88 protein-coding genes and 1 tRNA gene (1 of these 89 only partly in view) are annotated in these 112748 nt (G+C 60.2%); 32 read left to right on the top strand and 57 right to left on the bottom strand.

Going from position 1 to position 112748, the window contains the following annotated elements; translation table 11 throughout:
- Positions 1–33, bottom strand: the 5' portion of a protein-coding gene (gene dhaL, locus ACILSO_RS08615; RefSeq protein ID WP_395736978.1) for a dihydroxyacetone kinase subunit DhaL. 603 nt of this gene lie to the left of the window's left edge; the window shows 33 of its 636 coding nt (coding positions 1–33); its start codon is at positions 31–33; its stop codon lies beyond the left edge, outside the window.
- Between the two features lie 325 nt (positions 34–358).
- On the opposite strand from dhaL, the gene ACILSO_RS08620 reads away from it, so the two are divergent.
- Positions 359–2893 (top strand): PQQ-dependent sugar dehydrogenase, encoded by a 2535-nt coding sequence (locus ACILSO_RS08620; protein ID WP_395736979.1) that lies wholly within the window; start codon positions 359–361, stop codon positions 2891–2893.
- Positions 2894–2991: 98 nt separating this feature from the next.
- On the opposite strand, the gene ACILSO_RS08625 is transcribed toward ACILSO_RS08620, so the two are convergent.
- From ACILSO_RS08625 to ACILSO_RS08660, 8 genes are all read right to left on the bottom strand, one after another.
- Entirely contained in the window at positions 2992–4086 is a 1095-nt protein-coding gene (locus ACILSO_RS08625) for a hypothetical protein (protein ID WP_395736980.1), read from the bottom strand.
- Positions 4087–4212: 126 nt separating this feature from the next.
- Complete coding sequence (locus tag ACILSO_RS08630) at positions 4213–4617, bottom strand: HNH endonuclease (RefSeq protein WP_395736981.1); 405 nt, start codon at positions 4615–4617, stop codon at positions 4213–4215.
- A gap of 2 nt (positions 4618–4619) precedes the next feature.
- Positions 4620–4892 (bottom strand): hypothetical protein, encoded by a 273-nt coding sequence (locus ACILSO_RS08635; RefSeq protein WP_395736982.1) that lies wholly within the window; start codon positions 4890–4892, stop codon positions 4620–4622.
- A gap of 30 nt (positions 4893–4922) precedes the next feature.
- Complete coding sequence (locus ACILSO_RS08640) at positions 4923–5285, bottom strand: Crp/Fnr family transcriptional regulator (RefSeq protein ID WP_395736983.1); 363 nt, start codon at positions 5283–5285, stop codon at positions 4923–4925.
- Positions 5286–5298: 13 nt separating this feature from the next.
- Positions 5299–6312 carry a dihydroxyacetone kinase subunit DhaK gene (locus ACILSO_RS08645; RefSeq protein WP_395736984.1) on the bottom strand — a complete coding sequence of 338 codons (1014 nt, stop codon included), beginning with the start codon at positions 6310–6312 and terminating at the stop codon, positions 5299–5301.
- Positions 6313–6371: 59 nt separating this feature from the next.
- On the bottom strand, positions 6372–6932 hold the full coding sequence (locus ACILSO_RS08650) for a YraN family protein (protein WP_395736985.1): 561 nt from the start codon (positions 6930–6932) through the stop codon (positions 6372–6374).
- Entirely contained in the window at positions 6929–7546 is a 618-nt protein-coding gene (locus tag ACILSO_RS08655) for a ribonuclease HII (RefSeq protein WP_395736986.1), read from the bottom strand. Before ACILSO_RS08655 ends, ACILSO_RS08650 begins: the two co-directional genes overlap by 4 nt.
- A 32-nt stretch (positions 7547–7578) precedes the next feature.
- Entirely contained in the window at positions 7579–8454 is an 876-nt protein-coding gene (locus tag ACILSO_RS08660) for a hypothetical protein (protein WP_395736987.1), read from the bottom strand.
- Between the two features lie 171 nt (positions 8455–8625).
- On the opposite strand from ACILSO_RS08660, the gene ACILSO_RS08665 reads away from it, so the two are divergent.
- Together ACILSO_RS08665 and ACILSO_RS08670 are read left to right on the top strand one after the other, a co-directional pair.
- Positions 8626–9498: an alpha/beta hydrolase gene (locus ACILSO_RS08665; protein WP_395736988.1), complete on the top strand. Its 873-nt coding sequence runs from the start codon at positions 8626–8628 to the stop codon at positions 9496–9498.
- Between the two features lie 144 nt (positions 9499–9642).
- A complete protein-coding gene (locus ACILSO_RS08670; protein WP_395736989.1) occupies positions 9643–12462 on the top strand; it encodes a M16 family metallopeptidase in 2820 nt (939 codons plus the stop codon).
- Positions 12463–12677: 215 nt separating this feature from the next.
- On the opposite strand, the gene thiE is transcribed toward ACILSO_RS08670, so the two are convergent.
- From thiE to ACILSO_RS08685, 3 genes are all read right to left on the bottom strand, one after another.
- The gene (gene thiE / locus ACILSO_RS08675; RefSeq protein ID WP_395736990.1) at positions 12678–13313 is read right to left on the bottom strand and encodes a thiamine phosphate synthase; all 636 of its coding nucleotides are present in this window, start codon (positions 13311–13313) and stop codon (positions 12678–12680) included.
- A gap of 139 nt (positions 13314–13452) precedes the next feature.
- Entirely contained in the window at positions 13453–14010 is a 558-nt protein-coding gene (locus ACILSO_RS08680) for a hypothetical protein (RefSeq protein WP_395736991.1), read from the bottom strand.
- Positions 14007–16271: a hypothetical protein gene (locus ACILSO_RS08685; protein WP_395736992.1), complete on the bottom strand. Its 2265-nt coding sequence runs from the start codon at positions 16269–16271 to the stop codon at positions 14007–14009. Before ACILSO_RS08685 ends, ACILSO_RS08680 begins: the two co-directional genes overlap by 4 nt.
- Positions 16272–16412: 141 nt before the next feature.
- Between ACILSO_RS08685 and ACILSO_RS08690 the strand changes: the two genes are divergently transcribed.
- Entirely contained in the window at positions 16413–17693 is a 1281-nt protein-coding gene (locus tag ACILSO_RS08690; protein ID WP_395736993.1) for a hypothetical protein, read from the top strand.
- Positions 17694–17760: 67 nt separating this feature from the next.
- Here the strand turns inward: ACILSO_RS08690 and ACILSO_RS08695 are convergent, their stop codons facing one another.
- The 4 genes from ACILSO_RS08695 to ACILSO_RS08710 form a co-directional block, all read right to left on the bottom strand.
- Positions 17761–20040, bottom strand: coding sequence for a M48 family metallopeptidase (locus ACILSO_RS08695; protein WP_395736994.1), 2280 nt, complete (start codon positions 20038–20040; stop codon positions 17761–17763).
- A gap of 140 nt (positions 20041–20180) precedes the next feature.
- A complete protein-coding gene (locus tag ACILSO_RS08700; RefSeq protein WP_395736995.1) occupies positions 20181–20534 on the bottom strand; it encodes a c-type cytochrome domain-containing protein in 354 nt (117 codons plus the stop codon).
- Between the two features lie 20 nt (positions 20535–20554).
- Entirely contained in the window at positions 20555–21601 is a 1047-nt protein-coding gene (locus ACILSO_RS08705; RefSeq protein ID WP_395736996.1) for a DUF3500 domain-containing protein, read from the bottom strand.
- Between the two features lie 223 nt (positions 21602–21824).
- Positions 21825–21971: a hypothetical protein gene (locus ACILSO_RS08710; RefSeq protein ID WP_395736997.1), complete on the bottom strand. Its 147-nt coding sequence runs from the start codon at positions 21969–21971 to the stop codon at positions 21825–21827.
- Here ACILSO_RS08710 and ACILSO_RS08715 point away from each other — a divergent pair.
- Positions 21970–23382, top strand: coding sequence for a sulfatase (locus tag ACILSO_RS08715; protein ID WP_395736998.1), 1413 nt, complete (start codon positions 21970–21972; stop codon positions 23380–23382). The two genes, ACILSO_RS08710 and ACILSO_RS08715, sit on opposite strands and share 2 nt — an antisense overlap.
- 789 nt (positions 23383–24171) lie before the next feature.
- On the opposite strand, the gene ACILSO_RS08720 is transcribed toward ACILSO_RS08715, so the two are convergent.
- The 3 genes from ACILSO_RS08720 to ACILSO_RS08730 form a co-directional block, all read right to left on the bottom strand.
- Complete coding sequence (locus ACILSO_RS08720; RefSeq protein WP_395736999.1) at positions 24172–26019, bottom strand: hypothetical protein; 1848 nt, start codon at positions 26017–26019, stop codon at positions 24172–24174.
- A gap of 162 nt (positions 26020–26181) precedes the next feature.
- On the bottom strand, positions 26182–28548 hold the full coding sequence (locus ACILSO_RS08725) for an ABC transporter permease (RefSeq protein ID WP_395737000.1): 2367 nt from the start codon (positions 28546–28548) through the stop codon (positions 26182–26184).
- A gap of 326 nt (positions 28549–28874) precedes the next feature.
- Positions 28875–31241 (bottom strand): FtsX-like permease family protein, encoded by a 2367-nt coding sequence (locus tag ACILSO_RS08730; RefSeq protein ID WP_395737001.1) that lies wholly within the window; start codon positions 31239–31241, stop codon positions 28875–28877.
- Positions 31242–31506: 265 nt separating this feature from the next.
- Between ACILSO_RS08730 and ACILSO_RS08735 the strand changes: the two genes are divergently transcribed.
- Both ACILSO_RS08735 and ACILSO_RS08740 read left to right on the top strand, forming a co-directional pair.
- Positions 31507–32556: a TIGR02597 family protein gene (locus tag ACILSO_RS08735; RefSeq protein WP_395737002.1), complete on the top strand. Its 1050-nt coding sequence runs from the start codon at positions 31507–31509 to the stop codon at positions 32554–32556.
- Between the two features lie 396 nt (positions 32557–32952).
- Positions 32953–34169 (top strand): IS3 family transposase gene (locus tag ACILSO_RS08740; protein ID WP_395737003.1). Its coding sequence is split into 2 segments (ribosomal slippage): positions 32953–33211 and positions 33211–34169, totalling 1218 coding nucleotides; the frame shifts between segments, so codons are not numbered across the junction.
- A 251-nt stretch (positions 34170–34420) separates the two neighbouring features.
- On the opposite strand, the gene ACILSO_RS08745 is transcribed toward ACILSO_RS08740, so the two are convergent.
- From ACILSO_RS08745 to ACILSO_RS08765, 5 genes are all read right to left on the bottom strand, one after another.
- Positions 34421–34861 (bottom strand): DUF4375 domain-containing protein, encoded by a 441-nt coding sequence (locus tag ACILSO_RS08745; RefSeq protein ID WP_395737004.1) that lies wholly within the window; start codon positions 34859–34861, stop codon positions 34421–34423.
- A gap of 5 nt (positions 34862–34866) precedes the next feature.
- The gene (locus tag ACILSO_RS08750) at positions 34867–36210 is read right to left on the bottom strand and encodes an RHS repeat domain-containing protein (protein ID WP_395737005.1); all 1344 of its coding nucleotides are present in this window, start codon (positions 36208–36210) and stop codon (positions 34867–34869) included.
- Between the two features lie 770 nt (positions 36211–36980).
- A complete protein-coding gene (locus tag ACILSO_RS08755; protein ID WP_395737006.1) occupies positions 36981–37217 on the bottom strand; it encodes a hypothetical protein in 237 nt (78 codons plus the stop codon).
- A gap of 669 nt (positions 37218–37886) precedes the next feature.
- Positions 37887–38150 carry a hypothetical protein gene (locus tag ACILSO_RS08760; RefSeq protein WP_395737007.1) on the bottom strand — a complete coding sequence of 88 codons (264 nt, stop codon included), beginning with the start codon at positions 38148–38150 and terminating at the stop codon, positions 37887–37889.
- A gap of 537 nt (positions 38151–38687) precedes the next feature.
- On the bottom strand, positions 38688–39389 hold the full coding sequence (locus ACILSO_RS08765) for a class I SAM-dependent methyltransferase (RefSeq protein ID WP_395737008.1): 702 nt from the start codon (positions 39387–39389) through the stop codon (positions 38688–38690).
- 390 nt (positions 39390–39779) lie between these two features.
- Here ACILSO_RS08765 and ACILSO_RS08770 point away from each other — a divergent pair, with 390 nt between their 5' ends.
- The 4 genes from ACILSO_RS08770 to ACILSO_RS08785 are packed head-to-tail and all read left to right on the top strand — an operon-like array spanning position 39780 to position 42184.
- Positions 39780–40655 (top strand): hypothetical protein, encoded by an 876-nt coding sequence (locus ACILSO_RS08770; RefSeq protein ID WP_395737009.1) that lies wholly within the window; start codon positions 39780–39782, stop codon positions 40653–40655.
- A gap of 28 nt (positions 40656–40683) precedes the next feature.
- Positions 40684–41166, top strand: coding sequence for a hypothetical protein (locus ACILSO_RS08775; RefSeq protein WP_395737010.1), 483 nt, complete (start codon positions 40684–40686; stop codon positions 41164–41166).
- 26 nt (positions 41167–41192) lie between these two features.
- Positions 41193–41762, top strand: a complete 570-nt coding sequence (locus ACILSO_RS08780; RefSeq protein WP_395737011.1) for an anthranilate synthase component II — start codon at positions 41193–41195, stop codon at positions 41760–41762.
- A gap of 8 nt (positions 41763–41770) precedes the next feature.
- Positions 41771–42184 (top strand): hypothetical protein, encoded by a 414-nt coding sequence (locus ACILSO_RS08785; protein WP_395737012.1) that lies wholly within the window; start codon positions 41771–41773, stop codon positions 42182–42184.
- Between the two features lie 90 nt (positions 42185–42274).
- Here the strand turns inward: ACILSO_RS08785 and ACILSO_RS08790 are convergent, their stop codons facing one another.
- Both ACILSO_RS08790 and ACILSO_RS08795 read right to left on the bottom strand, forming a co-directional pair.
- On the bottom strand, positions 42275–44056 hold the full coding sequence (locus tag ACILSO_RS08790; RefSeq protein WP_395737013.1) for a glycine--tRNA ligase: 1782 nt from the start codon (positions 44054–44056) through the stop codon (positions 42275–42277).
- 410 nt (positions 44057–44466) lie between these two features.
- A complete protein-coding gene (locus tag ACILSO_RS08795; RefSeq protein ID WP_395737014.1) occupies positions 44467–45360 on the bottom strand; it encodes a LysR family transcriptional regulator in 894 nt (297 codons plus the stop codon).
- A gap of 86 nt (positions 45361–45446) precedes the next feature.
- On the opposite strand from ACILSO_RS08795, the gene ACILSO_RS08800 reads away from it, so the two are divergent.
- Positions 45447–46748, top strand: a complete 1302-nt coding sequence (locus tag ACILSO_RS08800; protein ID WP_395737015.1) for a cation:proton antiporter — start codon at positions 45447–45449, stop codon at positions 46746–46748.
- A 455-nt stretch (positions 46749–47203) separates the two neighbouring features.
- On the opposite strand, the gene ACILSO_RS08805 is transcribed toward ACILSO_RS08800, so the two are convergent.
- From ACILSO_RS08805 to ACILSO_RS08815, 3 genes are read right to left on the bottom strand one after another with little or no spacing between them, the layout of a single operon-like run.
- Complete coding sequence (locus tag ACILSO_RS08805; protein WP_395737016.1) at positions 47204–48787, bottom strand: NAD(P)/FAD-dependent oxidoreductase; 1584 nt, start codon at positions 48785–48787, stop codon at positions 47204–47206.
- Between the two features lie 49 nt (positions 48788–48836).
- On the bottom strand, positions 48837–50285 hold the full coding sequence (locus ACILSO_RS08810) for a cation:proton antiporter (RefSeq protein ID WP_395737017.1): 1449 nt from the start codon (positions 50283–50285) through the stop codon (positions 48837–48839).
- Between the two features lie 53 nt (positions 50286–50338).
- The gene (locus tag ACILSO_RS08815) at positions 50339–51586 is read right to left on the bottom strand and encodes a tryptophan 7-halogenase (RefSeq protein WP_395737018.1); all 1248 of its coding nucleotides are present in this window, start codon (positions 51584–51586) and stop codon (positions 50339–50341) included.
- 195 nt (positions 51587–51781) lie between these two features.
- On the opposite strand from ACILSO_RS08815, the gene ACILSO_RS08820 reads away from it, so the two are divergent.
- From ACILSO_RS08820 to ACILSO_RS08830, 3 genes are all read left to right on the top strand, one after another.
- Complete coding sequence (locus tag ACILSO_RS08820; RefSeq protein ID WP_395737019.1) at positions 51782–53071, top strand: alginate export family protein; 1290 nt, start codon at positions 51782–51784, stop codon at positions 53069–53071.
- A 153-nt stretch (positions 53072–53224) separates the two neighbouring features.
- Positions 53225–55768 carry an ATP-dependent helicase HrpB gene (hrpB, locus tag ACILSO_RS08825; RefSeq protein ID WP_395737020.1) on the top strand — a complete coding sequence of 848 codons (2544 nt, stop codon included), beginning with the start codon at positions 53225–53227 and terminating at the stop codon, positions 55766–55768.
- A 199-nt stretch (positions 55769–55967) separates the two neighbouring features.
- A complete protein-coding gene (locus ACILSO_RS08830; protein ID WP_395737021.1) occupies positions 55968–57695 on the top strand; it encodes a HEAT repeat domain-containing protein in 1728 nt (575 codons plus the stop codon).
- Between the two features lie 81 nt (positions 57696–57776).
- Here the strand turns inward: ACILSO_RS08830 and ACILSO_RS08835 are convergent, their stop codons facing one another.
- The gene (locus ACILSO_RS08835) at positions 57777–58853 is read right to left on the bottom strand and encodes a L,D-transpeptidase family protein (protein ID WP_395737022.1); all 1077 of its coding nucleotides are present in this window, start codon (positions 58851–58853) and stop codon (positions 57777–57779) included.
- 193 nt (positions 58854–59046) lie between these two features.
- Between ACILSO_RS08835 and ACILSO_RS08840 the strand changes: the two genes are divergently transcribed.
- Positions 59047–59583: an SMI1/KNR4 family protein gene (locus ACILSO_RS08840; protein ID WP_395737023.1), complete on the top strand. Its 537-nt coding sequence runs from the start codon at positions 59047–59049 to the stop codon at positions 59581–59583.
- A gap of 1 nt (position 59584) precedes the next feature.
- Here ACILSO_RS08840 and ACILSO_RS08845 read toward each other — a convergent pair whose 3' ends face one another.
- From ACILSO_RS08845 to ACILSO_RS08855, 3 genes are all read right to left on the bottom strand, one after another.
- Complete coding sequence (locus ACILSO_RS08845; protein ID WP_395737024.1) at positions 59585–60955, bottom strand: PQQ-binding-like beta-propeller repeat protein; 1371 nt, start codon at positions 60953–60955, stop codon at positions 59585–59587.
- Positions 60956–61071: 116 nt separating this feature from the next.
- Complete coding sequence (locus ACILSO_RS08850; RefSeq protein WP_395737025.1) at positions 61072–62106, bottom strand: hypothetical protein; 1035 nt, start codon at positions 62104–62106, stop codon at positions 61072–61074.
- A 6-nt stretch (positions 62107–62112) separates the two neighbouring features.
- Positions 62113–63387: an OmpA family protein gene (locus tag ACILSO_RS08855; RefSeq protein WP_395737026.1), complete on the bottom strand. Its 1275-nt coding sequence runs from the start codon at positions 63385–63387 to the stop codon at positions 62113–62115.
- Between the two features lie 142 nt (positions 63388–63529).
- On the opposite strand from ACILSO_RS08855, the gene ACILSO_RS08860 reads away from it, so the two are divergent.
- From ACILSO_RS08860 to ACILSO_RS08880, 5 genes are all read left to right on the top strand, one after another.
- On the top strand, positions 63530–64444 hold the full coding sequence (locus ACILSO_RS08860) for a PfkB family carbohydrate kinase (RefSeq protein WP_395737027.1): 915 nt from the start codon (positions 63530–63532) through the stop codon (positions 64442–64444).
- A 144-nt stretch (positions 64445–64588) separates the two neighbouring features.
- Complete coding sequence (menB, locus tag ACILSO_RS08865) at positions 64589–65401, top strand: 1,4-dihydroxy-2-naphthoyl-CoA synthase (protein ID WP_395737028.1); 813 nt, start codon at positions 64589–64591, stop codon at positions 65399–65401.
- A 106-nt stretch (positions 65402–65507) separates the two neighbouring features.
- Positions 65508–66071 (top strand): acetyl-CoA carboxylase biotin carboxyl carrier protein, encoded by a 564-nt coding sequence (accB, locus tag ACILSO_RS08870; protein ID WP_395737029.1) that lies wholly within the window; start codon positions 65508–65510, stop codon positions 66069–66071.
- Between the two features lie 100 nt (positions 66072–66171).
- Positions 66172–67533 carry an acetyl-CoA carboxylase biotin carboxylase subunit gene (gene accC, locus ACILSO_RS08875; protein WP_395737030.1) on the top strand — a complete coding sequence of 454 codons (1362 nt, stop codon included), beginning with the start codon at positions 66172–66174 and terminating at the stop codon, positions 67531–67533.
- Between the two features lie 31 nt (positions 67534–67564).
- A complete protein-coding gene (locus tag ACILSO_RS08880) occupies positions 67565–68077 on the top strand; it encodes a hypothetical protein (RefSeq protein ID WP_395737031.1) in 513 nt (170 codons plus the stop codon).
- Between the two features lie 4 nt (positions 68078–68081).
- On the opposite strand, the gene lepB is transcribed toward ACILSO_RS08880, so the two are convergent.
- The 5 genes from lepB to lepA form a co-directional block, all read right to left on the bottom strand.
- Entirely contained in the window at positions 68082–69296 is a 1215-nt protein-coding gene (gene lepB / locus ACILSO_RS08885; protein ID WP_395737032.1) for a signal peptidase I, read from the bottom strand.
- Positions 69297–69367: 71 nt separating this feature from the next.
- Positions 69368–69772 (bottom strand): ACT domain-containing protein, encoded by a 405-nt coding sequence (locus ACILSO_RS08890; protein WP_395737033.1) that lies wholly within the window; start codon positions 69770–69772, stop codon positions 69368–69370.
- Positions 69769–70902, bottom strand: coding sequence for a histidine decarboxylase (locus ACILSO_RS08895; RefSeq protein ID WP_395737034.1), 1134 nt, complete (start codon positions 70900–70902; stop codon positions 69769–69771). Before ACILSO_RS08895 ends, ACILSO_RS08890 begins: the two co-directional genes overlap by 4 nt.
- A gap of 46 nt (positions 70903–70948) precedes the next feature.
- On the bottom strand, positions 70949–73279 hold the full coding sequence (locus ACILSO_RS08900; RefSeq protein ID WP_395737035.1) for a hypothetical protein: 2331 nt from the start codon (positions 73277–73279) through the stop codon (positions 70949–70951).
- Positions 73280–73369: 90 nt separating this feature from the next.
- On the bottom strand, positions 73370–75166 hold the full coding sequence (gene lepA / locus ACILSO_RS08905) for a translation elongation factor 4 (protein ID WP_395737036.1): 1797 nt from the start codon (positions 75164–75166) through the stop codon (positions 73370–73372).
- Between the two features lie 103 nt (positions 75167–75269).
- On the opposite strand from lepA, the gene ACILSO_RS08910 reads away from it, so the two are divergent.
- Complete coding sequence (locus ACILSO_RS08910) at positions 75270–75590, top strand: 4a-hydroxytetrahydrobiopterin dehydratase (protein ID WP_395737037.1); 321 nt, start codon at positions 75270–75272, stop codon at positions 75588–75590.
- 3 nt (positions 75591–75593) lie between these two features.
- On the opposite strand, the gene ACILSO_RS08915 is transcribed toward ACILSO_RS08910, so the two are convergent.
- Positions 75594–78194: an Amuc_1098 family type IV pilus outer membrane protein gene (locus ACILSO_RS08915; RefSeq protein WP_395737038.1), complete on the bottom strand. Its 2601-nt coding sequence runs from the start codon at positions 78192–78194 to the stop codon at positions 75594–75596.
- Between the two features lie 166 nt (positions 78195–78360).
- On the opposite strand from ACILSO_RS08915, the gene ACILSO_RS08920 reads away from it, so the two are divergent.
- On the top strand, positions 78361–79344 hold the full coding sequence (locus ACILSO_RS08920) for a malate dehydrogenase (protein WP_395737039.1): 984 nt from the start codon (positions 78361–78363) through the stop codon (positions 79342–79344).
- A 217-nt stretch (positions 79345–79561) separates the two neighbouring features.
- The gene (locus tag ACILSO_RS08925) at positions 79562–80974 is read left to right on the top strand and encodes a DUF1501 domain-containing protein (protein WP_395737040.1); all 1413 of its coding nucleotides are present in this window, start codon (positions 79562–79564) and stop codon (positions 80972–80974) included.
- Between the two features lie 235 nt (positions 80975–81209).
- On the opposite strand, the gene ACILSO_RS08930 is transcribed toward ACILSO_RS08925, so the two are convergent.
- On the bottom strand, positions 81210–85595 hold the full coding sequence (locus ACILSO_RS08930) for a discoidin domain-containing protein (RefSeq protein ID WP_395737041.1): 4386 nt from the start codon (positions 85593–85595) through the stop codon (positions 81210–81212).
- A gap of 285 nt (positions 85596–85880) precedes the next feature.
- Here ACILSO_RS08930 and ACILSO_RS08935 point away from each other — a divergent pair, with 285 nt between their 5' ends.
- Complete coding sequence (locus ACILSO_RS08935; protein WP_395737042.1) at positions 85881–87116, top strand: aspartyl protease family protein; 1236 nt, start codon at positions 85881–85883, stop codon at positions 87114–87116.
- 113 nt (positions 87117–87229) lie between these two features.
- On the opposite strand, the gene ACILSO_RS08940 is transcribed toward ACILSO_RS08935, so the two are convergent.
- Both ACILSO_RS08940 and ACILSO_RS08945 read right to left on the bottom strand, forming a co-directional pair.
- The gene (locus ACILSO_RS08940; protein WP_395737043.1) at positions 87230–88078 is read right to left on the bottom strand and encodes a phytoene/squalene synthase family protein; all 849 of its coding nucleotides are present in this window, start codon (positions 88076–88078) and stop codon (positions 87230–87232) included.
- Positions 88075–89151, bottom strand: coding sequence for a hypothetical protein (locus ACILSO_RS08945; RefSeq protein WP_395737044.1), 1077 nt, complete (start codon positions 89149–89151; stop codon positions 88075–88077). Before ACILSO_RS08945 ends, ACILSO_RS08940 begins: the two co-directional genes overlap by 4 nt.
- Before the next feature lie 66 nt (positions 89152–89217).
- Here ACILSO_RS08945 and ACILSO_RS08950 point away from each other — a divergent pair, with 66 nt between their 5' ends.
- The 3 genes from ACILSO_RS08950 (at position 89218) to ACILSO_RS08960 (ending at position 92969) form a co-directional block, all read left to right on the top strand.
- Positions 89218–90570 (top strand): PQQ-binding-like beta-propeller repeat protein, encoded by a 1353-nt coding sequence (locus ACILSO_RS08950; protein WP_395737045.1) that lies wholly within the window; start codon positions 89218–89220, stop codon positions 90568–90570.
- Between the two features lie 472 nt (positions 90571–91042).
- The gene (locus tag ACILSO_RS08955) at positions 91043–91495 is read left to right on the top strand and encodes a DUF5069 domain-containing protein (RefSeq protein ID WP_395737046.1); all 453 of its coding nucleotides are present in this window, start codon (positions 91043–91045) and stop codon (positions 91493–91495) included.
- 94 nt (positions 91496–91589) lie between these two features.
- Positions 91590–92969, top strand: a complete 1380-nt coding sequence (locus ACILSO_RS08960) for an alkaline phosphatase family protein (protein ID WP_395737047.1) — start codon at positions 91590–91592, stop codon at positions 92967–92969.
- A 6-nt stretch (positions 92970–92975) separates the two neighbouring features.
- Here ACILSO_RS08960 and ACILSO_RS08965 read toward each other — a convergent pair whose 3' ends face one another.
- On the bottom strand, positions 92976–93308 hold the full coding sequence (locus ACILSO_RS08965; protein WP_395737048.1) for a YbjQ family protein: 333 nt from the start codon (positions 93306–93308) through the stop codon (positions 92976–92978).
- Between the two features lie 14 nt (positions 93309–93322).
- On the bottom strand, positions 93323–93952 hold the full coding sequence (locus tag ACILSO_RS08970; RefSeq protein ID WP_395737049.1) for a hypothetical protein: 630 nt from the start codon (positions 93950–93952) through the stop codon (positions 93323–93325).
- A 181-nt stretch (positions 93953–94133) separates the two neighbouring features.
- Between ACILSO_RS08970 and ACILSO_RS08975 the strand changes: the two genes are divergently transcribed.
- The gene (locus ACILSO_RS08975) at positions 94134–94910 is read left to right on the top strand and encodes a L,D-transpeptidase (protein WP_395737050.1); all 777 of its coding nucleotides are present in this window, start codon (positions 94134–94136) and stop codon (positions 94908–94910) included.
- A gap of 1 nt (position 94911) precedes the next feature.
- Here the strand turns inward: ACILSO_RS08975 and ACILSO_RS08980 are convergent, their stop codons facing one another.
- The 6 genes from ACILSO_RS08980 to ACILSO_RS09005 form a co-directional block, all read right to left on the bottom strand.
- Positions 94912–95832 carry an N-acetyltransferase gene (locus tag ACILSO_RS08980; RefSeq protein WP_395737051.1) on the bottom strand — a complete coding sequence of 307 codons (921 nt, stop codon included), beginning with the start codon at positions 95830–95832 and terminating at the stop codon, positions 94912–94914.
- Entirely contained in the window at positions 95829–96842 is a 1014-nt protein-coding gene (locus tag ACILSO_RS08985; RefSeq protein ID WP_395737052.1) for a DUF3419 family protein, read from the bottom strand. The genes ACILSO_RS08980 and ACILSO_RS08985 overlap by 4 nt, the downstream gene beginning before the upstream one ends.
- Positions 96814–97605 carry a phosphatase PAP2 family protein gene (locus tag ACILSO_RS08990; protein WP_395737053.1) on the bottom strand — a complete coding sequence of 264 codons (792 nt, stop codon included), beginning with the start codon at positions 97603–97605 and terminating at the stop codon, positions 96814–96816. The genes ACILSO_RS08985 and ACILSO_RS08990 overlap by 29 nt, the downstream gene beginning before the upstream one ends.
- Positions 97606–97634: 29 nt before the next feature.
- Positions 97635–98570: a fatty acid desaturase family protein gene (locus ACILSO_RS08995; RefSeq protein WP_395737054.1), complete on the bottom strand. Its 936-nt coding sequence runs from the start codon at positions 98568–98570 to the stop codon at positions 97635–97637.
- A complete protein-coding gene (locus ACILSO_RS09000; protein ID WP_395737055.1) occupies positions 98548–99270 on the bottom strand; it encodes a TenA family transcriptional regulator in 723 nt (240 codons plus the stop codon). The genes ACILSO_RS08995 and ACILSO_RS09000 overlap by 23 nt, the downstream gene beginning before the upstream one ends.
- A 177-nt stretch (positions 99271–99447) precedes the next feature.
- Positions 99448–101139, bottom strand: a complete 1692-nt coding sequence (locus ACILSO_RS09005; RefSeq protein ID WP_395737056.1) for a 4-alpha-glucanotransferase — start codon at positions 101137–101139, stop codon at positions 99448–99450.
- A 90-nt stretch (positions 101140–101229) separates the two neighbouring features.
- Between ACILSO_RS09005 and ACILSO_RS09010 the strand changes: the two genes are divergently transcribed.
- Entirely contained in the window at positions 101230–102486 is a 1257-nt protein-coding gene (locus ACILSO_RS09010; RefSeq protein WP_395737057.1) for a hypothetical protein, read from the top strand.
- Positions 102487–102504: 18 nt separating this feature from the next.
- On the opposite strand, the gene ACILSO_RS09015 is transcribed toward ACILSO_RS09010, so the two are convergent.
- From ACILSO_RS09015 to nadA, 3 genes are read right to left on the bottom strand one after another with little or no spacing between them, the layout of a single operon-like run.
- On the bottom strand, positions 102505–103848 hold the full coding sequence (locus tag ACILSO_RS09015; protein WP_395737058.1) for a hypothetical protein: 1344 nt from the start codon (positions 103846–103848) through the stop codon (positions 102505–102507).
- Positions 103841–105523, bottom strand: a complete 1683-nt coding sequence (locus tag ACILSO_RS09020) for an Hsp70 family protein (protein WP_395737059.1) — start codon at positions 105521–105523, stop codon at positions 103841–103843. The genes ACILSO_RS09015 and ACILSO_RS09020 overlap by 8 nt, the downstream gene beginning before the upstream one ends.
- A gap of 28 nt (positions 105524–105551) precedes the next feature.
- Positions 105552–106493, bottom strand: a complete 942-nt coding sequence (nadA, locus tag ACILSO_RS09025; RefSeq protein WP_395737060.1) for a quinolinate synthase NadA — start codon at positions 106491–106493, stop codon at positions 105552–105554.
- Between the two features lie 145 nt (positions 106494–106638).
- Here nadA and ACILSO_RS09030 point away from each other — a divergent pair, with 145 nt between their 5' ends.
- Positions 106639–107370 carry a VC0807 family protein gene (locus tag ACILSO_RS09030; RefSeq protein ID WP_395737061.1) on the top strand — a complete coding sequence of 244 codons (732 nt, stop codon included), beginning with the start codon at positions 106639–106641 and terminating at the stop codon, positions 107368–107370.
- 64 nt (positions 107371–107434) lie between these two features.
- Positions 107435–107509, top strand: a tRNA-Val gene (locus tag ACILSO_RS09035).
- A gap of 58 nt (positions 107510–107567) precedes the next feature.
- Here the strand turns inward: ACILSO_RS09035 and ACILSO_RS09040 are convergent.
- The 4 genes from ACILSO_RS09040 to ACILSO_RS09055 form a co-directional block, all read right to left on the bottom strand.
- The gene (locus ACILSO_RS09040; RefSeq protein WP_395737062.1) at positions 107568–108194 is read right to left on the bottom strand and encodes a LysE family translocator; all 627 of its coding nucleotides are present in this window, start codon (positions 108192–108194) and stop codon (positions 107568–107570) included.
- A 329-nt stretch (positions 108195–108523) separates the two neighbouring features.
- Positions 108524–109933: a sensor histidine kinase gene (locus ACILSO_RS09045; protein WP_395737063.1), complete on the bottom strand. Its 1410-nt coding sequence runs from the start codon at positions 109931–109933 to the stop codon at positions 108524–108526.
- Positions 109914–110588: a response regulator transcription factor gene (locus ACILSO_RS09050; protein WP_395737064.1), complete on the bottom strand. Its 675-nt coding sequence runs from the start codon at positions 110586–110588 to the stop codon at positions 109914–109916. The genes ACILSO_RS09045 and ACILSO_RS09050 overlap by 20 nt, the downstream gene beginning before the upstream one ends.
- Positions 110589–110731: 143 nt before the next feature.
- A complete protein-coding gene (locus ACILSO_RS09055; RefSeq protein ID WP_395737065.1) occupies positions 110732–112264 on the bottom strand; it encodes a DegQ family serine endoprotease in 1533 nt (510 codons plus the stop codon).
- Positions 112265–112748: the final 484 nt, after the last annotated feature.

Here is a 112748-nt window from a genome sequence, read left to right on the forward strand (position 1 = left end):
GACTTCGTCTTTGGAAAGGTTGGCTTTAGGCATGGGACCGCGACATTTGGCGCTCTGGCCGGGAAGTCAAATGCGAAGCCTGCCAGTGCAGCGCTGCCACGGCGCCTGCTTGATCTCGGGCTGCTGCCGACGGACAGGCATGCGCGCTCATCCACTACGCTTCGAATGGTCGCTCGGGACGTCCCAGATTGGCTGTGCAGTTTCGCCTGAAAGGCTCCGTAACAGTCCTGTTACTCATTACCCATTAATAATTGCTTGTAGCTCGCCCCCAACTCTGGTTAAACCCCCAGAAATATCTCTTGGATATCAGGCCTGCAGCCTCTGGCCATTTCCGGCCAAACCGCCTCAAAAATGCGCCATGACCATTCAAATCCGCTCTCTGCGCTCGTTCCTTCAAAGCCTGTGCCTTTTGTGCGCCACAACGGTTTCCGCAGCTTTCCCAACGCTGGGTCTCAAGCCCGTCGTCCTGAAACAGATCCACTCCCCCACGACCATCACTTCAGCCGGTGACGGCAGTGGTCGCTTGTTCGTTTGCGACCAACCCGGCAAAATCTACATCGTTCAGGGAGGAATGCTGCTGCCAGTTCCTTTCCTCGATGTCACGAGTCTGACCGTCTCGCAGACGACGGGCTACAACGAGCGCGGACTGCTCGGTCTCGCGTTTCATCCAGGTTTCGCCAGCGCGACTTCTCCGGGCTATCAGAAGTTCTACATCTTGTACAGCAAGAACTACATCGCGGGCACGGATCCCGGCCCACCGCAGGCGGGCGATCCTGTGACGTCTGTCACAGTCGTCGCTGAATTTCAGGTCTCGGCGAGCAACCCCAATGTGGCCGACCTGGCCTCGGAGCGCCGCCTGCTGCTTTTCACCCGCCCCCAAGCCAACCACAACGGTGGTCAGCTCGAATTTGGCCCCGACGGGTATCTTTACATCAGTTCCGGCGATGGAGGCAGTCAGATGGACAACAACTCCGGCCACACGGGAGGCAGCGGTGCCCGCCCCACCAACAATCTCGGCAACGGCCAGGACAAGACCCGCCTCCTCGGCAAGATTCTGCGCATCGACCCCATCGACCCCGATGGCGCAGGACCGCTGACCTACGGCATTCCATCGAGCAATCCTTTCTTCAACGACTCCACGGTCGGCATCAAAAAGGAAATCTACTCCTTTGGCATGCGCAACCCATGGCGTTTTTCCTTCGACAAACGGCCTGGCGGAACGAATCGCATGTTTTGTGGCGATGTAGGTGGAGACCGTATCGAGGAGATCGATATCATCGTTGCGGGAGGAAACTACGGCTGGCGCTACAAGGAGGGGCACGAGTTTCCCAGCTTCTCCTCCGGCGCCCCCACCAACCCGATGCCTGACCCGCTGCAGGGGCCTTACATCTCGCCCATCGCCGAGTATGCGCATCCCGGTGTCACCACTACCGCCCCCGTGCTGCCGCAGCTCGGCATGTCCGTCACTGGTGGCTACGTCTATCGCGGCAGCGCCATCCCCGCGCTGCAGGGCAGGTATGTCTTTGGAGACTATGGAGCCACTGCGGGCGCCTCTGACGGTCGTCTGATGGGATTGGAGGAAACCTCACCAAACAGCGGCATCTTCACGCTGACGCAGGCGCTTTCCATCCTTCATTCCTCTGCCTCGCCCAACATCACTGCGAACAACAATTCAAACCCCATCATCGGCCAGCGCATCCTTTGCCTCGGCGAGGACGAATCGGGTGAAATTTACATCGGCATGAAGACAAAACCCGGTGTTCTCGAACTCGACGGCGGCTCTCCTTCGGGCGGCATCTACAAGATTGTCCCGGCAGCGTCAGGTTCACTCACTCTGACTCCGACCAAGGATAACACCATCTTCTCAGAGAATACCAGCAATGCGAGCGGTCAGGGCGGCATGATGTTTGCCGGCGTGACCAATACCGGCAGCCCACGCCGTGGCCTGATCGCGTTTGATGTCTCTTCCGTACCTGCTGGAGCCACCGTTTCCTCTGCTCAGGTCCAGCTCTCCGTGCAGCTTGGACAGGGATCCAACAATCCGATGTCGCTCAATCTCCTCACCCAATCCTGGGGAGAAGGCACTTCAAACGCGGGTGACACCGGCGGAACGGGCGTGTTTGGCACTGCCGGAGACGCCACGTGGAACGCCCGCTTCTTCAGCCTTACCGCCAGTTCCACCCTTTGGACGACTCCCGGCGGTGATTTCATCGGCACCGCTTCGGCCACGACGCCTGTTTCAGCCGCTGGCACCTACACGTGGACTTCTGCTCAGCTTGCCACCGATGTGCAGGGGTGGGTCTCCAACCCGGCTTCGAACAATGGCTGGATTCTTCTCGGCGATGAAGCCTCCACGTTCAACGCCAAGAGAGTTTACAGCCGTGAAGCTACCACCGCCTCACTCCGGCCCCAGCTCTCCATCAATTACGCCTCGTTGCCTCCTCCTTCTCGTTTCGAAGTCTGGCTCGCCACTTACTTCCCCGCCAATGCCACCGGCCAGTTCGTCGATCCAAACGGTGACGCCGACGGCGATGGAAACAAAAATCAGATAGAATACGCTTACGGGCTCAGCCCAACCTCACCCGACCCCGTGAACAATTTCTCCGCCGCCATCTCGCCCGCTGCAGCTGGCGCGACTGATTTCACCGTGACATTCCGCCGCGACGGCGCCGCGACCGATTTGACTTACAGGCTGCAAACCAGTACTGACCTCAGCAGCTGGACCACCATCGCCCAAAGCACCACCGGAGCGGCCCCCGTCGGACAAAATGGCGGCGTGATCGTTTCCGATAGCGCCTTGGGCGGCACCATAAAGCTCGTCACCGCACGTCAGACGCTCCCTGCCGGATCCAACAGCAGAAAGTTCGTCCGCCTTCAGGTGGATCGTCAGTAGCCCCCCTCCACCCGGCGCCACGCCATCTCGTTCGGACAGATTGCGAAGCTTTTTGTCCGCACAGCGGGCCGGCGGCCCTTTCGTATCGCAAACCCACCTTACGGCTTCACTGGAGCAGCCAGTTTCTGAACAGCCTCGGGCTCGCCTTTCACGCGAACCTGCAGGCGTTTTATCAGGGGAATGACTTCGTCCACGGGCGCTCCATTGACCTCTTTGTCAAACGCGGCAGCAGGCATTCTGAGAAGCTTTTCAAAGAGGTACAGCTGGGCGGCTTCATAAAGCAACGGCTCTCCCGGCCTTTCCGCCTGTACCTTGGGTGCTTGGCCGGGCTTCCAGCCAAAATCCACGACGGCGTACATCTCCTCTGAATCTTTGCCGTCTGAACGGGTGATCACAAATCTGGTTTCATCTTCTTCACCTTCTTGATCTTCCTCACTCTCCGCGATTCGCAGCGTTCCAGGAGAGCCCTCGCAGCTGACTTCCCAGTAGCGCCGGTCAGGATTGAAACAATCATCATGCCAGGTGGCGAGATGCCGTGGCAGCCCTCTCTCCCATTGCCAGTATTCCGTCTCCCCCCACCACGCTTTGCGCCCGGAGTCCCGATAAGTCAGCAGACGGCCTGCAAGGAACTGAGGTGGCGTACGGCTGGAATAAACATCAAGCAGCGTCGGCACCGCCTCGCCGCGGACTTGTTTGATGATGGCGTAGCCGAGACGGTAACCGTCATCGTTGAAGGTGACGATCAACTCCGGCACGCCATCACCATCGAGATCCTGCATCTGAAACGGCGTGCTCGGAGGCTCTGGCACAATGTGGCTGTATTCTGGGAAGTCGGCCAGTGTCTTCCCTGCGGGTATCCAGACAGGGTCCAGATTCCATAGTTCCAGCAGATGCCAGTCTCCCTTCTCCCAGACCTCAAGCGCAAGTGCGCCCTGTGATTCCACCACAGCCAGTCGCCGCCCATCGGCGAAGAGATCACCCGACACCATGGCGCGGCTTTCGAATTCCCGCGTCTGAATGCCCTCGGCCGTCTTTGCACCGAGAGCTTTGCCAAGAAATTTCCTGACCTGCAGTTCCACACGCTCTCGTTCTTCGGATGAAATCGGGGGCGCTTTTTGCGGAAACCACTGTGCATGGCCGCCGGTCACAAGGGTCAGCCAGCAGGCCAGTTGAATCCATGCCCGTGAGTACATGCCCGGATTCTCCTCTCATCCCGCCACAGATGCAAGCCATCCTCTTATCGACGACTCATCCCTCCGCCCTCTTGTCCGCACGCCTCAGCCGGTCTGCCACTCCCGCGCCTCCGTTTTCAGCCCGCCTCAGAGAACTCCCTCGGTCAGAAGAAGCTCACGCAGCAAAACAACATCCGGGTCATTCATCTCCAAAACCATCACAGTCGTCCGGCCAACATCGGTCTGGCCATGCAGCCATGCTCCTTTCCATTTGAAATGCTCATCCCACACGTCCTGGCGAGGTCGAAACAATCTGACTACCTCGCCAGTGATGGGATCGATCCCAGCAATGTTCGGTCCCTTGTGCATGTTACACGAAAAACAAGCCCAGGCCAGATTCTCCAGAACTGTCGCACCACGATGCTTTTCCGTAATAATGTGATCCACATGGAAGGGCAAAGCAGAGACCTTTTCCGGGAGGCGACAATATTCACAACGACCTGCCGCCAGTGCGATCACCCGTCTCTCCAGTTCACGCGAAGGACGAGACATGCTCAAGCGACGGCCTGTTGCAGGGAGAGGCGCGCGCGTGCCTTCATCAGTTCCAGAGTTCGGCCCGCCCTCTGAAAATTTTTCAACTCGGTCCGTTCAGTCTCGTCCAAAGTGTCCTCCTTGGCCTTCTCCAGGAGAACTGTCATTCGCTCACGGTCTTCGTCGGAGAATGAAAAACTCAGTATGGCAGTTGCGGCCGCTTTGTCCCAACCGCCTGTTTCCGGTTGGATGACGCGGCTCAAAATGCCCGCTTCAGTCGTGGCTGCAGGATTCATGGAAAAAATATATCCTTCGTTTCTCCAATTTCAACCCTCCGCCCTCTTGTCCGCACGCCTCAGCCGGTCCGCCATCCCTTTCATGATGTGCAGCGCAAACTGCGGCATCTCATCCACCATGAACAGAAAGTGATGGCGGTTGACGGGCAGCAGCTTGCAGTCCGTGCGGGCGATCGCATCTGCAGATCGCTCCGACTCCTCGATCAGCGCGATCTCGCCAAAAAAACCATCGGGGCCCACCGTTTCCACGATCTTCCCGTTCAGCACGATCTCCACCTCCCCGCTTTGCACCACATACATCTCCCCGGACTCGTCGCCTTTGCTGAAGATGGGGGTTCCTTGCAGAACGGTCCGAACGTTGGCAGGGCTGGCAAAGATCTCGGGGAGTTTCATGGCAGTGCGGGATTTACAGCTTGGTATACCCCACGCTTTCGCAGGGCATGTCCCAAAGTTTTTTCAGTTCGGCATCCAGCTTGGTGATGCTGAAGCTCACGCCCGCCATCTCCTGGCAGGTGACGATGTTGTCCACGATCGTCTGATGAATCTTGATGCCGCGCGCGTCCAGGATCGGCTTCGCCCCGCGCAGCAAAATCAGCAGCTCCATCATGTGCGTGGAGCCCAGGCTGTTGACGAAAAACACGATCTCATCCCCCGCCCCCAGCGCCAGATCATCAGCAAACAGCAGCTCAAGAATCTTGGCCGCCAGCTCATCCGCAGTGCACATCGGGATCAGTCCCACGCCCTTCTCACCATGAATTCCCATCCCGAGGCCGATCACATCATCCGCCAGTTCAAACGTCGGCTTGCCGGTCGCGGGAATGCTGCCCGGCTTGGTCGAGACGCCCACCGTGCGCGTGTTGTCGCAAGCCTTCTGCGCGATGCGCGCCAGTTCATCCAGCGTATCCACCGTCTGCGCGGCGGCACCGGCGATTTTGGTGATCGGCACCAGCCCGGCCACGCCGCGGCGGTTGCGCTTCATGTCCGGAGGCGCAGAGCACACATCGTCAGCAATGATGACGGTTTTCACAGTAATGCCCTCATCCGCAGCCAGTTCCGCGCCAATGTCAAAGTTCATCACATCCCCGGCATAGTTGCCGTACAGAAACAGCACACCCTTGCCGCGGTTCACCGCCTGCGCGGCTTCCAGCACGATGTCAGGCGGCGGCGCCGCAAAGATTTCTCCCACCGCGGCACCATCCGCCATGCCCTTGCCCACCAGGCCGTGGTAGATCGGTTCATGTCCCGCTCCGCCGCCCACCAGCAGCGCCGGCGCGTCAGGCCGCAGATCATTCATCACGATGGAGCGCGTGCCCACGCGCCGCGCCTTCCCGTCATAGGCCAGCACGAGTCCCTCAAAAAGCTCGTCGGCGCACTTCAGCGGGTCGTTGATGATTTTCTTGGCAGGATTGGCGTTGCTCATGGTTGGATCGTAAAGGGTTGGAAAAAGAGACGCCAGTTTTACGGAGTGCACCGAGGCTGTCAAAGCCGATTGCCAGCCTCTCGTTTGCCCCGGCGCCCCGCCATCGCCGAGTCCGGCATTTGAAACGCGTTCTCAATGACGTTGACCTGCGGCAGCTCACCTTCGATGAACAGCACTTCCGCGATGTCGAAACGTATCTGGATGTCAGGGTATCCCAGCAGCCGCAGCCAGTCCATCGCCCCGCGCTGAATGAGGCGCTGCTTGTCAGGCCCCACCGCATCGGCCGGACGCCCAAACGCAGTGCTGGTCCGGGATTTTACCTCGACGAAGGTCAGCACGTCTCGATGCCGCGCCACAATGTCCACCTCTCCTCGGTTGGACCCGCGGTAGTTGCGGTACAGCACCTTCCGGCCATGTTTGGAGAGCCACCGTGCAGCAAGGTGTTCACCCATGGCGCCCACTTCTTTGCGGCCCATCCTCCTTCCAGCGAGACGCCGCCGAAACAAAACCAGCCGCCGCGCCCGCCACCACACTGCCGCCGTGCGCAGCATCTCGTTTCCCGTGACCCGCCTCCGCAGCCAGCGCCACACAACCGCCGGCCTCCTTCCGCGCCGTTTCATGTCAGGTTCAGTTCGAGCTGCGCCACAGGACCAAAGCTCAGGCGATGGTGCGGGCATGGGCCATGCAGCCTCAGCGCCGCCAGATGCCCCGGCGTCGGGTAGCCTTTATGTACCTCAAATCCGTATTCAGGATGTTTCTGCGCCATGGCCACCATCAGCCGGTCCCGCGTCACCTTTGCGATGATGCTTGCCGCCGCGATGGAATAGCTCAGGCTGTCGCCCTGTACCAGCGCCACGTGGTGCAGTGGAAACCGCTTCACCCGCAGCCCGTCGATCAGCGCTGCATCAGGCACCGGATCCAGCCCCATGGCCGCACGCCTCATTCCTTTCCAGGTCGCCTGCAGAATATTGATTCGATCAATCTCGCGGGGTTCAATGCTCACGCAATGCCAGCGTATGCGTGCGTCACCCGTGATCTCCTCATACAGCCGTTCCCGTTTCACCTCGCTCAGCTGCTTGGAGTCATTCAGCATGGGGTGCGTGAAATCATCCGGCAGCACCACCGCCGCCACACACACCGGCCCCGCCAGCGGCCCGCGCCCCGCCTCATCAATGCCCGCCACGATACGGAAGCCCGCGGCACGCAGCTGGTTTTCATGTTCGATGGTCGGCATGATAAAAACAGAGAACAGAGAACAACAAAACACTACTGCTTCACCTCAATCGGCAGCGTCACCTTGGCAGGCGCTCCGCTGTCAGGGGCCTGCCAGCGCAGCACCTCTTTCCCAGGATTGCCCGGGTCTTTTGAAATGATGTAAACACGCAGCTGCAGGGATGCACGTTCCCCCTCCGGCCTTGGCACCGGCTTGATGTTCAGCGTGATCTCATTGTGCCCTTTCACCAGGCCTCCAATCAGGATCTGCTGATCCAGCGCATCCACCGCCGGATCATAGTTCGCGCCGTTCATGCTGATGGTCGTCTCGTAGCCAAAGCTCTGCAGTTTGTAGCCCGCCTTGAAGTCGGGCACGCGGCACAGGGGCGGCGGCGCAGGCATGCTGCCTGGCGGAGTGTATTCGGGGCTGTCGAGAAAGTCCGGCCTCTTTCCTGCGCGCAGCTCCTTCAGCACCTCGGGCGCTTTGTCCAGCCGGGAGATCCGGTTGCTGTCATACTTCCACACTCCGCTTTCACGGAAGAACTTCAGCTTCAGCAGATCCTCGTGCACCAGCTCCTTGTCCTGCCCCAGATCGATCTTTCCAAAGTACACCAGGTGCGCGGTGTCTCCCACCGCCTGCGCCTCCAGCAGGCGCAGTCCCGCCAGAGCAGGCGGCTGCACCTCGGACGCAAACACTGCGTCTGGGAATGGCAGTCGCTCACTCACCACGGAGTTTCGGATCACCGTCTGCCGGTAGCGCGTGATGCTCGCCGCCCATGCATTGGCATCCTTGCGCAGCATTGCCTCCCTCCATTTAAGATAGGCATTCTCCAGAGCCCCCCGCAGCTCCCCCTCCCCGCTCTGCCCGCACACAGGCGTGCCGATGAAAAAAAGGGCGGTTCCAAGGAAAAACAGAAAAATCTGGCGCATGGCAGGCACTCAAATTGGAAGAACAAGGCCAAGTTTCAGTCAAAAACAACCACTCATCATCATTTTATGATTAGCATCCCGGTAAATTTGCTGTGATAGTTTTTATTCAGAGTAAAACCATTTGCCGATTTGGTGATTCTGGCAAACGTCAACTTTTCTTTCCCCCCACACATGGAGTCCCACAGCGAAGGTCAGCCCAGAACACCCCCGATTGACCGCAATCGGGAGTTGCTGAAGACCGCCCGAGAAGAAATCTACAAGACCGTTGGTGGTGTGAACCTCTCGGCCTACATTTGGGAACCCGAAATGGACAAGGCTCCCGCGTACCCAAAATCGGTCGCGGCTTTCTTTTTCAGCAGCGGCTGGGACAATGGGCAGGTCGCTCAGTTTGCGCCTCATTGCGTCTATTTCGCATCGCGTGGCATGACGACCATCTGCTTTGACTATCGCGTCGCCACCCGTCACGGCACCGGCCCTGTTGAAGCCATGGCAGACGCACGTTCAGCCATCCGCTGGATCCGCATGAACGCTGTAGAGCTCGGCATCAATCCCGGCAAGATCGTCGGCGTCGGTGGTTCCGGTGGCGGTCATGCCATCGCCTCCTCCGCCATCCTCAGTGGTTTTGACGATCCCTCGGACGCTCTGGACTGCAGCCCGGCTCCCAATGCCATCGTGCTGTTCAATCCGGTGATGGATACTTATTCCAAGTACGCCTTTGGCCGCGACCGCTGGCCCGACCAGGCCACCTGCAAAGCTGCAGACCTCATCCGTGCCATCCGCCCCGGACTGCCGCCCATGCTCATCATGCACGGCACCGCGGACCGCGTCGTTCCCTTTGACGGCTCTTATGAGTACGCGCGCAAATCCAGCAAGAAGAAGAATCTCTGCCGCCTGATCGAGTTCGAAGGCCAGGGCCACGGCTTCTTCAATTTCAATCTCTCCTTCGAGATGTACGAGGCCACTCTCATGGCCATGGACGAGCTCTTTGTCGAACTCGGCTTCCTCGAGCCCGACCCCGAAGCGGGCCTGGGCAAAGTCGAATAGCCCGCAAACGGCGGGAATGCTCCATTCCAAAATCCCGATGACGAATTTCCGCTCTCACGCCGTTTCGTCATTGGAATACTTGCGCATTCCCCAGCCGTTTTGATCCCGTCATTCGTTTACTGTTCCAACCACTGCCGCACAACCATGCTCCGCTCTCTCCTCCTCGCAGCCCTCGTCTCCACCGCGCATGCCGCCACCTGGCCGCAGGACAGCAGCGATCTCAAGCCGGACCCCAAGGCCGAGTTCGGCCAGCTCGCCAATGGTGTCCGCTACGTCATCCTTCCTCATGACGAGCCCCCCGGTCGCGCCAGCATCCGCCTTTACATGGATGTCGGCTCCCTCATGGAGCAGGACGATCAGCAGGGCATGGCCCACTATCTCGAACACATGGCCTTCAATGGCTCCCGTCACTTCAAAGGCGGCGAGATGGTCGAGTACTTCCAGCGTCTCGGCATGGGTTTCGGCGGTGACACCAATGCCCACACCTCCTTCAAGGAAACCGTTTACATGCTCGAGCTTCCCAAGGTCGACTCCTCCTATATCGCCGAAGGCCTCCAGCTTTTTCGTGATGACCTCGACGGCATGCTGCTCAACGAGACCGAAATCGACAAAGAGCGAGGCATCATCCTCAGCGAAAAACTCAGCCGCGACTCCATCGAGTACCGCACCATGATGGCGGGCTACAAGTTCGCCATGCCTCAGTCCATTCTGCCAGACCGTATGCCCATCGGCACGGAGGAGATGATCAAGTCCATGAAACGCCCCCGTTTTGCGGAGTTCTACGAGAAGTACTACACGCCCAAGCGCGCCGTCGTCGTGGCTGTCGGAGATTTCAAAGACACCTCCGCCATCAAAGCCGAGATCGAAAAACAGTTCTCCGACGCCAAGCCAAAGCACGGCGATGCCGAAGACCCCAATCTCGGCAAGGTCACCTCCGGCTACGGCATCATCGCCAAGCTCCACACCGAAATGCAGGCGGAGGCCCTCACCATCTCCGTGGAAATCCCCCGCCCCGCCAAGAACAAGCCCGACAACTCCGCCTCCCGTCGCGAAAAAACCATCCGCGATCTCGCGGACATGATGATCAATCAGCGCCTCTCCAAACTCGCCAAGGCCGAAGGCGCCCCCTTCATCAATGCTGAAAGCTACAGCTACGAATACCTCGAGTTCGTCAGCGTCAACGGCATCCAGGCCCAGTGCGATCCCAAAAACTGGAAGCCCACTCTCACCCTGCTCGAAACCGAACTGCGCCGCGCCATTGAGCACGGCTTCACGGAGGCCGAATTCGAAGAAGCCAAGGCCACCGTTCTCAAGGGGGCCAAGCTCCGCGCAGACCAGGCAGACAGCCGCAAGTCCCGCGACCTGGCCAACGGCCTCGTCAGCATCCTCGCCAGCAAAAAAGTCTTCACCCATCCCGCCGACGACCTCGCCCGCGTTTCCACCGTCCTCGCCAGTCTCAAGAAAGAGGACAGCCACGCCGCCCTCGTGGAAGACTGGAAAGGCGATGACGTGCAGCTCTTCATGGGTGGCAATCTCAAGCTCGAAGGCGACGCCAACGCGCAGATCATCGAAACCTTCAAGGCCAGCCGTGCCAAGCCCGTGGCCGCTCCGGAAAAAGAAGAGACCGCCGCCTTCGCCTACACCGACTTCGGCCCTGCAGGAAAAGTCGCCAGCCGCTCCGAGGCCAAAGATCTCGAAATCTTCCAGGCCGTGTTTGAAAACAAAGTGCGCTTCAACTTCAAGCACACCGAGTTCGAAAAAGGCACCATCCGCGTGCTCATCAACTTCGGTGGCGGCAAGCTCAGCACCCCCACGGACAAGCCGGGCATCATTCCCTTTGCCCAGAGCACCTTCCAGCTCGGCGGCCTGGAAAAACACGGCGTCGATGACATCCGCCGCATCTTCGCCAGCCGCACCGTCGGCAGCGACTTCTCCGTCGGTGACGAAGCCTTCCTGCTCAGCGGCCGCACCACTCCCGCAGATCTCGACGCCCAGCTTCAGCTCCTCACCGCCTACCTCGTCGCCCCCGGCTACCGTGACGAAGCCGCACGCCAGTTTGAGAAGGGCATCGATCCTCTTTACACCCAGCTTCAGCACACCGCCGAAGGCATCATGAACAACGAGGTCGTCTCCTTCATGCACTCCGGCGACCCTCGCTGGGGCTTCCCCAAGGAAGAAGAGCTTCGCAAGCGCACCCTCGCCGAAGTCAAAGCCTGGCTTACCCCCGCCCTCACGCAGGACTACCTCGAAGTCTCCGTCCTCGGAGACATCGATGCCGAAACCGCCCTCGCCGCCGTCGCCAAAACCCTCGGCGCCCTGCCCGCCCGTGCCGACAAAAAGCCTGCTTATGAAAAGGAGCGCGCCGTCGCTTTCCCAAAGGCACCGGCCAGCAAAACCTTCAACTTCGACACCGAAATCCCCAAGGCCATCGCCACCATTTACTGGCCCACGGCGGACATGAGCAACATCCAGCGCACCCGCCGCCTCACTGTCCTTGGTTCCATCCTCGATGACCGCCTACGCATCAAAGTTCGCGAAGAACTCGGAGACACCTACAGCCCCGCCTGCTACCACGTCGCCAACGACACCCTCACCGGTTACGGCTACATGACCACCATGATCGAGTGCAAGCCTGAGCTCGCAGTATCACTCACCAAGCTCGTCACCGAAATTGGAGACAAGCTCTCCGCCGGCCCCATCACTAACGACGAATTCGACCGTGCCATGAAGCCCATGCTCACCCAGCTTGAGCAGATGCGCCGGGACAACCGCTACTGGTCCATGAACGTCCTCCGCTGCTCCCAGGAGCACCCCGAGCGTCTCGACTGGGCCCGCACCTTCGTCACCGACTTCTCCGGCATCAAAAAAGAAGAGCTCGAAACCCTCGCCAAAGAATATCTCCCAGCCGCCCGCGCAGTAAGCGCCGGCATTATCCCCATCGAAAAGAAAGAGTCCAAGAAGTAAATCGCAGCTCTCCATCCCCCCAACTCTCATCCAGCCCGCACACCCCTCTGTGCGGGCTGTTTTTTTGGGCACGTCGTACGCTCTAAATCCAAAAAAGTCTACGCAACCCTTCCCTTCCCCGCCCCTGAAAAACGAACGCACAAATCCTTTCTCAGGGAAGAGGGGTGTGGTGAGGGCAGACGCTTCATGTCCCCAGCCTTAACCCTTTTGCCCCTTCATCCTTCATCCCTCACCAGCCTCCCCCTCAGCGCCCTCACCTCCCCTTCCACATCCCTCGCCTGCAAAAACGCCGACACCACGACCACCCGCCTCGCCCCCGCGACCACGATCTCGTCCAGCCTCTCCGCATTCACCCCACCAATGCAAAAAATCGGCAGCGTCACACGCCGATGCACCTCCGCCACATCGTTCAAACCGATCGGCACATAGTCCGGCTTCGTCCCCGTCGCATACAGCGGCCCAAAGCCAATGTAGTCCGCTCCTTCCGCCTGCGCCGCCATCGCCTGCGCCAGACTGTGCGTTGATTTGCCCACAAAGCACTCCGGCCCCACCACCGCTCGCGCCTTCGCCACAGCATCATCATCCTGCCCCACATGCACTCCCTCGCTGCCCACCGACGCGGCGATCTCCAGATGATCATTGATCACCAGCGGCACCCCGTGCGCGCGCGTGATCGGCAGCATCAGCCGCGCCAGCCTCTCAATGTCAGATGCCCCCAGCTTCTTCGCCCGCAGCTGCAGCACATCCACGCCTCCCAAACACAGCTTCTCCGTCATGCCCCCGACGTCCTCCGCCCGGACATAACCCAGATCAACAATGCCATACAGCCGTGCTTCTTGAATGCGTTTCATGCCTGCCCAAATGCTCCCAATGCCCGCCCTCCGCAAGCGCAGGAATCACCCTCAAAACATTTGCCCTGATCCCCAGCCTTCGCGCCCCAGCTTCCAGCATCCACCCCACCCTTCGTAGCTCTTGCGAAGAATCCCCGCCTCACTTCTTCACCCGCTTCAAGCAAGTCGGCTCAGACCAGTTCCAAAACTGCGGCTCCATCAGCTTCGCATAGTTCGCAGGCGTCGAGTCCAGATGACTGTGCGCACCATCCTTGTCCGGATTCACCACTCCCTTCAGCTGCCCGGCCTTGATCGCCGCCGCCACCGCGTCGTGGTCAATCATCCACGTGTACAGCACCCCGTCATTCGCTTCCCTCATCAAAAAGAGAGATGATCCCGGCTTCTTCCCGTCACGCTCCCGCGCCACCGCGAGCAGCAGCTTCACCTTCTCGCTCGCCACCGCCCGCCTCAGCTTAAACTCGATCGGCTTGTCGTCCTTCTTGCCAGGCTCTGTCACCACCATCACGCCAGCAGCCGCATCCGTGACGGTAAACTGCAGCGCATCGTCATCATCCACCGGCACCCATGCGCCGCTCCACTCCTTCAAATTCAGCACCGCAGGCTTGAGGCCGAAGTCATCATCCACCGTCGTCTCCGGACACGCCGTCAGCACACAGGCAAGAATGGCGGCGGCAGCACAGCGGAAAAACGTCTTCATGGTCGTGTTGGAGTCGGGGGATTCGTCGGCGGTGCCAGTTGTTCTCTCAGCCCGCCAGTCCCGGGCGGCAGCGTCAGGGAGACTCCGCGCCCGCGTTGATCATCATTGTCCACGGGCGCAGTCACCACGGGCGGCGGCGGTGCCACAGGTATCGCTTTCGGCACACTCGGCTCCACCACAGTGGCTTTGGGTGGAGTTGCAGAGGCCTTGAGAGGGGCCACCGCATCCACCGGCTCGGGGGCGTGCTTTTTCTGCCACAGCGCGGAACCGGAAAGGTGTGCGCACATCGCTCCCAGCACCATGGATCCGCTCAGAAACACCGCCGCTTTCAGCCAGATGGGCACGTCCTCCCGCACCACAAGATGCGCAGGCAGCGTCGGCGGCGCGCTCGCGGCAGCCCGCGCCCAGTCCGGTGCCTCGGGTGGCGAGGGCTCCCCGCCATTGCGGAACAGCAGTTCCGCAAAGCCGATCGTCGGCTCGTCTCCACCCGTCGCTCCGCCGGAAGTCAGCGCGATGGGAGACCTCACGGACTCCGAGCCAAGCGGTGCCGAAAGCTCGCGCTTCACTCCTGTCTTCGTCACAGGAATGGTCCTCGCACGCGGCTTCACTCCGAGGTTTACCACTTCAGGTTCCACGGCCGCCACTCGCGCCGGCTCGCTCGGCTTCACCAGATCATAATGCTGGATGATCCGTGCGTATCGCGCCAGAAAATCACTGCGCAGTGCCGGCTTCGACTCCGCCACCTTCGCGATCTCGTCATCCAGCAGCCGTGCCACCGTCTCCCTCTCTCGCGCCCCGCCCTCCGGTTCTGCGTTCACCCCCAGGGGAGTTTCCAGCCCCAGCAAAAACTTGCACAGCGCCGCCAGCCACCCCCCATGCCACACCGTCGTGCTGCTCCCACGGGCCGGCGGCAGCAGCACTGCCGGGTCCGTTCCGCGGCCAGACATCGCGGCCAGTGTCGGGTGCGCTCTCACGATCAGGTTGAACGCGGGCCACTCATTAAGCTTGGACACCAGCAGCTTCGTGCTGCGGGAATCCTCTCGTGCAAATCCCGTCAGCAAAAAAATGTCCTCCAGCCTCAGCTTGCTCACCGGCAGCGTGGAGTTGTCCAGTTGCGTCAGCGCCGTGTCCAGACCCGCCAGCACCAGGTACGCCTCCTGCACATCCAGGTATCGCCGCTCCCTCATCACCTCAGCCAGGCTGATGCCCTCCGCCACTTCTTCCGCCAGGCATGTGATGTCATCGGACTCATTCACCAGCGCCAGCGTGATCAGGCTCGGGTTGTCCCGCTGCTTGGTGATCTTGTAGGCCGCACCATCCACATCCTTCACCCGCGCATGAGAGATGCGTGCCGGCGGCACCTGCTCGATCAGCACGCTGCGTCCCGTCTTCGTCAGCGTGCCCCGCATGCTGTACGGGTTCGCCATGTCCAGCCGCTGGCTTTGAATGCGCACCAGGTTCACCAGCCCGCGTGCCACTTCCTGGTAGCTCGCCAGCAGCGGTGCCAGCAGAGCCCGCGGCTTCTGCGCCGTGGGGATCTCACCGGAGAGCTGCTCGGGCGCCAGCTTTTTCAGCCCGGCCCGCAGCTCACGCATCGCCGCTATCACTCCCACACCCGCATTCGAAAGGCATGCATTCAGCAGTTCGGCGAAATCCGCCGCCACCAGGGTGTGGTCCGGCAGCGTGCCCCCTTGGTCCACCAGAAACGTCCGCAAAAACTTCGCCTGCTTTTCAAAGCCCGTCTTCAGCGCCCGCTTCTTGCCCCCGCTGCTGTCGATCACTCGAAAATCCGCCGCCAGCACCTGCACCGTCTGCGGCGCGGTCTGCACCACGCGCAGGCTGTCCAGCGGCGACTCCGCAAGGTACTCCCCCCGCTCACACACCGCCACCGCCGTCTCCAGCGCACGGCACGCGATCATGATCGCCAGCCAGCCCGGAATGTCATTCTGCCGCGCCAGGTACGGCCGCAGTGTTTCTCCATCCACGTTGCTTGTGATGTAAAACGGATTCCCCTCGTCCTCCCCGTATTCAATCATCCGCGCCAGCGCCGGGTGCCCGCGCTTCTGCAGCCCTTTGCACGCCTCCTCAAATGCAGCACGGTTCGCCAGCGGCTCCAGCAGCACATGGCAGTGCACATACTCCATCCGCTCCAGATCAAACGCCAGCACGGCCACCTGCTCGGAATTACGAACCAGCTCGACGTTGTTGCCGTCGGCGTCCTGAACGATTTGATAATGCCTGAATTGACTCGGCTCCGACATAGGGGGCTCTTGTGAGGGGAAGAATTCGCAGACTATCCTGCCAAGCGGCAGATGTTCAAGCCAGCGTTTACACCCCGCCAAAGAACAAATGGCATGCCAAAACTTGCCCGATCACGCTCTTTTGCGCTACGTTTTTGCATCATGCGCCTTCACCTCACCGCCTTTTTCGCCGGTCTTGCTCTTTTTGGTCATTCCGCAGGCCTGGCCCAGACGCCGCAGGAAAACGCTGCCCCGGCCAGCATCAAAGTCTCCCTGCTTCCCGGTGCGCAGTCCGTGGACGCATCCACCCAGGCGGCCTTGATCGCCTGGCTGTCCAAGTTCCAGAAAGCCGTCCACCAGATGCGCTTCAGCGACTACATGGAAATGGTCGACTGGGACACCTTGATCGAGACAGGCTATGCCGGTGGGCCCGAAATGGATGCCGCCAAAAAGCTCCGCATGAAAAAAATCCTCGTCGTGGCCAATGAGCGCTCCTTCCCTCTCATTCGCCAGTTCTTCCAGTTTCAGGACGCCGAAATCCGCCGTCTCGACCTCACTGGAGACAAGGCGGTCGTCGTCGCCCGCATTCACGACGAAGACGACATGGAGTACAAAGTCCGCTGGTGGCTGCAGCGCCGTGGCGGGCAGTGGCTCATGACGGACTTCGAAAACATCTCGGTCAACATGCGCCTCTCCGCCATCCTGCAGATGGGCGCCCAGGCCGCGGCTGCAAATGAAGGCTTCAAATCAGAGCAGTCTCAAAAATTGACCCAGGTCGGGATCGCCGTTCAGGACGGAGAATTCGACAAGGCCTACACCCTCATCAAGGAACTCGAGGCCACCAAGCTTCCCGCTGTCATCAATGAATTCTTTCTGGCCGTCAAAGCCTCCGTCCTTTCTCAGATGGAGGAAAAGAAGGATGAATTTGAGAGCGCCCTGCTCGCGCTGGAAAAAGTCGCCCCTGAAAATCCCGTCCTCCTCATCCTTCGCACCAGCCACTACTACGACGACGAAGACTATAAAAACGCCATCGTCTGGGCCAAAAAAATCGGCGCCACCGTCGGCCATGATGCGGACACCTGGGAAATCCTCGCCGAATCCCATCGCAATCTCAAGGAAGACAAGGAGTTCCTCGCCGCCGCCGAAGGCTGGGTGGCCGACTACCCCAACCTGCCTCTCGCCGTCTGGGCGCTTTGGGAGGCGCTGCCCGCAGGTGAACGCGAAGCCAGGATCAAGCCCCTCCTTGAAAAACTCACCCCCGCAGAAGACGCCCTCACTACGTTTGGCGGAGCCGCCGAAATCGAAGACGACGCCACAGCCCTGAAACTCGTCATCTCCGTCATGCAGGCCCGCAAAGTCGCCCCCGAAGCCATCGAAGACTTCCAGACCCAGCTCAAAGAGCTCCTCGAATCGCAGAAAAAACCTGCCAAGGACGCCAGATAGTCCCCGCTCAGGCCACCATTCCGTCGTCACTCGTTTCCGAAGTCCTTGCCTAGATCGCGCCCCCGTCTCATGACGGTGGCTTCCATGCCGCGATCGCATCGGGTGACTTCGCCTTCATCCCGAGCCTTTGCGTCGTAAATTCATCCGGCAGCAAAATCTCTGTCGCCGATCCAAAATTCAGCGCACCCATGAAGTGCGTCTCCGTCCGCTCCGCAGACTCCGCCAGCCACGCAAACGCACGGTGGTACAGGCTCAGAAACGCATCCACATACGGCGCGATGCATTCGGACGCTAACGATGCCATTTTCAAGCCAATGCCGCGCATGCTCGCCGCATCCATCAGCGTCATCGAAACTCCCGGCATCTCCGGCAGCGGCATCGGCATGAGGTGCTTGTTCAGCGCCACCGGCTTGCCATCGTCCGTGAAGGGAAATGGCGCGCCGTCCATCGTCGCCATGATCTGCCGCACCAGGTTCAGCATCTTCGGCACTACCGACTGCAGTGCCGTCAGAAACGTGCTCGGATCATCCACGTTGGCAAACTTCGCCCCCAGCGTTTGAAACGCAAAAAACGTCGTCAGCAGTTCCCGGAAGGACGGCAGCGCACCGCTCATTGCTTCATAGATCGTCACCCACGCGGGCAGGTCGCGCCGCCGTGCCTTCAGCCACTCGCTCAGCCCTTCCTGTTCGCTCCACCACAGCATTCCCAGCGCCGCGGCAAACCGGCATTCCAGCACCCGCTCGCGCTCCTGTAGCGGCCCCTCCATGTGCTCCATCACCATTCGCTGGCATGCGGCCTCCGCCCTCAGGGATGTGGGGCTGGAGTCTGCCGTGCCAAACTGCATCCGCGAGACAGTGAAGCCCGCCAGGCTCAGCGTGGCCGCCGCTTCCAGATCCCGCCGCCTCTGCCAGGCCTGGTTCCATTCCTGCAGCGCCACCTTGAACTGCGGCCCCCAGAGGATGATTTCTTCACGCGCTCGCAGTATCTCCCGCTTCAGTTCCGCGAATCCCGTGGAAGTCGTCGGCGTGCTGCCCAGCCCGCACATCGCCCGTTCGGGGTGCGCCAGCCCGCCAAAGTAGCGCCGGATCACCAGCAGCGCCTCTTCCTCTCGCCGGTTTTGATGGATCACCTCCTCATCCGCCACCATGCGGTGCTCATGCAGGTTCAGCCCCAGTTCGTGCTGGTAGTAAAAGTAGCTCACCTGCCGTGAGAGATCCACAAACTGCCGCATCACCGCCGCAGCCGGCTGCAGTGGCGAAAGGTAGGCCACCAGTGCTGCTCCTTTCGCCGTTTCACTCTCCGCAGTCAGCTCTGCCCCCGCCTCCCCCGTCTCCGCACGCGCCGAGGCCCGCGCCTTCGCCTCCGCAGCGACATGCCGCGCCATCAGCAGCGAGAGATTCTCCGGTAGCCGGTGCTGAATGATCCCACGCTGGATTTCCTGCTCCGCCGCGCGCCATGCCGCCCCCAGCAGGGCCAGCTTGCGCTGCATCCTCCCATACATGGCTTCTCCGATCACATTTGCCCCGCACGTCTCCGCCGAGCGCTGGATCACCCACAGCGTCACCATGCTCGCCAGCCGGGAGGCCAGCGCAAAAAAGATGAAGGGAATCTTCGCCGCCCACATCCACCCGCGGACGAGCCTGCGCCCCTGTTTGTGCCACTCGGACTCACGCCGGGGCTTTTCGTTCAGGTGCATTTCCCACGTGTCCCGTTCCATCGCCGCCCGGAAGAACCATGCGTTCATTTCCCGCACCGCATGCACAAAGAACGCCCCCAGCCCTCCGGCGTTGTGACTCAGTTCATGCGCCAGCAGCCCGCTCAGCTCCCTCGCGGTGATCACGGACACAACCGGCAGCCCCACATGCAGCATCGTCCTGCCCGTGAGAATCCCCGTTAGTCCGCCATACATGGTGCTCCGCACGGAGATGGACGTGTCCAGCCACACCTGCTCCGGCGGCTGGGCGCGCAGGTGCCAGCACAGCATGTGCACCAGTTCGTACAACTGCGGCTGCGTGCCCGCCGTCACCTGCACCGCCACCTTCGGCACTTTCGGTCTCGGCCTCAGCGGCCTCAGCATAAACACCCACGTCACCCCCATGAAGACAAACTTCAGCAGCTCCACGATGATGCTCCAGTGAAACACGCCTCCATCCACCATCCGGCCGGTGATCAGGTGCACACGCCACCCCATCCATAGCAGCAGCCCCCCCACCAGCACCAGATAGCACAGCTGCAGTGCCAGCGAGAGCATCGCCGAAATCACCAGCAGTACAAAATGCAACGGCCCCCGCCAGGGTGCGATCCGCACAGGCTTCTCAGTTTCAGGGGGATGGGGGGTGGCAGACATGGACGTCCCGTGCCGCCAAAAAAAGACGGCCAAGGCCACATAATTAACCCCGTTTAATATGGTTATTCTAGTTAATTATTGGTATTTAGGCCAGCTTTAGACCTGTCCTAGGACTAGTCCAGCCCTTACCGCCTACGCTATCACCTCTTCTCGGGCATCGCGTTGATCCATTTCCGCATCAGTTCCAGCTCCTCCGCCGTCACAAAAGGTCCCTCCTTTTTCGGCGGCATCTCCTTGTAGTGAATCAGCTCAATGAGCAGGCTTTTCCTCGCATTCCCCGGCTTCAGCGCAGGCCCCGTATCACCCCCGATGTGCAGCGCCTCCATCGTCCGCATGTCCAGCTTCCCACCTTTTCTTTTCGCCCCATGGCAGCGAATGCATTTCTCCTCAAATATCGGCAGAATGTCCTTCTGAAAATCCGGCGCTTCAGCCCACGCCCGCCCCTCGGCAAGGCCGCCAGTCAGCAGCCCGCCCAGGAGAAGGTGAAATCGCATCCGCATGCCCGGTCAGCCTCTTACGCCTGACCCACCACGTTCACAAAGCAGTGCACGTGCGGCAGTACACGGTAGTTCCACACAAAGCCCGGCCCCTCGATGCGCCACGCATCCCAGCGGTCATTCCCCTTCTCCGCATTGTCCTTGTAAAAGGCCAGCCGCAGTTTCTCCATCCCACCGTTGGTCTTGATCAGCTGCATCACCTCATCTCCATCTTCCTTGCGGAAGGGGTCCAGCAGCTTGCGCATCACACCTGCCACATGAGTGCGCTGGGATTCATCCAGGTCACCGTAGCCCACGCCCGTCGCCGGCTTTTCCACCAGCTTCGCCTTCAGCGCACCCACACCATCCCCCGGTGAACCCACGATCACCGCCTGCTTCTGCTGCGCCTCATTGAGCACTTCAAACACACTCATCACCTCACGCGTCTGATCGTTGTACACATTCACATCACTGTGTCCGTTCGCCGAGTGGCCGTAATACATTGGCCCGCCAAACGCCGTGTTCGGCTGCGAATTCCCATCGCAGCGCAGCGTCAGGTGATGTCCCGCAAACACCCACGAAAACGGATCCTTGCCCGAGGGATCTCCAAAGATGGCAATGCCGTTCCCTTCAAAGGAGCCGCTGCTGTCCCACTTCCCGTGCCGGCTGATCCGGTCATACGCCTCATCGCCCGAAAGGATCGCCCTGAATGTCTTCTCGATCAGTTCCTGCTGTGGCTTCGAGAACTGCTCGCCCAGCTTCTTGCCCAGCGGCGCCGCATTGTGCGTCTTCAGCCGCGTCGGCATCCCGTCCGTCATATGATCCCACGGCCGCACCATCGCCGTTTTCTGATCAGCCGACAGCGTCGCAAACAGCTCACGGATCATATCCTCCGCAGGCTTCACCGTCCGCGGCGCTTCAGCCGGAGCCGCACGCAGAGCCCCACCGCCCATCATGCCCGCCGCGCCACCCGCCATCACCCGCATGAAATCACGCCTTCCCCAGCTCTGCCTCTCGCTCCCACCCTCCGCACATTCAGGACAAACAGCATCACTCGAGGCACCGGTTGGAAGGTTCGCGTTCATAGACCTTCCATAACAAACCTCGCCCCTCACTTCTTTCCACACCACCACCAATCACCCACCACACCCCTCCCTCAAACCACCACGCCATCGCCCCCACCCAACTCAGCCCCTTCCCCCTCCGGAAAAATTTTTCTGCCCAAAATCTTTTTGCCCATCCTCCGGCTCTTCTCCCCCCCATCCCCCAAGTAACTACGTTTCAAATCTCCGGCCATTCCTTTGCCATTCATTCCTTTGCCAAAAAAATCGCCATCGCCATCGCCATCGCCATCGCCATCGCCATCGCCATCGCCATCGCATTCCGCATCCCAGCATCCAGCATCTCTCCGCCGCCCCCAGCAAGTTGCCCGCCCCACTCCCGTTTACCTGCCATGAAGGCCCTCCGCATCCTCATCGCGCTTCTCACCCTCGGCTCATCCGCCCTCGCCGCCGCCAAGCCCGTCAATCTCGTCTTCATCCTCACCGACAACCAAGGCGCCTGGACCCTCGGCTGCTACGGCAATCCCGACATCCGCACCCCGCACATCGATCAACTCGCCGCCGAAGGCATCCGCTTCACCCACGCCCTCAGCAGCAATCCCGTCTGCTCACCCACCCGCGCCACCTTCCTCACCGGCCTCATCCCCTCCCAGCACGGCCTCCACTCCTTCCTCGATCCCAAGTTCATGATGGGCCCCGAGGCCTACAACACCCTCCAGGAATTCACCTCCCTCGGCGAGGTCCTGCGCGATGCCGGCTACACCTGCGGCCTCAGTGGCAAATGGCACCTCGGCGCCAACATGACACCCAGCGAAGGCTTCACCACCTGGACCACCAAACCCGACGGCAGCACCATCGAGTTCTACGATCAAAAAATCATCGAAAACGGTCAGCTCCGCGTCGAGCCCGGCTACACCACCGACCTCTGGACCCGCAAAGGCATCGAGTTCATCCAGGCCAACAAAGACCGCCCTTTCTTCCTCTACCTCGCCTACAACGGCCCCTACTCCCTCGGCAAGCTCATGCTCAACGAGGCCAAAAACCGCCACGCCGCCTACTACGCAGACAAGCCCCTCCACTCCTTCCCGCGCGACACCATGCACCCATGGCAGCACGACAACAAAGCATTCCACAACACCGATGCCGCACGCCGCCGCATGGCCAGCGAAGTCAGCGGCGTCGATGACGGCGTCGGCGAAATCATGGCCGCCCTCAAAGCCAACGGCCTCGATGAAAACACCCTGGTAGTTTATGCCAGCGACCAGGGCTGGATGGGCGGCCAGAACGGCATGTGGGGCATGGGCGACCACTTCCGCCCCATCGGTGCGCACGAGTTAATGATGCAGATCCCCTTCATCTTCCGCCACCCCGGCACCATCCCGCCGGCCCAAACCTGCGACGCCCTCGTCAGCAACTACGACTTCATGCCCAGTGTCCTCGCTCACCTCGGCCTCGCCGACAAAATGCCCCAGTCCCCCAAATCCCCCGGCCGCGACTTCTCCCCCGCCCTCCGCGGCCAGCCCCTCACGAATTGGGACAACACCATCTTCTACGAAATGGAAACCACCCGCGCCATCCGCACCGCCCGCTGGAAATACATCGCCCGCCACCCCTCCGGTCCCCACGAACTCTACGACATGCAGTCCGACCCCCAGGAACGCTTCAACCAATACTCCCAGCCCGGCACCACCGAAATCACCACCGCCCTCTCCAAACAACTCGACACCTTCTTCACCCAATACGCCGCCCCCAAATACAACATCTGGAAAGGCGGCGGCTCCAAAGCAAAGCGCCATGTGCCTTGATCCGTCAGATTTTACCGATGCTTTAAACTCAGCGCATGAGCACTGAAATCCTGAAAAAAACTGACCGCTCTTCAGCAACGCCTGAAGATGTTGGAGGCAAAAATGTAATCCCCCATCAAGGGAGCTTGACGTGAGTTAATTGGATGGGAAAGAGACGACACACTATTTCGCAACGCGGTACGTCTGGGTGCCGAGTCACGTGACAAGGCCAATCAAGAAGGCACTGGAACATGTTTGCCGTGTTCGACCCGACTTGCACAACATTCCCAATCTGCGCATCGAGAACTGGCTGGATTGATTGGAGTACGATAGACACTCCTGTCTGTCGATCAGCGCCCCCGCATACTCCATCCCTCTCACCCCACCACGAACGCCCTCGAAGCTTCTCTGGTCTCGCACAAAACCCACCAACCTCCGTCTCGCCCCATACCCGCGAGATCCCGCGATCCCCGAAGGGGATCACAGCCCGTAGCCAGGGATAAGCTCGCGAATCGAGCGCCCCCCTACCCCCCACCCAACACCCAACACCTCTCTCAAGGCCGCATGGCGAAGCCATGCCAGCACTGCGCCAGCATATACCACGATATACCATGACGAGTCCGGATGTCCCGTGTTTTACACACAACAATCAAATGCCCCAAAGCCTCCCGCCATTCCGCCCGGCCAATGAAGCTGCTCAGAAGCAAAAATGGCAGGAACGCGCTGCGCGCGTTTCCTTCAATCCTCGTCCTACCGCAACCTCCCACCTCATCGCACACCCGTTCTGAAAATCATTCACCTCGTCGGTTCTCACTTCCCCTCAAACCTCTTCCTCAGCTCATTGAAATACCGCCGCACCTGCTCCCTCCTCGCAGGCGGCAGCGCCGCTTCATCCAGCGCCGCCTCCTCCGCCTGGATCGCATCCAGCGCCGTCTGCGTCGCACTGCGCGTTGATTGCTCCGTGCGCGCTCCGCCCTCCACGCTGCGCACCGTGCTCTGCCCCTCATTGCCCTGCTGCGCGCGCACCACGTTTTGATTGTCCGTCTTCTGCTTCTCCGTCGGCGCGTTGTTCAGATCCGCCTTGCCCTGCCCCGGGGGCAGTCCGTTGCCCGGCATCAGCAGCAGCGGTCCTTTCTCATCAGGCGGCGCCCCCTCGCTCTGAACGACCATAGTCGGAGCTTTGTCATCCAGCTTTCCCCCTCCTGGAATCGGTGCCAGCAGCATCGGCTGGCCATCACCTGGCTGGCCTTGTTTGCCTGCCTGCCCTTGCTGCCCCTGTCCCATGCTCATCATCGGTTGCTGCTGGTTCTGGCCCTGTCCCTGCCCGCCCTGCGGTTGCTGCATCTGATTCTGCTGCCCAGACTGGCCCGCGCCTGGCGGATTGAGCATCTGCTGCCCGTTCTGCACCTGGCCCGTCTGCGGCGCATTGTTCTGCCCTTGCTGATCAGACTCTCCCGCCTGGCTCATCTGCTGCATCGTCCCATTGCCGCCCTCCTGCTGCCCCGCGATGTTGCTCCCCGAATCCCTCAGCTGCTGCGCCAGTTGCTGCAGCTCCTTGCGCGACTGCTCACGCAGCCCCATCTCGCGCATCTTGTCCGCCAGCTTTTGAAATTCCTCGCCCGCACCCGCCGGCTGCCCCTGCTGCATCTGATCACCCGCCGCCAGCACATTCTGGCCCACCGCCCGTTTGCGATCCTCCTCATCCGAGTGCTGCTGCACATCACTGAGAGCATCCTTCATGCGCTCCTTCATCTCCGCGCTGATCTGCGGCACTTTGAGCTGGCTCGCCAGAGCTTCAGCCGCCTTGGCCGCAGCTTGCGGATTTTTCGCCGCCACCGCATCCCCTAGGTCTGACGTGTCCGCATGCTGCCTCAGAGCCTCCACCAATTTGTCCGAAGCCCACGGTTCCTTCCCGTTGCCCAGTTCCTCCGCCAGCTTCTCCGCCTCACGCGCACGCTTCTCCAGTTCCGCCAGCACATCACGCGCATCCTTGCCTTCCGCCTTCGCCAGATCGGACGCCGTCTTCTGCAGCTTCTCCTTCAAATCCTCCACCTTCTTCTCCTCCTCGTCCTTCAGCCCCGCCAGCTTCTTCTTTTCCCAATCCGTTTGCGCCAGCTTCTTCGCTTCGTCAGCCGCCTTGCGCGTCATCTCCTCATCCATCACCACCACCTCCGAGGGCGGTGCCGTCACCATGTTGATCAAACTCCCCAAGATCGCAATGCACAGCGGCACCGCCAGCCAGCGATCCGGCCGCAGCGGCAGATCCTTTTTCAAACCCGGCAGCGCCTTCGCCAAAACTTCCCTCTGTGCCTCCAGATGCGCACGCGCCGCATCCCCCTCCTCCGCATGCTGCTCAAACCACCACGCCGAGGCAAACGCCTCACGCCTTCCCGCCGCCTCATCCCACAGCGCCAGCGCACTGAACTCCCCCGGCCTCCTCCACCACACATACGCAAGACAACCCGCCAGCCACAAAATCACTCCCACCCACGCAGACGGCACACTTGCCCCACGCAACGTCCCCAGCACCAGCAGCACCATCACCAGCGACGCCGGCACCAGCGTCATCCTCAGCACCGCCAGCCACCTCCGCAGCACCACCCACACCTGCACACGCTGTGCCACAGGCGCAAAAGCCATCTCAGTAGAAGCAGCCATCTCACTCATCCCCCCCACTACAACCCAAAACCCCTCCCAATCCAAGTACTTTGCCACAACCAAAACACTCTTCCTCCTCCAACTCCTCCTCCCTCAAAAAGCCCCCTCTCCCGACCTCACCTCCCAAATCATAAATCATAAATCATAAATTCCCATTTCCCCTCAATCCCGCGCCTTCAGCACTCCCACCATATCCAGCTTCTTCAGCATCCGGCTCACCACCAGAAACGACGCACACGAAGCCAGCACCACCACCACCACCGCCATCGTGTAAGTAAACAAACTGATCTGCAGCGGCAGCCGCACCGTCTCCGTCCGCACCTTCTCAATGATCAAAATCGCCAGCCCTCTCCCAAACAGCAGTCCCGCCGGCAGCGCCGTCACGATCAAAAGAATCAGCTCCCCCAGCAGCACCCCCGCGATCTCCCGCTGCGTAAAGCCGATCACCCGCAGCGTCGCCAGATCCCGGCTCCGTTCAGACAGCGCGATCCGCGCGCTGTTATAGACCACACCAAACGCCACGATGATCGCCAGCACCAGATACAGCTTCCTCAAAATCCCAATGCTCTGCCCCGTCGTACTGCGGAAAGCCTCCAGCTGATCCTTCTTCACCAGCGTCACCGCCATCCGCGGCGTGTCCTTCACCGTCCGCATAAACTCACCCCACCGCGCCTGATCCACCGCCAGGTACGCCCCGCTCACCGTATCCCCCTCCTGCATCAGCCGGTGCAGCGCCTCCAGATCCATGAACGCCGAGATCCCCGCAAAATCCTCGATGAATCCGCGAATCGGCACGCCCAGCGTCGCACGCTGTCCCTCCAGCGCCTCCACCTGCACCACATCCCCAATCCGCGCATCCAGGATCTTCCCCAGCTGCGCAGACATCACGATCCCCTCCTCCGGCAGCACAATCCGCCGCCGCTGCGCATCCAGCAGCCGGTTCAGGTCCGCATCCCGCGGCAGCCCCGTCACCGCGATCTTCCGCGAGTGGTGCCCGTAGCGGATGCGCGACTGCACCACCCGCACCGGCTCCGCCACCTGCACCCCAGGCAGTTGCTCCAGGTTGTGCAGCGCATCCCCCGATCCCGGCTCGGAGAAAAACACCACCACATCCTGCCGCTGCACATCATTCCACTGATACGTCAGCATGTAGTCCACACTGTCCGCCATCGATCCCGGCAGCACCATCAGCCCCGTCGCCAGCGCCAGGCCAAACACCGTAAACAAAGACTGCACCGGCCTCCGCTCGATGTTCCGCAGCGCCATCCGCGCCGCCGGCCCGCTCCCCCGCGTCAACCCCAGCCGCTCCAGCATCGAAGGCTTGAAATCCGCCGGCGGCTCCGGCCTCATCGCCTCCGCAGGCGGCAGCTTCACCGCCATCCACACCACGCTGAAAATCCCCAGAAACGAAGCCCCCGTGCTCACCATCAGCGCCACCCCCAGCGCGCTGTAGTCCATGCGAAACTTCAGCACCGGAAAGCGAAAAAACAGATCATAAATGCTCAGCAGCCCCGCCCCCATCCACCGCCCCACCAGCCCGCCAGTCAACGTCCCCAGCACCACGATGATAAACGCATAGTTCAGGTAATGCCTCCCCACCTGCCATGAGGAATACCCCAGCGCCTTCAGCTGCGCGATCTGCTCCCGCTGCAGCCTCACCAGACGCGCCAGCACCGCATTCACCATGAAGGCCGCCACGCTCAGAAACACCACCGGATAAGCCACGGAGAGCGCACGTATCACCCGCAGCTCGTCATCCAGCCGTTGCGCACTGTTGTGCTCCCGCCGCGTGTACGCCCCCTGCGCCCCATAGTCCAGCAGCAGCCGGTCCATCTCCGTCATCACCGGCCCCGCCCTCGCTCCTGGCGAAAGATCCACGCAGATGTCATTGAAAGCCCCGTCCAAATTGTACGGCACCGCGATCGCCTGGTAGTTCATCCAGAACACCCCATACCGCTTGTTGTCCGGCAGCGTCTGCCCCGGCCTCGCCTCAAACACAAACTCCGGCGAAAGCCCGATCCCGCATACGATGATCGTATCCCGGTGCCCGTTGATGATCGCCACCACGCTGTCGCCAATCGTGAGCTTGTTCGCCAGCGCAAACGACTCGCTCACCACCGCCTGCTGCCGCTCATCCGCCAGCGGCATCCTTCCCTGCCGCAAAAACACCCGGTTCAGCGTCTGCGCCCTCCCTTCCGGAAGAGACACCAGATGCGCAGACGCCGGCTCCGTCATCCCCTCCAGATCCAGCGTCGCATCCACCACCACCCGCGCCTCCACCGCCGCCACCCCCTGGATCTCTCCGATTCTCTCCGCCACTGAAAGCGGCGCGCGCTTCAGAGAAGCAAACACATCCGCCAGCCGGTAGCGCTGATAGTACGCATCCCGCGTGCCCTCCAGCGTTAAGAGAATGCTCCGCGTCATGATCATCATCGCCAGCCCGCACGCCATCACCAGGCTCACCGCCACGATCTGCCCCTTCATGCGCCCCAGGTCGCGGAAGAGTTTCAAATCAAGTGGCGTGATCATGCGTCGTCGTCAGGAGAAAAAAACATATACCCCCTCATTCCCCACCACGCAGCCCCCAGCCTCCCTTTTTTTCCAAAACCTCCCCGCGTCAAAAATCAAAAATCCACAATCACCACTCGTCAATCACCCACACCCCTCATCCCTCCACACCCCCCTCGCCAATCACACCACCCCACCACACTCCCTCATCCACTCCAATCTTCCTCCGCCTCTTCCTCTTACTCCTCCTCCCTTCTTTGCATCTCATTGCGCCTTTTTGCGGCTCCCCCCACCACTCCATCCCCTGCCTCCAAATCATAAATCATAAATCATAAATCCTTCCCCCCTCACTCCCTCGCCTTCAGCACCCCCACCAGATCCAGCTTGTTCAGCATAAAGCTCACCATCGCAAAAGAAGCCCCCGTCGCCCCCAGCACCACCAGCACCGAGTGCGCATACGTGCTCGGGTGGATGATCTGCGGCAGCCGCACCGTCTCATTGCTCACCATCTTGATCACATACATCGCCAGTCCGCTCCCAAACACCAGCCCCACCGGCAGCGCCACCACCACCAGCAGCGTCAGCTCCCCCAGCAGCACCCCCGCGATCTCACGCTTCGTCAGCCCCACCACCCGCAGCGTCGCCAGGTCCCGCCCGCGTTCAGACAGCGCTATCCGCGCGCTGTTGTACACCACCCCAAACGCCACGATTACCGCCAGCCATAGAAACAGCTCCCGCAGCGTCCCGATGCTCTTCCCCGTCGACGCACGAAACGCCGCCAGCTGATCCTTCTTCGCACTCGCAAACTCGATCTTCGGCTGCCTCTTCACCTCGCTCATAAAGTCATCCCACGAGTTCTCATCCACACTCAAAAAAGCGCTCGTCATCGTCTCGCTCTCCCTCAGGTGCAGCCTCACCGCATCAATGTCCATGTACGCCGCCATCCCGTAAAAGTCAGACATAAAGCCCCGCACCGGCATCTCCCGCGTCTCACACCGCCCCTCCAGCGCCTGCACCTGCACCCGGTCTCCGATTTTCACTCCCAGCACCTCCCCCAGCTTCTCGGACAGCACCACCCCCTCCATCGGCAGCACGATCGGCCGCCCCTCCGCGTCCCGCGGATTGATCAGCTTGCTCCCCTGCGCAAATCCCAGAATCAGCAGCCTTCGCGAGTGGTGCCCGCTGCTCATACGCGCCAGAAATCCCCGCACCGGCTCCACCAGCCCCACCCCCGGCAGATGCTCCAGATCATGCCTCGTCCCCCGCGAAGACGGGTCCCGGAAATTCACGATCACACTCTGCCGGAAATGATCATTCCACTGATACGTCAGCAGATCATCCACACTGTCCGCCAGCGCCCCCGGCAGCACCAGCAGCCCCGTCGCCAGCGCCAGCCCCGCCACTGTAAATCCCGCCTGCCACGGCTTTCGCTCGATGTTCCGCAGCGCCATCCGCAGCACAAGCCCCATCCCCCGCGTCACCCCCAGCCTCTCCAGCACCGAAGGCTTGAAATCCGTCGGCGGCTCCGGCCTCATCGCCTCCGCAGGCGAAAGCTTCACCGCATGCCATACCGCCCCCGCCACCCCCAGCACCGCCGCCGCCACACTCACCACCAAGCCCATCACCAGCGCCACCCGGTCCATCTGAAACACCAGCTCCGGAAAATGAAACAGCTCCGTGTACACCCGCAGCATCACCGAGCCCAGCCTCCACCCGGAAAACACCCCCACCACACTCCCCACCCCCACGATCACCAGCGCATAGTTCAGGTAGTGCCTCCCCACCTGCCATGAAGTGTACCCCAGCGCCTTCATCTGCGCGATCTGCTCCCGCTGCAGCCGCACCAGCCGCGACACCACCGAGTTCACCATAAACGCCGCCACACACAAAAACACCACCGGATACGCCAGCGCCAGCGCCCCCACAATTCTGAGCTCATCCTCCAGCCGCTTCGAGCTTGGGTGATCCTTCAGCGCATACGCCCCCGGCGCCCCAAACAGCGCCAGCATTCGGTCCACCTCCTCGATCACCCCCTGCGGATCCGTCCCCGGCGCCAGATCCATGCACACATCATTAAACGCCCCGTCCAGGTCAAACGCCACCGCCAGCGGCTGGTACCGCATCCAAAACACCCCGTAATGCCGGTTGTCCGGCAGCGTCTGCCCCCGTGCCGCCTCAAACACAAACTCCGGCGAAAGCCCGATCCCGCAGATGTCCACATGGTCCCGGTGCCCGTTCATGATCGCCGGGATCCGGTCCCCGATTCGCAGCCCATGTGCCGTCGCAAACGCCTCGCTCACCACCGCCTCGCGCTGCGCGCTCAGCAGCGGCAGCCTCCCCCGCCGCAGAAACACCTGGTTCAGATTCTGCCTCCCGTCATCCGGCAGAGACACCAGATGCGCCTTCACCGGCTCATGCACCCCCTCCATGTCCAGCAGCGCCTCCTCCACCACCCGCAGCTCCACCGTCGCCACCCCCGGAATCCCGCTCAGCCGGTGCCGCAGCGCCAGCGGCGCGCTTCTCACATTCCCAAACACATCCGGCATCCGATACTGCTGGTAGTACGCATCCCTTGTCCTCTCCAGGCTCAGGATGATGCTGTGCGTCACGATCATCATCGCCATCCCGCACGCCATCACCAGGCTCACCATCAGCACCTGCCCCTTCATCCCGCCCAGGTCACGGATCAGCTTGCGCTCAAGAGTGGAGATCATTCGAATGGAAAAGACAGCGGCTGCACAAAAAACACACCCACACGTTCCCCGCCCTCCCACCAGATGCAACGTAAAGCATCACCCCCATAACAGCCATTTTGCGACGTCACCAAGATCCTCCACTCGTTCCTGAACGATTGCTAGGAACGAGAACCGCATGGCATAGGCGCTTCGCGCAGGCACATCTCTCTTTAAAATTCGCTCGTCGCAATCAGTTTACACTACCCACTTTACTTAGGCCTGTTAATTTCAACTTATCACAACAATGAAAATCCTCTGTCGCACCCTAATTTCGTTGTTCCTGCTTGCTAGCATCGCCGAAGCCCAGGAAACGACGGATCCCGTTGGCTACGTCACCATCGCTGTCAGCGGGAACGGTGGCTCAGGCCAGCCCAAGTACACCTTCACAACCCTCGGCATGACTAATTTCGTCGCCTTTCAGTCCACAACGACGTCCGCCGCAGGCTCCACCACGTTGGTCGATCCGAATGCCACATGGGCTGACAACGCTTACAATGGTGCTGGTGGTGCCATCTCCTACTATGTCGAGATCACCTCTGGCGCTCGCGCGGGAACTACCTATGACATCACAGCCACTTCTGCCGCAAGCCACTCACTCACCCTCTCTCAAGCGCTTGCCACAGGCGTCGCCTCCGGTGACTCCTACAAAATCCGTCCCCACTGGACCATCGCCAGCGTCTTTGGTACCACCAATCAAAACGGACTCGCCAGTGGCAATTCCTCTACTGCGGACCAAATCCTTGTTTGGAATCCGGCCATTCAAGGATATGCCACTTACTACTACAAGACGTCAGGCTTCGGAGGCACCGGCTGGCGAAACTTCGGTGCCCCTTTAGTGGATGCGAGCGCATCAGTGATCTATCCTGATGATGGGTTTATCATTGCGCGCAATCAATCCGCAGATGTTACCCTCACGATTGCTGGCGCGGTCAAGACTGGCCAGACCTCCATTCCTGCCTTCACTGGCTACACCTTGCTGGGAAATGTCTATGCAGCATCAATGACCTTGCAGAGTTCAGGGCTTTATACGGGGGACGCCTCCACCGGCGTGGCCCCCGGCTCTTCGACGACGGCAGACCAGATCCTTATCTGGAATCCTGCGACCACCGGATACGATGTGTACTATTACAAAAACACCCCGGGTCTGGGGGGGACAGGATGGAGATCAACAGCTTCGGCGTTTATGGATGCGGCCACCACATCGATTCCCCCCGGAACCGCTATCTTTATCAATCGAGTGAGTGGGAGTGGTTTCAATTGGGTTGCGCCCCAGCACCCCCCAAGCTTCAATTAACTGTTTTGTTTTAGGAGGCAAACCACCCGTCATGCTTGTTTCGTTGCAGCCGCATCAACACGGTGTCAACGTTGCCACAGCACGCCTCGTTGCCAAGCGCGAATGCAGGCGGCTTGCTTTCATGATAACCTTGAGGCAAGTCATGTTTGACATCATCAGGACAGTCGCATGCCTACCAAAGTTGTTTCCGAAGCCAGCCATCACAGGTGCGTTGTCGGCATCTCGGAAGAGTGATCAGGGATAAGCAGTCGGAGGAGGGCAAGCTGCTGGCATGTTTAGTTGGAGGTAGGTTTTCTTTTCTCCGTCAAAAAAGTTGTCAGGCCGTTGACCTGCTCCCCAAAAGCTGAGCCATGTGTTATGAGAGTCTGAGGTGCGCGAAGCGCATCATCAGACGACATGAAACGCAAGAGACACACAGCAGAGGAAATCATCAAGAAGCTGCGCGATGCCGCAGGGCTTATCGCCGGAGGCAAGACCGCCGAGGAGGCGGCGCGGCAGATTGGAGTGAGCGTGCCGACCTACCACCGGTGGAAGGAGCAGTATGGAGGCGCTGATCGAAGCACCGTCAAACGGCTCAAGGAACTTGAGCAGGAGAACAGCAGGCTCAAGAAGCTTGTGGCCGACCAGGCGCTGGACAACGCGATGCTCAAGGAACTGGTGGAGGGAAAGTGGTGAGCCCGGCGCGCAAACGCGAGGCAGTCGCGCACCTGGAGCGCAAGCTCCAGGTGTCGCAGCGCCGGGCCTGCCAGGTCATTGGCCAGCCACGTTCGACCCAGCGTTACGCATGCACGCGCCCGGCGAGGGATGCGAAGCTCGTGGCGGAGCTGCGCCGCTATGCCACGGCGCATCCGCGACGTGGTTATCGCATGGCCGCAGCACACCTGCGCAGGCAGGGCATGAAGGTCAACGGTAAGCGCGTGGCCCGCCTCTGGAGGCAGGAGGGGCTGCGAGTGCCGCAACGCCAGCACAAGCGCCGCAGGCTGGGCCACGGCGGCAACAGCACGCAACGACGCAGCGCCACGCGCATCAACGAAGTGTGGAGTTATGACTTCGTGTTTGACCAGACCGTGGATGGCAAAAGGCTCAAATGGCTGCCGATCTGCGACGAGTTCACGCGAGAGAGCGTGGCGTTGGAAGTGGAGCGGCGGATGGATGCCAGAGATGTGGTGCGGGTGCTGGAAGCCGCCATCGCCCAGCGCGGCCGTGCGCCGCAGTTCATCCGCAGCGACAACGGTCCGGAGTTCATCGCCAAAGCCGTGAGGGAGTGGATAGCGCAGCAGGGCTTCCAGACGCTCTACATCGAGCCGGGCAGCCCATGGCAGAACGCTTACAGCGAGAGCTTCAACAGCCGCCTCAGAGATGAACTGCTCAACCGCGAGGTCTTTGCCACATTGGCAGAAGCAAAAGTGCTGGGCAAAGAATATCGGCGCAGCTACAATGAACAGCGGCTGCATTCAGCTCTGGGGTATGAGCCCCCGGCGGAGTTCGCGCTGCGTTGCCTTTCGGCCGACTCCGCTACGCTGCGTCAACCGAAAGGCAACGCAGTTCCCGCAACAACCAAGAACAAAGACAACACCCAAACCAAGCCGTTAGCCACCGTCAGACTCTCATAGAAACTGGCTCAAGCTCCGGGGGCAGATCACCGTCACCGATCCGCAGCCGCAGGTGTGAGAGCGCTAACTGTGAGGATTTGGTGGTTGGGCATCTAAAATTGGAGGGTTCAAAAACCGAGAAGCTTTGCTGGTTTTATTTTCTTAAGTAGGCTGGCACGTCCCGCGCTATTGGTTGGCTCGTGGGTTCATTTGCGAGGTGCGGGAAAAAGAGGCTTTCTCCTCCGTATTCATGTCGCCTGACCCCATTTGCGCTATTGGTCGCCTCGCGGATTTACTCTCTTAATGTACTTCGCAAGACTTTCAATTATCACATCACTCATATCATAAAATTCTCTTTCTAACGATGAAAGATCTTCGTCAATAGGATGGCGAATTGCGTCGGCGTCTGCATCAACGTTTTGATTTGCTAATTTAGCTTTGGACGCGTTGTATGCCCGGCCTGCAACGCTAATGATTTCGGCACATCTATCCAACATTACCGTTTTATAAGCATTCACGACCGATTTCACGTTAGCTTTGGACGCGATGTCAAAAAAGCGGTGAAATCCACCATTGCCAATGATGCCTTTAGCATGCCAAACATCATGAATAATTTGGCAGTAGTTGTTGCCTCCAAAAAATCTTTTGCGGTGAAGATTTTTCTCAACACACCAACAAAAAGTCCCATCAACCAGGTCATACTCGGAGTGCATTTGAATTATTTAAATTTGATTGCTTCGGGGATAATTCCGCTTTTCCCATCACACACAGGTACGATCGACTGCGATGGAGTCGCATTGATTCGCTGTTTAAAAGTATCAAAAGTTTGATTAATGTGCGGCTCAATAAACGGTCGCAATAAAGGACCGATTCCATGTGTAGTCACGCTTTCAACGGCCATATCGCGGGCTTCGTCAATAAGCTGATTCGCGTATCCTTGCTTAGATGCTCCAACGGCAAAAAAACCAATCCATACAGCTCTGCCTATTGGCACGGATTTGGCACTCCGCGCAGCCCGCTTGACAACTACTCCACCAGCTTTTGCAATGCGGTTCAGCGTATCTCTTGAGAGCCTCAATGCCTTGCCTATTAACTTACTTTTCATTCCTTTGGCTGCCAGCTTTGCAGCCTCATCAGCTTGAAACTGAATACCACTATTAAACATGGTGATAGCATGGTTTGACGGAAGTGACTTCAACCTGCCAAGAAATTCTTGCGCTTGTTCTATGGTCAATTTTTTCATCTCCAGGTCGCCAAATGCTTTTTTGAATTCAGCCGCCACCATTTCGCTATATTTGTCGTGAGAAATTCCGCTTATTGCTGATCCATCGTGGAATTTATACGCATCGTTAAAGATGCGGGCCGCGTCGGAATCAAAAAATGCCTGCACAACTTGGGAGACGTTTTTGTTAAAAAGATTCCATGGAACGATGTGGTGGCCGGATCCTTTATACCCCTGTATGTCCCACTGATTCAACATATCGTTATCGCACATTGCATACAGATTCCAGCCCCCTTCTTCCTCCATGGGATCTCTGGATAGCCACCGCGCATTCAGAGCGTCATAAAGCCGGTGACCATAGTTGTACAGTCCCGTCTCCACATCCAAATACTTCGTACTGAATCGAAACGGATTCGCCGCCGCCACCGCCCCGCCATCCACGCTGATCGTCTCCCCAAACGCCCCATACTCGTAGCGCGCGCTCACCGTCCCTGTGGCCAGATTGACCAACTCGGTCGCATTGCCGTTGCCATCATACAGCGGTGCATGCACTCCCGGTGCTAGCAGATGGTTGGCCACGGTGGCGGCACCGTGGAATCGCACGGCCAGCAGTCCACCCACGCCGCCAGCGCCAGCCATTCTACCGCTGAGGTCCAGTCCCCACTCATAGCTCCTCAGAAGCTGCCCGTTGGTTGTGTCGATCTCCGCGATCATGTTCCAGCCATCGTACAAGAACACCAGGCTCTGCTGCAACACAAAACCGCCGCTGCCGGTGGCTACTGATACGCGTTTGGTGCTGCGGCGCCCCCGTGCGTCATAGCTGTAATAGATGCCAGGCATTTTATCCGTGCATGCCGGATCCCACCAGCCTGCCCTTCGCAGCACGCAGTGCGAAGAATGGGCGTCTGCAAAAAGCTCCGCCACACCCCTGCCGCCCAGCACCACCTTCAACCACGATAATCGTCCTCAACCGGCTGTCCTCTATGCCAGGCATTTAATTCGCTTCATCAATCCCGCCAAAACACCAAAGACATCGCAAAACATAAGGGCTCAAAATTCAAATTCAGAAGTCTGGGAAATTTTTTTACCCCCAATCTTTTTACCATTTTCCGACATGCCGAAACGAAAAGCCCCGCCTCAACCGACTGCCCTCCATGCCTGGCATCTCACACGGACTTGTCTGGGTGCTCTGAATCCCGTGTCCTTTTAACCTTCATCCACGGGGCCATGAAGGTTAGGCCACTGCCATAAATGCGACTGCTAGGATTGCTCGAAGACCTGATACCAACTCGATCCTCGATCTTGAAAAAGACTTTTCTCAGAAGCAAACACAGACAAAAACACACGACCACTAAGAGCCAATGGCCTTCCTCGACAGCAGCACAGGCCATCAACATCACCAGCGAAAATGCTGTTGCTTCAAAAAGCACAAGCAACAACCACTTCGCAAAAGCGCTATTTCCACCCTCCTTCATTTAAGGCATCTGACCAATGAACCGAAAATGAAATAAAAGCGAGGCGTTTTGTTTCCACCGCCTCCGGCATCCGTGCCACTCCGTGTCGTCCGTGGTCACCTCTTCTGGCACACCAAAATCCGCCACACACCACCGTCACCGCTGCCGCACCTGCCTCTCCCTCCACTCCCTCACCAGCTCCGCAATCTCCTCAGGTGTCGCCAGCTCCACCTGCTCGCACTCCTTCCTCCGGCTCGTCTTCTTCTTGCCCAGATACAGCTTCGCCAGCTGCCCCAGCGCCCGGATCCTCACGCGCAGCATCGGCGCCACCTTCCTCTCATCCGCCATCGCCTGCTCCGCAAACGTCTCGTCCACCGTCTGCCACAACGTCATCCCGATCCTCTCCCGCGTCGCCAAAACCTCCGTCTCCATCGGCAGCCCCACCGCCCCACCCTCACCCTCATGGGTCTGAAAAGACGGACATTCCCCAAACCTAAACCACGAATGGTAGTTGCTGGTATTCACCCCATCCCCCCTTCGGCCCCCATTCCCAAACTCAACCCCTTTCTCCAAAAACCTCCGCCCCCCTCACCCACCATTCACATCCCAACCACCACGCCTACCCCCCTCTGGTCTCCCAATAATATTCTCCATCAACACCCACCTCCCCTCCGGAAAAAATCTTTTTGCCCCTAATTTTTTTGCCCTTTCTCCGGATCTCCAACCATTGCCTCGCCCAACAATTCCTCTGACAAATGCCGCCTCGAGTTCGAGCACTCTGCGGAAAAAACGTCCCCCCACTCACTCCCATCAAATCTCCGGAAAATTTTTCTACCCCTAATCTTTCTACCTCAACTCTTCAATCACAGCGTCCCCCTCCGCCGTCACACCACGGTTCATATCACGCACCCGACTATGAACCGGGAACCTGGGTAACAGATTGACCGGGAACATGGGAACGCCTGCCGCCCAGCACCACCTTCAAGCGTGATAACCATGTTTAACAAATGGCCATACTTGCCAAGCATATTTTTTGATAGCACTCGCTGTGAGTTGATCCATCTAATTAACAATCACTGTATATCCTACGGATTTAAGGTCTTCGTTGATTCGTTCTAAAGCTCTTGCAACATCGGCGGGCAGAAGCCTTTCGCTCCGGGATATTGGCCGGGCAGATACGATGACTACATTATTAACGCCCCCACCTAGATCATAAAAAAAATCCACATATTTCTCATCCTCCAAGTAGCGGATGAGGAACTCGGGCAGGAACAAAACAGAGTAACCAGAATAATCTCTTTTTGCTACATAATCAATTTCATCCATTTTAATGCTTATAGTAGGAGCTGGGGATTAGGAAGCAAAAAATGGACAAATAGATGACTAGTACATCCTTCCTTGGCGTCCGTAATCATCCGCTGAACAAATCAATTCCATCAGAATCCTTTCAGAATCAATCTCTGCGGCGTTCCAACCTCTGCGGTGCAAATCTCCGAGTCTGCAGTGACTCGCCACCCCACAATCCACCCGCATTGATTTCAGTGTTCTGAAGTCAAAAAAAAGAGCGCCGTTCCATCCAGCCCATTCTTCAACCCCTCTTGGTATAACCAAGATAAACACACACAGCAGAAAACCCTTTCAGTCTCTGCCCCCTCCGCCTCTCTGCCCCTTTGCTGCAAAAACCGAACGTCCCTTTGCCATCCGAGCAACAATCCTTCCGTGTCTTCTGTGCATTCCGTAGGCCAATCCATTCCGTCCCGTCAAATCCAGCTACGAATCACCTCATCAGTCACACCTCCCCATCCCACCTCCGTTTCAGTTTTTTGCGCCCTCTTTGCGTCTCTTTGCGGCCATCCATTTCCCTCACTTCCCCGGCACCAGCGTCGCACCCGCCCCTTCCGCTTTCCCGAAAAACATCAAATGCTGCCACGGCAGCCCATCAAACTCCCTCACCACCTTAAACCCGTTCGCATTCATCTCCTTGTTGATCTGAGCCTTGCTCATCTTGTGCTCAGGCTTGATCGGCACACTCGCGTCCTCTGCGCGAAACTCACACAGCACCAGCTGCCCATCCGGCTTCAACGCCGCGCGCATCGCCGCCAGCATTTGCACCGGATGGCTGAACTCATGATACACGTCCACCAGCAGAATCATGTCGCACGAGTTCGGCGGCAGTTTCGGATCATGATACAGCCCGTTGATCGGCACGATATTTTTCACCCCGTTCCGCTCGATGTTCGCCTTCAGCATCTCGATCATCTCCGGCTGCACATCCACCGCAAACACCTTGCCCGTCTCACCCACCATCTGCGCCAGAGGCAGCGTATGAAAGCCATTCCCGCAGCCCATGTCACACACCGTCATGCCCGGCTTCACCCGCAGTTGCTCCCGCATCAGCGTCGGCCCCTCCTCCTCCTCCCGCACCCGCCTCATCAGCCACTCCGCCCCCTTCCAGTGCATCGTCCTCGCGATCACCCGCCCCTCATACTCCGTCAGCCCCGGCGGCGCCTCCTGCCCGGACAAATTCAAAACAGCCAGAAGAAAACACGTAAAGAGCAGTCGCATGATGAACACAATCAACGCCGCAATTCGCAAAATCTCTGCGTTTTTCCAATCTCTCGCAGAGTAAAATTTGCCCCCCAGCCGCGAATGCCAAGACACTCGGCATCGCTCCAAAGAAATCAGAAAAGGCCAGGCACTCCAGAACCACCTCAGCCTCTGAAATCTTTTACCACCAATCTTTTACCAGCCATCTCTGCAACTGCCCACCCATGCCCCTCACCGCGACCACCACGCCCTGACATCTCAAACGCAGAGTTTCCTCAACCAGCCCTCACCCATCACTCTTTCGCCCGGCTTCTGAGGCCTCCATCCGCGTATCACCTCACCAGCACCTCCAAGACTTTTCCAGACTCGCGCTGGAAATCTCGGGCCGACTCCGTATCCTCTCCGTCCATGACACGCCGTTTCATCGCCCGCCTTCTGCTGCCACTCCTCGGAGTCGCCAGCATTGCCGTGCTTAAGGCCCAGGAGGCCCCGCCGCCTCCTCCAGCCGCGCCGGAACGCACCCCCGCCAAAAACCCCATCCCCGAAGATGTGGTCGGAGACGAGCACGTCCGCGAAGAGTTCGGCGTCAACCAGTTCACCACGCCCTCCATCCGCAAGCTCTTCGACATGCTCAACAATGTCGGCAAGCTCCGCTTTGACGACCTCAAGCGTCCCTTCACCGACAAAACCCCCGCCGATCGCGTCATCGTCGCCATGGGCCTCGGCACCCTCATCGCAGACGGCTTCCTCATCGTCCAGTGCGAGCGCGTCGAAGAAATGGAATCCGTCGGCCGCGCCATGATCAAATACGGCAAAGCCCTCGGCGCCGGCAGCCGCATGAACAAGCACACCGGCAGCCTCTTCGAGTATAGCCTCAAGGGCAACTGGCAGGACCTCCGCGTCGAACTCGCCAAAACCCAGGCCGACGTCGAAGCCGAAATGGTCCAGCTCCGCGACGTGGACATCGCCCACCTCATCAGCCTCGGCGGCTGGCTCCGCGCCCTCGAGATCGCCACCAAAAGCATCAGCGACAACTACGCCGAAGAAAAAACCCGCCAGCTCACCCGCCGGGACATCGCCGAGTACTACATGATGAGCCTCGACAGCCTGCACCCCAGCATCATGAAAAACCCTTCGCTGCAGCAGCTCCGCAAAGGCCTCGAAGAAATGCTCCCCCTCCTTGATGTCCCCGAAGGCAAAGCCCTCACCCAGGAAGAAGTGAAGACCCTCCATCAAAAGGCCTCCACCCTCTGCCACATCATCACAGACAAGATGAACGGCTGAACCCGTCTCAGCCTCGTATCCCCCTCTCATGGCCAATCTCACTCCGGAACAGCGTCAGCTCGTCGAACAATGGGCCGCCGCAGGCGCCAACCTCAATCAAATCCAGGACCGCCTGCGCACCGAATGCGCCGTCACACTCACCTACATGGAGACCCGCCTCCTCATCATGGAGCTCGGCGTCAAAATCCAGGACAAGCCCCGCGAAGCCCCGCCCGAGCCCAAACCCGAGCCGCCCATTGCCGAATCCGACACACAACTCGACGAAACTGCAGACTCTCCAGAAGCCCTTCCCCAAAGCGCTCTGAAAGTCTCCGTCGATGAATCCCCCCCTCCCGGAGCCATCATCAGCGGCCGCGCCACTTTCAGCGATGGCGTTACCGTTCAATGGTTTATGGATGAACAAGGCCGTTTCGGCATGCGCGGCCCCGCCCCCGGCTACCAGCCCCCCGCCGCAGACATCCCCTCCTTCCAGGCCGAACTCGACCACATCCTCCAACTCCGCGGCTTCTAAATCGCTGAATATCAGCCATTTGACCCATGCTCCTCATCATCGACAACTACGACTCCTTCACCTACAACCTCGTCCAATACTTCGGCGAGATGGGAGCCGTCATGGAAATCCGCCGCAACGACCAAGTCACTCTGGATGAGATAAGTAAGCTCAATCCCGACCACATCTGTATCTCCCCCGGCCCCTGCACCCCCAAAGAAGCCGGCATCAGCTGCGCCGTCATCGAACGCTTCGGCAAATCCACCCCCCTCCTCGGCGTCTGCCTCGGCCACCAAGCCATCGGCCACGTCTTCGGCGGCGATGTCGTCCGCGCCGGTCGCCTCATGCACGGCAAGACCTCCCTGATCAATCACCAGGGCGAATCCGTCTTTAAAGGTCTCCCACAGCCCTTTGAAGCCACCCGTTACCACTCCCTGCTCGTCAAACGAGACACCCTCCCCGACTGCCTCGCCATCACCGCCACCTCCAGCGATGACGAATCCGAAATCATGGGCCTCCGCCACAAGGAACTCCCCATCCACGGCGTCCAGTTCCACCCCGAATCCATCCTGACGCAGGATGGTAAGAAGCTGCTGAAGAACTTCCTCGAAATGTGAGACTGGCTATGAGCGACGCAGAGCATCTCCGTCGCTTCGAGGACCAATCTTTGCCGCTGGAGGAATGGAACCACCGCGCGCACCTCAAGGTGGCGTATTTGTATCTACAGGGGCTCCCCTTCTCTGAAGCGCTGGAGCGGCTGCGCAGCGGCATCAAGTCCTACAATGCGGCGCATGGCATCATGGACACGCCCACAGGTGGTTACCACGAAACGCTGACGCAGGTGTGGCTGCAGCTGGTGGCTGCGACGCTGCACCAGTTTGGCCCAGCGGAGAGTGCGGATGCTTTTTTCGAGGCACAGACGCAGCTCTGCGACAAGCGGACCCCCCTCCTCTTCTTTTCGCGGGAACGGCTGATGTCAGCGGAAGCGAAGCGTGAGTTTGTGGAGCCGGATCTGGCGGCTTTGCCGGGGACTGTTTGATCTGACCACCGCACACGGAGTGTGCGGACCTTCACGCTGAGGCAAGCTGGGCCGCCATTCCCATTTGGACATGGCGGCCGCAGAAGCTTATTACGACACCAGCGGCAGCAGTTTGCCGAGGAGGTCGCTGATTTTCACGCGCTCCTGCTCATTGCTGTCGCGGTGGCGAAGGGTGACGGTGTCTTGGAGCTCGGGGCCTTTTTCGCCGCAGGTTTCGAAATCGATGGTGATGCCAAAGGGGGTTCCGGCTTCGTCCTGGCGGGCGTAGCGGCGGCCGATGGAGGCGGTTTCGTCGTAGAAGCAGTTCATGTGCTTCTTGAGCAGTGCATAGACCTCGCGAGCTTTAGCCACCAGCTCGGGCTTGTTCTTGAGCAGCGGGAAGACACCGACCTTGATCGGGGCCACGCGCGGATGCAGGCGCAGGACGGTGATGATTTCCTTCTTGCCCTTGTCATCGACTTTCTCGGTTTCAGAGAAAGCCTTGGCGATAACGGCGAGGGCCATGCGGTCGAGACCGGCGGAGGGTTCAATGACGTGAGGGACGTAGTTGCCTTTGAAGAGGCGCTCGAACCAGGCACGCACGGCGGCTTCGGGCATCGGCTGGCCCTTGGTCTTGGCGGCTTCGGCAGCGAGGCGCTTCTGGATGAATGCTTCCTTCTGCTCGTCGCTGAGCTTCGCGGCGGCGTTCTTGAGTTCTTCGTCGAAGATCTCCTGGGACTTGGTGCTGGCGGACTGGTGCGCGGCGAGGTCGAAGTCGCCGCGGGCAGCGATGCCTTCAAGCTCTTCGGTGCCGAAGGGGAATTCGCACAAGATGTCCACGCAGGCGCGGGCGTAGTGGGCGAGGTCTTCGGGGGTCTGCCAGTAGTACTCCAGCACATCGCCGAGGCCGATGCCTTCGTAGAATTTGGTGCGCTGATCGACCCAGTAGCGGTGCCACATCTGCCAGCCCCAGTTGGGCTTCGGCTCGCTGAGGTCTGCGCCTTCGCTCCAGGCCATGACTTCGCCGGAGATGATTTCGACGGCTTCGTCGGGCTTGATGAAGAACTCGAGCTCCATCTGCTCAAACTCGCGGCTGCGGAAGGTGAAGTTCTTGGGTGTGACTTCGTTGCGGAAGGCCTTGCCGATCTGGCCGATGCCGAAGGGCACCTTCATGCGACTGGAGTCATAGACGTTCTTGAACTGCGCGAAGATGGCCTGTGCGGTTTCGGGGCGCAGGTAGGTCACGTCTGCCTCGGTCGCGGTGGGGCCGAGGTAGGTCTTGAGCATGAGATTGAAGGGGCGCGCTTCGCCAAGAGCGCCGCCGGTTTCGGGATGGAAGTCGATGGTCTTTTCCAAGGTGTCACCCTTGGCTTCGTCGAGCAGTTCGATCTCCTCCACTTTGCCTGCGGCTTCACCGGCATTGGAGGCGATGAGGGTGCGCACGCGCTTGCGCAGGCTCTCGATGTGCTCGCCTTTCTTCATGAGCACGGCGATGGGGCGGGAGAGCTTCCAGCCGGTGGGGGACTGCGCGCCGCTGTAGTTCATGACCACGCCTTCCTGCTGCTCCACATGGTCCGCACGCACACGCTTGTTGGTCAGCGAGCACTCGCGCATGAGATCGGCGAAAGTGTCCACATGGCCGCTGGCTTTCCAGATGGCCGGGTTCATGAGGATGCTGGCGTCGAGGCCGAGCACGTCTTCACGCTCACGGGTCATGGTGTTCCACCAGACGTTGCGCAGATTGCGCTTCAGCTCGGCGCCCAGAGGGCCGTAGTCCCAGACACCGCCGCAGCCGCCGTAAATCTCGCTGCTTTGAAAGATGAAACCGCGGCGCTTGCAGAGGGAAACGATTTTCTCCATTTGAGCGATGGCGTTTTTGGCGTCGGTGGACATGGGCTGGAATGACGTATGTGTGAATGAGGAATGCCGAATGGCTGGACTGCCACCGGCGATGGGGGGTGCGAAAGGAGCACCGGCTGGACGGAGGCGCAACGCATTTCAAGGGGGCCCAAGCCTTCTGACTTGCTTGTGGGGAATGGATTGGCGCGCTGTTTTGAGCAAAACTCGCGGGGTGTTTTATTTTTGACGCTGGGTGGGCTGGGCGCGTTGTCCAAAACCGGCTGAAGCCGGTGCTACAATACGGTGCTGGGCACATGCGCATCTGATCCAGCCTGTTCTTCTTTGCGAGGTATTGGGTGAATCAGCAGGATCGTAAAACGTGAAGCGCACACGAAGAGGCGGCTCCGCCTGCTCCGAGCACGCGATGTTATTGAGTCGGGGACGAGTTCGGAGAGGGCGTCCGTTTACTCCCACAATTTTCCTTCGCGATGCCACTCGCGAATCATGCTGCGGAAGGCGGCCACGGCGGGGTCATCTCCCTCCTTGGCCCAGACCATGACCAGCGGGATGGTCTGCTGAGGCTTGAGCGGAATGAGCACGAGGTCTTTGCTGGCGGTGCTTTCTGGCACGATGCCGATGCCGGCTCCCGCCTCCACATACTGGAGGATGGTGCCGATGAGGCTGGGCGTGTGCTTTACGCGGGGGGCGAAGCCTGCTTCATCGCAGGCTGCCAGGATCACGTCGTGAGATCCGGCCCCCTCACGCCGCGCCAGGATGATGAGCGGCTCGCCCGCGAGCTTCTTCCAGGGCAGCGAGGCGAGCTTTGCCCATGGGTGGTCATGCGGCACGGCGGCGCAGAATTTCTCCTCCCGCAGCAGCAGCGTCTGCAACCCGAGCGCCTCATGGGCGAGGACGGGCCGCGTGAGACCGACGGAGAGGCGCCCTTTGGAAACCATTTCCCACACTCGCTCCGGAGTGCGCTCTTCCAGGATGACGGTGACGCGGGGAAAGCGTCTGGCGTATTCTTTCAGGACGCGGGCCAGGAAGGGACGCGTGGGGGGGCCGATGTAGCCGAGGCGCAGCTCCCCCTCCTCGCCTTTTCCAGTGCGGCGCACACGGCGCAGGGCATCGTCCAGACGTTCCAGGAGCAGGCCAGTTTCATGCAGCAGCACCGTCCCGGCCGGGGTGAGGCGCGGGGAACGGCGCTCGCGCTCGATGAGCTGAGCCCCCAGCTCCCGCTCCATTTCCTGCACGGCGCGGCTCAGCGCCGGCTGGGCGATGCGGAGGCGGCGCGCAGCGCGTGAAAAGCTCAGTTCTTCGGCCACGGCCTGAAAATATCGCAGATGACGCAGTTCCATTCGATCCGCATTCTATACCGAACCGGCATCACTGGCATAGCAAAACTCTATTTTCGTTACCAAGGCAGATGCCCCATGCTGGAGTGATGAACAACGTCTCCCTCGCAGTCCAGTTCTTCCTCCAGATCGCCGTCATCCTGCTTGCGTGCCGGGTGGTGGGCACCATCGCGGCCCGCCTGGGCCAGCCGCAGGTGGTGGCGGAAATGATCACTGGTGTACTGCTCGGGCCGTCCCTGTTTGGCCTTCTGGCGCCCGAGTGGCAGCAGTGGCTCTTCCCGTGGGACAAGACACAGAAGCTGCGGGACACGTCCTGCTATCTCTTCCCGGCCTCCCAGCTCGGCCTGGCGCTGTACATGTTCATTGTCGGCATGGAGTTCCGCATGGACATCGTGGCGAAGCGTCTGAAAAGCAGCGTGGCGGTTTCGATCGCGGGCATGGTGACTCCGTTTCTTCTCGGGGCCGGTCTTGCCTGGGTGCTGTATCACCACACCGAGCTTTTCCCGAAAAAGACCTCGCAGATGGAGGCCATGCTCTTCCTCGGCGCCTCCATGTGCATCACCGCCTTCCCCATGCTGGCGCGCATCATTCACTTCAAGGGCCTTGCCGGCACCACCATGGGCACCGTGGCCATCGGTGCGGGTGCCATCGATGACGCAACCGCCTGGATCCTTCTGGCCGTGGTGCTTGCCAGTTTTGATCAAAACATCAGCCATGCCCTTTACAACATCGGCGGTGCCATTGGATTCGTCACCTTCTCCCTGGTCCTCATTCGTCCGCTGCTGGCCAGGTTTTCCTCTCTGCTGATCCAGGACGAAAAACTCACCGATGCGGGGCTCGTCATTGGCATTGCACTGATGTCCCTCGGTGCATGGTTCACCGACCTGATTGGCCTGCATGCGGTGTTTGGCGCTTTCATCATGGGTGCTTCCATGCCCCGCGGTGTGATGGTGCGCGACCTGTGCGCCCGCATCCAACCTCTGGCCGTGGCGCTGCTGCTGCCACTGTTCTTCACCTACTCCGGATTGAACACCAAGATCGGCCTGCTGAACACCTGGTATCTCTGGGGCATGTGCCTGGCTGTTCTGGCCGCTGCCGTGCTGGGCAAATGGCTGGCCTGCACCCTGGCCGCACGTGCCACCGGCATCTCCGGACGCGAGGCCATGGGCATTGGCATTCTCATGAACGCCCGCGGCCTGATGGAACTGATCATCATCAACATCGGCCTGCAGCGCGGCATCATTTCCGAGGGCCTCTTTGCCACGCTGGTGATCATGGCGGTGGTGACCACACTGATGGCCTCCCCCATCTTCGAACGCCTGGTGGGTTCCGGAACTTACAAACCGGAGCCGGAGGGTGGGGTGGAGAAGGATGCGCAGCTGGGGTATTGAGGCGGCGGCGTTTGTGGAAAACTGTCCCGGAGCGAGACCCGCGTTTGCGGTGCGCAGCGACTGGAGTGCTGGCATCGCTACGCGATGCGACCTTGGGAGCGTGCGTGTGGGTTGCTTACGAGGGGTGTCGCTGCGCTCAACCCCTCGCTACAGGCTTTTGATGGCCACACCATCATTGCGGAGGCCCTGTGGGGGCAGTACGCGATCACTGTGAAGTCACTGCGGTATCACTGCGGGAGCGCTACGCCATCGCTGCGCGATCATTGTGGGAACGTTGCGGGATCACTACGCCATCGCTGAGGAATCAGTGCGCGATTACCACGACATCGCTGCGGGATCACGGATGCGATGATGGATTGAGAACAGGCTGGCACTCAAAGAATCATGGTGCGATTGGTCCGCTGCTTTGCAGCAGCGAGGGCTTCCCAGACCAGTTGCGGCGCAACTGGGCAACTTTAAGCCATGGCTGCCGCGGGCTCGGCGGCTTTGGGTTTTTCGGGGAGGTGGGAGGCGGTGACGTCTGCGGCGGTTTCCCCCCAGCTGCGCCAGCCTTCGCGGAGTTCCAGCAGAGCCCACTCGGCCAGCATGCCGAAGAGCTTGATGGCATCGTTGCGGTGAATCTTGAAGCCTTTGATGAGGCTGCGATTGTTGCGGTTGGTTTTTCCCAACTCCTTGTCACGGCGGCGGCGGCGGGCGATCTGAGCGAAGCGGCGATTGTAAGTGCTCATGATCTTGTAAACGAAGCCTTCGCCGGTGGCGAAAGGCGGCACGTAGAGAGCCTTGTCTCCCTGCTCAAAGGGGTGACGCGCCACGCCCCAGTAGTACAAGCCGAGATCGAGGCGGTAGGCGAGGTCCATGAGATCGAACTCGCCCATGTATTCATACTTGTCCTTGTAGAGGGCGCGGAACCAGCAGCGGTGACTGGTGGAGAAGGTGTGATTGTACTGCGGCACGATCTCGCCCATGGAGGCGCCTTTGCGCTGCTGCGTGATGAGATTTGCCGCGCTGCTGGTAGTGTAGGAGATCCAGTCCATGCCGGGGCTGTAGAAGGGATCCATGAAGGCGGCGGCGTCTCCCACGAGCACGAAGCCGTCTCCGGCAAAGGTGGTGCTGTAGTAGGCGAGGTTTTTGCGCCAGTGAACATCGCTCTCATCGAACTGCGCGTTCTCGAGGAGATCGCGGGCGACGGGGTGCTTCATGAGGAAGGTCTTCAGCCGCTCGGCCACCTTGCCGCCATCCTGGGGGAAATCGACGACGCGCTGGTCAAACACCACGCCAACGCTCATGTCTCCGCCTTTGAGGGGGATCCACCAGCTCCACCAGCCATCGCCAATTACGTGATTGGTGGCGGTGCCGCGCACGCAGTAGAGGGCGCCGGACCATTCGGGATATTTTTCCGCGAGCTCGCGGCCGTCCCAATCGCGTACGCCTTTCCAGCGCGACCATGCGGCGGTGGTGGGGTGCTCGAAGTTGGACTTCCACCAGCCGTTCTTGCGGGCGATGAGCGCCGCCACGCCGGAGGCATCCACGATCCAGCGTGCCTTCACGGTGTGGGTGGCGTCTCCCTGTTTATACGTGACGGTCTGCAGGCCACCGTTTTCAAGCTGCACGCTGCTGATGGTGACCGGGCGCAGCAGTGTGGCACCGGCGGCGCAGGCGCGGCGCAACACTTCTTCATCGAAGGTGGAGCGATCGAGCTGATAGGAGGGCAGCTTGACCTGATACTTGGAACCGAGCTCGCTGGCCTCGGCGATGGAGGCGGTATCCTTGTTGGCAAACCAGAAGCGCAGGCCCTGCTTGCAAATGTGGTTCTCGTTCAGGTACTGCGTGAGGCCGAGGACCTTGCCCATGAAGTAGGCGCTGACCTCCACGGTGGCCTCGCCTACGCGGCGGCCCAGCTTTTCGTTTTTCTCCAGGATCAAAACACGGATGCCGGGATTGTGCCGCAGCAGGAGAGTGGCAGTGGCGGCGCCGGAGAGCGCACCGCCCATGACGATGACATCGAAGAGGGTGCCGGCTTCAGAAGTCGAGGTGTTCATGGGTGGGGGTGGTCAAGGTTTTTCGATTCACGCGGGCGGGATATCGCGCTCACGCAGCGGCGGGAGAGTGCGAATCGTCCACCACTGGCTGCCTGCTGCGGAAGAGCGTCAGGAGTGGTCCGGTGAGCATGGTGGTGACGAGCGCCATGATGACGAGCATGGTGAAAATGCGGGGTGAGAGAATGCCCATGTCGTAGCCGATGTTCAGCGCGATGAGCTCCATGAGCCCGCGTGTGTTCATCAGTGCGCCGAGCTGCAGGGACTCGCTCCAGCTCATGCCGCTCCAGCGCGCGGCGAGAGCGCTGCCACCCAGCTTGCCCACCGTGGCCACGGCAATGATGCCCGCGCAAAGAAGCCAGCCCTGCACGTCATTGAGCAGGCCGAACTGCGTGCGCAGGCCGGTGAAGGCAAAGAACAGCGGCAGCAGCAGCACGGAGCTGAAGTTTTCCACCCGCACGCTGAGCTTGTGCCGAAAGCCGCCGGCCTCCGGCATGATGGCCCCGGCGAGGAAGGCGCCAAACAGTGCATGAATGCCAATGATCTCCGTCGTCAGAGATGCTGAAACGACCACGCAGATCACCGTGGCGAGAGCGCCTTTCGAGGGATCCGCATGCTCCGCAGTGGCGCTGCGCAGCCAGCGTGGCAGAGCGGGACGCAGCCCCCAGATCATGAGGGCAATAAAGACGAAGACGAGCGCCAGATTGAAGATCGAGGCAGCGATGCTGGTGGAGCGTGCGATGGCAACGACAAAGGCCAGGATGCTCCAGGCCGTGACATCGTCCACGGCGGCGCAGGTGATGGCCGTGCTGCCTAAAAAGGTCTTGGTCAGCCCGCGCTCCTGCAAGATGCGAGCCAGCACTGGAAAGGCCGTGATGCTCATGGAGATGCCCATGAAGAGGGCAAAGGCGGTGAAGCTGGCTCCGGGCTGCGCGAAATGGCTGTATAGAAAACAGGCCAGCACCACACCCAGGAAATAGGGCAGCACGATGCTGGCATGGCTCACCACCACGGCCACGTCCGCCTTTTTCCGCACATGCCCCGTGTCCAGCTCCATGCCCACCACAAACATGAACAAGCACACACCGATCTGGCTGAGCATCTTGAGCACGCCGAGAGAGGTGGCGGGAAACACAAACTGAAATGCGTCTGGAGCCACCATGCCAAAGAGCGAGGGGCCAAGCAGAATGCCCGCTGCCATCTCCCCCACCACGGACGGCTGCCCGCAGCGCGCAAACAGCGTGCCCGCGAGCCGGGATGCGGCGATGATGACGAGAAGCTGCACGAAGAGATGACTCAGCGGATCGTTCAGATTTTCGCTCAGCCCCGCAAGCATCGAGTCCGTCCCTGCGCCGGCCGGCTTCGCTTTCGAAGCGGTGCTGTGCAGCAGCTCCGCTGTGCCCTGCGGAGGTGGCAGGCCGGCCCCAAAATGCAGCACCGCAAAGATGCCTATGCCAACGAGAGCGATAGTGATGATGTAAAAGCTGGCGGTACGTTTCATCGGTCGTACGGGCTGAGGGGTTTGATGTTGAAAAAGTCGCGGCGGGAGATCGATCACGCGGCCAGCGGCTCGCCATAGGGCAGGTCGTCCGGCAGCGGCACAAACTCGCGAATCTGACTCCAGAGCACACTGAAGTCCTTGTTCACATCGCCGGAGAGACAGTCGGTGATGGCGCCACCTGCATCTGGGAAGCGTTTGATCACTTCGCGGAAGGAGAAATCTGGATTGTAGAAGGCATACACCAGCTTGCGCATGTTCTCCACGCCCTGGCGGATGGTGGCACCGTATTCCGTGAAACGGGCGGGCGAGAGATCATTTTCCAAGATGCCCTGATGAATGGCCTCCGCAGAGAGCACGCCGCACTTCAGCGCCAGCATGACGCCACTGCTGAAGACGGGGTCCAGGAACGCAAAGGCATCTCCCACCAGCAGCAGGCCGGGGCCGGCGCAGTGGCGGGCGTGGTGGGAGTACTCGCTGGTGATGCGGTATTCTCCATTCGAAACACCGGTGCCGAGGTGTTCTTTGATCCAGAGGTTCTCCTCCACCTCGCGGTTGAAGATTTCTTTGGGATCCTTCACACCGCCGCGGGTCAGATACTTGCCTTCGGCCACCACGCCCACGCTGACCATGTCGTCATGCTGGGGGATGTGCCAGAACCAGCCTTTGTCGGGGATGTAGGCGACCATGGTCTGGCCTTCATCGATGCCGGGCTCGCGCGTGGAGCCCTTGTAATACGTCCACACGGCCACTTTGTTCAAGTAGGGGTCGCGCATGCGCCAGCCGTTGCGCGTGGCGGTGAAGGCCTCCTTGCCCGTGCAGTCGAGCGTGATCTTGGCGCGGTATTCGGAGACGTTGCCGTCCTTGTCCTTCGCACGTGCACCAACGACTTTTCCGTCTTCACGCAGGAGTTCCAGCACCGTCATTTCCTCCATCACCTCAGCGCCTTTTTCGCGGGCATTGTCCAGCAGCATCTGGTCAAACTCCGAGCGCAGCACCTGCCAGGTCTGCGCGACGCTCTCGCGGTCATAGCGGTTGAAAAAATAGAAGGGCTGGGAGGCCTTGCCGCTTGGCTGCACGAAAGCCACGCTGTACTTTTTCACGAAGTGGGACTGCTTCATCTTCGGAATCATCCCCAGACGCTGAAGCGGACCAAAGGTGAAAGGAATGAGGGACTCGCCGATGTGGTAGCGCGGGAATTTCTCGCGCTCCAGGATGAGCACCTTGTGGCCATATTCAGCCAGAATAGCCGCGGAACTGGAGCCTGCAGGTCCGCCACCGATGATGAGCGCGTCGTAGTTCATAAAAAATGAGGCCGGTGGATTAGCCGACTGCATACAAATACCGGGACCCACTGCATAACGGAAATCCCATTTCGCTATCGTTCCGATGCCATCACGGCATGGACACATGCACAACGAATGCCATAACAAGGCAGCATCGGAGCCATACCGAGATTCTATTTTCGTTATGAACCGCCCTGTTAAAAAACTGCACTCATGCGCCTCTCCGCACTTCTATTCAGCCTCTGCGCCCTGCCTGCGATGGGCGAGGGCATCGCCGACCAGCTCAAGTGGAACTTCCAGGCTCGCACCCGGGCGGAGACACGAAACAACACCTTTGATTTTGACTCCAGCCGAAACGCGGTGACGGACGACACCTTCCTGCTGATGCGCGTGCGCCTTGGCGTGGAGTGGCAGCCCGAGGAGTGGATCAAGATAGCCGTGCAAGGGCAGGACACGCGCGAAGCTTTTTCAAAGCGAGCCAATGTGCCGCTGCAAAATGGCGCGGAGGGAGACGACACGTTTGATCTGCGTCTGGCCAGCATCGAGATCGGCAAACCGCAGGGGCTGAGTGTGAAGGCAGGCCGGCAGGTGCTGAGCTATGGTGACGAGCGCCTGGTGGGCCCGCTGGAGTGGCAGAATTTCAGCCGCACCTTTGATGCGGTGAAGCTGCGCTACCAAGCGCCCACCTGGTGGCTGGATGCCTTCACTTCCAGCGTGGTGCGCATCCGCCGTTCACAATTCAATCTCTCTGACTGGCTCGACGACTCCGCCACGCGAAATCAGTTCTTCAGCGGCCTCTACTTCAGCAGCCAGTTCCTGCCGTTTCAAACCACAGATCTCTACGCCTTTCATCTGCACGAGGAAAACGCCACGGGTGTGTCCAACTTTGTGACACTGGGGACACGGCACAAAGGAGACCCCGCCAAGCTGGGCGGATGGGACTACACGGTGGAGCTCGTGGGGCAGGCAGGGCAGCTCAGCGGAAGATCCCTCAGCGCGTATGCCTACCACCTGGAAGGCGGCTACAACTGGCTGAAGAACCCCTGGAAGCCACGCCTCGCCCTGGAGTACAGCGCGGGCAGCGGCGACAGCGACCCGAATGACGGCCATGCGCACACCTTTCAAAACCTCTTTCCCACGAATCATCCGCCGTATGGCTTCATGGACACCTTCTCCTGGCAGAATATGCAAAACGTGGTGCTGCGCATGTCCGCGCAGCCGCACCCGAAGGTGAAGACGACGATGGATTTCCACTCCTTCTGGCTGACCACCACGGGAGACGCGTGGTACCGCGCCAATGGGACGACGCGGGTGCGGGCGATCAATCCAAATGCGAACAGCCACGCGGGGTGCGAGCTGGACTTTACCATCAATGCGAAGCTGACGCCGCACCTGGACATGCTGTTTGGGTATTCGCACTTCTTTGCGGGGGCGTATCTAGCGGCGACGGGGCCGAGTGATGATGCGAACTTTGCGTACTGGATGCTGACGCTGAATTATTGAGCCGCCAGGCACTTAATCGCGATTTCCAAGCAGCTGCACTCGGAGAGTGCGGACCACTTCGCGCGGGGGCACTGCGGGCCCGTGGAGGCCGACGAAATCGGTTTGGAAAATCGCTATATTTCAGGGGCAAGATGGGGCACACCCTTGGTGTCCATGTCCAGCCCAGCCACGCTTCCCATCTTTGAACTCCGCCAGTCCTTCACCGCCGCTCTCTTGGATCCGGCGCTGCCGAATCTTTTGATCAAAGCGCCGACGGGGTCAGGCAAGTCCACGCAGATCCCGCAGTTTGTGCTGGACTCCGGGCTGCTGCCTGAAGGCAAGCGCTGCATCGTGCTGCAGCCAAGACGCATCGCGGCGCGCATGCTGGCGCAGCGTGTGGCGAGGGAGCGTAATGCACGGCTGGGTGGCGAGGTGGGCTATCAGGTGCGGTTTGAAAACATCACCAGCAAGGAGACGCGGCTGAGCTATGTGACGGAAGGGGTGATGCTGCGGCAGATGCTGGAGGATCCGCAGCTCGAGCGCGTGGGCTGCATTGTGATCGATGAATTTCATGAGCGGCATCTGGATGGTGATTTGGTGCTGGCTTTTGCGCGGCAGCTTCAGCGCACGCGGCGGCCGGATTTGAAGATCGTGGTGATGTCTGCCACGCTGGTGCCGGGGCCGCTGGTGGACTTCATGCAGCCTTCGAAGCTGCTGGAGTCGGCAGGGCGCACGTTTCCGGTGGAGGTGCATTATCAGGCGCCGCTGCAGCTCAAGACCGGGTATCCGGAGCCGATCTGGGACCAGGCGGCGCGTGCGTGTGAAGATCTGGCGAATTCTCCGGGATTCAGCGGAGACATGCTGGTCTTCATGCCGGGGGGGCATGAGATCCGCAAGACCATCGCGGCAATCCAAGGGCGCAGCTTTGCGCGGGGTCGGCGGGTGGTACCGTTGCATGGCGAGCTGACGCCGCAGGATCAGGATGCCGCGGTGACGCCGGGCGAGCAGCCGAAGATCATCGTGAGTACGAACGTGGCTGAAACTTCGCTCACGATTGAAGGGGTACGCGCGGTGGTGGATGGCGGGCTGGCGCGAACGGCGTCGTATGATCCGCGCCGTGGCATCAACACGCTGACGGTGCAGAAGATCAGCCGCGCCTCCGCCGAGCAGCGTGCGGGACGCGCGGGGCGTCTTGGGCCGGGAATTGCCATACGTCTGTGGACACAGCGCGAGCACCTGCTGCGACCTGAGAGTGAACTGCCTGAGGTGCAGCGGCTGGATTTGAGCGAGGCATTCCTGGCGCTGCGGGTGCTTTCACGTGAGCCGTTTGACTGGTTTGAAGCTCCGACGCCTGCATCAGCGGCTCGTGCGGAGAATCTGCTGCATGATCTGGGCGCGATCGATCACGAAGGGCGTATCACGACGCTGGGAAAACAGATGAGCCGGTTTCCGCTGCATCCGCGCTTCTCACGCATGCTGCTGGCGGCTGCGCAGTTTGGATGTTTGCGCGAGGCCACGCTGTGCGCGGCGGCTTCGCAGGGACGAGATATTTTGCTGGTGGGGAAAAACAATGCCTCGCACAAAAACGAGGACCTGTGGGAGCATGACGACATCACCGAGTTCCAAGCGATCCTGCGCGCCTTTGCGCGGGCGGATGCGCTGAGCTTCAATGCCGACGAGTGCGCGCGCTACGGCATCCACGCCAATGCCTCGCGCGAAGCAGCGCGCAGTGCGGACCAGTTCTTGCAACTGGCGAAACGCTCGGGGCTGCCGATCAATGATGAAGTGGCTGATCCGGTGGCGCTCGCGAAAACCTTGCTCGCGGCATTTAGCGATCATCTCGGAGTGGAGACCAGCACGGGGAGCCGCATCTACCGCCTCGCGGGTGGCTACAGCGGGCATCTGGGGAAGGATGCGCACATCCGGCCGCCGCGCCTCATTGTCGCTTCGGAGATTGTGGAGGTACAGGGCAAGGCGCTGACGGTGCAGCTGAACAACTGCACGCGCATTGAGGAGGAGTGGCTGCGGGAATTGTTTCCAGAGGACTTCACCACTGGCAACCGTGCCAATTATGATGCGGTGAACCGCCGCGTGATGAATCTGGAGGAGGTGCGCTTCCGCAGCCTCGTGCTCAGCAGCCGCGAACGCGGCGAGCCGGATGAATCGACGGCGGCGAGTTTGCTCGCAGCCGAAGTAATCGCAGGGCGGCTGCAGCTCACCAACTGGAACGAGAAAGTGGAGCAGTGGATCACCCGCGTGAACTGCCTTTCCAAATGGATGCCCGACCTCGAGATCCCCGCCATCGGCGAGGAGGACCGACATTTGATCATCGAACAGGTCTGCACCGGTGCCATCGCGTACCGTCAGCTTAAGGACAAAGACATCTTCCCTGCCCTGCACCAGTGGCTGAGCCACTCGCAGCGCGAGATGCTGGACAAGTATGCGCCCGAACGTTACGCGCTGAAGAACGGCAAGACGGCGCGAATTGTTTATGATGAGAAGCAGCCCCCAAGCGTGAGCGTTGTGCTGCAGCAGATGTATGACATCAACGAAAACCCCAAGGTGGCCGCAGGTCGCATCAGCGTGACGGTGCATCTGCTATCACCGGCGCAGAGGCCGATCCAGACGACGGGAGATATTGGGAGGTTTTGGCGCGAGGGATACCCGGCGGTGAAGGCGCAGCTGCGGGGGAGGTATCCGAAGCATGAGTGGCGGTGAGCGGATGGCAATTCCTGCTAAAACTTGCAGAGCAGCCACTTGCCAGCCCTATTGGTTACCAAGACCCCATGCCTTCTGTCTTCATCAGCTGCTGTCGTGATTGTAGAAACCTCTCTCACGGAGAAAAAGTCACGGTCCCTGCTGCAGCGCTGCGGACACTCTCCAACAGGCGAATCAGAACCACCATCCCAATAATGGCATGAAAACCGAGCTGGAAAAGGGTGATCGTGAAGCCAATCAGGCCCGAGATTTTCTGGCGGCCAAAATTCCTGTTTTTGAAGTCGTTCTTGCGCCATTCCCCGCGTCCGAACTGGTTTACCTGTACCGGCACCGCCGTCTCATCCGTCCATCATTTCAAGAACTGGCCCTTATACTAGCCAGCGCACTGAACGCACTCTCGACCGACTCTATTGGCCGCCCCAGCAGGGCAACGAATTCGCATGTGCCCTTTGCCTTCTGGCTGTCGAAGCTCAGCCTATCGGATTGGTTGAAGCTTATTGTTGAAGTGGAGCAATGGACGCACGACGACCGGCGAACGCTTGTAACTCCAGCCGAGTGGGCTGACGCCTTCCCAGCCGAAAGTCTCGATGTGAAATGGAGAGAACTATCCTGTCATCCTGCACCGCCTGTCCGGCAGCTTTGTGCCGCGTGGCTAAGAGCTTCCAAAGAGGAGCGGCAAGTTCTTTTGCTGCACGAGCTTGGCAGAGATCAAGATTATGGAGTGTGCATGGAATCTGTGAAAACCATCGCCACCCTGTCGCAGGAGCAGGCCCTGCCTCTGCTGCGTGAGATTGCCAAAGAAGGAGACGAGTATGCGCGGAGGGACGCCATGAAGGCCATCGCCGCCTTTCAGCAAGAGCAAGACCTGCCGCTGCTGCGTGAGTTTGCCAAAGCCCAAGATCCGTACACCCGCAGCGATGCCGTGAGATGCATTGCAAGCCTTCCGCAAGAGCAAGCATTGCCCCTGCTGCGCGAGCTCGTCAAAGCAGAGGACTGGCTTGGGCGTATGAAGATCGTACCCGCCATCGCCAGCTTTCAGCAGGAGGAGGACGCCACCCTGATGCGCGAGCTTATCGACGAAAATGACTATAGTCTGAGCGGCATAGCCATCAAAGCCATCGCATCATCTCAGAAAGAGCGGTCCCTGCCTCTGCTGCGTGATCTTACCAAAGACAAAGATTGTCATTCCCGATCCGAAGCCGTGATGGCCATCGCAGGCTTCCTGCAGGAGCAGGACCTGCCTCTGATGCGCGACCTTGCAAAAGACGGACACAGTGATGTGAGCCGCGCAGCCGTGAAGGCGATCGGAAACTTCAAAAAACAGCAGGATCTGCCGCTGCTACGCGAACTCACCAAGAGTGAGAACGAACATGTGCGTAAAGAAGCCATACAGGCTGTTGCCGGCTTCCGGCAAGCGCAGGATCTGCCTCGCCTGAAGGACCTTCTGAAAGACAGGAATGATGATGTACGCAGTGAGGCGGCAAAGGCCATCGGGAGCTTCCCTCATCATCTAGCTCTGCCGCTGCTGCGCGAAGCAGCCAGGGATGAAGCTTGGTATGTGCGCTCGGAGGTTGCCAGCCCCATCGCCAGCTTCCAACAGAAGGAGGATCTGCCATTGCTGCTCGAACTTGCCCAAGAGGAAGACACTTCTGTGTGCAGGGAAGCTCTAAAAGGCATCGCCAGTTTTGCCCCTTCAGAAAAAAAGCCACTTCTTCTCCAGCTAATCCATTCAAAGGATAATGTAGCCTCCAGGGATGCCGTGATATCATTGATGCCACTGCTTACACGGGAGGATTTGGAAGCACTTCTTAATGAACATGAGAAAACGCTCAGCGCAGGTGCCCTGGCTGCACTGGACAGCATTTTATACATGCCAGAATGGCTCGGAGTGGGATTGAAGATGAACGAGCTTAAGGCGGAGAACTGAGAGCCATGCCTTGGCGTATTTTCGTCTGCAAACAATCCTGCCAACGATTTTACGTTACATAGCTCCAGGAAACTCATCCGCTTATGGCACAATCAAAACGCGTGTGCCTTTGCTGACGAGGTCGTGGAGTTGGAGGAGGTCGGCTTTGCGGAGGCTGAGGCAGCCCCAGGTGAGGTGGTGGGGGCCGTCGGGCCAGTCGGAGATCCAGCCGTGGATGCCGATGCCGTCGCCAAGCGGGGTGCCGCGGGGGGCCATGGAGCCGTGGTGCGCGGCGGTGGTGATGTGGTCGTGCTGCTTCTGGGTGATGCGCTTTTCGCTGAGGGCGGTGCGGGCATCGTAGGCGTTGGGGTAGTTCAGGCGAAGCCAGGCGGCGCCGAGGTAAGCGCCGTAGGTGCCGTCGAAGGGGCCTTTGGATTTTTGGGTGATGCGGTATTCGCCCACGGGCGTGCGGTTGTCGCCATCGGTGGTTTTTCGCCGCCTGCCGTCCTGGCCCAGGGCCATGGGGAGGGTGAGTTTTGCCTGTCCTTTTTCGCAGACGTGGAGCTGGTAGGCGTGTTTGATGGCGATGATGACGCGCTCCTCTTTGGCGGGCACGAGCAGGTGGCGATGGCTGCGAATGAAGGAAGAGACGCTGGTGGGCCAGGTGGCGGCTTCGGCGTAGAGGAGATGGCGCAGGGTGAGGGTGAGATGGGCGGGGGCGTCGTGTGAACCGGGCGCGATTTTAGCGATGGGCTGGCGGCGTTTTACCGGGTCGCCGGGCTTGAGGGTGCAGGCGTGGATGCCGGTGTAGCCGGTGAGGAGGTGCTGAGGCTGGCCGTTTTCGAGATAGTGGTGCTCCAGCCACACTTCGCCGTCTTTGACTTCGGTGACGGTGCCTGCGGCCATGGCATGCACGGGTTGGTTGGCGTCGGTGTCAGCGCCGCCGCTGCCGTTCGAGGTTTCCTGGGCTTCGAGACTGAGTGCGTCGATGACTTGCGTCTCTGTTTTCCAGGATTTGTACCGGCGTTTGGTGGCGAGGTCGGTGTAGCCTGCTGTGCCGTCGGGTCCGCCGACGGGGAAGTCGAAGCCTTCGGCGAGATCGGGAGCGAGGAAGGCCGAGAGATCCTGCGCTGGGAGAGAGCAGGTCAGGAAGAGGCAGAGAAAGAGGAACCGGCTCATCCGCAGCTTTCCAGCATCTCACTTCTGCATTTCTCGCGACTGAGCGAAAGGTGAGGAGTTTTCAATGGCAGCAAATTCATCCGACGACTGTTTTAACAAAAGAACGATCCTATCGGCAAGAGACGAATAGCTTCCAAATTTAGCATGTCGCGTTCAGATATGATCGCTTACAAAGTAACGAAATTCAAAGACCATGAAAAGCTGGCTCTCCAAACTTATCGGATTCAAGGATCCTACTCCCAAGCAAGTTGACAACGAGAAGACGGTCCGCTTTCGCGAGTTTTTAAAGACTTTTGAAGAGGACATGGAATGCAAAAACATATTCGGAGCCTTTGACGAACAAGCCTACGAACAGTTTAAACTAAAAGCGAAGACTGCTCTGCCTGAAAGCTTTGAAGCGTATCTGCGTGCTTACAACGGAGGCATTCCCAATGGAGTGTCTCACGAATTTGGAATGCTGTTCTCAATGCAAACCAATGAAATGGAGGCCTCCCTGCTGTCCACACTTCACTGGCCGCAGCCACCGGGAAAAGAGAACCTGCTTCCGATCGGCCGGGATGGAGCCATGGGACTGTTCTTGATATCGCTCAATGGCGCAGACTTTGGAGTCATTTACTCGTGCTTTGCGTGGTCGGATGAGGCTGAAGGCAGCTTAACCTATGAGGACAACCTCCACAAAGTGGCCGATTGTTTCTCCCAAATGTTTCGTGTGAAGCGCGAGTACGAATAGCCTACTCCCCGATGCAATACAGAGTCTTGGCGGAGCGGAGGAAAAGCTGGCCGTTGCTGATGGCGGGGGTGGCGCTGTGGTCGGAGGTGTCGCCTTCGATTTTGTTGCGGGAGATGAGTTCGAATTTGGGGCCGAGTTTGATGACGAGTACTTCGCCTCGGCGCCCGACGTGGTAGAGGTGGCCATTGGCAGCGACGGGCGAGGCGTAGTCCCCGCCGCCCATGCCTCCACCACCTCCTCTGCGGCCACCACCGAAGCCTTGATTGCCACCGCCGCCGAAGCCTTGGTTGCCGCCTTGCGGAGCGGCAGCAGCACCGCCGGTGGACTCGATGCGTTCAGTGTAGATCTCGGTGCCGGTTTTGGCATCGCGGCAGGTGGCGATGGAGCCGCTGATCCAGTAGAGGCGGTCTTCCCAGAGGATGGGGGTGGAGATACGGGAACCGTTGGACCCGGTCCAGAGGGTGTTGGTGGCGCTGACATCGCCTTTGCCGCCAGCTTTGACGGCGATGGAGCCGCCGCCGCGTTCGCCCATGGCAAAGATGGCCTTGCCATCGGTGACGACGCTGTTGCAGACGGAGTCGCTTTGCAGGCCCTGCGCATACCAGCGCAGCTTGCCGGTGTCGGGATTGAAGGCCCAGATCTCTCCGGGCACGGCGATGGCGAGATCGGCGTGGTCGTCCACCTGCACGACAATGGGTGTGCCCCAGGTGCCGGCGAAGCCTTCGGAGGGCGCTTTCCAGAGCTGCTTGCCGGTGTTTTTGTCGAAGCCATACAGGGCCTGGCTTTCCACGAGGGCAGGCACGATGAGGACATCGCCATTCAGCACCGGACTGGAGGCGCTGCCCCAGCCCCGGCGGTCGTCCCAGTCACCCACTTCGGCCTGCCAGAGGGGCTTGCCCTCCATGTCGAAGGCATGCACGCCTGATTTGCCAAAGAAGGCGAAGACGCTTTTACCATCGGAGACGGGGGTGTGGCTGGCGTAGCCGTTCTGGGCAAACATGCCGCCATAGCGCTCTTCAGGCTGCTTGGCGGGCACGGCGCGGTCCCAGAGGATTTTGCCGTTGGTGCGATCGATGCAGATGAGGTGGCGGGCCAGCGCGGAGATGTCGCCGGAGGACTGCTGGCCTTCGGTGGCGTAGCCGCTCCAGCAGGTGACGAAAACACGGTCCCCCACGACAATGGGGCTGGAGGAACCGGGGCCGGGAAGAGCGGTCTGCCACTTGAGGTTTTTGGTGGCACTCCATTCCACCGGCACGGGTTTGTCATCCGGAGCAATGCCGCTGCCGTTGGGCCCGCGGAAGCGCGGCCAGTCGGCGGCGCTGGCGGTAAAGGTGGAGGACAGCAGAAGCAGCAAGGAAAAGCGCGTGATCATGAGGGCGTGTAACCTTGGGATTCGGCGGTGGTTGCGCGTGCATGCGCGCACGTGGTGATTTCTAGACGCCGCACTCGGAGAGTGCGGACCACTTCACGCTGAATAAATCGGGAGCTTTAGACTGCGACGGGCTTTGCAGCGAGCTGCGCGGCCTGCTCCACCCAATGCTCGCGCTGAATGCGGTCTTTGAAGGCGAGGCGGGCGGAGAACTCCTTGACGAGATCATCATCCCACGCGGCGATCTGGGCAAAGGTGTAGATGCCGAGCTCGTGAAGCCGCTGCTGCAGAACCTGCGAGACGCCTTTGAGCTCGGTGAGATCGTCGATTTGTTCGGGCCTGGATTTGTAGATCAACCCCAGTTTGGGATCGAGCTCCGGATGAAAATCCAGCGCTGGCAGAGGAGGCACCGAAAGTTCAATGACGGTCGGAAGGGTCTCATCGGCAGGAGAAGGGTGCTTTTCATCCGAAGAGGAAGGAGCCTCGTCTCCGGGCGCAGCTTCTTCTTCCCCTTCTTTGTGCGGCGGCGGAGAAATGATGGCGGACAGGGGAGAGCCGTGACGCGCTGTCTCGTGGGGAAGATCTGCCGAAGAAACGAGCGGCGGTTCGTCCCCAGGCTCGGCTGAGGGCGCTTCCAGAGCTTGGTCGGGCGTCGAGTCCATCTCCTTATCATCCGTTTTCGCAATGATTTCTGGAGGCATGGCGGCGGCAGCGCTTGCCGACCTCACTTTGATGATATTGGCGGGAGCCTTGGGAAGTTCATCTTTGGCGGGGCTTTGCAGAGCCGGCACAACTGGCGGCGGGAGAACCTCCTGTGTGGTAATGGATTCCTCGGTGAAAGCAGGAGCGTCCCCAGTCGAGTTCGCGCTCTCCTTTTTCGGCATGTGAATGGTCTCGGTGGCCATGGCCAGGGCCGCTCCAGCTTTGATGGAATGATCCCCGATCTTGCGCTTCAAAACCGCGATTTCCTCCTTCATGGCGGCCGCCTCGGCACGCAGTTCACGTGTCTGCCGCTTGTAACGCCCCCAGGTGGCGTAGCCAAAGAGCATGCCCACCACGAAGAAAATGAATCCCAGCACACAGACAAAAGCAAAACTGTGCATGAGCATGTAGACCAGCGGCTCGGAGGAAAGGGACTCGAAATCGAATTTCATGAGCGGCTATTTGATGAGGAGTTCGACGCTGCGTGGGCTGGCAGGAGCGGAGGGTGAACCTGCAGGCACCGAATCAAACACCACGGCGCTGATGTCAGCTGCGGGCACGCCCTGCTCCACCAGGAAGGAATGCACCGCATCGGCACGAGCCTTGCCAATGTTTTTTTCAACCACCTCCGGACCGGCTGGGTCCGGATGTGCGCCAATCACCAATCCCAGCGAGGGCCCTGCGGCGAGCAGCGTGGGCGCCAGCGTGGCGAGTTTCGTCTGCTCGAGAGGGGGGATCTGTGCTGAGCCGGCATCAAAGACGATCACCACACCACGCAATTCCTCACGCAAGGTCTTGATGGTTTCGGGCGGCAGCCTGGACTGGATTTGATATTCAGGGAAGTGGTAGAGGGATGGCACCAAAGTGAACTGGGCATCCACCTTCGCCGCCCCCGTCACAGGCCGCAGCAGCGCGAGCCAGGAGCTTTCCATCTGCCGCGTGGCGACTCCTTTGAGATGGGGAATACCGTCGCTCTGAATGTCAAACGAGCGGGGTGGCGGCACACTGAAAAAGCTGCGTACAAACGCAGCCAGCAGCTCCGGCTTGGCAAACGCGGCAGGAAAAACGTGCGGACTGGCCTTGAGCGCGGCGGGATCCACCACCCGCGCACCGGCGACTTCAGCCAGGGCGGCCACCAGCTCCCCTTTCAGCTTGGTGTCTGGAAGCAGGCCCGTGAGCACGATGGCATCTGCCTTTGCACGAATGTGCAGCTCGGCCGGAACGCGCAGAGTGTCGATGATCGGCTTGAGAAAGGCGCTGCCGGCAGACAGGGGAGGCTTGGCACCCTCCGGCCAGCGCACGAGACCGGCCGTGTGGAGGTCTGCCGTATCGATCACCAAATCGGGGCGCAGTTCGGACAGGAGGCCTCGGACGTTGCGGACTTCATCGCCTTCCGGAAACCAGCCGCTGAGCCGCAGGGTGTTCCCATCCTGCCTGGCACCCAGGCTGGCCAGCACGTGAATGCGTTCTGCATCTGGCAGCATGCGGAGGGGGCCAAGGGTGCGCAGGGAGTCGAGCGCCCGCTGCCGTGCAGGCGGGTCCGGCGCCTCCCCGCTGACCGCCATGTCAAAAAAGCGTATGCTGACCACGGGATTGCGCACCCCGGCCGCCTTCAGGCGCGTCATGGCCTCATCGGTCAGCGGGCGGAGATTGTCATTGCAGAACAGCCAGGCATGCACACCTGCCGCCACAGGCAGGAGGATCAGCATGAAAAGGCAGAGGCGGAGACGCATGAAAGAGTGTGCGGAGTGGCAATTGACACAACGGAGCCGGAACCGATAATCCGCGGCCCCCGCTGGCGGCGTACCGTTAAAGTACACCGCCTGCGAGTAAAGAACTAACTGTTACACCTTACCTAACCAAAACCACACGCCCATGTCAGTCGTCATCGCCGGAACCGTCGCCCTCGACAACGTCAAAACCCCGCAAGATTCGCAGGAAAACCTGCTCGGAGGTTCCGCCAGCTACGCGGCGCTGGCCGCCAGCATTTTCTGCCAGCCCATCCACCTCGTGGGCGTGATCGGACATGATTTCCCCAAGCCGCATCTCGACATGCTGGCCGCACGTGGCATCACGCTTGACGGCCTGGAGCACAGCTCCGGAGAATCTTTCACCTGGACTGGCGAATACCACGAGGACATGAACAACCGCACCACGCACAAGGTGGGCATCAATGTGCTGGAGCAGTGGCAGCCCAAGCTCCCCGCCGCCGCCAAGGCAGCCAAGGTGGCCGTGGCCGCCAACATGAGCCCGGACAACCAGATGCAGATGCTCGACCAGGTGCAGGCAGATTTCGTGACCGCAGACACCATGGATCTCTGGATCAACATCGCCAACGAACGCCTGCACGAAGTACTCAAGCGCATCGACCTGCTCGTCATCAATGACGGCGAAGCCAAGGAGTTTGCCGGCACGACCAACCTCGTGGACGCCGGGCGCAAGCTGCAGGCCAAGGGGCCGCGCTTCGTCATCGTCAAGCGTGGGGAGCACGGCAGCTTCCTGTTTGGTGAGAAGCCTGAAGAATTCTTCGCCTGCTCCGCCTATCCGCTGCACAGCGTGTTTGACCCCACAGGCGCCGGAGACTCCTTCCTCGGCGGCCTGTCCGGCTGGCTGGCGGCGAACGGCAAGACCAAGCCCACTTTTGAAGACCTCAAAACCGCCGTCGTCCACGGCAGCGTGACCGCCAGCTACACCTGCGAGGCTTTCAGCACGCACAAGCTGCAGACGGTGACGAAGGCGGACATCGCCGCGCGTATTGCGGAGCTGCGCAGCTTTACAAGCTTCGCTTGAGTTTGCCATGGTTGGCAGTTGTTTGCGGTGGTTTGCGATTGTTTCCAAACCACCCTAGATGCCTCGTTCTGATGGCTCGGCCAACCACTGCAAACCATCGCCAACGACTGCCAACAACCGCAAACTTCCCCCCTCCCCTTCCCCATGTGGACCCCCATCAAGACCTTCAAGGACATCAAGCTGGAAAAAACCAGCGACGGCATCGCCAAGATCACCATCAACCGTCCAAAGGTGCGGAACGCCTTCCGCCCGCTGACGGTGAAGGAGATGCTGGAGGCACTGGAGATCGTGCATGAAGACCGCAGCGTGGGGGTCATCATCCTGTGCGGGGAGGGCCCCCTGGCCTTCTGCTCCGGCGGGGACCAGAAGGTGCGCGGAGACGCCGGCTACATAGGCGATGACGGAGTGCCGCGCCTGAACATCCTGGATGTGCAGCGCAAGATCCGCACCCTGCCAAAGCCGGTGGTGGCCATGGTGGCAGGCTACGCCATCGGTGGCGGCCACGTGCTGCATGTGGTGTGCGACCTGACGATCGCGGCGGAAAACGCGCGTTTTGGCCAGACCGGCCCCAAGGTCGGCAGCTTTGACGGCGGCCTCGGCTCCAGCTACCTGGCCCGCATTGTGGGACAGAAAAAGGCGCGGGAAATCTGGTACCTCTGCCGCCAGTATGACGCCAAGCAGGCTCTGGAAATGGGGCTGGTGAACACCGTGGTGCCGCTGGAACAGCTTGAAGAAGAAACCCTCAAGTGGTGCCGGGAGATGCTGCAGCACTCGCCGCTGGCCCTGCGCTGCCTCAAATCGGCCCTGAATGCAGACTGCGACGGCCAGATGGGCCTGCTCGACCTCGCCGGAAATGCGACCCTGCTCTATTACATGAGCGAGGAGGCCAAGGAGGGCAAAAACGCCTACGTGGAGAAGAGGAAACCCGATTTTTCCAAATTTCCGCGAGTTCCTTGAAAGTTGGGGAAAGATTCGAACTTAAAAGTCAAGGATGCCTTTATGGTTGCCACATCTGGCTGAGTTTGTATGATCGTCCCCCGTTCGTTGACACACTCTCCCCGACATGGCCAAACGTACCACCACAAAACCAGCTGCCCCTGCAGCCCCTTCGTCCTCAGCCTACGACCTCAAACAGATCCGCGAAATCGTCGGACTGATGGCTGAGAACAATCTGACCTATTTCCATAGCGAGCAACCCGGTGCCAAACTCGAACTCCGCAGGGGTTCTGACTTGGAAACCGTGAAGGAACTCCTTCAAAGCATGCCCGTGACCTCCGGAGCGCCTGTGGCCTACGCCGCCGCTCCTGCCCCGGTGGCTGCTGTCGCAGCCGCCCCAGCCCCCGCTCCTGCAGCCAGTGTCGCAGCCCCTGCCGCCGCCTCTGCGGCCATGGGCCCGACGATCAATTCCCCCATGGTGGGAACCTTCTACCGGAGCACCGCTCCGGGGGAGAAGCCCATGGTGAACATCGGCGACAGCGTGGACGAAAACTCCAACGTCTGCATCATCGAGGCCATGAAAGTCATGAATGAAATCAAGGCGGAAATGCGCGGCACCATCGCCCGCGTCCTGGTGGAAGACGGCAAGCCCGTCCAATACGGCCAGCCTTTGTTCGAGTTGAAAGCCTGATCCGCCAACCACCCTGCCCTTTCCTGATGCCCGGCCCCGCCCAATGCGGCCAGCCGGGGCATCAAACCAGGCAGCCCCTCCCCCACCTTCCGCGCCTCTCATGTTCAAAAAAGTCCTCGTTGCCAATCGTGGTGAAATCGCACTCCGCGTCATTCGTGCCTGCAAAGAACTCGACGTCAAAACCGTCGCGGTCTATTCGGAAGCCGATGTGGATTCCATGCATGTCCACCTTGCCGATGAAGCCATCTGCATCGGACCCGGCCCCAGCACCGAGAGCTACCTGAAAATGAGCCGCATCATCAGTGCGGCGGAAATTGCGAATGTGGACGCGATCCACCCCGGCTACGGCTTCCTCTCCGAAAAAGCGGAGTTCGCCGAAGTCTGCGACCAGTGCAAAATCAAGTTCATCGGCCCATCCGCCCGCGTCATCAGCATGATGGGGGACAAAAACGTGGCGCGTGAAACCGCGCTCAAAGCAGGCATGCCGATCACACCCGGCTCCGACGGCATCATCCACACGGAGGAGGAGGCGCTCGAGTGGGCGCGCAAAATCGGCTACCCAGTGATGGTCAAGGCCAGCGCTGGCGGCGGCGGCCGTGGCATGCGCCCGGTGCTCAATGAAGCCACGCTGGGCTCCAGCTTCCAAGCGGCGTCTTTGGAAGCCATGAAATGCTTTGGAGACGGCTCCATGTATATGGAAAAGCTGGTGGAAAAGCCGCACCACATTGAATTTCAGGTCGTTGCCGACTCTCATGGAAACGTGGTTCATCTGGGCGAGCGCGACTGCTCCATGCAGCGCCGCAATCAGAAGATCATCGAAGAGTGCCCTTCCCCAAAAATTTCCGCTGAAATGCGCAAGCGCATGGGCGACGCGACAGTGAAGCTCTGCAAAGAGATCGGCTACGAGAACTGCGGCACCATCGAGTTCCTCGTCGATAACAAGTGCGAGAACTTCTACTTCATGGAGATGAACACCCGTATCCAGGTGGAGCATCCCATCACGGAAGAAGTTTATGGCTGCGACCTGATCAAGGAGCAGATCCGCATCGCCGCCGGCCTGCCGCTGAGCGAGCACGTGGTGGACGCCCAGCCTCGTGGGCACGCCATCGAGTGCCGCATCAACGCCGAAGATCCGGCCCGCAATTTCGCCCCCAGCCCGGGCAAGATCAATCTGTGGTACACCTCCGGCGGCCGTGGCGTGCGCGTGGACACCCACGTCTATGCCGGTTACGCGGTGCCGCCGTATTATGACTCGATGATCGCCAAGCTCATCGTCACCGGTGCCACGCGCGATATCGCCATCCGCCGGATGCGCCGCGCACTTGGCGAATTTACGGTGGAGGGCATCAAGACGACGATCCCGCTGCAGAGCCAGATCCTGACCACCTCCGACTTCCAGCATGGTGAATACGACATCACCTGGGTGGAAAGCTTCCTGCGCCAGGAAGGTTTGAAGGCGTGAGGGCTGCGGGATTGAGTTCCGCACCTCTCTCATGAAACCTGCGAATCCTCCCAATCCCTATTCGGCACCGCGGAGCGATGTGTTGGTGCCGAGAGCTCCGGATGCATTCCTTCAACGCCCCTCTTCGACCAAGTGGCTCCTGGCTTTGATATGGATTATCACCGTGACCATGGCCTTGAGGACGCTGCGTGCATACCAAGAAGCAGGCAATGCATTTCCTGCGCACTACAACCCTTTTAGATTTGGCCTCGCGATTACGTGGGTGGCTGTTGTCTTAACCGCATTCCATGCCTTTAAGCGTTATCGCATTACTTACGTGTTAGGACTCTTGTGTCTGGTGCTGCTCGGCTGCCCTATTTTCTTCGTAACTTCTGACTCTCTCCGGACACTTGCTGCCAAGTGGAATCAACCCGTCAGCATTACTGAGAGCTGGGACATTCTTATCGTTCCTCCTCTAGTGTTCGTTTCATTGTACCTCAAACTTTGCTACCACTTCATCTTCGGCCTGCCGAGCCGCAGGTTTTACCGGATGACCCAGAAGTGATGCGCTACCAGATGATGCCCCAGTTCCGCCCCAGCGGGAAATAGCAGAACAGGCCCGGGCCGACGAGGTTGCGCTCGGGCACGGCACCCCAGTAGCGGCTGTCTGAGCTGTTGTAGCTGTTGTCACCCATGGCCCAGTATTCCCGCTTGTCGTCGCGGTTGGCGAGTTCGCGGACACTGTCTCTGGAAAGAAAGCCCATGTCCTGGTAGCCCCGGTAGTCGCCCTGCTTTGCAGCGACTCGCTTCATGCCGAATTCCTCGGCAGGCTTGCCATTCACCCACAGCTCAGGAGATCTCACCTCCAGCCGGTCTCCTGGCACGCCCACGAGCCGCTTGATGTAATGCTGGGAACCCTCCTCCGGCTTGACGTTCATGTAAGGGCTGCGGATGTTTTTTGTGGTGAAGACAAAGACCTCGCCGCGCGCTGGACGACGGAAATTGTAGGAAAATTTGTTCACCAAGACGTTGTCGCCCGTTTTCAGCGTTCCACGGGCGAGCAACTGGCCCTTGGTAATCTGTTTGCCACCGAGATCGAAGAGAGAGCGGACATATTGAGCGTCCGGGGTGATGCGGGAACCGTCCGCAGTGATTTGTGCTCCGACGAGTTCCAGGAAACCCAGGTTGAATTCGGCATCCGTGGCGAGCTGACGGATCGGCGCCCAGATCCACTGGGAAGTTCCATCTTCAAAGTGCATGCGGCAGTGGGCGAAGAACCCGAGGAAACTGTGCTCGGTCAGAGGATCTTCCATTCTCAGCTTGCCGGTGTGGCTGGCGACCACGTTGTAGTAGCTGGTTCCACCCACCCAGTCCCTGCACTGGGCCAGAATGTTGGGGGTCACATCCTTCTCGGTGTGGTTGGCCACGAGTCCGTAGAGCGTGGGCTGCATGGAGCCGGTGGGGATTTTGAATGGCTGCGCAATGTAGCTGCGAATGCCGAAGGCGATGACGATGGCGACGAAGAAAACCTCCACGTTTTCGCCGATGTCCGAATGCTCGACGTGCGGCAGTGCCTTTTCGCAGGCCTTGTTGATCTCCTCATTGAGCTCGCTGAGGCGTTTTTTATCCTTGGCGCGCATGGCTTCCTCCAGGCTCGAGCGCAAGGCGGTGATCTCCTCCAGCTTCGCCGCGGGAAGGATGTCGCGCTTGTAGTTGATGAAGCGGGTCACCCCCTTGTGCAGGAGTTTGGCGTGCTTGAGGTAGCGGGGAGTCAGGAAAAACATGGGGGAGCGGGAATACTAGGAGGTGGCGGGCAATGCTCAAGTGCTGTCAACGGCCCCCCACAGGATTTGATTCAACCCCGGGGCTCCACCACCAGCACGTCCCGCAGCACTTCGGCGGCAGCGGCATTGTCCGAACAAACGAGGCTGGCCGTGGTGCTGGATGCATCCCGCCGGAGGATGTGCATGGAGCGCAGGTCCAGTCCGGCGTCCTTCAGGCGCATGGCCACGGCAGCCAGGGCGCCGGGCCGGTCCTCCAGGCGAACGAGAAGGGTGTCCTGAGTGATGGCGCGGAATCCGTGCTCGCTGAGCGCCCGGAGCGCCTCGTCATAGCGGTCCACGCTGAGCACCACCACGCCATGATCTTCCACGCTTTCGACGTCGATTTCCTCAATATTGATGCCGCGCTCGGCAAGGCAGGCGGTGAGCCGGGCGGCGATGCCAAGCTCGTTTGGCACAAGGACGGTGAGCTGTTTCATGGGGAGGACTTCAGGGAGGCGGCAAAGTCGGAGACAAAGGCGTCAATGGTGGCGCGGCTGACGTGCTGCATGACGATGAGGTGGCCGATGTTTTTGCGCGGGGCGATGATCCAGCGCTCCATCATGGCGGGTGGAGGCTTGGGAAATACGACGGTGATGGAGTTCGGATGGCGCCAGGCTTCGATGCCATGGCTGCGCAACTGCTGCACGGCGTACTCCGCATTTTCCAGGCACTTGTGTACCATATCCCGCAATCCCGCCTCTCTGAGGGTGCGGAGGCGGTACCACAGAAGGAGCGGAGAAAAGGCGCTGCGTGAACCGGCGATGGTGGTGTCCAGCGCGCCGATGTACTCGATGGAACGGGCGATGCGGTCCACATTGGCCTTGCGGGCGAGCACCACGCCGCAGGGCACGGGGGAGCCGAGCATCTTGTGACCGCTGATGGAGATGCTGTCCGCACCGTGGGCGAAGTTCCATGGCTGCGGCTGGTCCACAAAGGGGAGGATCATGCCGCTGAGGGCTGCATCGGCATGGATGTAGGCATTGCCTATGGCCAGGTCTTCCATGATCTCGCGGATTTTTGCCAGGTCATCCACCGCGCCTTTCATGGTGGTGCCGATGTTGGCAAAGATGATGGGCGGCACATCGCGGTGGATGCGCAGGGTCTCGCGCAGGTCGGCGTAGTCCATCTGGCCGTCCGGCTGGCTTTTGATCATGATGTTGCGCGTGTGCTGGAGGCGGAGGACTTTGGCCACGCTGTAGTGGGTGTCTTCGCTGAAGTAGCAGATGCCTTCGGGGTAGATCTCCCGCGCCACATAGAGGCCGTACATGTTTCCCTCCGTCCCGCCACTGGTCACGTAGCCCCACCATTCGTCCGCAGGCGCCTGGGTGAATCGGGCGAAGTCTGCCAGCACCTCGCGCTCAAACTCCATGGTGTTGAGGCGGTAGTTGGTGCTGTGGAAGGGATCGCCGACGTTATTGATGCTGAACTCGAGGAAGCGGAAAAGCTCGGTGTAGTCGAACGCCTGATTGGTGGGGTAGCCGACATTGCGCGTGCTGGCGGCACGCAGACGCTCGTGCAGGGCGTCAAGCCGCTGCCGGTCCGCAGGACTGAGGTTGGAAGGAGTCACGGCAAAGAGGATACTCCTGGAAACCTTGCAAGGATGCAAGCCTCTCTCAAGGCGGGGCTGTCACCTTGAGGTGTACAAAGCGGTGCCCCGACGTGCCGGCGGGCAACGTGGCTTTGACCTGCTGCACAAGTTCGTCGAGGGATAAAACGGTTTCGCTGACACCGGTGCTCTGCCAAGCGGCACCGAGGGTGTCGCTCCATTCCACGGTGAAGGTCGTGCCGGAGGAAAATGCACTCAGGTCGCGCTTGTAAGTGAACTCCAGGTTTGTGCCGTTGAGCAGCGCAGTGGCGGGCGGGTTGCTGGGGGCGGTCGGATCCAGGCCACAGGCCCACTCGATCAGGTTGGGCAGTCCGTCATGATCGTAGTCAACGGTGTCCGCCCCATCGCCGCTGTTGGTGGAGGTGCCGAAGTGCTGCTGCCGCCAGTCCCCGACCGAGAGGATTCCCGCACCGATCAAATTGATGTCGAAAGGGAGCCTGACTCCAATCTGATTGCTGGAGAGGTGAAGGGTCGCGTTGCTCATTCTGACGATTTGCGGTGCGAAGGTCACGCTGAAAGTGGCGCTGGAGCCACCCGCTGGGATGCTCGCAGCGCTCAAAGTGCTGACGGAGTAGTCGGCCGCATTGGGGCCGTCCAGGCTCAGTGTGAGACCGGAAAGGTCCACGTTGCCGGAGTTGGCCACGGTGAATATCTGCGTGTAGCTGCCAGCGCCTGCCCTTTCCGCGCCAAAACCGACGCTGCCACCATCGGTCAGTGTCGTCCGCGTCGAAACGGAGACGTCTGTAAAGGGCTGCTGATCAGAACCCACATTGGGCGTGCTGGAGGGGCGTAAGTCGCCATCGTAATCATCGATCACACCAGCCACGGGAATGCCCGTGGCATTGACCAGGGGATTGCCGCCGGGGACGAGATGGAGATCGCCATTAGCGGCGTCGACGAACATCGCTGGAGTGAAATTGCCGCTGCCAGCAACGTCAGCCTGGGAATTGGCATCAAAATGATAACTTTTCCAAGTGCCGAAATCCATATCGAAGTCATTGAAACTCATGAACTGTCCCGCAACAGTCCCGGTACCCGCATAGACGTTATTGCTGATGGTGAGTTTGTTTGTGGGTACAATGCCGAAAGCATAGTGGCTGCCCGTGCCTCCGGTGCGGAAATTGAGGAAGAGGTTGTTGTTCACAGAGTACAGGTAAGCGTCGCCCAGGTACTGGTTTGCGAAAGAACTGCGTGAGCCGCTCTCGCTGCCGCCAATGACGACGCTGTTGTAGAAGAAGCTGATTGAATTGAAGGCGTTGCTGGTGCCGCTGGAATAGAGACCATAGAGGGTCGTACTTGCCGAGGTCGCAGGACGGAGGATTACCTGGTTGTTTTGCACGCTGACATCGAGATTTAAAAAGGCTGTGGCGACGGCGTAGATGCCATAGACGGTCGTCGTAGCCGCATTGACACTGAAAGCGGTGATGCGGTTGCACTTGATCGTCGCGGAAAGACTACTTCCAGTGCCAGAACAACTGATACCTTTGCTCGAAGAGGACGTGGTGAGGAGATCGTGGATATAATTGCCGCTGACGATGTGGCCGCCCCCGCCCCCGAGGCTGATGCCAGTATTGGCACTGGTGGCTGCATTCACCTCATAGATACCGTTGCCAGAAATGGTCCATGCATTGCTGCCACTGGAGGGGATGGCAATGCCCTGCTGGTTGAAATTGAACAGCTCGTTGTTGGAGACGATGTTGCCGGAACTCATGACGCTGCTGCTGGCGGATCCGATCAGCCGGTTGGGCACGCCGATGCTGGTGCTGAGATCGCGCACCTGACAGCCGTTGATGAGGTTGTTGTTGTTCCCAGTCACGACTGCGGCGCTGAAGCTGATGACGCCGAGGGAGGCGCTGGTTCCGGCTCCTTCCACGATGCAGTTTTTCACCGTGTTGCTGCTGGCGTCATTGGAGAAAAGCAGGGTGCAGGCCGAAGTGCCGGCGCTAGTGTTGCGAAAGGTCAGATAACGACCGCTGCCGGCGAACTGACCATCTATGGTGACGTAGTTGGCACCTTTTAGGGTGATAAGACCTGCATTCACATCCCCGGAAATGGAAACGCCGACCGCGCCCATTTGCGGGCGAAGGGTTAGTGTGTTGCTCGCGCTAGTTCCAAGATTGGTGAAAACAAGCGGGAAAGTCTCGACCGTGCTGACATAGGAGGCCTGAAGTTCTAGAACGAGAGGACCGGACAGTCCATTGGCCTGGATGGCACTGAGAGCGACACCAATGCTGCTGTAATCTCCCGTCGGCCCGATTGACCTGGTGCCCGAAAGCGCAGCTCCCTCCGCTGGAAGCAGCAAGCACAGTGCTACAATCCGGACTAGCAGCTTGATCATAAGGTTAGCAAAGCACCAAATATTGAGTTACCCGCCCCCCGGCATAGTTACGCTAAGATCTTCTCACGAAGCGAGGAGCGCTGTATGGACTCAGTTCGTCTTCAGCACTTCGATGAAGGCTTCCTGGGGGATATTAACCTTGCCGATGGCTTTCATCTTCTTCTTACCTTCCTTCTGCTTGTCGAGGAGCTTGCGTTTGCGGGAGATGTCGCCGCCGTAGCATTTGGCGGTGACGTCTTTGCGCAGGGCGCTGATGCTTTCACGGGCGATGATCTTGCCGCCGATGGCGGCCTGGATGGCGACGACGAAGAGCTGCTGGGGAATGACTTCCTTGAGCTTGGCGCAGAGCTGGCGGCCGCGGCTCTCGGCCTTGCTGCGGTGCACGATGCAGGAGAACGCATCGACGGGATCTCCGGCGATGAGAATGTCCATCTTCACGAGTTCGGCGGCTTCGTAGCCGGCGTGCTCGTAGTCCATGCTGCCGTAGCCGCGTGTGATGGACTTGAGCTTGTCATTGAAATCGACAAGGATTTCATTCAGCGGCATGACGGTGTGGAGGAGCACGCGGCGGTCATCCAGCGTCTCGGTGTTGTTGACCATGCCGCGTTTGTCCATGACGAGCTGCATCATGTCGCCGATGTGCTCGTTCGGGATCATGATGTTCACTTTCACCATGGGCTCGCGAATTTCGTCGATCTCCTGGGCGGAGGGGAGGAAGCAGGGATTGTCCACTTCCATCTCGGTGCCGTCGGTTTTGCGCACTTCGTAAATGACGGACGGGTAGGTGGAGATGACGTCCATGTCGAACTCGCGACGCAGACGCTCCTGCACGATCTCCATGTGCAGGAGGCCGAGGAAGCCGCAGCGGAAGCCGAAGCCGAGAGCGGCGGAGCTTTCGGACATGAAGGTGAAGGCGGCGTCGTTGATCTGGAGCTTGCCGACGGCGAGCTTGAGAGCTTCGAAGTCGTCCGTGCTGACGGGATAGATGCCGCTGAAGACGAGAGGGTGGATTTCCTTGAAGCCGGGCAGCGGTTGCGGGGAGGGCTTGCGGGATTCGGTGATGGTGTCGCCGATCTTCACGTCGGCGGTGGATTTCACGTTGGCGATGAGATAGCCCACGTCACCTGCCTCCAGCTTTTCGCAGGTGGTCATCTTGGGACGAAAGATGCCGACGTCTTTGATTTCGTAGTCCAGGCCGGTGGACATCATGCGGATCTTCTGGCCGCGCACGATGGTGCCGCTCATCACACGCACGTAGCTGACAACGCCGCGATAGGCATCGAAGACGGAGTCGAACACGGAAGCGCGGAGGTAGCCGTCTCCGGGATCTGTGGGCGCGGGAACGTAGGCAACGATGGCCTCAAGGATGTCCTGGATACCGATGCCCATCTTGGCGCTGGCAGGCACGGCTTCATCTGAAGGGAGCTGCAGGATGTCCTCAAGCTGGCGCTTGCACTTTTCAATGTCGGCACTGGGGAGATCGACTTTATTGATAACGGGGATGACGTGCAGGTTTTGCTGCAGCGCGAGATTGAGATTGGCCACGGTCTGGGCTTCGACGCCCTGGCTGGCATCGATGAGCAGCAGAGCGCCTTCACAGGCGGCGAGGGAGCGGCTGACTTCGTAGCTGAAATCGACGTGTCCGGGGGTGTCGAGGAGGTTCAGTTTGTAGTCCAGGCCGTCCTTGCCCTTGTAGTTCATGCACACCGGGTGTGCCTTGATGGTGATGCCGCGCTCGCGCTCCAGATCCATGGCGTCCAGGAGCTGATCCTGCTGCTGGCGCACGGTGATGGTCTGGGTGAACTCCAGCAACCGGTCAGACAGCGTGGTCTTCCCATGGTCAATGTGGGCGATGATGGAGAAATTGCGGGTGCGGGAAATGGACATTCAGGTGGCTTGGCGGAGGAAGGGGGGGAGGTATGTAGTCCATGGGCGGGAAGAATGCAATTCCGATACTTGCAGGCCACCTGCCACGAATGGACGTTGCGGCATGAAAGCGGAGCTGCTGACCGAAGATGCCATTGAGAGGGGGCTGGCCCTCCTCCCCGCCACCTGGCAGGTGGAAGGCCTGGAACTGGTGAAAGAATTTCGCTTTCCGAGCTACATGGCCGGCATCGAATTTGTGCAACGGATCGCGGCTCTGGCCGAGGCGATGAATCACCACCCAGATCTGCTGATAGGCTGGCGCAAGGTGAGCGTGAGGCTTTGCACACACAGTGCGGGAGGCCTGACAGCCCTGGATTTCGCGATGGCAGCCCAGGTGAGCCAGACAGCCTCCGACCAAAGCAGCCAGCAAGGGCAGGACGACTGAAGCCTACCTGGCAACAGCGGCCGTGGACGGGGCGGTATTGCGGTTGACCCTCTGCCCAGACGGGTCCACCACCTCCACCGTCACGAAGATGACGATGTTTTTGGTGTCGGTCTGCTTGGTGTTGGCCTTGAACATTCTGCCAACGAAGGGCAGATCTCCGAGGATGGGGACTTTGTCTTCCACCAAGGTGTGTTTCTGGATTTTGGCACCACCCAGAACCACTGTGGCTCCGTCGTACACTTTAACCGCAGTGACGACCTTCTGAACTTTGAAAATCGGCTGGAGAATCAAGTTGGGGGTGATCAATTCATCCGGATTGCTGATGGGAACATAGCCGGTGGTTCCAACGGTGTTCAAAGCCGCAGCTCCGAGCTGAATGGGCAGAACGCTCAGCGCCGCCGGGCTCAGAATTGGCGAGCCATAGTTCACAAAGCCTTCAAAGGTGGTCAGTTCGGGAGTGATGGTGAGCTCCACGGTGCGGCCATCCTCTGAAATAACCGGCTCCACTTCCACGAGGACGCCCGTTTTTCTCATTTCGAACGCCGTAGGTGTTGTGGGTGTGGCAATCATCGGAGGCGGAGTTCCGCCGCCGCCGCCACCCCCAAAGCGAATTCTGCCGCCACCACCCTGGGGCAGCCGTGGAGGATCAAATTCTGTGGGGTAGATAAACTCCTGGGTGATCTCGGCCGTGGCTTTGAGGCCGCTCTTGGTCGTCACGCTTGGGGAAGCGTTGACATCCACACCCTTCTTTTGAGAGAGAGCACGCAGCACGGTTTGAAACTGCGGATCTGTGAAAACACCGGCAACGGAAAGAATGCCAGGGGCCGTGCTTGGGGTTTGGGTAACGGAGCCTGTCTTGAGCAAGGTGTCGATGGAGTCCGCTGTCGTAGCGTAGGTGCCGGTGCGAAGCCCCGAAGTAAGGGGGCCGCCGCCGTAGGGGAACGGTGCGGTGGTGCCTGAGACGACCGGACCTGCGAGGGCGCCGTTGATCGGAATGGCAGGGAACGCGGTTGTTCCATTCACCACCTGTGCGGGGAGGGTGTAGGGAGTGGTGAAAGGAAAGTTGCCGGGGTTGAACGGAACACCGTTGCCAGCGGAGCCACCGCCGAAAAAGAGATTGTTGCCATTGGTGCCCACTCCGCCCATGAGCCAGTCGAAGCCGAGTTCGTCGAGATTGGTCTGGTTTACCTCGAGCATGCGCACATGGATGACCGCCATCTTGGGTGAGGCTTTGGCGGCCTGCTCGACGATCATTTCCACCGTCTCCATGTTGAGGAGGGTGTTGCGGACCATCAGCGTGTTCGTGGCAGCACTGTAGCTGGCGGTGGTGCCTTCCGGGAAGGTCACGCCACGGGATTCCAGAAACTCCTTGGCACCCATGCGGCGAAAAACCAGGCCACCTCCCGGCGCCGGATTCTGCGCAGCGAAGGGATCGTTTCCACCACCGGCCGGAGCTCCGGCTCCGGGGGAGCTCTGAATGAAGTCGGGGGGCACCCGGAAGGTGCGCGAGATGATGGCGCTGTTACGCTCATCCATCGACAGGAAGATCACGGCGTGCTCGTCCACCTTGTAAGCGACTCCGCACATCTCGCTCACGTAGCGGAGGATCTCATCCATCGGCACATTGTAAAGATTCAGAGCGATCGGCTTGGTGCGGGCGTCTGGAGGCACGCTGATCACAAAGCTGACCCCCTTGCCTTCCGGATCTAGATCGTGACTACGCACCCGCAGCAGCTCGACCACCTCCTCCAGCGTCGCTCCGGCGAAATCCACGTGGGGAAAAATGATGGAGCGAAGCTTTTGCGTAATTCTGTCGCTGCCGGTCTGCTGAGTGGCCAGAGAAGCAGCGCCGGCACCGAACAGAGCACTGCGGTCTGTGGTGGTCAGCGGCACGGGCTCCTCCCAAGTCTGGGCCACAGTGCCAAGCATTTTGGAACGTTGATGATCGTAAGCGCTCTTGTAGTACTTTTGCTTTTCGCGCTCGGCATTTTCCATGCCGCGTCTGGCGGCGTTGTTATAAGGGTCAATCCGCAGGACATCCTGAAAAGTGGAGATGGCCTTGTCGGGATCGCCGATCTGGAGGAAGGAATTGCCCTTGATGAGAAGGGTCTGCACGGCGCCCACATTGTCCACGTGCTGGGTGGTCAGGGCGGGAGGAAAGCGGTCCGGATCTCCGAGACGTTTCTTGAGAGCGACGAGGCGTGCGTCAGTGGGAGCCACGTCCGGGGCGAGCATTTCATCCAGCAGCTTGTTGGCTCCGGCGAGATCGCCTTTGGCAGCCATTTCCTGAACCTGCGCGGCGCCTGCCACGACGTAACCATTTCGGGCCGCCAGGATCGACTCCTTGGCCAGGGGGATGTTTGGCAGGGCCTTGTAGGTCTCCGCAAACAATGTCAAAGCTTCTGCGGACTTGCGCTGGTCGATCAACTGATAACCGCGCTCGATGTCGTCGTTGAGCTTGTTTACCTGGAGGGCACGCCGACGGGCTTCCGCCTGGGCCATGGCGGAGACGGATTGAGCCTGAACGCTGCAAAATGGCGCTGCTCCCAGAATGACCGTCAGGCATGCCATGAGACCGCGACTGGGGAGGCGGTGAAAAAGCATGGATTTGGGACGTTGCGGAGAGGGCTGCTGGGGCATCAAAAGTGGGAAAAATCGACTTTATAACAGGACTCGGGGTTTCGCCCAAGCATTTTCTGTCATGAATCTCAGCCTGGGGTTGCCCTCCCGCCGCATCTTGCTCTGATGCCCGCTCCATCCTCAGATACCCATGGCCAAAGCCCCCATCAAAGTCGCAGTCACCGGCGCCGCCGGACAAATCGGTTACGCCCTCCTTTTCCGCATCGCCTCCGGCGCCATGTTTGGCCCGGACCAGCCGGTGATCCTCCAGCTCATTGAAGCCCCGTTTGAAAAGCCCATGGCTGCCCTCGCGGGTGTGGCCATGGAGCTGGATGACTGCGCTTTCCCCCTTTTGAAGGGCATCGTGCAGACCTCCGACGCCAATGTGGGCTTCAAGGACGCCAACTGGTGCCTGCTGGTGGGCGCGAAACCCCGCGGCCCCGGCATGGAACGCGCCGACCTCCTCAAGGACAACGGCAAGATCTTCATCGAGCAGGGCAAGATCATTGACGCCGTGGCAGCTGATGACGCCCGTGTGGCCGTGGTGGGCAATCCCGCCAACACCAACTGCATGATCGCCGCCTCCCAGGCCAAGCGCCTGACGCCGGACCGCTTCACTGCCATGGTGCGCCTGGACCAGAACCGCGCCCAGACCCAGCTGGCGCAGAAGGCCGGCGTGGACCTGACCGAAGTGAAGGACATCTTCATCTACGGCAACCACAGCCCCACGATGTTCCCCTCCTTTGCGCACGCGACCATCGGCGGCAAGCCGGCGGCTGATGTGATCAATGACAAGGCCTGGCTGGAAGGTCCGTTCTGCGAAACGGTGGGCAAACGTGGCGCAGCGATCATCGCCGCCCGTGGCGCCTCCTCCGCCGCCTCCGCGGCGAATGCGCTGGTGGATCATGTGCGCTCCCTGGTGACCCCGGGTGCGATCCACTCCATCGCGGTGAAGAGCAACGGGCTGTACGGCTTTGATCCTGAAGTGTGGGCCGGCATGCCGGTGAAAACCACCACGCCAGGCAGCTACGAAGTGATCACCAGCTACGAAATGGACGACTTCGCGAAGTCCAAGATCGCTGCAACGAACAAGGAACTCGTCGATGAGCGCTCCTTCGTGGCGGAGATGCTGTAAGAGCGCCGGAGGCGCGTTTGCGGTGGTTTGCGATTGTTGACGGTTGTTGACAGTGGTTTTCCAGAGCTTCCGAGCCGCTTTGAATTGAAAGCCCCATGTGTCGAAAGATGCATGGGGCTTTTTGTTTTGTCCCCTGCCTTTCAAACTAAGCACTGAGCCCCGAGAACTTTTAGCAGCCCAGCCGCAAAACCGCCCCCCTCCCCGGCGTTTAGGCAGCATGTTCTCTTCACGTCGCGATTTTTTGCAGACCACCGGCTGTGGCTTTGGCTACCTGGCCTGGCAGGCCATGGCGCAGAGCCAGGCTGCGCTGGCAAACCCGCTCGCGACAAAGAAGCCGCACCATCAGCCGAAGGCGAAGCGGGTGATCTTTCTTTTCATGCAGGGGGGCGTGAGCCATGTGGACTCGTATGATTACAAGCCGCGCTTGTTCAAAGACGACGGCAAGATCATCGAAGTGGCAGATTCCCGGTCCATCGCCAAGACGGGCAAGGGAGCGCTGCAGCGGGTGATGAAGCCGCTGTGGGAGTTCAAACAGCATGGAGAAACCGGGCGCTGGGCCTCGAATCTTTTTCCCCACATCAATCAGCACGTGGATGACCTGTGCTTTCTGCACGGCATGCACACGGAAGGCGTGGCGCATGGTCCGGCCACACTTTTCATGCACACGGGTACGACCAGCAACATCCGTCCGAGCATGGGTGCGTGGGTCATGTATGGCCTGGGTGCGGAGAATGAAAATCTGCCGGGCTTCATGACCATCAGCCCAAGCCTGGGCAATGGCGGCCCGCGCAATTATGGCAATGCTTTCCTGCCTGCGGTGTTTCAGGGCACGCCGGTGGGGCGCAGCGGCCAACCGGCCAAGGACTCCACCATCAAGAACATCACGAACGCGATCTGGACGCCGGAGCAGCAGCGCAAGCAGTTCGGTCTGCTGAGCTCCCTGAATGCCGAACAGGCCGCGCACGCCATGCCGGGAGACACGGACATCGACGCGGTGATCCGCAGCTACGAACTGGCCTGGCGCATGCAGAACAACGCGCCTGGCGCGATGGACATCGCCGGTGAGTCCGAGGCCACGCTGAAGCTCTACGGCATCAATGAAAAGCCCACCGACAACTTTGGCCGGCAGTGCCTCATGGCCCGCCGCATGGCCGAGCAAGGTGTGCGCTACATTCAGGTGAACTACGGCGACAACTCCAACAACCCCGCCTGGGATCAGCACTCGAATCTGCCCAAGCATGGCGACCACGCCGCCGCTGTGGACAAGCCTGTGGCCGGCCTCCTTGCCGACCTCAAGCAGCGCGGCCTCCTGGAAGATACCATTGTGTGGTGGGGCGGCGAATTTGGCCGCACGCCTTATGCGGAAAAGAACGGCACGGGCCGAGATCATAACCCGCTCGGCTTCACCGTGTGGGTGGCCGGTGGCGGCTTCAAATCAGGCTACGCCCACGGTGTGACGGATGATCTGGGCCACATGGCGGTGGATGACAAAGTGCACATGCACGACCTGCATGCGACGATTCTGCATCAGCTAGGGCTGGATCATGAGAAGCTTACGTTTCGGCATGCTGGGAGGGATTTCCGCCTGACGGACATTCATGGGCACGTGGTGAAGGAAGTGATTGTGTGAAGGGGGGCCGGTCTGTTCGTAGGACGGTTGTGGCGACAGCCCGACCGTCTGTCAGCGTATTGCAAGCTCAATGGCGTACGAGCATCCTCGCAGTCGGGCGGTTTGGTGAGGAAGGCTGCGAGCTTTGAAACGTCCTCGACGCCAAACACGCCCAACCTACGGCCAGAGGCGTCATGCGTTCGAGAACGCTGGGAGTGGCGTGAAGTTGAGGGACCAGGATGGTCCCTCTGCTTGCCTATTTCTTCGCCAATGACTCCAGGTAGTCCAGCAAGCTCGCAAACTCCCTCACGGTGAAGTTCGTCATCAAGCCGGGGGGCATGATGGAGATGGGGAGGCGCTGGCGGGATTTGATGTCTTTGACGGCGAAGGTGAACTCCTGGGCGGCGACGTTGCGGAGTTTCACGTTGTCGGCGGACTCGAGGGTGATGAAGCCCATTTGCTGAGTCCCGTCGTTGAGGGTGACGACTTCGCTGGCGAAGCCTTGGGCGATGGTCTTGTTGGGATCGAGGATGTTCTGCGCGAGTTCGGGGCGCTTGTAGGTTTGCGCGATGTTGCCGAGGTAGGGGCCTTTTTGAGCTTCAGATTCCTTGGTGGTGTGGCAGGCGATACAGGTGGCCTTGGTGAAGATCTGCTCGCCGATGGTGATGTCGCCTTTGGTTTTGATGACGGCGGCTAGAGCTTCTTCAGGCTTGAGGGTGCCGACTTTGGGGGTCTTGTCTTCGCCCTTGGCGACGAGCTTGAGGCTCTTCACGGCGTTCTGCGCGGCTTTGGCAACGTTGGCGTCGGAGTCGGAAACGGCGGCGAGGATTTTTTCATCGACGACGTGGCTCTTGGACTTCACAGCGGCGTTGATGATCTGCAGGCGGCGCTTGGCATCGGACCAGCCGGTGTCGAGGGCCTTCTGCGACATCTCGCGGGCTTCGGGGCTGCCGGTCTTGCGGGCAGCGAGATTGAGCAGGGCGGCCTCGGCCCAAGCGGCGGTGGGAGCGCCGACTTTGGCGGCTTCGGCTTCGAAGGCCTGATGCACGTTTTCCAGTTTCGGCGCATTGAGGAAGGCGGTGCGGCCGGCGTCTTGTTCTTTGCCGGAACCTTGCTGGGCATCGAGCGAGACGAGTGCCGCGAGCGCCGCGGTCCAAGCCTCGGCGCTGTCGGTTTTGGCGATGGAGGTGAGGGTGTTGGCCAGCGTGGCTGCGGCGGTTTGGGGATCGAGGTTCTTGCTATTCGCTGCGGCGATGAGCAGCGGGATGCCATCGGCGGGGATGGTTTCTGCGGTAGCGAGTTGGGCCACGGCATCGGGGATGACCTTGGCGTCCTGCTTGGCCAGCACGAGGATGCGCTCCAGGGCATCGCTCGATTGAATGCGGTTGCGGTTCATCTCTTTGACGAGGAAGGCGGCTTCTTCAGGAGAGGCTTGGGCAAGCGCGTCCTTCAGAGCAGCGGCGATCTTCGGTGTCTCGCTCCATGGCTCGGGCTGGTAGTAGGGGCCGCGTGTATCCGGGCGCGTGCCCCAGGAGTCGCCTTTCCATTCGCCTTCATGGAAATGGAGGCGGCAGAGGGCGGCGAGGAGGCCGTGGCGCAGAGCGGGATCGGTGGCTTTGCCGAGGCGCTCGATGAGGCCTGAGACGACCTCGGGCTGGTGCATCATGGCGAGGGCTCGAAGTGCATTCAGCCGCGCGCGAGTGCTGAGTTTGGAGGTGTCAACAAAATCGAGAGCGAGCTCCCATCCTTCATGCGTTGCCAGAGCGCGGATGGCGCAATGCTGTACCACGGGATCTTCGTGGGCGATCAAGGCGCTGAAAAGAGCGTTCCCACTTTTTGACTTCTTGGACTGGGCCAACGCCAGACGCAGGGAATCTACCGGGGCCTTGGCAACCATAGCTTTCATATCCTCCGGCAGCTCAGTGAATTTAGGAGGATCTTGAACAGTGAACCTTGTTGGCGGGATGGAGCCCGTGAAAACACTTCTGATTCCTGCACGAAAAACCTCGGTCTCTTTAGCCTCGTCCGGAATATCCTGCCCCGCATAAACTGCAGCCACCTTGGCCGGCACCCTATTAGCGTTCCCCTTCATGAGTTCAGCCAGCATTGCGGCATTGGCCTCGGCATCCTTATCGGAGGCAAATGGACTTGCCGTCATCTCTGGCTTTCTTCTGATGAACTCACGCTGAGCCTCCATTCTGCGACGATGGCTGGCCGACTTCATCTGACCGAGCAGCTCTTTCACGGCAATTGTCCCAAAGTCCGGCAGTGGCTCGGCTTTGAATCCCTTGGGCCGCACCTGCACGATGTAGCCCACGTCGGGACCTTCCCAGTTGAAGGTCGCGCCTTTCCAACTGGCGCAATAGACGTGGCTGTTGGCATCGACATCCGCATCGGTGGGGCGGGTCATTTTGATGAAGGGCTCCGGCGTGCGGGTTTCCTCGAAGGTCGCGCCTTTCGGCTTTACCTGATGGTGCCAGAGGGCACCGGTGCCCCAGTCGCAGGTGAAGGGGGCGTTGTTCCACTGGCCGAAGCCGGGTTCGTCGATGTAAACGGCACCGCAGCCGGAACCGCCGCCGTAGTCGGCGAGGGGCTGGATGCACTCGTCGTTGAAGTTTTTGTAGAGGCGTGGGTAGCCGTGGTCATCGAGGCCGGTGAAGTGGTGGAAGCGCACGTTCCAGCCGCCGCCGTCGTTGGTGTTGTCGCGGGCGAAGATGTCCATGAGGGGGCTGATGGCGACCTCAAGGATGTTGCGGGTGCCGGTGGAGTAGATCTCCAAACCGGTGCCGTCAGGACGCACGCGGATCACGCCGCCGCCGCGATGCTGCAGGTGTTTGCCATCGGTGCCTTCAGCATCCATGAAACCGAAGTCGCCACCGGCGATGTAGAGCCAGCCGTCGATGCCGAGGCTGAGGCCGTTGGTGGTGTGGTCGGCAGGCCGATCCTTGTAACCAAAGGCGATGTTTTTGACGAGCACCTTCTCCTCATCGGCCACGCCATCGCCGTCTTTGTCGATGTAGGCGCTGAGGTGCGGCGGGTGCACGAGGTAGAGGCGGTCTTTGTCCCAGACGAGGCCGCGGGGGGCATCCACGTCTTTGACAAATTCCTTCACTTCATCGGCGCGGCCGTCGCCATCTCTATCCTTCAGGCGCAGGATGCGACCGCGGTGGGGAGCACGGCCGAGGGAGCCGTTGCCATCGCTGCTGACATAGAGCGTGCCATCCGGCGCGGCGGCGATGAAGACGGGGTAGTTGGCGGACTGCGGAGGAGCAAAAAGGGAAACTTCGAAGCCATCGGGCACCTTCACATCTTTCAGGATCGCAGCCTCTTCTTCAGCCGTGAGCTTCACGATGCGAGGAGAGACGTTTCCGGCCTCCTTCAAAGGATCCGCCGATTTGTCGTATTGTTTCTTCTGCGTTTCGCTGAGCTTTGGAGCCACGCCTTTGATGTCCGGGCCTTTGAGCCAGACTTCACGGATGCTGGCCCAGCCGCCGCTGGTTTTTCCCAAGGCATGGATTTTCACAAAGCGGATGCCTTCCACCTTGGCGAAGTCGTTTGTGTATGGGGCGTTCTTGGTGTTGGCGCTGCCATCGACGAGAGTGCTCCAGGTTTTGCCATCCGTGCTGCCCTCGACCTTGAACTGGTACACACCGCCGTTTTCCCAGGTGGTCTGGATGCCGGTGAGCGTCTGCGGTTTTTCGAGCTCAAGCTGGAGCCACTGCGGGTAGGAGGGGCCTGAGGCACACCAGCGGGTGCTTTCGTCGCCGTCCACGGCACGCCAGGCGAAGTTGTTCTTGCCGGTCTCTTCGCTGCTTGCAGTCGCTTTGATGCCGGTGGCGTCTTTCGGCACAGGCGGGGGCTGGGGGGCTTCCACCTTCTTGGCGGCGACGAAGGTGACCTTGTTCTGGCCCTTGAAGGGAGTCAGGTATTCCGGCGTGAGTTTGTCCATCGCCCACAGAAGGCCGCGGGTGACGAGATCGAGGTAGCGAGGGTCCGCCACGGTGTCGTTGTTGTGGCCGATGGTGGTGCTGAAGCTGCGTGCGCCTTGCTTCTCATTTGTCCAGGCCACGACGTAGTCCACGTCCTTGCCCTTCACCACCTGCTTGCCCATGGCGAGCGGGTGACCGTCAAAGATGTTCACGTTGTTGTAGAGCTCCTCTTTGATGGTGGTCCAATCGGCAAGCGGCTTGGTGATGGGGTGCTCCTTGTCCACAAACGTGATGGCGATAGGCTCCTGCGGGCCGTGCGAGGCGGACTGGATGCCGAGGTGCTTGAACCACGCGTCCGTGCCGGTGCGGAAGCTGTGCATGGCACAGTGCAGATGCACGGCGGGGATGGTCTGGTGTACATCCAGGATGCGCTTCACCACGGCCATGTCCTTCACACCGGCGGCGCACTCATCGTGAATGATGATGTCGTAGCCCTTGGCCCAGTCGGGATTGTCATACAGCGGCAGCGGCGGGTTCACCGATTTGTCGTCCGTCCACACCACATCCACCTGCACATTGGCGCGGGCCTGGATGCCCTGGCTGAGGATCACATGCTGCTTCGCATAATCATGGCAGCAGCCACCTGCCACGAGGAGGGCTTTGAGGGGCTTGGTTTCAGCAAGGCCCAAAGAGGCCGTGGTAAGGAGGAGCAAGAGGGCAAAAGAACGCATGAGAAAAAACGGGAATGCAGAAGCCGCACAAAAAGCGGGGTTTCTATCAGAAAAGTATGGAATTCGCACCAGTGAAAGGCCGGGCAGGAGCGCGGAATTCATTCCGCAGCAGCCACGCACACAAACTGCGGCACCCCATAAAGGCAAGCTCCCTTTCCCCTTCGGCGGAGTGCTGCGGAATGAATTCCGCGCTTCTCATTGGAAATGCGCTTTACTCCAACGGCGAAGCACCGACCCACGCACCCCAGTTCTCCCCAGCCCCCACTCATGCACCTGCGCTGCCTTGCCATCATCCTCTCCTGCTTCATTCTCCCTCTGCGCGGAGAAGAGCCGCCGCTCTCAGCTGAGGCGCTGGCCGGTGCTTTGCGCACTTCGGGCCTGCCAACAGGGGAGGAAAGTGTGACGGTGCCGCTTGAATCTACCTTTTTGGGATTCATCGTGGAAGCACAGATCAATGGACAGTCTGTGCAGCTCTTGCTGGACTCTGGAGCCGCTTGCACTCTTCTGTCCCCCGAAATAGCGCGGCAACTCGGCCTCCAGACGAATGGTCCCAAGGAATCAGCATCCAGCGCCGATGGCGGGAGCGTCGTGGGCCTCCGCACGCTGACCAAGCGCTTCAGCCTTGGATCTGCTTGGACGGAGAACGAGCCAGTGTTCATTGCCGAGATGATCCCGGGAATTCAAGGACTGCTTGGTATGGCCACCCTGGCCGACTGGGATGTTCGAATCGATCCTTCAACCCGGAAACTCACCCTGTTTCCTGCGGGCAAGGCCCCCTCACAGGAAGGCGAAACTGTACTGCCACTCACCTGCCAACGCAAAAGCACATCAGCAGGAATGCCCAAAGGACAGGGATTTCACATGATGAACCTCACCGTGCCACTGCACGTGGGCACACATGAACTGGCGGCCACGCCGGACACGGGCCACGGCACCATTCTCCAGCTCCCGAGCACGCTCATCGAAAAGATGGCACCCCAAGCGCTGAAGGACGCGCTGCCCGCACTCGCCACCGCCGTCACTCTTTCAGGCAAAACGATGAGCCGGGAGGCAAAGCTCCGTGAGGTTACATTCGGCCCTGATACCCTGCATGGTTTGCGCACCAATATCATCGACGCCCCTCCAGGCTCAAACGCCGAGAGCAAAGGCCTCATCGGCCTGAATCTGCTCCGCCACTATGTAATGACCTTTCGTTTTTCCGTAGGCGAACTCCGTCTCAAGCCCCTGGGCACCGTGCAGGAAATCACAAGCGCCGCGACGGCTGGCATCTACATGGACTTAGAAAACAAGATTCTCAATGTCTTGCCGAATGGACCGGCGGACAAAGCCGGGCTGCGTATCGGAGATGAAGTACTCGAGATCGAAGGCCACCCCCTCAAGACCATGACGCCAGAGAAGTTTGCCGCCTTCAAACGCCTGCCGCCTGGCACCGCCGTTAAGGTGCGCTACCGGCGTGGAGAACTCAGTCCGATGGAAGCGACCTTGGTGTTGATGAAGGAGTGAAGCGTGCAAAATTCGCAGGGGGATCGTCTTGCCACTGAGGTGAAAGAAGGGCGGCAGGGGCGATTCGGCGTTGTGCATGCTTGCGGAGTGCTGCGGAATGAATTCCGCGCTCCTCACTTCCCAAACCGAGCCTTCACCAAATGGCTGCCGAGGATCCAGACCTTGTGCAGCTTGCTGAGGCGGGCGCGTTTGGTGAAGACGGGGTAGCGCTCGCGTTTGAGCTTTTCGAGGATTCGCGAGTAGATGTCTGCCATGATCTCGGAGGCGACCATGTTTTTGCGGTCCTCCGGCGGGAGGATCTTTTGAGCGGCGTCGTAGTAGCCGCGGGCGCGCTGGTACTGGAAGTCCATCATCTTGATGAAGCGCTCGCTGGGACGGGCATCGAGGATCTCGCTTTCCAGCACGCCGAATTTTCTCAGCTCCGCCTGGGGGATGTAGATGCGGCCGGTGTCGCGTGCGTCCTGCCCCACATCGCGGATGATGTTGGTGAACTGTAGGGCGTAGCCCAGATTGATGGCGTAGTCCTTGGTGGCGGGATTTTGATGGCCGAAGATCTCGATGCTGACGAGGCCGACCACGCTGGCGACTTTGTAGCAGTAGCCGAGAAGCTCCTCAAAGGTCTCGTAGCGAGTCTTGGTTAGGTCGCTGGCGACGCCGTCGATGATCTCGCAAAGCCAGGCGCGGGGGAAGCCGTACTTTTGCGGCAGCAGGAGCATTTCATCCAGCACGGGGTGCCCCGGGGGCTTGCCCTCCTCCACGCAGCGCTTCCAGTGGTTCAGCTCCTTTTCCTTGGCCTCGGGGCTGTTGTTCGGATCATCGGCGATGTCATCCACCACGCGGCAGAAGGCGTAAAACGCGATCATGTCGCGCCGGCGCTCCTTGGGCAGGCAGGCGAGCGCGAAAGCGAGGTTCGACTTCGCCCGCCGCACGATCTGTTCTGGAGAGAGCGTGCCGCTGGTCATGCGGAAGTGGAACGTGGAAAGCCGAGGCGCAGCATGATGAGGAGAGCCGTTAGCAATAGCCAGCAATCGAGCATGGCAAGCACCAATGCGGCCAGGGGTTGCTCGATCATGTGCCAAAATGGCGATCCGGCGCAGAGCACACGCGCCATTTCCACCGTGTAAAGCGCGACCATAAAGACTGCGAGGGCGGTGATGGAAAGAAGAACAAGAGGCAGGGCGGCCCGGCCCAAAATGCGCAGCGCGCCAGCGCCCTGGGACCAGAAGGGACCGGGCACCGCAGCCACGGCCACCGGCAGCGCGGCAAAAACGAAAAGCAGCTCGATCCACCACCACGCACCGATGCTGTGGGGCGTGGTGATCTGCCACCAGCGCCAGCTTATCCACAACAGATCAAATCCCGCCAGGAATGCCACCCCCTGCCAGCGGGCAAAGGCTTGCTCCAGAGCTGCGGCGGCATCGCCGCCAGCTTCGGTGTTCTGCGGGTTTTCCCACGCCATCACGAAGCGCACCAGCCAGACCTGGACGGATGCTGCGGCCACTGCCGTGAACAAATATCTCATGCCCTGCTTGAGCGTTTCCACGGCTTCCGGCAGCATTTGCCGCAGGCTGGCAGCCTCCAGCACCAGCCAGGCAAATCCAGCCACGGTCACGGCCAGGAGGGAGAACTTTTGTTCAGGGCCGGGTCTGCGCTCCCCGTAGCGATAAGGCCAGCGCCAGATGCGCAGCGTCAAAAACAAGAGCGCCACCGGAGCCATGCCGGCGAGAGGCCAGGGCGGCAGCAGGGCATGTGGCAGCATGGCCATGTGCGCCAGGGCATCGCGGGCCAGAGGGAGGAGCATTTCCCGCCAGTCGGTCAGCTGGGCCAGAGAGTAGGGAGCATGCAGTTTCTCGCCCGCAGCACCGGCCAGCAGCACGGCGCCAGCGGTGCCGATAATCAGCCCCGAACGCAGCCGCAGGCAGTCCCATGCGTCTGACAAATGCCTGCGCAAAGGGTGCCAGCGCAGATGCAGCACCAGCCCGGCAGCAAAGCCGAGGAGGGCGAGCGCGGTCGTCTGCCAGTGGGTCAGGTTCAAAGTTCACGATCAATTCGCGAAAACATCTCGACATGCCAGTGCGTATTCGCTTCTCTTCCATCCGCCATGAAATCCCCCGCCGCACTCCTGCTTGCCTGCCTTTCCTTCACGTCCGCTGCTCTTGCTGAAAACTGGCCCAGCTGGCGCGGACCAAACCAGGACGGCTCTTCGGGCGAAACCGGCCTGCCGGTGAAGTTCAGCACCACCGAAGGCGTGAAGTGGGCGGCGGATGTGCCGGGCCTCTCCGCTTCCGTCCCGGTCATCTGGGGAGACAATCTTTTCATCACCGCCCCGATCGACGCGGAAAAGAAACTCGTCGGCCTTTGCTACGACAAAAAGACCGGCAAGGAAAAATGGCGCACCACCATCAGCGAAGGCTCCGAAGTGCAGTGGGATGACAAGAGCAATCTCGCAAGTCCTTCCGCCGTGACGGATGGAGACCGCGTTTACTTCCTCTTTGCCAATGCCATCGCCGCCGCCTGTGATTTCAGCGGCAAGATCATTTGGAAGCGTGATTTTAAAGAAACGCACGGCGCCTTTGCCACGCAGTGGACTTACGGCAGCAGCCCGGCGCTGGACGGTGGCAAGCTTTACATCCAGGTGCTGCAGCGCAATGAGGCCTTCCAATTTCAGGGCAAGTTTGAAAAGGGCACGGCGGGCAAGGACATGAGCAGCTACGTCCTGGCCGTGGACCCGGCCACCGGGAAGGACATCTGGAAACACATCCGCCCCAGCCTGGCCTCCACGGAATCTCTGGAGGCGTTCAGCAGCCCCATCTTCACCACTTACAAAGGCCAGCGCCTCATGCTCATTTCCGGCGGCGACACCCTGACGATCCACGATGCCGCCACGGGCAAGGAGTTCTCCCGCATCGCCACGTGGAATCCTCCCGGAGACGGCTACAACAAGTTTTTCCGCCTCGTCCCCTCCCCCGTCGTGGGCGACGGCGTGGCGATCGTGTGCGCACCGAAAAATTCGCCGGTTTTTGCCATGCCTCTCGATGCCAAAGGCGAAACGAAACCCATCTGGCAGACCGAGCCCAAAGGCGTGACCAGCGACGTGCCCACCCCTGCCTTCTACAAGGGCAAGTTCTACGTGCTCGACGGCGGCAAGAAGATCCTGAGCTGCCTGGAACCCAAGACGGGCAAGGTCCTGTGGTCCGGCGAACTCGGCGGCAAGACCAAGTTTGAAAGCAGCCCGACGGTGGTGGACGACAAGGTCTATTGCATCAATTTCTGGGGCGAGGTCTACGTGGCCAAAGCCAACACCGACAAGTTTGAGCTGCTGGGCATGAACGAAATGGGCAACGGCAGCAAGCCAAACGGTAATGCCGCCAGCGTGCGCGCCAGCGTGGCCGTGAGCGATGGATGCCTCTTCATCCGCTCTGAGGAGAAGCTGTACTGCATCGGTAAGAAGTGAGCGAGGTGCCTTGAGTCGGCCCAGGCCGCGCCAGGTTGCATCGCATCGCCCCGAGTCAGCCCGGACCGCCGGTGCTTCGTGGGCCGACGCCAATACAGGATCAGGACCAAACCGGGATCATTCCAGGATCATGATCCCTGTGATCCTGCCCACCCCAAAAGGGAGATTCCGGTGGGGACCAGGATGGTCCCTCTCCTGCCCGAGGCCACAGCCGTTGGTATCAGGTATCAAAGTGGTATCAAATCAGTATCATGATATCAAACTCGATCCGAAGGGGAAAAAAACTGGATGGGATTCATGCCCGATGTCACCAAAACCCGGCCCCCCGTTGGAAGCACCAACGGGCTTGAGAAATGTAACGTTATTCAAGTCACTCTTGTGTTACATCGACCCATCAATGGCTGAGGGGCCCGCCGGCGTGAGAGCGATATTTTCCTAGAATATCACGGGCGGGAGCTTCACAGTCGGTGGCATGAAGATTGTCGGCATCAAGGGTTGTTTTGAAAAGACGCAGGGGCTGTTTTATTTCGCCAGGATGTGCTCAAAGATTCGGCTGCACGCACAGGGCAGGCTGCCGGAGGACTACCATGAGATGCTGGGCCAGGGCTTTGATGGCCGGACCTGCCGCTACCTACGGGTCAGCTATGAGGCGGTGAAGGAGCAGGTGCTCTCCGGCAAGCCGGAAACGGAGGTGCTGGACTGGTGCTTCGCCCATGGGAGAACGCTCACGGCTGAGGAGGTGCTCATTTACAACAGCTTCATGAGCAAGCGCGGCTGGCACGATGACGAGACCGATGGCTTCATCCCGGAGATGATCCGCCACTACGGCCTCAAAGACGACGGCACCGTGCTCACGGACTTTGACCTCATCGAAATGGACGAGGGGCGCTGGTATCCCGACATGTGGCGGGATGCCTGGAAATGAGCCACGCCGACCCCCAGTCGGCTCCAATTCTGCGCTCAATTCTCGCGCGGCCTGACAAGGTTGACGCTGGCGGCCCGTTTGGGATAATCACACCATGCTCGCCCGCTCTCTCGCCCTCGCTTCTCTTTTCACCGCCGCAACTCTCGGACACGCAGCACCTGCGGAACACGTCATCCTCATCAGCATCGACGGCTGGGCGCATCAGTATTTTGATGATCCGAAGTGCCACATGCCAACCGTGAAGGCGCTGGCGGCAAACGGAGTGCGGGCAAAGCGCATGGAATGCTCCTTCCCCACCGTGACGTGGACGAACCACACCACGCTGGTCACCGGCGTGCATCCGGCGAAGCATGGCGTGCTGGCGAACGAATACTTTGACAGGGCCACGCGGAAAAAGGTGCCGCTGATTCCGGACCCGATTTTTAACAAGGAGGAGATCGTCAGATCGCCCACGATTTACGACGCGGCCAAGGCGGCCGGTCTGACCACCGCCGGAGTCATCTGGCCGGCCTCTCGCGGGGCCAAGACGCTGGACTGGACCGTGCCGGATGTTTTCGAGCAGGAGTTGTTTGAGAAATACGGCACCCCTTCCCTGCTTGAGGAGGCGCGGGCGGCAGGCATCCCGATCGAGAAACAAAATGAATGGTGCAAAGCGGGCAATCCTGGCAAGGCGCAACGCGACTACATGTACTCGCAACTGGCCCAGCACATCATCAAGAAGCACAAGCCGAACTTCCTGGCGCTGCATCTGGTGAGCCTGGATTCTTTCGAACATGCGCATGGCCGGCAAGTGGCGGAGGCCTACTGGGCCGCGAATGATTCTGACAATCGCGTGGCGGACCTTGTGCGTGCCACCGAGGAGGCAGGGATCCGCGACAAGACCACTTTTGTCATCACCACGGACCATGGTTTCGTCACCTTCACCAAGTCCATCAATGCGAACGCGGCGCTGCGCAAAGGGGGCTTTGTGAAAGCGGCGCTGGGCAAGAACCTGGCGCCTGATTCGCAGGTCTTTGCGATGGCCGAGGGCGGCGCGTGTTTCGTCTATGTGCTGGATGACGCGAACCGCGATGGTATTTTGAAGCAGATCACACCAACGCTGAGCAAGCTGGAAGGCGTGGAGGGCGTGGTGGAGGCAAAGGATTTTGATGCCAGGCTGCACCACATCACCGCCGCGAAGGATGGCCGCGAACCCGACCTCGTGCTGCTGGCCGCCGATGGCTACACCTTCACCGATTCGCTGGCGGACAACGATGTGATCATCCCCAACGATCCGCCCAAAGGCGCACATGGCCATCTGCAGACGGATCCCAATCTGTATGGTGGTTTTGTCATCAGCGGCGCGGGCGTCAAAAAAGGTGCGGTGCTGGACGAGATCAAAAACATCGACGTGACGCCGACGATGGCGAAGCTGCTCGGCATCCCCTTCCCCGGCGCGGATGGCCGGGTGCTGGATGAGGCGCTGGCGAAGTAAGGAGCGTCAGCCGCGCTGCACCACCACGGCCGTGCCGTAGCAGAGGACTTCCGTGACGCCCGGAGCGATTTCCGTGGCGTCATAGCGCATGGCGATCACCGCATTGGCCCCCACGGTTTGGGCGTGCTCCTTCATGAGCTCAAAGGCCTCCGCACGCGCCTGCTCGCAGAGCTTGGTGTAGATGGAAATATTGCCGCCCACGAGCGTCTGAAGGCTGGCGCCGATGGCACCCACGATGGAGCGGGAGCGCACTATGATGCCTCGGACGACACCGAGCTCCTGATTGACGTGGAAGCCGGTGAGGGCGTTCGCGGTGGTGGTTAGGATGTCCGCGGGCATGGAAAGCAGGGAGTTTACAGCATGCCGGGTGTGTAGCGCGGACGTGAATCCATGCTGGTGCCGGTCTGCTGGCGCATGTGGGTGTCGTCCAACGCGCGGTCCACGGCCTCCTGGAGCGCCCGGGAGGTCAGGTCACGCAGAACAGGAACGGGGGAGCCGCTGCCGGGGCGGTAGGCATTGCTCTGGCGCTCGCCTTCGTGGATCTTGGTGTAAATCACCCGGCCGGAGGCGGCCTCCACCACATTCACCCGAATGCGAGCGTAGCCGTAGGGATGCACGAGGAGCTGCGAGCGCAGATCCAGAATATCACCCGTAAGAATGAAGCGACCTTTCACCTCCGTGGCCAGCATGCCGCGGGCTTCAAGGGCGTAGGCGAAGGCGTTGCGCACCACATCGCTGACAGGCAGGCGGGTCTGGATGGTGTCCACTTTCGGGCCGATGGGCAGGCGCACGTGACCAAGGGTCTGGGCGTTTTCGTTTCGCTTGTCCTTGAACTGACCGACGGCGAAATCGGGAGAACCCCGCAGCATGAGGCCGGGCTGAGGCACATATTCGAGGCTGACGACCGAGGAATTGGCGCAGGAAGAAAGCAGCGTGAGGCAGGCTGCGGCCGCGAGGATGGCTGGGAGGCACCTAAGGTTCATGGATTGCATCATTAGAACGCCTTCGACGCGAATCAATGTGCTTGATTCACCAAAGTCCGGCCAACGGGGACAAAAAAACAACCCTGCCGGAACTCGGAGCTCAGGAAAAAAACCCCCAAAACCTGAATCCAATTAACCCGGCAGGGTTGATTTATTGAATATATTCGGAAACAGGTTCGCCATGCAATACCAAAAAGTTTTTGATCGAAAAAAGACGGGAATAATTTCGCTGCTGATCATCGGCATTTTTTCTTTGATTCCCTCAGAGACTCACGCGCAACTCGGGCGCTCCGTGCGGCAGGTCATCGTTTCCCAGGCGGCCACGTGGAATTCCAACACTGCCACGATGCAGTGCTACCAGCGGGCCTCAGCCGGTGCGCCGTGGCAGGCGGTGTTTGAAAAACCGGTGCCGGTGCTGCTGGGCAGAAAGGGTCTGGCCTGGGGGAGAGGAGTCTTTACGCCCCCACAAAATGGCATTCCTCCCAAGGTGGAAAAAGACTGGCGCGCACCTGCGGGAGTGTTTCAGCTAGGCGCCCTTTTCGGCTATGCCGCCACCGCCCCTGGGGGCGCACGCTGGCCCTACATCCAGGTCGGCCCCTGGGATGCATATGTGGACGACTCCTCCCTGCCCCAGTATTACAACCGCCATATCCGCATTGATCCCCGCCAGGGAATTCCGCCGTGGTTTGAGAAACAAAAAATGCGCCTGGGGGATGCCGCCTACAAATGGATGCTGGAAATCAGGCACAACCAAGGTCCTGCCGCGCCTGGGTACGGCAGTGCCATTTTTTTCCATGTGCGCCGCGGGCCGGACAAGCCCAGCGCTGGCTGCACCACGATGGCCGAAGGAGACCTGACGCGAATGCTGCGCTGGCTTGATCCCACCGCCTCTCCGCACTACGTGCTGCTGCCCAAAGATGACTACGCAGCGCTGCGTGCTGCCTGGGGCCTGCCGTGAGTCAGATTTCGGCGGTATCCACCCACCAGTCGTGGCCGGGTTCAAGGCCGTGGCCATAGATGGTTGCGGGGGCCTCGAGAATTTCAAGGCCGGGCATTTCTGCCAGCAAAGCCGCACCCAAGGACTGGGGGACAGCTACAAAAAGGGCGGGCAGGTGCGACGCTCGGGCTGCGCACAGGGCGTCACGAATGATTTGAGCACCGGAGGAGGGATCGCTGAACCGAAAACCGGAGAGATGAGCGGACAGCATTTCGGCGCCGTCGTCGGTCCAGAGACGCTTGCCACGCCGCGTGTCTTCCACCCAGGCAGTGCCGGTGATCTGCACGGGCGTCATGAGGGAGCGCAGGGCATGGTTTCCTGCTTCCAAAAAATAAGCTGTCCGGGGGCGAAAATTCTGCGGGGCAGCCACCGGAACTGGCGTAGCGTTGGCGCTTGGGGCGGACGTAATCCTGAGCACCATGATCTGCGCGAGCGATGTGAATGCCGGAATCTCACACCGCCCGGTGTAGTCCGAAGGGCGCCGACCGGTGCCATCCATGACGATGCAGTAACAGGCCTGCGAACCGCTGAGCACGACCTGCCGCCGGGTCTCCCACAGCAGCTTCGCCAGCACACCGCTGCAGCGGGCCCGCGGGCTGACTTTGAGATCGCAGAGATAGTGAACACGTGTGCGCAGGGGTGAATCCTGCCCGCAGTGCATCCAGCGCTCCACCCGGACCAAAGTTGCGAGCACTTCGCCACCGGCTTCGGCGATGGTGAGGGTGGCGTCTCCCATGGCGGCAAAGAAAGGCAGATAGTCGCGGCCATGCGAAATGCGAAACCGCCGGCCCTCGCCGAGAGGATAGTCAAACTGACGCTCGAAGCGCTCGAGCGCCTCGCCCAGCCACACGGGTGGCGTTTCACGCAGGATGTGGAAATTCATGCGCGGCTGCCGATTAAAATTTGCGGGTAAAAGAAGCTGCGGTCGCGCTTTTCCATCGCCCTTCCGAGCCCATGATCCCAGCCGATCTCTCCGGAAAGCACATCCATGTCGAGCGAGGAATTTAACTGCCGCAGGATGACCCGGCCTCCGGGTTTCAAAGCCCTGGCGGTGGCCGCCAGCGTCTGCGCCGCCTGATCTGGAGCCAGCCAGTCAAGGATGTTGGAAAGGTGCACCATGTCTGCGCTGGAGGGCGGGAGGCTTTCGAGAATCTCGCGCATACGGCCCTGGTGCCAGACGACCTCAGCATGAACCCTGCCCTGCGTTTGCAACCAGTCGTAGCGATGGCCCGGCGCAAAGCGGCCCTCGTACATTTGCAGGAGGAAGGGATTCGTCTCCGCGCACTCGCGCGCCAAGGCCACGCGGGTGCGCCACGCAAAGTGTTCATGGAAGGGACGGCGTGGATTCTGCGCGGCCTCATGACCAAACAGCGTGGTCAGATTGGGGAGGGACATCGCACGGCTCAAGGCCTCATCGAGATCTGCACCCCTTGATTTCACCCGCCGCAGTTCCGCGAAGCAGCGCTCGTAACGACCGGCGTGATCCGGGCCGTGCTCTGCCACAAAATCGAGCGGACCAAAGACATTCTCAGGGAGGGACAGCGCCTCGTACAATCGCTTCAAGGCTTCGCTGCGCAGCGGCATGTTTTCGTGACCCAGCAGCCGTGCGGAGTCTTCGTCGCTGGCATGCGCGGCCAGGTGCAGCTTGCAGCGGGAGAGTGCGAGCTGCGCGAGGTTCATGTCCACGGCATGAATGCGGCGCAGGGGCTGGCGCGCCAGTTGCACGAGAGTTTCGCCACCGGAGGCGATCATCACCACCGTGGCATCTGCGGGCAGGGCTTGCGCCAGCTCCACATCCAGGCGTGGATCTTCGCGCACCTGTGAAAACGCGAGAGGAAGTTTGGCGGCCTCGATGGCCCAGGCGTCAGGCTTGGCGGAGAGGGTTTCGTCCATAGGCTAAGTGAAGCATGAGGAATAGTAAAACGGCGACCAGCAGGTCCACGGCATAGTGCAGACGCAGCGCCAGCGTGGCCACCAGCATGAGCAGCGAGGGCACGAGCATGAGCCAGAAACGCAGGCGAAAGCAGGACCAGTCCCAGGCCAGAAGTGTGAGCGTGATGAGCACATGCAAGCTGGGAAAGGCATCGTAGCGCGAAGCCATGGCACTGTTGATTTGGTCATTCCAATGCGTCAGCGCACCGCCGGTCAGCGGTGTGGTAAACAGTTCTGGAAAGGCCGTGGCAGGCGGTGCCGCCGGATAGAGCAGATAGCCGAGAAATCCGACGGCGAAGGAAGTGAAGAGGCGCGCTCCAAACAGCATGCCGTGCCTGTTTGTGACCACCACCTGAAGCAGCGCCCAGTGAAGATAAACATGATAGCTCATGTAGCCCAGGCTGAGCAGGTCGTTCGATCCTGAATTCAGCACACAGCGTAAGGCGAGCACGGGGGATTCTCCAAACAAAGCCCTGTCTGCGGCCAGCAGTTCGTGATGGCGCACTGGCACTACCAGCGTCTCCACCAGCAGGGAGGAGCCTGCATAGAGAGCCCAAGTCACCACGTAAGCGCCCAGCAGGCGAACACGCCCGCCCATTTTGCTCAGGCACAGCAGCACTGCGTAGCCGCAGGTCAGCGCAAAGACCCGGAAGAGCAGGCCAGTCCAGCCATGTCCCTGACACGCAAGAGCCACGGCAAGAGCGCCACCTATGGCAAGGTACATCCATTCATGAATCTGCACCCGCCGCTCCTTCACAGTCTCCCGCCCTCCCGCTTCCATCCCAGCGGACTGCGGCGCAGGCTGTGAATGAAAAACTCGCGCACAAAGGCGCCGTAGGAGCGAATGAACGGCGCGCCCTGCTCACGCAGTGAAGGCGCGAGGGCATCATGCACCTGCGGCAGATGGTGCCATGGTACACCGGGAAATAGATGATGCTCCAGGTGGTAGTTCTCATTGCACATGAAGAAACGCACAAGCGGATACGTCAGGATGGTGCGGGTGCCGCGCACCTCGTCGCTCGCATGCTCCAGCAGGGTGTGCTGGCTCATGCCACGGATGTTGACCATGGTATTGATGAAGAGCATGGGCAGCAGCCAGCCGTGCCAGAGCCAGATGGCGGGCACATGCGACCACACGAACCACGCCAGCACCGCTGTGGCAGCGACTTCGGCCGTGATGCCGAAGCGGTCCTTCAGCGTGCCTTGCATGAAACCCAGGATGGGAATGGCGGTGATATACACCGGATACCCCACCAGCAGCCGCAGCCAATTCATGATAAAAACCATCCACGTCCAGCGCGTGTAGTTGGCGTAGTGGTCGGGATCTCCAGCCTCTCCGAGATGCTGGTGGTGGTTCAGGTGCAGCACGCGATAGGCGGAAAAGTTTTGCAGCACAGGCATGGCACACAGCGCACCGAACACAGCGTTCAGAAGCTTGTTTCTGGCCAGCGTTCCATGCACCGCTTCGTGGGTGAAAAGGCTGATGCCATGCAGCGACGCAGCGGCGAGCAGATAAAGCGGCAGCGCGGGCAGCCACTTCCACCGTGGCGCCTCCCATGCGGCAAGCAGCACCGCCCCCGTCGCGCCCACGATATAGAGCAGCACGAAGACGGCCACGCGCCAGACATGTCGCGCAGCTGAGCGTGTGTGGCAGAGCCGCAGCAGGTCAGGGGGCAGTGTGTTGTTCATGAGGGTGGGTGGTGGCCTTCCAAAGATCGACGTACAACCGGTCAAACACATGCAGGCCAAGCTTCACACCGTCCTCCACGGCAGCACGGCCCTCTCCCCCTCCCTGCCAGGCTTGCAGCACGCATTCGAAAAACTCCGCGGCATGCCGGCCATCGATCTCCTGGTGCAGATTGTAATGAACCAGCTTCTCCGCAGGCACCCAGCCGCGCTCCACCGCCGTGCGGCCAATGCGTGCGGAAATGTCTGCAAACACGTGCTCGATGACTCCGAGGCAGGCCAAGGCCAGATCTGTGCGCTCCATCATGCACACGCCCATGAGGCTGGTGTTGAAGGCCCTCACCGCTTCAGCTTCACGCACATGGTTCATCTCCGCGCGGCTCACGCCCAGTGTTTCCAGAAAGCGCAGAAAGGTCATGTCATGCGCCAGTGCCGGATCAAACACTGGAGCGACTTCATCCACATAGCCATGCTCCTCGGCCAGATTGTGGACCAGGCTCCGCCGCAGTGCGGAACTCGGCATGCGTGCCATCAGCGCCGCCATGGGTCTGGAAAAGTAGCGCACAGCGAAGAAGAACTGCTGCTGGGTTTCGCAAAACCTCTCCCTGTCCAGCGAGCCATCTTCCAAAGCCGTGAAGTAATGGTTTTTCAATATCCGACACGCATCTGCTTGAGCCGCCACCCAGCTTAGTAGTTCCTCCATGGCTGAATTCTATGAAAGACCCGTGGTGATCTCCAGCAGATTTTTAGCATGGAGGCCGTCCGCGCCTGCCCGCCGACACTCGAGTAAGTTTTGCGTGGGACATGAGACATGTGAAAGCGCCGGTAGCCCGGCGCACTGCAGGACGCATAGCGCGGTCCATGCTTTTCACCTGCGGCCCTATCTCTCCGTCCGCGAGATCGCCTTCTTCAGCCACTCGCCTTCTTCCTTCCACGGCGGGGCGTTGCGCAGTTCGGCCACGGTCATGGGGAGGCGGGCGCTCCAGTTGCTGTCTGCGGCGATGCCGGGGACGTTGAAGCGGTCTTCGAGACCATAGAGGTCCGTGAGCATGAAGGCAGCGAATCGGGCATTGCTTGTCAGCAGGGCCTCCAGCAGGGCATGGCGGATGTGGGCGTCGTACTCAGGCCAGCCGTCGGAGGAGAAGCGCAGCCCGGCAAATTCGGCGAGGTCGCCGAGCTCCTTGTTCCCCACTTCGCGTTCGGATTCAAATTCGCTCATGGCATCACGGCGGCGGTGCTCCCAGTGGGTGCGCATCGGCTCATGGTCGTGCGTGGCGTAGGTGGTGAAGGCGCAGTTGTCGTAGGTGCTGCCCATGACGACCCGGCCCAGCTCATTGTGCTCCCACTGGCAGACTTTGAAGCCGGGAATGTCGAGGCTGAGCAGGTGCGGGCGCACGTAGTCCGGCACGGTGCCGAGGTCTTCGGCCACGACCTCGGCCTTCCCAGCGGCGGCGTCGAGGATCATGCGCAGATACTTGTCGCCGTTGGCCAGATTGGCGGCCTTGTGCTCGGGTGTGTCGTCATCGTTTTCGATGAAGTGCGGCAGGCGGCCTCCAGTGAGGGCCTTGGCCGCTTCATCAGAGAGGTAGCAAAACTCCGCATTGCGCGTTGGCCGCCACGGGAAGCTGTAAATGCGGTAGAAGCCGAGCACGTGGTCGATGCGGAAGATGTCGAAGACTTCCGTGAGCTTCTGCGTGCGCTGGCGCCACCACTGGAAGCCGCCGCTCTCCATGACATCCCAGCGATAGTGGGGGATGCCCCAGTTCTGCCCCCAGTGCTGCACGAAGTAGTCGTCCTTGAAATACGTCTCCGGAGGAGCTCCGCCGCACCATTCCAGATCAAACTCCTCGGGCTTGAAGAACACATCCGCGCTGCACCAGGAGATGCCAAAGGGGATGTCTCCCATGAGCTTCACGCCCTTCGCATTCGCATAGTCCCGCAGTTCGCCCCATTGGATGAAGCAGAGCCACTGCACGTAGGCGTGGAAGAGGATGCGGTCATCAATCTCATCGCCCTGGGAGTCGCGCCAGGCGCGGGCTTTACCGGCGCTGTTGAGGTCGCTGCGCCAGTTTGTCCAATCTTCGTGCCCATGCTCTTCCATGAGGACTTTGAAGAGGCAGAAGTCATCCAGCCAGGAAGCCTCCTTCTCGCAAAAGGCCTCAAACCGGGCCATACGACCAGGCTGGCTCTCGATCTGGCTGAAGGCACGACGGAGAAGCGTGTTTTTCAGCCGGCGAACTTTAGGGTAGTTCACGGAACCATGGCGCAGCAGATCCACGCGCAGGATGCTGGTTATGGTGCTGTAAAATTTTTCATCCAGCTCCGGAACCGCGCCTGGGGTGAGCTCCAGCGTGAGGTAGTCCAGCGCCACCGAGCTGATGGCATTGTAGGGGCTGCTGTCGCTGCCGGTGGCATTGATGGGCAGGAACTGCACGAAACCGAGACCCGTCTCCGCGGACCAGTCGATGAGCTGGCGCACACCGCCGATGTCGCCGATGCCAAGGTCTTCAGGCGTACGGATGGCAAAAACAGGAATCAGGATACCTGCACGGCGTGGCTGGATGGTGGGCATGGGAAGGAATGACTATCGTTCAGAACGAATGACAAATGTTTAGTGGTTGTGTCCTGCGATTTGGATACCTTGACCGGCGTATAGAGCACAATGCGTTCCCGATCCCTGTCGATACTGCTGTTTTTGTCGATCTCCGCCTCCCAGGGCGCGGAGACGAAGCCCGCGCGCATCATCGATTTCAAGGTGCCGCCGCACTCCTACCTCGAGTGGAAGCCGAAGGACCGCTTTGCCGAGCTGCAGGAACGGGCGCAAAAGGGGGAGGTGAAACTGGACACCAGCAATGACAAGGCCTTCCTCACCAGCCTGCTGGAGGCGCTGAACATCCCCATCAGCTCACAGATCCTGGTTTTTTCCGCGAGCTCCCTGCAAAGCGAGATCATCAACCCGCGCAACCCACGCGCGCTCTACTTCAACGAGGACACCTACCTCGGCTGGGTGCCGGGCGGGCTGGTCGAAATCATTGCCGCAGATCCGGAGATGGGCCCGATGTTCTACGTCTTTGACCGCATGCGCCCCGGCGGGCCCGTGCCGAATGTGACGCGGTCCACCAAGTGCATGAACTGCCATGCCGGGAACGCCACGCGCCGGCTGCCGGGCTTGATCGCTGAATCCTTGCTCGTCTCTCGTGCAGGGTCCAGCCTGGAAACCTACCGCCGGGACGTGCAGGGGCATCAGATCCCGCTGGAGGACCGCTTTGGCGGCTGGCACCTCACGGGCGAGCACAACCTCACGCAAAATCACGCCAATGTGATGGGCATCCCCAATGCCGGAAAAAATCAGATCGTCTCCGTGGACCCGGGCCAGTACTCCGACCTCAGCCTGCACCTGCTGCCCACCAGCGACATCCTTCCCAATCTGACGAACGAGCATCAGATGGGTTTCGAGAACCGGCTGGTCTATGCCATCTACACCGTGCGCCAGCTCAAGCACGAGGGCAAAGGCATGCTCGGTGCGGCGGCCAAAGCCGAGATAGAGGAGCGGGCGCAGGAGCTGGCCCGCTACATCATGTTTGCCGACGAGGCCAAATTTCCAACCAAAGGCATGGTGGGAGACCCCGCCTACGTGCGGGATTTCCTGCGCGACCGCAAGACCTCCAAAGCGGGCCTTTCGCTGAAGGATCTCGATCTGAAGACCCGCATGTTTAAATACCGCTGCAGCTACATGATCTACACGGACACGTGGAAACATGCGCCGAAGGAGCTGAAGGACCGCATCTACTACCACATGGCACTCTACCTGAGGGAAGCCCCGGATGCGCAGCACGCGCACCTGGCCGCAGCCGAGCGGGTGGCGATCAGAAGCATCCTGAAGGATACGATGACGGATCTGCCGGCGTGGTGGAGGTAGCAGCCGCGTTGAGCGGCTTCATTTGGGCTCGGGACCGGTCTTCTCTTGTTTCTTTTTTTCCCTGTACTCCTTCAGCACTTCCAGGCCACGCTGGTAGGAGCGTTTGAACTCCTCCGACTGCACTGCCGGCTCCGGCTTGCTAACGGGCGTTATATTGTCAAACAATCGTGCTCCGAAAACGAACAGCAGGCTGCCAACGACGGCGAACATGACACTCTTGGGATTGACCGTGCGAGTGCGTAGCAGACCATGCATCGTGACCTTTAACCAGCGCCGCTTCCATGCTTTCTTCCAGACTTCTTGCGGCACGATGGGCTGCACCAGCGGGTGCCCTGCCCAGCTTTTTCCCAGAATAACCACGGCAGCCAGGGCCTGTTCGGGAAACGCGGCCTTCCAGTCACAGGGTGTTGCGGGATAATCAAGCCGCTGCGTCCAAAACTCACGGTGATTCGCCGGCAGGTCACGCAAGGCCATGCCCCGTGCGATGGCGGCATGCAGCCTCTCAAATTTCTCTGCTGACGAGGAAGAGTCTTTGAGCCAATGCTGGAGTTTGCGCAGCATGCTCTGCGCGAGAAAGGGCCTCTCCAGGGCCGCCAGGGTGGCCGCACGGAAAAACACTTCCGCCGAGCGCGGGGCGAAGGCTTCATCCAGGCATTCGTCGAGTTTTTGCGCCAGATGAACGAGGTGAGCTGAGTCGCGCTCCTGCTCCAAAGCTTCGAGAACCCGCAGCAGGAAGGCTGCGCCACCTCCCACCAGCAGTGAGGCTAGAATGCTCACGGGCACGGTTTTGCCAAAAAGCCCCGGTTCCGTAAAGAAGGCATCGCTGATGATGCATTCCAGCGTGGAGGATGGGATGCCCAGCTCGGCTGCATCCATGGCCAGGGCCTTGAGGGCCATGGAGACCACTTCCAGCTGCCTGACCCCGCCCTGCAACGCCCGATCGAGAGATTCAAGCGAGTACGACCACTCACGCGGCCAGTTCCGCTCCGGCCGACGCGGGACCTTGGGCTTGGCGGGCTGCGGCGGCTCCTGATCGATCCGGTGTGGAAGAAACGGCACTTCCCCGGGGGCAAACGAAGGCGGCAGCGGGAGCGATGCAGACGGGGATGCCCTGGTGACAGGCGAGACTTCCGAGCCTCCATCCGCTGCAAAATCATCAAGCCAGTCATCCTCACCGGCTTCCGCCGCAGAGCGCGTCTTCAGCCATTGAAGGGCCATTTCATAAGCCGTGCGCAGTTGATGGAATCCCTCTGGATCCTGATCAGGACGACGAACCTTGAGCAGCCTGGCGTAGGCGGAGCGCACCTGCTTTTCATCCGCAGTGTCACGCTGCAGACCCAGAACTCTCCAGGGGTCAGCCATGGTCGTCGCGGAAGAAGGGAGCCATGAAGGTGTCCAGGTCCAAGGCTGCCTCTGCAATGCGCTCACGCTCCTGGGTGATGAGCGCCGCCTCGAAAGCTTCGACAAATCCTTCCAGCGAGCGCCGCATCTCGCCAGACAGCTCGGCATAAAGGCGGTTCGCGCGTTCCAGGCGCGCACGGTTTTCAGGCCGGTCGGCAGGATTCGTCTTCAGCGGCTGCAGCATGCGCAGCGCGGCTGCGATCTGCTCCGCGCTGAGGGTTCCGGGCCGCTGCTCGAAGACTTTCGTGATCTTTTTACCGGTTTCCTTGATCGTCACCTCCACTTCCAGGATGCCGTTCATGTCATAGCTGAAGCGCACGTCCACCTGGCCCGGATAGGCCTGGCCCGGACGGGAGCGCAGCCCCTTGATGTGGATCTTGCCGATATTCCGGTTGTCTTTGACGAGCCGGCTCTCGCCCTGGTAGATTTGAATGGCCAGTTCATCCTGTTCAGGAGCAAGTGTGCTAAACACCTCGCTGCGACTGCACGGAACCATTGTGTTCCGCTCGATGATCGGGGCGAAGAAGCCGTGCTCGCGATGGCCGCGCACGAGCTCCTTGGTGGTTTCAATGCCAAGGGTGTGAGGGCAGACATCTGTGAGCACCAGGTCTTTCACGGCGGAATCTCCCGCGACCAAGGCCTGCTGCACGGCCGCCCCCAGAGCTACGACACGATCTGGATCCAGGGTGCGGGACGGCTCCATGCCGAGGAGTTCCTGCAAATCTTCAAACACCACGGGCATGCGGCTGGCACCGCCCACCATCAAGACGGCATCAATCTGCTTTGGAGTGAGACCGGCATCCCGCATGGCCCGGCGCACCACGGGCCGCAGACGCGCGGTGATGGAAGCCGTGGCGTTGATGAAATCGTCCCGTGTGATGGGGGCGTCCTTGCCATGCAGTTCGATGGTGGTGCTGGTCTGCTTTGACAGCGCACGCTTCAGCGTTTCCACGCGCTCACGCCACCGAAGGGCGTCTTCCGCAGGAGGGTTCCATTTGAATTCGCGCTCAATCCACTGAGCGAAGGCCTCGGTGTAGTCTTCGCCGCCCAGCCGGCTTTCTCCGGAGGAGGCTTTGACTTCCACGACGCCTTCAAAGGATTCGAGCAGCGTGACATCGAAGGTGCCGCCGCCTAGATCAAACACCAGCAGCGTGCTGAGATCGTCCGCGGCACGGTAGCCATAGGCCAGCGCTGCCGAGGTCGGTTCATTGAGCAGACGCAGCACCTTGAGTCCCGCGATGGCTGCGGCATCCACGGTGGCCTGGCGCTGCTGGTCATGAAAATACGCAGGCACGGTGATCACGGCGGAATCCACCGTGGTTTTCAGCTGCATTTCGGCGATGCGTTTCAGTTCACGCAGCACCAGTGCCGAGCATTCCACAGGCGACCATTTGCGCCCGCCGAATTCATAGCTCGTGTCCGTTCCCATGTCCCTCTTGAAGCAGGCCTGCCCAGCCTTGGGGTTCGTCACCAGCCGGTCCTTCGCCGCACGCCCCACCAGCAATGCGCCATCCTCTGCGACTGCGACGACGGAGGGAATCAGGTCCTCGCCTAGCTCGTTCTTCAATGTTTCCGGCTGTCCATCGCGAAGAATGGCCACAAGGCTGTTCGTAGTGCCCAGGTCGATCCCGATCATCGCGCGATAATAAAAAAGTGTGCTTCAGCTACCGGCTCAGCTCCAGCATGCGCAGGATTGGCTTCTCCGCACGCTTGCGCAGGTCTTCCGGCATCTCAACCTGAGGCGTCAGATCACGCAGGCAGTCATGCAGCTTTTGCAAGGTGTTGAGCTTCATGTAACGGCAGTCGGCGCAGGCGCAGTGGCCGGTGGGCCCGGGGATGAATTTCTTGCCGGGAACCTCGCGCTCCAGACGGTGCAGCATGCCGCTTTCAGTAACGATGATGAAAGCGCTGGCCGGACTGTTGCGGCAATAACCGACCATCTTCTCGGTGCTGCAGACCTCATCGGCCAGGATTCGCACGGCATAGGTGCACTCGGGATGCGCCACCACTTTGGCGTCCGGGTATTCGTCTTTGATTTTTTCAATGCTGTCGCGCGTGAACTCCACGTGCACGTAGCAGGAGCCTTTCCAAAGGTCCATCTTGCGGCCCGTGCGTTCCATCACCCAGGAGCCGAGGTTTTGGTCCGGCACAAAGAGAATGGGACGATCCTTCGGCGCGGCTTCAACAATCTTGTCCGCATTGCCGCTGGTGCAGATGCAGTCGCTCAGCGCCTTCACGTGGCCGCTGCAGTTGATGTAGGCGATCACGTAATAATTCTTGGCGGCATTCGCTTTCAGGAAGGCCTCGAGCTGAGGTCCGGGGCAGCTCTGCTCCAGCGAGCAGCCCGCATTGGCATCTGGCAGCACCACGATCTTGCCGGGATTCACGATCTTCGCGGTCTCCGCCATGAAATGCACGCCGCAAAAGACGATGACGTCCGCCTCGGTCTCCTTGGCCTTGTAGGCCAGGCCGAGAGAGTCGCCCACAAAGTCAGCGATCTCCTGAATGGCTTTGTCCTGATAATTGTGCGCCAGGATGACGGCATTGCGTTCCTTTTTGAGGCGGAGGATTTCTTCGGTGAGGCTGGGGGCTGCGGTGGCGACCATGGAATGAAATGACGGAAAGATGCGGAGCGTAAAACGAAGCCGCAAGGAAGCAAGGGGGAGGTGGGGAAGCCCCAGCGCTGCATTCGACATTCCGCATTCGACATTCCGCATTCGACATTCCGCATTCGTCATTCGACATTCTACGGTGACCCAAAAACAGCCCCACCCGCTCCTCGATCTCGCGCTCACCGTCATCCTGCCCTCCATCGCCCTGGAAAAACTCAGCACGCCGGATCGTCTCGGCCCCCTGTGGGCGCTGGTGGTGGCGCTGCTGCTGCCGGTGGGGTTTGGCATCTGGTGCTACATGAACAAGCGCGGGCTGAATTTCTTTTCCGTGCTCGGTTTGGTGGCCGTCATCATCACCGGGGTGCTTGGGCTGTGGAACCTGAATGCCACGTGGTTTGCCGCCAAGGAGGCCATGTTTCCCATCTTTCTCGGCATCGCCTTTCCGCTGAGCCATCGCTGGGGCAAGCCGCTGATCAATGAGATGCTGCTCAATCCGCAGATCATCAATCAACCAGCGCTGCATCAGGCGCTGAACACCCCGGAAAAGCACCACAGCTTTGCAGTGCTTCTCAAAAAAGCCTCCTGGGGCATGGCGGGCACCATGCTGCTGTCCTCGGGCATGAATTTCGCGCTCGCCCTCTACCTGCTGGGAGACAAGGCCCCCGGCAGCGAGGAATACACCAAGGCCATCGGCCGCCTGAACTGGAGCGGCTTCCTCGTCATTGGCATCCCGCTCATGGGGGTGACGCTGGCCCTGCTGCTGTGGCTGCTGCGTTCCATCACCAAACTCACCGGTCTGGAGCGCGATGATTTGATGAATCAGGGCACCACCGTGCGCAAGCAGGTGAACAACGCCTTGGAAAACGATTGATTTCCTTCCCAAAAACCGTTTGCCCAAGTGGCAATGGCCGTTTATAGACTTCGCCCCCGGACTCGCGCGGTTAGCTCAGTGGTAGAGCATTACCTTGACATGGTAGGGGTCACAGGTTCGAACCCTGTACCGCGCACCATCTTCGACTGAAGATGAAAGTCCACTTCTCCGCAGGAGAAACTGCTCCGCAGGGCACTTTATTTGGTGAAGGCAAGTCGTGCCCCAAGAAGAATGAAAAGCGCGCCGGCCGCCCGGTTAAGAACTTCGCCAAAGGTGGAGCTTCCGCGAAATTTGTCTCCGAGCGCTGAGGCGAACCATGCCAGGCACAGGCACCACAGCGTGCCCGTGACGACAAAGCTGAGGCCGAGCACTAGAAACGCCGCGAACTTGCTGGGGCTGTCTGCCACGATGAACTGCGGCACAAAGGCCAGGAAGAACAGGGCCACTTTGGGATTGAGGACATTGGTCAGCAGTCCCTGCCGAAAGACGGCGAAAAAACCTAAGGTCGAAAAAGTTGCCGGAACGGCGGCGGCAGCCACAGGCCTAAAGAGCATCTTCGCGCCGAGGTAGATGAGATAGGCCGCACCGGCGAGCTTGACGGCCAGAAACGCGGAGGCCGATGCGGCGAGCAATGCGGACAGACCTAGAGCCGCCGCCAAAGTGTGAATGACCGAGCCTGCGGAAATGCCGAGCACGGAAGCCAGCCCCGCACTCCGCCCCTGCGCCATACTGCGCCCAATAATATAAAAAGTGTCAGGCCCTGGGGTGATATTCAGGACAAGGCAGGTGACGATGAACACACCAAAATCGTGGATGCCAAACATGACGGAGAATTAAACGCCAAGAGAGTCCGCGGCACAAGCAGATGGCTGGTGCATATGTCCCAGCTCCCAGAATGAGTGAGCATGCCGGCGTGCCAGACAAACAGCGTAAAGGCCACGAAAACAGCGCCATAGCCCCGCATCCCCCCTTGGGCTGTTTCTCGGTACCGGTAACTCAGGAAGGAACCCACCGTGAGCAAAACAAGGGCGAACAGGCAATGGTATTGGGGTTTCATGGTGCAGGCCCGTGGCTTGGGAAAACCAAATCAGCAAATAGCGCGAACCCCACGCAAGAGCTTTGACCGCCTGCGCCGTGACGTCACATTGCCATCTCACCCCGCCAGCGGAATCTGCGGCACGGTAATCACAAACGCTGCCCCCTTCCCCACCTCGCTGCTCACCGCCACGCTGCCGCTGTGCGCTTCCACAATAGCTTTGACCAAACTCAGCCCCAGGCCGAGGCCGCGCTGGGTGCGGCTTTTGTCTCCGCGATAAAGGCGCTCCCAGATGTGCGGCTGGTCATGGGCGGGGATGCCCATGCCGTTGTCGCGAATGGTGACCGTAACAGCATTGTCAGCCGCATGACATGCCAGATGAACCGTACCGCCTTCGGGCGTGTACTTCAGTGCATTGTCGAGGAGGTTGGCAAAGGCCTGGCTCAGTCGCGTGGGGTCCACCGAGGCCTGGCAGTCGGGTGAGAAATCGGTGGTGATGGTGATGTGCTTTTCCTCGCTGATGAGATCGTACAGCTCGATCACCTGCTGGAGTAGGGCGGGGATGGAGGTCAGCTCGCGGTGGAGCTTCATCATGCCGGCCTCGGCTTCGCTGATGTCCATGAGGGCCTTGAGCATGGTGAGGACGCGATCGGACTCCTCAACGCAATCCGCCAGCGCTTCGCGCGCGACGGGGTCGGGCGTGGTCTGCACCGCCGCCTCGGCAGTGCCGCGCAGGCGGGTCAGAGGGGTGCGCAGATCATGGGCGACGTTGTCCAAAGCATGACGCATGCCTTGGATGAGCGCTTCGTTTTTGTCGAGCAGGCGGTTGAATTCCGTGGCCAGTTCCTCGAGTTCAGTACGGTTCATGTGGGCGGCGACGCGTGCGGAAAAGTCGCCGGTGTCTGAGATCGTGCGCGCGGTGTCCACCACCTCCCGCACGGGCTGCGTGGCGCGATGCGCGAAGTAGGCGCCGCCCAGCACGGCGAAAATCAGCGTAGGCGTCATGACCAGCAGGAAATTGCGGCGGAAAGGCTGCAGCACGGTCTCGCGGCTGTTGGTGCTGCGGCCCACCTGCAGCAGGGAGCCATCCCGCAGGCGCGCAGTGGCCACGGTGAGATCGCGCTCATCATCCTTCGGAATTCGCAGCCAGTCGAGGTTGGCGGCGTCGGCCTGGGACTGCAGCGAGCGGGCATCCGCCGGCAGCCAGTCATTCGGCACATTCACAAAAAGCACACTGCCAAGATTCCCCGTGACGCGGACAAAGAAGGATTTGGATTTGCCTTCATCCGTGCTGTTGAGCTGAACCAAGTTCCGCAGCGCCGGCAGGCCACCGCTGGCATAGACGGCGGCGCATTCCTTCAGACGTGCTTCGATCACCTCCCGGTCCTTGCGCTCCATCGCGCTGGCCAGCAGAACATAGAGCAGGCCGAAGAGCACCACGGCGCTGAGGGTGAAGATCAGCGAGTATCCGAGCGTGAGCCGCACGGCAAAACTGCGCCACCAGAGCTTAAGCGGGTTTGAAGACATAGCCGACTCCGCGGATGGTTTGAATGAGCTTCACCTCAAAGTCCTTGTCCATCTTGGTGCGCAGGCGGTGCACCAGCACGTCCACCACATTGGTCTGCGGATCGAAACTGTAATCCCAAACATGCTCCAGGATCATCGTCTTGGTGACGACCCGCCCAGGCGTGCGCATAAGCAGCTCCAGCAGCGCAAACTCACGGCTTTGCAGCTCGATGCTGCGCCCCTCACGCTTCACTTCTCGGGAGAGCAAATCGAGCACCACCCCGGCGGATGTGAGTGTCGTCGGCTCCACCACATGCGTGGCGCGGCGAATGAGAGCCTGAACGCGGGCGAGCAGTTCGGAGAACGCAAAGGGCTTGGTAAGGTAGTCATCGCCACCGGCCTGCAGTCCCTTGACCCGGTCATCGACCGTTGCCTTGGCACTGAGTATTACGACCGGCGTGTGGACCTTTTCTTTGCGCAGCTGACGCAGCAGCGAAAGGCCGTCCAGCTTGGGCAGCATGAGGTCCAGCACGATGCAGTCGTAACTCACCGTGCAGGCTAGATCGAGGCCCTGCTCGCCATCGGTGGCGGCGTCCACACCGAAGCCATTCTGCTTCAGCCCGTTCACGATGAACGAGGCGATCTTGCTGTCGTCTTCAATCACTAAGAGGCGCATGGCGGGCTGGAGATTCATATCGTTAGCTGCGCTGGGAAGAGTTGTCCAATGATGGGGCGGGCACTTGGAGGAACGGCCTCTCCGGCAAAAAAAACCCGCCCCGGCACTTTCGCACCGAAGCGGGTCTCGTTCTCACTCACACATTAACCTGCCTTGCTCTCATCGATCACGATGAAACGGGTGCCTCCGTGGCTCCAGACTTTCACCAGAGAGACCTTGCTCTCGGGCTTGGCGCAGAGGGCGGTGGCCTGCTCGGCATCTTTCACGGGCTGGCGGTTGATCTCGAGGATCACATCGCCTTCGCGCAGGCCGGCGTCGTAGGCCACGGAGTCTTCCTCCACAGAGGAGACGACAGCGCCTTTGATGTTGGACGGCACCTTGAGCTGTTCACGCATGCCTTTGTCCAGATCAGCGACACCGACACCATGCAGGGCGTCTTCCGCATTGTCTGCGGCAGGAGTGGCGCTGGCCACTTTGTCGCCAGGCAGTTCCTTCACGGTCACGCTCAGGGTCACAGTCTTGCCATCGCGCAGCACATTCATGGGCACTGCAGCACCAGGGGTGGTCGAGCCGACCTGCAGTTTCAGATGACGGCTGTCGCTGACGGGCTTGCCATTGAAGTCGGTGATGACGTCTCCGCTCTTCACACCTGCCTTTTCAGCAGGGCTGTCAGGCGAGACACCGGAGACCAGGGCGCCTTTGGCGGCGTCCAGCTTGAACTGCTGAGCCAGCTGAGGAGTCAGGTCCTGGATGTTCACACCCAGGAAGCCACGCTCCACACGGCCGTTATTGACGAGGCTTTCCATCACCCAGCGGGCCAGGTTGGTCGGCACTGCAAAGCCAACGCCTTGGTTGCCGCCACTACGGCTCAGGATGGCGGTGTTCATGCCGATCAGGCGGCCTTCCACATCCACCAGCGCACCGCCGGAGTTGCCAGGGTTGATGGCTGCGTCGGTTTGAATGAAGTCCTCATAGTCGAGTCCCATCGTGGCGCGGCCTTTGGCACTGACGATGCCCGAGGTCACGGTCTGGCCGATGCCAAATGGATGTCCCACAGCGAGCACCATGTCGCCAACTTCGATTTTGTCGCTGTCGGCAAAGGGCATGAAGGGGAGGTCTTTGGCCTCGACCTTTACGACGGCCACGTCGGTCTTAGGATCACGACCGATCACCTTGCCGTTGAACTCGCGTCCATCGGTGAGGCTGACCTTGATCGTGCTGGCATTTTCCACCACGTGGTTGTTGGTGAGGATGTAGCCGTCCTTGGTGACGATGATGCCGGAGCCGACGCCCTGCTCGCGGGGAGCGTGGCGCTGCTGGCCATGCTGTCCTCGGCCCTGCTGCTGGAATTCTTCAGGCATCTGGAAGCCGGGACCGAAGAAGCGGCGGAGGTCCATGCCGCCTGGAAGTTCCATCTGGCTGACCTTGGCTTCGCTGGAGACTGAGATTTTGACCACGCTGGGCGCCACAGCTTTCACGATGGGGGAGAAGCTGGGAAAGCCTTTGGCTGCAGTGGAGAGCGGCGCATCGCTGACCTGAATATGCAGCGGCTCCGCCTTGCCGAGGGACGCTTCCTTGGCAGCCGTAAAGGCCACCAGCGAGGCGCTCAAGACGCACACGGAGCCGAGGACGGCCGTGCGCTTCCAGATCGACGGGTGGGGGGATGAAGTTTTCATGGGTGTTGTTGGGTTCATTGGATTGTTTGAGGTGGATTGATTTCCACTGCAATGAAAGCACCCGGGGCATGGCTTTTACGTTACTGGAACATTACAAGCGTGTAAGGTTCGCCGACTTCGAAACGGAGGGGGAGAGGAGGGCGAGCGCACCCAAAGTTTCGATCTCCAATTCGGGTTCATCTCGCCACAAGCATCCGGATTTCCACGGCAAAGAAAGCTCCCGGTCTGCGCCCCTTCCACGTATGACACTTACGAGGCCAATCCACGATCACCACCTGCGTCAGGGCACGATAAGACGCGATAAATTTCCTGACCAACTTACTCCTTGGTAAAACTCATCTTTGATGAGTGGCGCACCCGTCAGGATTCGAACCTGAAACCTTCTGATCCGTAGTTCCTTCCTTGCGGGTTTCCTCATGTTCGCCTTTGTGCGTCCTTGAACGCTGTAAATCCTTATGCAACAATGCATTCGACACTGTCTGAT

It is taken from the genome of Prosthecobacter sp. (assembly GCF_044226605.1).
Lineage (GTDB): Bacteria > Verrucomicrobiota > Verrucomicrobiia > Verrucomicrobiales > Verrucomicrobiaceae > Prosthecobacter.

Bases quoted from the DNA above. Each gene is read 5' to 3' on its own strand.
- ACILSO_RS08620 (WP_395736979.1), top strand. From the start codon at position 359: ATGACCATTCAAATCCGCTCTCTGCGCTCGTTCCTTCAAAGCCTGTGC.
- ACILSO_RS08625 (WP_395736980.1), bottom strand. From the start codon at position 4,086: ATGTACTCACGGGCATGGATTCAACTGGCCTGCTGGCTGACCCTTGTG.
- ACILSO_RS08630 (WP_395736981.1), bottom strand. From the start codon at position 4,617: ATGTCTCGTCCTTCGCGTGAACTGGAGAGACGGGTGATCGCACTGGCG.
- ACILSO_RS08635 (WP_395736982.1), bottom strand. From the start codon at position 4,892: ATGAATCCTGCAGCCACGACTGAAGCGGGCATTTTGAGCCGCGTCATC.
- ACILSO_RS08640 (WP_395736983.1), bottom strand. From the start codon at position 5,285: ATGAAACTCCCCGAGATCTTTGCCAGCCCTGCCAACGTTCGGACCGTT.
- ACILSO_RS08645 (WP_395736984.1), bottom strand. From the start codon at position 6,312: ATGAGCAACGCCAATCCTGCCAAGAAAATCATCAACGACCCGCTGAAG.
- ACILSO_RS08650 (WP_395736985.1), bottom strand. From the start codon at position 6,932: ATGAAACGGCGCGGAAGGAGGCCGGCGGTTGTGTGGCGCTGGCTGCGG.
- ACILSO_RS08655 (WP_395736986.1), bottom strand. From the start codon at position 7,546: ATGCCGACCATCGAACATGAAAACCAGCTGCGTGCCGCGGGCTTCCGT.
- ACILSO_RS08660 (WP_395736987.1), bottom strand. From the start codon at position 8,454: ATGCGCCAGATTTTTCTGTTTTTCCTTGGAACCGCCCTTTTTTTCATC.
- ACILSO_RS08665 (WP_395736988.1), top strand. From the start codon at position 8,626: ATGGAGTCCCACAGCGAAGGTCAGCCCAGAACACCCCCGATTGACCGC.
- ACILSO_RS08670 (WP_395736989.1), top strand. From the start codon at position 9,643: ATGCTCCGCTCTCTCCTCCTCGCAGCCCTCGTCTCCACCGCGCATGCC.
- thiE (WP_395736990.1), bottom strand. From the start codon at position 13,313: ATGAAACGCATTCAAGAAGCACGGCTGTATGGCATTGTTGATCTGGGT.
- ACILSO_RS08680 (WP_395736991.1), bottom strand. From the start codon at position 14,010: ATGAAGACGTTTTTCCGCTGTGCTGCCGCCGCCATTCTTGCCTGTGTG.
- ACILSO_RS08685 (WP_395736992.1), bottom strand. From the start codon at position 16,271: ATGTCGGAGCCGAGTCAATTCAGGCATTATCAAATCGTTCAGGACGCC.
- ACILSO_RS08690 (WP_395736993.1), top strand. From the start codon at position 16,413: ATGCGCCTTCACCTCACCGCCTTTTTCGCCGGTCTTGCTCTTTTTGGT.
- ACILSO_RS08695 (WP_395736994.1), bottom strand. From the start codon at position 20,040: ATGTCTGCCACCCCCCATCCCCCTGAAACTGAGAAGCCTGTGCGGATC.
- ACILSO_RS08700 (WP_395736995.1), bottom strand. From the start codon at position 20,534: ATGCGATTTCACCTTCTCCTGGGCGGGCTGCTGACTGGCGGCCTTGCC.
- ACILSO_RS08705 (WP_395736996.1), bottom strand. From the start codon at position 21,601: ATGAACGCGAACCTTCCAACCGGTGCCTCGAGTGATGCTGTTTGTCCT.
- ACILSO_RS08715 (WP_395736998.1), top strand. From the start codon at position 21,970: ATGAAGGCCCTCCGCATCCTCATCGCGCTTCTCACCCTCGGCTCATCC.
- ACILSO_RS08710 (WP_395736997.1), bottom strand. From the start codon at position 21,971: ATGGCAGGTAAACGGGAGTGGGGCGGGCAACTTGCTGGGGGCGGCGGA.
- ACILSO_RS08720 (WP_395736999.1), bottom strand. From the start codon at position 26,019: ATGGCTGCTTCTACTGAGATGGCTTTTGCGCCTGTGGCACAGCGTGTG.
- ACILSO_RS08725 (WP_395737000.1), bottom strand. From the start codon at position 28,548: ATGATCACGCCACTTGATTTGAAACTCTTCCGCGACCTGGGGCGCATG.
- ACILSO_RS08730 (WP_395737001.1), bottom strand. From the start codon at position 31,241: ATGATCTCCACTCTTGAGCGCAAGCTGATCCGTGACCTGGGCGGGATG.
- ACILSO_RS08735 (WP_395737002.1), top strand. From the start codon at position 31,507: ATGAAAATCCTCTGTCGCACCCTAATTTCGTTGTTCCTGCTTGCTAGC.
- ACILSO_RS08745 (WP_395737004.1), bottom strand. From the start codon at position 34,861: ATGCACTCCGAGTATGACCTGGTTGATGGGACTTTTTGTTGGTGTGTT.
- ACILSO_RS08750 (WP_395737005.1), bottom strand. From the start codon at position 36,210: ATGCCTGGCATCTATTACAGCTATGACGCACGGGGGCGCCGCAGCACC.
- ACILSO_RS08755 (WP_395737006.1), bottom strand. From the start codon at position 37,217: ATGACGTTGTGGCAGACGGTGGACGAGACGTTTGCGGAGCAGGCGATG.
- ACILSO_RS08760 (WP_395737007.1), bottom strand. From the start codon at position 38,150: ATGGATGAAATTGATTATGTAGCAAAAAGAGATTATTCTGGTTACTCT.
- ACILSO_RS08765 (WP_395737008.1), bottom strand. From the start codon at position 39,389: ATGCGACTGCTCTTTACGTGTTTTCTTCTGGCTGTTTTGAATTTGTCC.
- ACILSO_RS08770 (WP_395737009.1), top strand. From the start codon at position 39,780: ATGACACGCCGTTTCATCGCCCGCCTTCTGCTGCCACTCCTCGGAGTC.
- ACILSO_RS08775 (WP_395737010.1), top strand. From the start codon at position 40,684: ATGGCCAATCTCACTCCGGAACAGCGTCAGCTCGTCGAACAATGGGCC.
- ACILSO_RS08780 (WP_395737011.1), top strand. From the start codon at position 41,193: ATGCTCCTCATCATCGACAACTACGACTCCTTCACCTACAACCTCGTC.
- ACILSO_RS08785 (WP_395737012.1), top strand. From the start codon at position 41,771: ATGAGCGACGCAGAGCATCTCCGTCGCTTCGAGGACCAATCTTTGCCG.
- ACILSO_RS08790 (WP_395737013.1), bottom strand. From the start codon at position 44,056: ATGTCCACCGACGCCAAAAACGCCATCGCTCAAATGGAGAAAATCGTT.
- ACILSO_RS08795 (WP_395737014.1), bottom strand. From the start codon at position 45,360: ATGGAACTGCGTCATCTGCGATATTTTCAGGCCGTGGCCGAAGAACTG.
- ACILSO_RS08800 (WP_395737015.1), top strand. From the start codon at position 45,447: ATGAACAACGTCTCCCTCGCAGTCCAGTTCTTCCTCCAGATCGCCGTC.
- ACILSO_RS08805 (WP_395737016.1), bottom strand. From the start codon at position 48,787: ATGAACACCTCGACTTCTGAAGCCGGCACCCTCTTCGATGTCATCGTC.
- ACILSO_RS08810 (WP_395737017.1), bottom strand. From the start codon at position 50,285: ATGAAACGTACCGCCAGCTTTTACATCATCACTATCGCTCTCGTTGGC.
- ACILSO_RS08815 (WP_395737018.1), bottom strand. From the start codon at position 51,586: ATGAACTACGACGCGCTCATCATCGGTGGCGGACCTGCAGGCTCCAGT.
- ACILSO_RS08820 (WP_395737019.1), top strand. From the start codon at position 51,782: ATGCGCCTCTCCGCACTTCTATTCAGCCTCTGCGCCCTGCCTGCGATG.
- hrpB (WP_395737020.1), top strand. From the start codon at position 53,225: ATGTCCAGCCCAGCCACGCTTCCCATCTTTGAACTCCGCCAGTCCTTC.
- ACILSO_RS08830 (WP_395737021.1), top strand. From the start codon at position 55,968: ATGAAAACCGAGCTGGAAAAGGGTGATCGTGAAGCCAATCAGGCCCGA.
- ACILSO_RS08835 (WP_395737022.1), bottom strand. From the start codon at position 58,853: ATGAGCCGGTTCCTCTTTCTCTGCCTCTTCCTGACCTGCTCTCTCCCA.
- ACILSO_RS08840 (WP_395737023.1), top strand. From the start codon at position 59,047: ATGAAAAGCTGGCTCTCCAAACTTATCGGATTCAAGGATCCTACTCCC.
- ACILSO_RS08845 (WP_395737024.1), bottom strand. From the start codon at position 60,955: ATGATCACGCGCTTTTCCTTGCTGCTTCTGCTGTCCTCCACCTTTACC.
- ACILSO_RS08850 (WP_395737025.1), bottom strand. From the start codon at position 62,106: ATGAAATTCGATTTCGAGTCCCTTTCCTCCGAGCCGCTGGTCTACATG.
- ACILSO_RS08855 (WP_395737026.1), bottom strand. From the start codon at position 63,387: ATGCGTCTCCGCCTCTGCCTTTTCATGCTGATCCTCCTGCCTGTGGCG.
- ACILSO_RS08860 (WP_395737027.1), top strand. From the start codon at position 63,530: ATGTCAGTCGTCATCGCCGGAACCGTCGCCCTCGACAACGTCAAAACC.
- menB (WP_395737028.1), top strand. From the start codon at position 64,589: ATGTGGACCCCCATCAAGACCTTCAAGGACATCAAGCTGGAAAAAACC.
- accB (WP_395737029.1), top strand. From the start codon at position 65,508: ATGGCCAAACGTACCACCACAAAACCAGCTGCCCCTGCAGCCCCTTCG.
- accC (WP_395737030.1), top strand. From the start codon at position 66,172: ATGTTCAAAAAAGTCCTCGTTGCCAATCGTGGTGAAATCGCACTCCGC.
- ACILSO_RS08880 (WP_395737031.1), top strand. From the start codon at position 67,565: ATGAAACCTGCGAATCCTCCCAATCCCTATTCGGCACCGCGGAGCGAT.
- lepB (WP_395737032.1), bottom strand. From the start codon at position 69,296: ATGTTTTTCCTGACTCCCCGCTACCTCAAGCACGCCAAACTCCTGCAC.
- ACILSO_RS08890 (WP_395737033.1), bottom strand. From the start codon at position 69,772: ATGAAACAGCTCACCGTCCTTGTGCCAAACGAGCTTGGCATCGCCGCC.
- ACILSO_RS08900 (WP_395737035.1), bottom strand. From the start codon at position 73,279: ATGATCAAGCTGCTAGTCCGGATTGTAGCACTGTGCTTGCTGCTTCCA.
- lepA (WP_395737036.1), bottom strand. From the start codon at position 75,166: ATGTCCATTTCCCGCACCCGCAATTTCTCCATCATCGCCCACATTGAC.
- ACILSO_RS08910 (WP_395737037.1), top strand. From the start codon at position 75,270: ATGAAAGCGGAGCTGCTGACCGAAGATGCCATTGAGAGGGGGCTGGCC.
- ACILSO_RS08915 (WP_395737038.1), bottom strand. From the start codon at position 78,194: ATGCTTTTTCACCGCCTCCCCAGTCGCGGTCTCATGGCATGCCTGACG.
- ACILSO_RS08920 (WP_395737039.1), top strand. From the start codon at position 78,361: ATGGCCAAAGCCCCCATCAAAGTCGCAGTCACCGGCGCCGCCGGACAA.
- ACILSO_RS08925 (WP_395737040.1), top strand. From the start codon at position 79,562: ATGTTCTCTTCACGTCGCGATTTTTTGCAGACCACCGGCTGTGGCTTT.
- ACILSO_RS08935 (WP_395737042.1), top strand. From the start codon at position 85,881: ATGCACCTGCGCTGCCTTGCCATCATCCTCTCCTGCTTCATTCTCCCT.
- ACILSO_RS08940 (WP_395737043.1), bottom strand. From the start codon at position 88,078: ATGACCAGCGGCACGCTCTCTCCAGAACAGATCGTGCGGCGGGCGAAG.
- ACILSO_RS08950 (WP_395737045.1), top strand. From the start codon at position 89,218: ATGAAATCCCCCGCCGCACTCCTGCTTGCCTGCCTTTCCTTCACGTCC.
- ACILSO_RS08955 (WP_395737046.1), top strand. From the start codon at position 91,043: ATGAAGATTGTCGGCATCAAGGGTTGTTTTGAAAAGACGCAGGGGCTG.
- ACILSO_RS08960 (WP_395737047.1), top strand. From the start codon at position 91,590: ATGCTCGCCCGCTCTCTCGCCCTCGCTTCTCTTTTCACCGCCGCAACT.
- ACILSO_RS08965 (WP_395737048.1), bottom strand. From the start codon at position 93,308: ATGCCCGCGGACATCCTAACCACCACCGCGAACGCCCTCACCGGCTTC.
- ACILSO_RS08970 (WP_395737049.1), bottom strand. From the start codon at position 93,952: ATGAACCTTAGGTGCCTCCCAGCCATCCTCGCGGCCGCAGCCTGCCTC.
- ACILSO_RS08975 (WP_395737050.1), top strand. From the start codon at position 94,134: ATGCAATACCAAAAAGTTTTTGATCGAAAAAAGACGGGAATAATTTCG.
- ACILSO_RS08980 (WP_395737051.1), bottom strand. From the start codon at position 95,832: ATGAATTTCCACATCCTGCGTGAAACGCCACCCGTGTGGCTGGGCGAG.
- ACILSO_RS08985 (WP_395737052.1), bottom strand. From the start codon at position 96,842: ATGGACGAAACCCTCTCCGCCAAGCCTGACGCCTGGGCCATCGAGGCC.
- ACILSO_RS08990 (WP_395737053.1), bottom strand. From the start codon at position 97,605: ATGTACCTTGCCATAGGTGGCGCTCTTGCCGTGGCTCTTGCGTGTCAG.
- ACILSO_RS08995 (WP_395737054.1), bottom strand. From the start codon at position 98,570: ATGAACAACACACTGCCCCCTGACCTGCTGCGGCTCTGCCACACACGC.
- ACILSO_RS09000 (WP_395737055.1), bottom strand. From the start codon at position 99,270: ATGGAGGAACTACTAAGCTGGGTGGCGGCTCAAGCAGATGCGTGTCGG.
- ACILSO_RS09005 (WP_395737056.1), bottom strand. From the start codon at position 101,139: ATGCCCACCATCCAGCCACGCCGTGCAGGTATCCTGATTCCTGTTTTT.
- ACILSO_RS09010 (WP_395737057.1), top strand. From the start codon at position 101,230: ATGCGTTCCCGATCCCTGTCGATACTGCTGTTTTTGTCGATCTCCGCC.
- ACILSO_RS09015 (WP_395737058.1), bottom strand. From the start codon at position 103,848: ATGGCTGACCCCTGGAGAGTTCTGGGTCTGCAGCGTGACACTGCGGAT.
- ACILSO_RS09020 (WP_395737059.1), bottom strand. From the start codon at position 105,523: ATGATCGGGATCGACCTGGGCACTACGAACAGCCTTGTGGCCATTCTT.
- nadA (WP_395737060.1), bottom strand. From the start codon at position 106,493: ATGGTCGCCACCGCAGCCCCCAGCCTCACCGAAGAAATCCTCCGCCTC.
- ACILSO_RS09040 (WP_395737062.1), bottom strand. From the start codon at position 108,194: ATGTTTGGCATCCACGATTTTGGTGTGTTCATCGTCACCTGCCTTGTC.
- ACILSO_RS09045 (WP_395737063.1), bottom strand. From the start codon at position 109,933: ATGTCTTCAAACCCGCTTAAGCTCTGGTGGCGCAGTTTTGCCGTGCGG.
- ACILSO_RS09050 (WP_395737064.1), bottom strand. From the start codon at position 110,588: ATGCGCCTCTTAGTGATTGAAGACGACAGCAAGATCGCCTCGTTCATC.
- ACILSO_RS09055 (WP_395737065.1), bottom strand. From the start codon at position 112,264: ATGAAAACTTCATCCCCCCACCCGTCGATCTGGAAGCGCACGGCCGTC.